At 63.9% G+C, this 94,635-nt stretch carries 82 protein-coding genes (1 of these 82 cut by a window edge); 46 read left to right on the top strand and 36 right to left on the bottom strand.

The genetic code is table 11. The features are described 5' to 3' along the window. Together VFO25_00685 and VFO25_00690 are read right to left on the bottom strand one after the other, a co-directional pair. A protein-coding gene (locus VFO25_00685; protein ID HET9341412.1) for a TlpA disulfide reductase family protein crosses the window boundary here: on the bottom strand, positions 1–294 show its 5' portion. Its footprint begins 171 nt before the window's first position; 294 of the gene's 465 nt are visible here — the first part of the coding sequence; the start codon lies at positions 292–294; its stop codon lies beyond the left edge, outside the window. A 110-nt stretch (positions 295–404) separates the two neighbouring features. Further along, a complete protein-coding gene (locus VFO25_00690; protein HET9341413.1) occupies positions 405–728 on the bottom strand; it encodes a zinc-ribbon domain containing protein in 324 nt (107 codons plus the stop codon). A gap of 479 nt (positions 729–1,207) precedes the next feature. On the opposite strand from VFO25_00690, the gene VFO25_00695 reads away from it, so the two are divergent. Then, positions 1,208–2,443, top strand: coding sequence for a S53 family peptidase (locus tag VFO25_00695; protein HET9341414.1), 1,236 nt, complete (start codon positions 1,208–1,210; stop codon positions 2,441–2,443). Between the two features lie 86 nt (positions 2,444–2,529). On the opposite strand, the gene VFO25_00700 is transcribed toward VFO25_00695, so the two are convergent. Further along, positions 2,530–4,254: a GAF domain-containing protein gene (locus VFO25_00700; GenBank protein HET9341415.1), complete on the bottom strand. Its 1,725-nt coding sequence runs from the start codon at positions 4,252–4,254 to the stop codon at positions 2,530–2,532. A 253-nt stretch (positions 4,255–4,507) separates the two neighbouring features. Next, positions 4,508–5,545: a GGDEF domain-containing protein gene (locus VFO25_00705; GenBank protein ID HET9341416.1), complete on the bottom strand. Its 1,038-nt coding sequence runs from the start codon at positions 5,543–5,545 to the stop codon at positions 4,508–4,510. 173 nt (positions 5,546–5,718) lie between these two features. Here VFO25_00705 and nusA point away from each other — a divergent pair, with 173 nt between their 5' ends. The 9 genes from nusA to VFO25_00750 all read left to right on the top strand — a co-directional run bounded on the left by nusA (position 5,719) and on the right by VFO25_00750 (position 15,373). Then, positions 5,719–7,080, top strand: coding sequence for a transcription termination factor NusA (nusA, locus tag VFO25_00710; protein HET9341417.1), 1,362 nt, complete (start codon positions 5,719–5,721; stop codon positions 7,078–7,080). Beyond that, positions 7,067–7,786 carry a hypothetical protein gene (locus VFO25_00715; protein HET9341418.1) on the top strand — a complete coding sequence of 240 codons (720 nt, stop codon included), beginning with the start codon at positions 7,067–7,069 and terminating at the stop codon, positions 7,784–7,786. Before nusA ends, VFO25_00715 begins: the two co-directional genes overlap by 14 nt. Positions 7,787–8,099: 313 nt before the next feature. Then, positions 8,100–10,607 (top strand): translation initiation factor IF-2, encoded by a 2,508-nt coding sequence (infB, locus tag VFO25_00720; GenBank protein HET9341419.1) that lies wholly within the window; start codon positions 8,100–8,102, stop codon positions 10,605–10,607. Positions 10,608–10,669: 62 nt separating this feature from the next. Then, entirely contained in the window at positions 10,670–11,221 is a 552-nt protein-coding gene (locus VFO25_00725; GenBank protein ID HET9341420.1) for a hypothetical protein, read from the top strand. 29 nt (positions 11,222–11,250) lie between these two features. After that, positions 11,251–11,640 carry a 30S ribosome-binding factor RbfA gene (gene rbfA, locus VFO25_00730; protein HET9341421.1) on the top strand — a complete coding sequence of 130 codons (390 nt, stop codon included), beginning with the start codon at positions 11,251–11,253 and terminating at the stop codon, positions 11,638–11,640. Beyond that, on the top strand, positions 11,612–12,631 hold the full coding sequence (locus VFO25_00735) for a bifunctional oligoribonuclease/PAP phosphatase NrnA (GenBank protein HET9341422.1): 1,020 nt from the start codon (positions 11,612–11,614) through the stop codon (positions 12,629–12,631). Before rbfA ends, VFO25_00735 begins: the two co-directional genes overlap by 29 nt. Before the next feature lie 3 nt (positions 12,632–12,634). Then, the gene (gene truB, locus VFO25_00740) at positions 12,635–13,537 is read left to right on the top strand and encodes a tRNA pseudouridine(55) synthase TruB (protein ID HET9341423.1); all 903 of its coding nucleotides are present in this window, start codon (positions 12,635–12,637) and stop codon (positions 13,535–13,537) included. Next, positions 13,534–14,454: a riboflavin biosynthesis protein RibF gene (gene ribF, locus VFO25_00745; GenBank protein HET9341424.1), complete on the top strand. Its 921-nt coding sequence runs from the start codon at positions 13,534–13,536 to the stop codon at positions 14,452–14,454. The genes truB and ribF overlap by 4 nt, the downstream gene beginning before the upstream one ends. A 7-nt stretch (positions 14,455–14,461) precedes the next feature. Beyond that, positions 14,462–15,373 (top strand): arginine deiminase-related protein, encoded by a 912-nt coding sequence (locus VFO25_00750; protein ID HET9341425.1) that lies wholly within the window; start codon positions 14,462–14,464, stop codon positions 15,371–15,373. A gap of 228 nt (positions 15,374–15,601) precedes the next feature. Here the strand turns inward: VFO25_00750 and VFO25_00755 are convergent, their stop codons facing one another. Together VFO25_00755 and VFO25_00760 are read right to left on the bottom strand one after the other, a co-directional pair. Continuing rightward, positions 15,602–16,636 (bottom strand): hypothetical protein, encoded by a 1,035-nt coding sequence (locus VFO25_00755; protein ID HET9341426.1) that lies wholly within the window; start codon positions 16,634–16,636, stop codon positions 15,602–15,604. Positions 16,637–16,823: 187 nt separating this feature from the next. Next, on the bottom strand, positions 16,824–18,764 hold the full coding sequence (locus VFO25_00760; protein HET9341427.1) for a S9 family peptidase: 1,941 nt from the start codon (positions 18,762–18,764) through the stop codon (positions 16,824–16,826). 174 nt (positions 18,765–18,938) lie between these two features. Between VFO25_00760 and VFO25_00765 the strand changes: the two genes are divergently transcribed. Genes VFO25_00765 through VFO25_00775 form a run of 3 tightly spaced genes read left to right on the top strand, consistent with a single transcriptional unit; the run spans position 18,939 to position 20,329 of the window. Next, positions 18,939–19,397 carry a GNAT family N-acetyltransferase gene (locus VFO25_00765; GenBank protein HET9341428.1) on the top strand — a complete coding sequence of 153 codons (459 nt, stop codon included), beginning with the start codon at positions 18,939–18,941 and terminating at the stop codon, positions 19,395–19,397. Continuing rightward, positions 19,394–19,858 carry a DUF1648 domain-containing protein gene (locus VFO25_00770; protein HET9341429.1) on the top strand — a complete coding sequence of 155 codons (465 nt, stop codon included), beginning with the start codon at positions 19,394–19,396 and terminating at the stop codon, positions 19,856–19,858. Before VFO25_00765 ends, VFO25_00770 begins: the two co-directional genes overlap by 4 nt. A gap of 18 nt (positions 19,859–19,876) precedes the next feature. Continuing rightward, complete coding sequence (locus VFO25_00775) at positions 19,877–20,329, top strand: DUF2269 family protein (GenBank protein ID HET9341430.1); 453 nt, start codon at positions 19,877–19,879, stop codon at positions 20,327–20,329. Here the strand turns inward: VFO25_00775 and VFO25_00780 are convergent. From VFO25_00780 to VFO25_00790, 3 genes are read right to left on the bottom strand one after another with little or no spacing between them, the layout of a single operon-like run. Continuing rightward, positions 20,301–22,703 carry an MFS transporter gene (locus VFO25_00780; GenBank protein HET9341431.1) on the bottom strand — a complete coding sequence of 801 codons (2,403 nt, stop codon included), beginning with the start codon at positions 22,701–22,703 and terminating at the stop codon, positions 20,301–20,303. The two genes, VFO25_00775 and VFO25_00780, sit on opposite strands and share 29 nt — an antisense overlap. Continuing rightward, a complete protein-coding gene (locus VFO25_00785; protein HET9341432.1) occupies positions 22,696–25,755 on the bottom strand; it encodes an efflux RND transporter permease subunit in 3,060 nt (1,019 codons plus the stop codon). Before VFO25_00785 ends, VFO25_00780 begins: the two co-directional genes overlap by 8 nt. A gap of 4 nt (positions 25,756–25,759) precedes the next feature. Then, positions 25,760–29,431, bottom strand: a complete 3,672-nt coding sequence (locus tag VFO25_00790; GenBank protein ID HET9341433.1) for a TonB-dependent receptor — start codon at positions 29,429–29,431, stop codon at positions 25,760–25,762. A gap of 218 nt (positions 29,432–29,649) precedes the next feature. Between VFO25_00790 and mscL the strand changes: the two genes are divergently transcribed. Then, a complete protein-coding gene (gene mscL / locus VFO25_00795; protein ID HET9341434.1) occupies positions 29,650–30,102 on the top strand; it encodes a large conductance mechanosensitive channel protein MscL in 453 nt (150 codons plus the stop codon). 83 nt (positions 30,103–30,185) lie between these two features. Here the strand turns inward: mscL and VFO25_00800 are convergent, their stop codons facing one another. From VFO25_00800 to VFO25_00810, 3 genes are all read right to left on the bottom strand, one after another. Then, positions 30,186–30,959 carry an arginine deiminase family protein gene (locus tag VFO25_00800; GenBank protein HET9341435.1) on the bottom strand — a complete coding sequence of 258 codons (774 nt, stop codon included), beginning with the start codon at positions 30,957–30,959 and terminating at the stop codon, positions 30,186–30,188. 158 nt (positions 30,960–31,117) lie between these two features. Continuing rightward, positions 31,118–31,483 carry a DUF5069 domain-containing protein gene (locus tag VFO25_00805; GenBank protein ID HET9341436.1) on the bottom strand — a complete coding sequence of 122 codons (366 nt, stop codon included), beginning with the start codon at positions 31,481–31,483 and terminating at the stop codon, positions 31,118–31,120. A 108-nt stretch (positions 31,484–31,591) separates the two neighbouring features. Continuing rightward, positions 31,592–31,957, bottom strand: coding sequence for a VOC family protein (locus tag VFO25_00810; protein ID HET9341437.1), 366 nt, complete (start codon positions 31,955–31,957; stop codon positions 31,592–31,594). Between the two features lie 132 nt (positions 31,958–32,089). Between VFO25_00810 and VFO25_00815 the strand changes: the two genes are divergently transcribed. The 4 genes from VFO25_00815 to VFO25_00830 all read left to right on the top strand — a co-directional run bounded on the left by VFO25_00815 (position 32,090) and on the right by VFO25_00830 (position 34,208). After that, complete coding sequence (locus VFO25_00815; GenBank protein HET9341438.1) at positions 32,090–32,482, top strand: metalloregulator ArsR/SmtB family transcription factor; 393 nt, start codon at positions 32,090–32,092, stop codon at positions 32,480–32,482. Continuing rightward, a complete protein-coding gene (locus VFO25_00820) occupies positions 32,479–32,937 on the top strand; it encodes an SRPBCC domain-containing protein (GenBank protein ID HET9341439.1) in 459 nt (152 codons plus the stop codon). The genes VFO25_00815 and VFO25_00820 overlap by 4 nt, the downstream gene beginning before the upstream one ends. 5 nt (positions 32,938–32,942) lie before the next feature. Continuing rightward, positions 32,943–33,584: a DUF899 family protein gene (locus tag VFO25_00825; protein HET9341440.1), complete on the top strand. Its 642-nt coding sequence runs from the start codon at positions 32,943–32,945 to the stop codon at positions 33,582–33,584. A gap of 78 nt (positions 33,585–33,662) precedes the next feature. Next, complete coding sequence (locus VFO25_00830; protein ID HET9341441.1) at positions 33,663–34,208, top strand: hypothetical protein; 546 nt, start codon at positions 33,663–33,665, stop codon at positions 34,206–34,208. A gap of 60 nt (positions 34,209–34,268) precedes the next feature. Here VFO25_00830 and VFO25_00835 read toward each other — a convergent pair whose 3' ends face one another. Continuing rightward, the gene (locus tag VFO25_00835) at positions 34,269–34,883 is read right to left on the bottom strand and encodes a hypothetical protein (GenBank protein HET9341442.1); all 615 of its coding nucleotides are present in this window, start codon (positions 34,881–34,883) and stop codon (positions 34,269–34,271) included. Positions 34,884–35,067: 184 nt separating this feature from the next. Between VFO25_00835 and VFO25_00840 the strand changes: the two genes are divergently transcribed. From VFO25_00840 to VFO25_00855, 4 genes are all read left to right on the top strand, one after another. After that, complete coding sequence (locus VFO25_00840) at positions 35,068–36,366, top strand: hypothetical protein (GenBank protein ID HET9341443.1); 1,299 nt, start codon at positions 35,068–35,070, stop codon at positions 36,364–36,366. A 243-nt stretch (positions 36,367–36,609) separates the two neighbouring features. Further along, positions 36,610–37,011 (top strand): hypothetical protein, encoded by a 402-nt coding sequence (locus tag VFO25_00845; protein ID HET9341444.1) that lies wholly within the window; start codon positions 36,610–36,612, stop codon positions 37,009–37,011. After that, the gene (locus VFO25_00850; GenBank protein HET9341445.1) at positions 37,008–37,703 is read left to right on the top strand and encodes a prepilin-type N-terminal cleavage/methylation domain-containing protein; all 696 of its coding nucleotides are present in this window, start codon (positions 37,008–37,010) and stop codon (positions 37,701–37,703) included. The genes VFO25_00845 and VFO25_00850 overlap by 4 nt, the downstream gene beginning before the upstream one ends. A 3-nt stretch (positions 37,704–37,706) precedes the next feature. Next, positions 37,707–39,065: a hypothetical protein gene (locus tag VFO25_00855; protein HET9341446.1), complete on the top strand. Its 1,359-nt coding sequence runs from the start codon at positions 37,707–37,709 to the stop codon at positions 39,063–39,065. A gap of 79 nt (positions 39,066–39,144) precedes the next feature. Here VFO25_00855 and VFO25_00860 read toward each other — a convergent pair whose 3' ends face one another. The 7 genes from VFO25_00860 to VFO25_00890 all read right to left on the bottom strand — a co-directional run bounded on the left by VFO25_00860 (position 39,145) and on the right by VFO25_00890 (position 46,469). Further along, entirely contained in the window at positions 39,145–40,263 is a 1,119-nt protein-coding gene (locus tag VFO25_00860) for a permease (protein ID HET9341447.1), read from the bottom strand. A 51-nt stretch (positions 40,264–40,314) separates the two neighbouring features. Continuing rightward, positions 40,315–42,288, bottom strand: coding sequence for a copper homeostasis membrane protein CopD (gene copD / locus VFO25_00865; protein HET9341448.1), 1,974 nt, complete (start codon positions 42,286–42,288; stop codon positions 40,315–40,317). Between the two features lie 3 nt (positions 42,289–42,291). Further along, positions 42,292–42,663, bottom strand: a complete 372-nt coding sequence (locus VFO25_00870) for a copper resistance protein CopC (protein HET9341449.1) — start codon at positions 42,661–42,663, stop codon at positions 42,292–42,294. Then, positions 42,656–43,597: a hypothetical protein gene (locus tag VFO25_00875; GenBank protein ID HET9341450.1), complete on the bottom strand. Its 942-nt coding sequence runs from the start codon at positions 43,595–43,597 to the stop codon at positions 42,656–42,658. Before VFO25_00875 ends, VFO25_00870 begins: the two co-directional genes overlap by 8 nt. Positions 43,598–43,669: 72 nt before the next feature. Next, positions 43,670–44,326 (bottom strand): hypothetical protein, encoded by a 657-nt coding sequence (locus tag VFO25_00880; GenBank protein HET9341451.1) that lies wholly within the window; start codon positions 44,324–44,326, stop codon positions 43,670–43,672. Positions 44,327–44,395: 69 nt separating this feature from the next. Beyond that, positions 44,396–46,063 carry a S53 family peptidase gene (locus VFO25_00885; GenBank protein ID HET9341452.1) on the bottom strand — a complete coding sequence of 556 codons (1,668 nt, stop codon included), beginning with the start codon at positions 46,061–46,063 and terminating at the stop codon, positions 44,396–44,398. 133 nt (positions 46,064–46,196) lie between these two features. Beyond that, positions 46,197–46,469 (bottom strand): DUF4242 domain-containing protein, encoded by a 273-nt coding sequence (locus VFO25_00890; protein ID HET9341453.1) that lies wholly within the window; start codon positions 46,467–46,469, stop codon positions 46,197–46,199. 168 nt (positions 46,470–46,637) lie between these two features. On the opposite strand from VFO25_00890, the gene VFO25_00895 reads away from it, so the two are divergent. The 3 genes from VFO25_00895 (at position 46,638) to VFO25_00905 (ending at position 50,509) form a co-directional block, all read left to right on the top strand. Beyond that, the gene (locus tag VFO25_00895; GenBank protein HET9341454.1) at positions 46,638–48,596 is read left to right on the top strand and encodes an adenylate/guanylate cyclase domain-containing protein; all 1,959 of its coding nucleotides are present in this window, start codon (positions 46,638–46,640) and stop codon (positions 48,594–48,596) included. Between the two features lie 19 nt (positions 48,597–48,615). Then, on the top strand, positions 48,616–49,152 hold the full coding sequence (locus tag VFO25_00900) for an OsmC family protein (GenBank protein ID HET9341455.1): 537 nt from the start codon (positions 48,616–48,618) through the stop codon (positions 49,150–49,152). Between the two features lie 166 nt (positions 49,153–49,318). Further along, positions 49,319–50,509, top strand: a complete 1,191-nt coding sequence (locus VFO25_00905; protein HET9341456.1) for a hypothetical protein — start codon at positions 49,319–49,321, stop codon at positions 50,507–50,509. Positions 50,510–50,570: 61 nt separating this feature from the next. On the opposite strand, the gene VFO25_00910 is transcribed toward VFO25_00905, so the two are convergent. Continuing rightward, entirely contained in the window at positions 50,571–52,733 is a 2,163-nt protein-coding gene (locus VFO25_00910) for a hypothetical protein (GenBank protein HET9341457.1), read from the bottom strand. Positions 52,734–52,967: 234 nt separating this feature from the next. On the opposite strand from VFO25_00910, the gene VFO25_00915 reads away from it, so the two are divergent. Next, complete coding sequence (locus VFO25_00915; protein HET9341458.1) at positions 52,968–54,338, top strand: winged helix-turn-helix domain-containing protein; 1,371 nt, start codon at positions 52,968–52,970, stop codon at positions 54,336–54,338. 16 nt (positions 54,339–54,354) lie between these two features. On the opposite strand, the gene VFO25_00920 is transcribed toward VFO25_00915, so the two are convergent. Then, positions 54,355–54,750 carry a VOC family protein gene (locus VFO25_00920; protein ID HET9341459.1) on the bottom strand — a complete coding sequence of 132 codons (396 nt, stop codon included), beginning with the start codon at positions 54,748–54,750 and terminating at the stop codon, positions 54,355–54,357. Between the two features lie 529 nt (positions 54,751–55,279). Beyond that, complete coding sequence (locus VFO25_00925) at positions 55,280–55,471, bottom strand: hypothetical protein (protein ID HET9341460.1); 192 nt, start codon at positions 55,469–55,471, stop codon at positions 55,280–55,282. Positions 55,472–55,884: 413 nt separating this feature from the next. On the opposite strand from VFO25_00925, the gene VFO25_00930 reads away from it, so the two are divergent. The 5 genes from VFO25_00930 to VFO25_00950 all read left to right on the top strand — a co-directional run bounded on the left by VFO25_00930 (position 55,885) and on the right by VFO25_00950 (position 62,908). Continuing rightward, entirely contained in the window at positions 55,885–59,490 is a 3,606-nt protein-coding gene (locus VFO25_00930) for a BTAD domain-containing putative transcriptional regulator (protein HET9341461.1), read from the top strand. A 141-nt stretch (positions 59,491–59,631) separates the two neighbouring features. Further along, positions 59,632–60,957 (top strand): hypothetical protein, encoded by a 1,326-nt coding sequence (locus VFO25_00935; GenBank protein ID HET9341462.1) that lies wholly within the window; start codon positions 59,632–59,634, stop codon positions 60,955–60,957. A gap of 73 nt (positions 60,958–61,030) precedes the next feature. Next, positions 61,031–61,333: a hypothetical protein gene (locus VFO25_00940; protein ID HET9341463.1), complete on the top strand. Its 303-nt coding sequence runs from the start codon at positions 61,031–61,033 to the stop codon at positions 61,331–61,333. A gap of 96 nt (positions 61,334–61,429) precedes the next feature. After that, a complete protein-coding gene (locus tag VFO25_00945) occupies positions 61,430–62,461 on the top strand; it encodes an alpha/beta hydrolase (GenBank protein ID HET9341464.1) in 1,032 nt (343 codons plus the stop codon). A gap of 30 nt (positions 62,462–62,491) precedes the next feature. Further along, a complete protein-coding gene (locus VFO25_00950) occupies positions 62,492–62,908 on the top strand; it encodes a hypothetical protein (protein ID HET9341465.1) in 417 nt (138 codons plus the stop codon). 77 nt (positions 62,909–62,985) lie between these two features. Here VFO25_00950 and VFO25_00955 read toward each other — a convergent pair whose 3' ends face one another. After that, entirely contained in the window at positions 62,986–64,500 is a 1,515-nt protein-coding gene (locus VFO25_00955; protein ID HET9341466.1) for an FAD-dependent monooxygenase, read from the bottom strand. Between the two features lie 88 nt (positions 64,501–64,588). Further along, positions 64,589–65,746, bottom strand: a complete 1,158-nt coding sequence (locus VFO25_00960) for a PQQ-binding-like beta-propeller repeat protein (protein HET9341467.1) — start codon at positions 65,744–65,746, stop codon at positions 64,589–64,591. A gap of 563 nt (positions 65,747–66,309) precedes the next feature. Between VFO25_00960 and VFO25_00965 the strand changes: the two genes are divergently transcribed. Together VFO25_00965 and add are read left to right on the top strand one after the other, a co-directional pair. After that, on the top strand, positions 66,310–67,137 hold the full coding sequence (locus tag VFO25_00965) for a DUF1028 domain-containing protein (protein HET9341468.1): 828 nt from the start codon (positions 66,310–66,312) through the stop codon (positions 67,135–67,137). Then, the gene (gene add, locus VFO25_00970; GenBank protein HET9341469.1) at positions 67,134–68,153 is read left to right on the top strand and encodes an adenosine deaminase; all 1,020 of its coding nucleotides are present in this window, start codon (positions 67,134–67,136) and stop codon (positions 68,151–68,153) included. The genes VFO25_00965 and add overlap by 4 nt, the downstream gene beginning before the upstream one ends. Here add and VFO25_00975 read toward each other — a convergent pair. Beyond that, positions 68,123–68,488 carry a hypothetical protein gene (locus VFO25_00975; GenBank protein ID HET9341470.1) on the bottom strand — a complete coding sequence of 122 codons (366 nt, stop codon included), beginning with the start codon at positions 68,486–68,488 and terminating at the stop codon, positions 68,123–68,125. The genes add and VFO25_00975 overlap by 31 nt on opposite strands. 4 nt (positions 68,489–68,492) lie before the next feature. Further along, positions 68,493–68,966: a hypothetical protein gene (locus VFO25_00980; GenBank protein ID HET9341471.1), complete on the bottom strand. Its 474-nt coding sequence runs from the start codon at positions 68,964–68,966 to the stop codon at positions 68,493–68,495. A gap of 630 nt (positions 68,967–69,596) precedes the next feature. Between VFO25_00980 and VFO25_00985 the strand changes: the two genes are divergently transcribed. Continuing rightward, positions 69,597–70,295 (top strand): metal-dependent transcriptional regulator, encoded by a 699-nt coding sequence (locus VFO25_00985; GenBank protein ID HET9341472.1) that lies wholly within the window; start codon positions 69,597–69,599, stop codon positions 70,293–70,295. Beyond that, on the top strand, positions 70,292–72,157 hold the full coding sequence (locus VFO25_00990; protein HET9341473.1) for a multicopper oxidase domain-containing protein: 1,866 nt from the start codon (positions 70,292–70,294) through the stop codon (positions 72,155–72,157). Before VFO25_00985 ends, VFO25_00990 begins: the two co-directional genes overlap by 4 nt. A gap of 174 nt (positions 72,158–72,331) precedes the next feature. On the opposite strand, the gene acs is transcribed toward VFO25_00990, so the two are convergent. Then, complete coding sequence (acs, locus tag VFO25_00995) at positions 72,332–74,317, bottom strand: acetate--CoA ligase (protein HET9341474.1); 1,986 nt, start codon at positions 74,315–74,317, stop codon at positions 72,332–72,334. Between the two features lie 80 nt (positions 74,318–74,397). Here acs and VFO25_01000 point away from each other — a divergent pair, with 80 nt between their 5' ends. From VFO25_01000 to VFO25_01020, 5 genes are all read left to right on the top strand, one after another. Further along, on the top strand, positions 74,398–75,117 hold the full coding sequence (locus VFO25_01000) for an SDR family NAD(P)-dependent oxidoreductase (GenBank protein ID HET9341475.1): 720 nt from the start codon (positions 74,398–74,400) through the stop codon (positions 75,115–75,117). Between the two features lie 23 nt (positions 75,118–75,140). Further along, complete coding sequence (locus VFO25_01005) at positions 75,141–75,452, top strand: twin-arginine translocation signal domain-containing protein (GenBank protein HET9341476.1); 312 nt, start codon at positions 75,141–75,143, stop codon at positions 75,450–75,452. Then, positions 75,449–76,906 carry an amidase gene (locus tag VFO25_01010; protein HET9341477.1) on the top strand — a complete coding sequence of 486 codons (1,458 nt, stop codon included), beginning with the start codon at positions 75,449–75,451 and terminating at the stop codon, positions 76,904–76,906. The genes VFO25_01005 and VFO25_01010 overlap by 4 nt, the downstream gene beginning before the upstream one ends. Before the next feature lie 145 nt (positions 76,907–77,051). Continuing rightward, positions 77,052–78,983, top strand: coding sequence for a M48 family metalloprotease (locus VFO25_01015; protein HET9341478.1), 1,932 nt, complete (start codon positions 77,052–77,054; stop codon positions 78,981–78,983). 82 nt (positions 78,984–79,065) lie between these two features. Further along, complete coding sequence (locus VFO25_01020) at positions 79,066–79,806, top strand: hypothetical protein (GenBank protein HET9341479.1); 741 nt, start codon at positions 79,066–79,068, stop codon at positions 79,804–79,806. A gap of 10 nt (positions 79,807–79,816) precedes the next feature. On the opposite strand, the gene VFO25_01025 is transcribed toward VFO25_01020, so the two are convergent. After that, complete coding sequence (locus VFO25_01025) at positions 79,817–81,013, bottom strand: MFS transporter (GenBank protein ID HET9341480.1); 1,197 nt, start codon at positions 81,011–81,013, stop codon at positions 79,817–79,819. A 146-nt stretch (positions 81,014–81,159) separates the two neighbouring features. Between VFO25_01025 and VFO25_01030 the strand changes: the two genes are divergently transcribed. The 3 genes from VFO25_01030 to VFO25_01040 all read left to right on the top strand — a co-directional run bounded on the left by VFO25_01030 (position 81,160) and on the right by VFO25_01040 (position 83,654). After that, positions 81,160–81,723 (top strand): hypothetical protein, encoded by a 564-nt coding sequence (locus VFO25_01030; GenBank protein HET9341481.1) that lies wholly within the window; start codon positions 81,160–81,162, stop codon positions 81,721–81,723. A gap of 161 nt (positions 81,724–81,884) precedes the next feature. Further along, positions 81,885–82,118 (top strand): hypothetical protein, encoded by a 234-nt coding sequence (locus VFO25_01035; protein HET9341482.1) that lies wholly within the window; start codon positions 81,885–81,887, stop codon positions 82,116–82,118. A gap of 123 nt (positions 82,119–82,241) precedes the next feature. After that, positions 82,242–83,654, top strand: a complete 1,413-nt coding sequence (locus VFO25_01040; GenBank protein HET9341483.1) for a glycoside hydrolase family 125 protein — start codon at positions 82,242–82,244, stop codon at positions 83,652–83,654. A 337-nt stretch (positions 83,655–83,991) separates the two neighbouring features. Here VFO25_01040 and VFO25_01045 read toward each other — a convergent pair whose 3' ends face one another. Next, positions 83,992–84,588, bottom strand: coding sequence for a cob(I)yrinic acid a,c-diamide adenosyltransferase (locus VFO25_01045; protein ID HET9341484.1), 597 nt, complete (start codon positions 84,586–84,588; stop codon positions 83,992–83,994). Positions 84,589–84,648: 60 nt separating this feature from the next. Here VFO25_01045 and VFO25_01050 point away from each other — a divergent pair, with 60 nt between their 5' ends. Then, complete coding sequence (locus VFO25_01050) at positions 84,649–86,142, top strand: serine hydrolase domain-containing protein (GenBank protein HET9341485.1); 1,494 nt, start codon at positions 84,649–84,651, stop codon at positions 86,140–86,142. Continuing rightward, entirely contained in the window at positions 86,139–87,482 is a 1,344-nt protein-coding gene (locus tag VFO25_01055) for a serine hydrolase (protein HET9341486.1), read from the top strand. Before VFO25_01050 ends, VFO25_01055 begins: the two co-directional genes overlap by 4 nt. On the opposite strand, the gene VFO25_01060 is transcribed toward VFO25_01055, so the two are convergent. The 6 genes from VFO25_01060 to VFO25_01085 form a co-directional block, all read right to left on the bottom strand. Further along, on the bottom strand, positions 87,479–88,360 hold the full coding sequence (locus VFO25_01060) for a DUF5996 family protein (protein ID HET9341487.1): 882 nt from the start codon (positions 88,358–88,360) through the stop codon (positions 87,479–87,481). The two genes, VFO25_01055 and VFO25_01060, sit on opposite strands and share 4 nt — an antisense overlap. Continuing rightward, a complete protein-coding gene (locus VFO25_01065) occupies positions 88,357–88,611 on the bottom strand; it encodes a UBP-type zinc finger domain-containing protein (protein ID HET9341488.1) in 255 nt (84 codons plus the stop codon). Before VFO25_01065 ends, VFO25_01060 begins: the two co-directional genes overlap by 4 nt. 89 nt (positions 88,612–88,700) lie before the next feature. Then, positions 88,701–89,897 (bottom strand): hypothetical protein, encoded by a 1,197-nt coding sequence (locus VFO25_01070; GenBank protein ID HET9341489.1) that lies wholly within the window; start codon positions 89,895–89,897, stop codon positions 88,701–88,703. Positions 89,898–89,999: 102 nt separating this feature from the next. Beyond that, positions 90,000–91,250, bottom strand: coding sequence for a glycine C-acetyltransferase (locus VFO25_01075; GenBank protein ID HET9341490.1), 1,251 nt, complete (start codon positions 91,248–91,250; stop codon positions 90,000–90,002). Then, entirely contained in the window at positions 91,190–92,224 is a 1,035-nt protein-coding gene (gene tdh / locus VFO25_01080) for an L-threonine 3-dehydrogenase (protein ID HET9341491.1), read from the bottom strand. The genes VFO25_01075 and tdh overlap by 61 nt, the downstream gene beginning before the upstream one ends. A 78-nt stretch (positions 92,225–92,302) precedes the next feature. Beyond that, complete coding sequence (locus VFO25_01085) at positions 92,303–92,488, bottom strand: hypothetical protein (GenBank protein HET9341492.1); 186 nt, start codon at positions 92,486–92,488, stop codon at positions 92,303–92,305. Between the two features lie 98 nt (positions 92,489–92,586). Between VFO25_01085 and VFO25_01090 the strand changes: the two genes are divergently transcribed. Beyond that, entirely contained in the window at positions 92,587–94,509 is a 1,923-nt protein-coding gene (locus VFO25_01090; GenBank protein HET9341493.1) for an ATP-dependent DNA helicase, read from the top strand. Positions 94,510–94,635 lie beyond the last annotated feature (126 nt).

Below are 94,635 nucleotides of genomic sequence, written 5' to 3' on the forward strand. Positions count from 1 at the left end.
ATCGATGGCGCAGGGATGGTTCATCTGCATCAGCTCGAGCGCGTCGCGCTGAACAGCGGCGACGTCGACCGACGTCGACTCAGGACGCGGCGAAAATACGGCGATCATGTCGAGCACCTCGACGCCGAGCTTAGCTCGCCACTCGTTGACGAGCTCGGCGCCGTCGTGGCACAACGGGCAACCGTGAGACCAGAAGTGGACGAGCAGCGGCAGGCCGATACGCGGCGCAGCCTTGGCTCCATCGAGCCACTCTACGCGGTCGTCAAATGCGGGTGCACTATCGCCAAGCTTCATTCTCATCGTTCGGCCGCGGCGGTCGAGATAAATCTCGACCGCTCCCTGAGAAATGCGAAACGGCCGTCCGGAGACGGCCGCTCACTTTCATCGACGCCCCAGCGGAGAGGCTAGTACGAGGACCGGTGACTTTGGAAGCAGTCGCGGCAGTAGACGGGCTTGTCGCCCCTCGGTTGGAACGGCACTTCTGCCGTGCCGCCGCAGCTGCTGCAGGTCGTGCGGAACATCTCCCGCTGACCGCCACCGCCGCCGCCGCCATTAAAGCGAGGCCCGCCGCCGCCGCCGCCCTTTTGCGCTTTACGCGCAGCCCGGCAATCCGGGCAACGGCTCGGCTTGTTCTGAAAACCCTTTTGGGCATAGAACTCTTGCTCGCCGGCGGTGAAGGTGAACTGTTGTCCACAATCCACGCACGTGATGAGTTGATCTGTATACACCTTGGTTGAAACTCCCATTGCGCACCGTTTTACGCAACAGCGCGCTGCACAGTGATTCGTTTCGGACGAGCGACGTTTTGAATGGGAGACCCTGGGGCTTCCGCTGTTCGGCGTCTTTGGGGCGCGAGCGCCTTGCCTCTACCAAAACCTTCCAGATAGTAACATTAATCCTCCCGAGAGGCAAGCGTCATAGGCCGCACTTGGTGGCCGTCCCGACAAGTGGCCCGCGTATTGGTCGCTTTTCGAGCGACCGCCGAGCTTCGATCGGCCTACTACATCTATCGTACACATCGCGTGCGACGAACGGGCGCGATCAATTTTGAGGCGGTGGTCCTAGTGCGCGCGACCCGAACGCGGCATGATGCCACGCGACGATGGTGAACCGAGACGTTCACGACGCGGTGCGCCCATTTCGCTCGTGCGGGTTGGGCGGACTCGACTTCGCCTATCGTCGCGATTCTTGAGGAGGATCCGCCCCGATGAAGTCATTCTTCCCGTCAGCGTTCGCGATCGCGCTCGGCATGGCGCTCGCGGCCTGCAGCCACACGAACGACGCGGTCACGCCGATCTCCGGCGCGCAATCCGGCTCGTCGATCGCGCACGTGCAATATTTCGGACAATCGTTCGGCAACGCCGCGCAAGTCTGCGGACCTGTGAAGGTCGGCTATGCGCGCTGCAACGCGTGGGTCCGAACGGACCTCTACGGCGGCATCGGCTCGTCGCCGAACGTGGTTTCCGGATATCATCCGTCCGATCTCGTGTCGGCATACAACTTGCCGAGCGGCGGCGCGGAGGGGACCGGTCAGACCGTTGCGGTCGTCGATGCGTACGACGATCCAAACGCAGAATCCGATCTCGCGGTCTATCGCTCGAACTTCGGCCTGCCGGCGTGTACGACGGCGAACGGCTGCTTCCAGAAAGTCAACCAGTTCGGCCAGCCGAGCCCGCTGCCGGCGCCGGACTCGACGGGTTGGTCGGTCGAGGAATCGCTCGACGTGGACATGGTGTCGGCGATCTGTCCGAATTGCCACATCATCCTCGTCGAGGCGAACACGAACAACGACTTCCCGCTCGGCCTCGGCGTCGATTCGGCGGTGGTCAAGCTCGGTGCAAGCGTCGTCTCGAACAGCTACGGCGGCGACGAGACCGGTACGCAGCGCCTCGAGCACTACTACCAGCACCGGCATGCGATAATAACGGCGAGCACCGGCGATAGCGGTTACGGTGTCCAATTCCCCGCGGCATCGACCTTCGTCGTCGCGGTCGGCGGCACGCGCCTGTCTCGCGACGGCAGCGCGCGCGGCTGGAGCGAAGTCGCGTGGCGCGGTGGCGGGAGCGGGTGCAGCGCGATCTATGCGAAGCCGGCCTGGCAGACGGATCCGCTCTGCTCGAACCGGACGATCGGCGACACGTCGGCTGTCGCGGACCCCGCGACGGGCGTCGCGGTCTACGATACGTACAAGTTCGCGCACGGATGGATCGTCGAAGGCGGCACGAGTGTCTCGTCACCCCTCATCGCGGGCGTGTACGCGCTGAAAGGCAACGGCAAGCAGCTCGATTACGGCCATTCGATCTACAAGGCGCCCTCGAGATTCCTCAACGACATCACGTCGGGCAGCAACGGCAGCTGCGGCGGCACGTACCTCTGCACCGCAGGTCCGGGGTACGACGGCCCGACCGGCATGGGCACCCCGAACGGAGACAACGCTTACTAGCGCTCGACCGTCGACGCACGGAAGAGGCGGCTGTTCGAGCCGCCTCTTCCTTTATATCTGAATCGCAGATGCCGCCTCGAGTTCGCCTATAGATCGGCGATGAGCGATCGAGCTCTGGCCCGCGCCTGATCCGCGTCGAGCGCGCCTTCGGCGAGCTGACGTACGAGCAGGCCGAACTCGCGAGCACGCAACCCTTCGAGGGCCGACGAGACGCGCGCCGCGAGCGAGCGGATCGCGCTGCGCTCGTCCGGATCGTACGGCTCTTCCGAGCGCCGATCGCCGCAGACAAGTGCGCCCATGAGTCGTCCGTGGGCGGCGAGCGGGAAGATGCAGCCCGAGCGGCCGAGGACGCTGTCGACGTCGGTGAGATCGATATCGCGCAGATAGGTCCGCAAACGCACGAAAGCCGGATCGTCGATGGGGACGTTCGGAGCGAGGTCTTCGCCGGAAGCGGACCAGCGTCGATACGAGCCGTCCGCGTCTGCGAGGTAGACAGCCGATGCGCAAGCACCGAGCTCGGAGCGGACGATATCGGCGGCGCGATCGAGCAATATCTGGGCGCGAGTCACGAACGGCGCTTCGTCCGCGGCTCTCGCGAGTTCGGCCTGCGCGCGGTGCTTGCGCCGGAAGAAGATGCGGTCGATCGCGGTCTCGACGCGCTTCTGAAGGGCATTGAACGACAAGGCGAGCGCAAGCGCGACCGCGACCTGCAGGGCGAGGCCGGTGCTCGACCCGACCGCCGCGCGTTCGATGACGCCCGAGAGCAACGCGAAGACGATGACGACGACCGTCGTGATCGCGGTGAACACGATCGCGCGGTTGATCGCGAAGCCGACGTCGATGACGCGATGCCGCAGGATCGCGTACGAGTAGCCGACGGGGATCGCGATCATCGTGATGTTCATGATCGGATACGAGGTGATCGGCCGCCCGATGATCTGCGCGCCGAGGTAGATGAGGACGCCGGAGAATCCGACGATCGTGGACGCGGAGATCCATTTGAGCCGCTGACGCGCCGTCCCCGACGACGCGAAATATGCCGCCGATAGCACGGCAAGCGTGGCGACGAGGACGACCATGAACGGGATCGTCACTATCGCCGCCAGCGCGGACGACGCACAGACACCGCCGGCGACGTCGCGCACGTAGAAGACGGTGCTTATCGCGTCGGTCGCGAGCCCACCGACGACCGCCGTCCGCGCGACCGCAAGCCATCCGCGCGAGAGCGCTTGGCCCGACAGCCGCTCGACCATGAGATATAGGAAGAACGCCGCCACGTCCGCCGACAATCGCGCGACGATCGTATACCAGACTTGCATATCCGGCTGGAGCCACGAGCTCGGCTCTGGGTGCACGGCGACGGCGATCGCGAGACTCGAGATGCCGAAGAAGAACGCAGCGAGGTCGCGACCGCGCCACAAGACGAGCGCGCCGACGCCGTAGACGATCACTTTCGACAGGATCGCGAAGAACCAGAACGACCATGACGGCTGCGGCGACGTCGCGAGCTGCACGACCGAACTGCGCCCATCGCGCACGATGGGCAAGGCGATCGGCCCGCCCGCGCGCACGCTGCCGCTCGCCAGAAAGATCCGTGCAGCGCTCGGCAATGCGCTCTGGTCGACGGCATCGCCCGACCGGATCGCAGGAACGCCGGAGCCGGAGACGATCTCGCCGAGCGTGAGCGAGCACGCACCGTGCGGCGCGAACGAAGGAAGCACGCCGCTGTCGACGGTCATCGACGCGAACTGAACCCCCAACAATACCAACGACACGACCGTGATTGCAGTCGCGGCTATCGTCCGTACCATCTCGTGCCTCAGATTCGCTCGCGCAGCGTTATCGCCTTGAGGTCCCGCGTCGTGACGCGAGGGGATGTCGCTCTAAGCGGGTGTTCTGAGGCGATGAAAATCGCCGAGGACAGCGGCGGTAGGTTAGTATATCCCGATTCGCCGCGTGCCCGCGAGAGCGACATCCCCTCGCGGAACGATGGCGGAGTGGACAACGGCGATTCCGCGAGGCCGCGGCGGTCGAGCTAAAGCTCGACCGCTACAGGAATAAGTGTTACATAGTGACGCGGTTGCGGCCGCCTTGTTTGGCGGCATAAAGCTGTTCATCCGCACGATCGATGAGCGACGATCGTCGTGTCGCCGACTCGCGCGCGACTGCGATGCCGACACTTGCGGTGAGCCGGACGGGCGGCATGTCGCGCCTGTGACGGAAAAGCGTCGTCTCGATCGCGACGCGGACTCGATCGGCGACGACGGCTGCGGTTTCGGCGTCGGTCTTCGGAAGTACGAGCGTGAATTCGTCGCCGCCGGAACGCGCGAGGAGGTCGCCTTGACGGATCGCGCCTTCGATCGCGCGGACGGCTTGGATGAGGATGTTGTCGCCGGCGGGATGGCCGAACGTGTCGTTGACGCCTTTGAAGCCGTCGAGATCGATGACGGCAAGCGCGATCGGGAACGCGCGTTGCTTATAGAGATCGTCAAGCCGAAAATCGGCGTAGTCGCGCGTGAACGCGCCGGTGAGATCGTCGCGCAAGCTCGCGCGGCGATCGCGGTAGGCGACGGCGGTCCAGAATGTGAGGCCGGCGCCGATCGCGACGGCATAGACGGCTTCGTACCAATGAGCAAGCCCGGCGCATATGAGGATGAGGAGCGCGTAGGCGGCTGCGACCGGCACCGCGAGCCGGGGTGGATTGCGGAGCACACCCGATGCCAAACCGAAAAACGCGAGCGAGACGAAGGCGCTTTGCGACCCACCGCTCGCGACGATCCACGCCGACACGAAGGCGAGATCGAGAACGGTCGAAGCCCACGGCCAGCGCGAGACGATGTCGGACGGCCCGTAGACGAGCACGAGATCGAAGATGGCGAGAGCCGCCGCGACGATCAGCACGATATTTGCGGCGAGCGCGAACGACGACGGCGGATGGACGGAGATCGTCCACGCGATCGCGGTCGCCGCGATGACGAAAATGCGGAGCGGCGAAACGGTGCGCTCCATCCGCAGCTGCGCGCGCCATCGCCACGTGGCTTCGCCGGGGAAGCGCCGCAGCGGCTTCGCCGTGAAGGTCGTCCGCTTCGACTTCTTGCGCACTGAAATTCCTCGCCGTCCTTAGCTGGGCGCGCATCGCAAACGCACCCGTTCCGCGGGTTATCGGCGGCTCCTCGGGGGTTGTAAACCACCCCTATTCGTGATACAATACCGCTGGTTAACCAAGAGGAGTGGGTTTGAACCCGCTCCTTTGCTAGTCTAGGCTTCAGGAACCGATGAGTCCACGCAAGACAGTGAAAAAGGCGGCGAGCGGCTCGCAGGCAGCGGCCGTCACGGGACCGACCACGCCCAATCAAGAGCTCATCAACGCGCTGCGCGAGCTCGAGCGCGATCGCGGGCTTTCGTTCGAAGTGCTCATCGAGGCGCTCGAAGCTGCACTCGTCTCCGCGTACAAGCGCAACTTCGTCAAAGAGGCTGAAGCGGCGGGCAATCCCGTCGTCGTCGTCGACCGGCAAGACGGCTCGTACCGCGTGTTCGCGCGGCGCACCGTCGTCGAGGAAGTCACCGATCCGGTCATGGAGATCTCGAAGGCCGACGCGGGCGACAAATACGAGATCGGATCGAACTTCGACATCGAGGTGACGCCGAAAGAGTTCGGGCGCATCGCCGCTCAGACGGCGAAGCAGGTCATCGTCCAGCGCATCCGCGAGGCCGAGCGCGACATGGTGTTCGACGAGTTCAACGACAAAGTCGACACGCTGACGAACGGCAACGTCCTGCGCTACGAACAACGCAATATGCTCATCGACCTCGACAAGAAGGCCGAAGCGATACTCCCGCTTTCCGAACAAGTGCCGCGCGAGTCGTTCCGCATCGGCGCTCGCGTCCGCGTTTACGTCATGGAAGTGCGCAAGACGAACCGCGGTCCGCAGATCATCGTGTCGCGCAGCCACCCGCAGCTCGTCGCCGAACTTTTCAAGCAAGAAGTTCCGGAAGTCAATCAAGGTCTCGTCCAGATCAAAGGCGTCGCTCGCGAGGCAGGCTCGCGCTCGAAGGTCGCGGTGTACACCGAGGCCGACGACATCGACGCCGTCGGCGCGTGCCTCGGCCCGCGCAGCTCGCGCGTCAACAATATCAGCGACGAGCTCCACGGCGAAAAGATCGACGTCATCCAATGGTCGGCCGACCCGAAAGCGTACGTCGCGAACGCGCTGCAGCCTGCGAAAGTCATCGAAGTGCACCTCGACGAGCGCGAACATCTCGCCGAGGTCGTCGTGCCGGACTACCAGCTATCGCTGGCGATCGGCAAAGAAGGTCAGAACGTCCGGCTCGCCGCGCGCCTTACGGGATGGAAGATCGACATCCACAACGAGGAGCAGTGGGCCGAGGTCGTCGCGCAGCGCGTCGAAGAAGACCAAGAGCGCGAAGAACTCGCCGCGATGGCCGAAGTCGCTGCCGAGCAGACCGGCGTCGAGCTGACGCCCGAGATGCTCGCACAAGATGAGGAACTGATCCGCAAGCTCCAAGAGCTTCAGCGCATGACGCTCGGCGGCGACGAAGAGACCGCCGCTGAAGAGACCACGGGCGAACAGACCGCAGCCGAAGAGACGCCGGAAGGTGCGGGTGAACGCAGCTAGGTTAGGCGCCGCTGCAGCCGTGATCTGCGTCATCGCGTTCGCGCCGGGGGCGTCGCGCGCAGCGGCCTCCGTGCCCGACATCAAGGATCTCGTTCGTCGCTACGGCCTCGCGATGCACTACGACAAGATCGCGAACCTGCGATCGGTGACGCGCACCTCGAGCGGTTTCATGGGTAACCGGGTCGTGACGTACACGACGATGGCGAAAGCACCCGACAAGATGCTCGAGATCATAACGGTCGATGGGGCGGACGCGCGGATATCGATCGGTTTCGACGGCACGACGGCGTGGGCGCAAGGGCCGAGCGGCGCGGTCGCGGTCTTGGACGGCGCGGCGAGCCGATTTGTCGAAGGCATGGCGTTCGGCCTCGTGGGCGATCCACGAACCATGAACGCGACCGCCGGCGCGACGACTATTCACGGCGTCGACTTCTACGTCATCAGCGTCCGCGACGCCTCAGGGTTCGGGCGCGACATCATGGTCGACGAGAAGACCTACCTGCCGATATATTGGCGAGTCGTCGTGGGGAATTGGTCACATCTCTTCGATGTCGGGCCTCTTGACGAAGGGCCGCTCGGCGAGTTATATCCGCGCACCATCCAGACGATCAATTCGGATGGGTCGATCGGCACGCCGGCGTCGGTGACGTCGGTCGACGACAACATCTCGCTGCCGGATTCCATGTTCGCACCGCCGGGGCAGTAGGGCAAGACATCACGGACGCCACGGCGAACCATTCGAAGACACTTGAGACTGCCGGACACACCGGCGTCCACGTCCCGATCCGGCAGTGCGTCGGCTGCCGGACGCGCGCGGCGAAGAGAATCCTCATGCGCTTCGTCCGCATCCCCGACTCGGGCTGGCGGGCCGACCCCGCTGCCCGGTTAGCGGGGCGTGGCGCCTATCTGTGCTCGAAAACGTGCAAGGAAAAACTGGGGAAGAACAAGAGATACCGAGGTTTGGTTGAAGTTGGCTGGCCGGAGGAACCGTTAGGCCGCTAAGAAGCGCGGCCGAAATCATGGCAACAGTACGAGTACACGAGCTCGCGAAAGAGCTCAATCTCTCGAGTAAAGACACTATCGCCCTCCTCGGCAAGGTGGGCATTCGTGCGTCGACGCACATGAGCGTCATCGACGAGCACCGCGCGCGCATCGTCAAAGGCGTGCTTGGCGGCGATCTCGCCGAAGCCGCGAAGACGCACAAGACGGTTCCGAAGAAAGCAGCGGTGGCCGGCAATGGCGCGCCCGCGAAAGCGGAGACCGCCGTCGTCGAAACGCCCGAGCGTCCAGCGCCCGCGAAACCCGTCGTCGAAACCCCGGCAGCGCAAGTCGAACCGGCGTCGCCGGTGCTTCGCGTGGTCCCGCCACGTCGTAAAGCGCCGTCGCCTATCCATCATAAGATCGCTCCGGCCGCCTCGGCGGATCCGACCGCGCCGTCGCCATCGATAAAGCAAGTGCCGGCGGCTGGCCCGATACAGCAGCGGCCCGCACCTCGGCCCATCGTCGGGCGCCCCGGTATGGGCGTGCCGCCGGGCAACCGTGGCGTACCGCTTCGTCCGGGCATGATGCGTCCTGGCGCACCGCGCCCGATGCCGCCGGGCGGACGGCCGGCTCCCGGTCCCATGTCAGGCCCGAGCGGCCCGGCTCCGGGTGCGCGCAGAAAGTCGAAAGAAGAGCTCGAGCGCGCACGCAAAGAGCGCGAGCGCGAGAACCTGCTCAAGAAACAGCAGCCGCATCGCGCCGCGGCAGCGCCCACCGCCGAGCCGACGGTCCTCAAAGATCTCGAGATACCCGATCTTATAACCGTGCAGCAACTCGCCTCGGCGATGAGCGTGCCGGCGGGCCAGGTCATCGGTCAGCTCATCAAGATGGGCACGATGGCGACGGTCAACCAGCACGTCGCACCCGACGTCGCGCAGCAAGTCGCACGCCGCTTCGGCTTCAACGCGGCGGTCAAAGAGGCCGACGAAGAGACGGTCGAGATCCTCACCGACGCCGATCCGCCGGGTTCGCTCACGCCGCGGCCGCCGGTCGTCACGGTGCTCGGCCACGTTGACCACGGCAAGACGTCGCTCCTCGACGCGATCCGCGAGACGAAGGTCGCCGCAGGCGAAGCGGGCGGTATCACGCAGCGCATCGGCGCGTATACGGTCGATGTCGGCGAGCGCAAGGTGACGTTCATCGATACGCCGGGCCACGAAGCATTCACCGAGATGCGTGCGCGCGGTGCGAAGGTGACCGACGTCGCGATCCTCGTCGTGGCCGCCGACGACGGCGTCATGCCGCAGACGATCGAGGCGATGAATCACGCGAAGGCCGCGAACGTGCCTATCGTCGTCGCGGTCAACAAAGTCGACAAACCGAACGCGAACGTCGATCGCGTCAAACAGCAGCTCTCCGACTACGGACTGACGCCCGAAGACTGGGGCGGCACGACGCAGTTTATCCCCGTCTCCGCGAAGCAGAAGACCGGCATCGACGCGCTGCTCGAGATGGTGCTGCTCAACGCCGATCTGCTCGAACTCAAGGCGAACAAGAACCGCCGCGCACAGGGCGTCATCATCGAAGCGCGACTCGACCGCTCGCGCGGTCCCGTCGCGACCGTGCTCGTCAAGAACGGCACGCTACGCTCGGGCGACACGGTCGTCGTCGGTGCGACGTGGGGGCGCGTCCGCGCGCTCTTCGACGACAAGCTCGATTCGATCAAGCGTGCCGGTCCGGCGATACCGGCCGAGATCATGGGTTTATCCGACGTGCCTGCGGCCGGCGATACGCTCGAAGTCGTGACCGACGAGCGCGACGCGCGCGAGCTGGCGGCAAAGCGCAGCCAGCGCAAGCGCGAGCAACGCATGGCGACGGCGCGACGGCCCGTCACGCTCGACGGCTTCCTCGCCGCGGCGAAAGAGGGCGTCGTCAAGGATCTCAACCTCATCATCCGTGCCGATGCTCAAGGCTCGCTCGAGGCGCTTCGCTCGCAGCTCGACGGGCTCGCGAACGAAGAGGTCCGGACACGCGTCATCCACGCAGGCGTAGGCGGGATCAACGAATCGGACGTCGTGCTCGCGAGCGCGAGCAGCGCCATCATCATCGGCTTCAACATCCGGCCGGATGCGGCGATCGCACGCAAAGCGCAGCAAGAAGGCGTCGACGTGCGGCTCTACGACGTCATCTACAACGTCATCGACGAGGTCAAGGCGGCGATGTCGGGCATGCTCAAGCCGCAGACGCGCGAGGTCATCCTCGGCGAGGCCGAGGTCCGCAGGATCTTCAAGGTGAGCAAGGTCGGCACGATCGCGGGCAGCTACGTCCGCAACGGCCGCGTGACTCGCGACGCCGGCGTCCGCGTCATGCGCGACAGCGTTCAGATCTACGAGGGCAAGCTCTCGTCGCTCAAGCGATTCAAAGACGATGCGCGCGAGGTCGCTGAAGGCTTCGAGTGCGGCATCGGCATCGAGAACTTCAACGACGTCAAAGAGGGAGACGTCTTCGAGTTCTTCACGACCGAGGACGTTCCACCGGCAGCGTAGCGGTCGAGCTTTAGACTCGACTGGAGCGGTCGACCTTAACGGTCGACCGAATACCGATAACCATGGATAGAGACGCGGTCGAACAGGCACACGAGATCTACTTCAACGTCATCGTGGCGCACGGAAGTGACGACCAGCCGTGGACGACGACGCAGCGCGACGAGCTGCGCCGCGCGCTCGCCCTCCTCGAACCGCTCGACGCGTCGGGCGATCTCGGGCCGGACGGCATCCAGCTGATGGCGTCGCTGTGCCTCGAACTCGGAAACGACGAACGGGAAGAACACATCCTGCATACCGGCCTCGACCAGTTTCCGACCGCGGCGGGCCTTCATGCGGACATCGGCGCCGCATATGCGAATATCGAGAAATGGCCGGCGGCGATCGCGCATCTCGCGGCCGCGGTGCTCATCAACGTCGACGAGCCCGACGAGCATTGGGCGATGGCCGCATCGCAGCTCGTCGATGCGTTGCTCGAGTGCGGCGACGAAGAACGCGCGCAGGTCGTGCGTCGCTGGGCGCTCGAGCGCTGCACGGACGACAAATCGAAATCGTGGCTCGCCGACAGCGAGCCGGACGACGCGGCGCGCGATGACGCGGCCGCGTCCGACCACTAGACATCGAACGCCTGTACGGGGATATTAGGGTGCAAGAACACCCGGACGGAAAAAATACGCGACTCGCGCGCGTCGAGCACGAGATCGTCCGCGAGCTGAGCGAACTGATCCACGAAGACCTCAAGGATCCGCGCATCGGCTTCGTCACGCTCGTCGGCTGCGACGTGAGCCCCGATCTGCGCAGCGCTCGCGTTTACGCGAGCCCGCTCGGCGACGGCCGCGCGCAGAGCGCGACCATGCGCGGCCTGCAGTCGGCGTCCGGGTTCCTCAGCGTCGAGCTGGGCAAACGGATGCGGATGCGGCGCACGCCGACGCTCACGTTCGTGCGCGACGACTCGATCGCGCGCGGCGTCCGCATGTCGACGATCCTCGACGAGGTGCACAGACGCGATGAGTCAAGAAAACACGGCACCGACTAACGGCAAGGCGAACGCGCTCGCGGACGCCGCCGAGGTGGCGGCGTGCCTGCGCGCCCATCGCCAATTCGTCATGTGCGCGCACGAGAAGCCCGATGGCGACGTGCTCGGCAGCGGCTACGCGCTCGGACTCGCGCTCAAGAGCATCGGCAAGAGCGTTACGTACTTCCTCGATGACGACGTGCCGCGCAACCTGCGCTTCATGCCCGAATGGCAGTTGACGCAGCGCTCGTTCGAAGGCGTCGCCGACGATGCGATTTTCGTCTTCTTCGATATGAGCGATCAAGCGCGCGCGGGCAAAGCGCTCCAGTGGGTGCCGCGCGAGCGCATCGTCAACATCGATCATCATCTCGGCAACAAGCGCTTCGGGCGGTGGAACTACGTCAACGAAGGCGAGGCCGCGACCGGCTCGCTCGTCCTCGGCCTGGTCTTCTCGCTCGGCGTCAAGGTCACGCCCGACATCGCGACCTGCCTGCTCGGCACGCTCATCTCCGATACGGGCTGCTTCCAATATAGCAACGCCTCGCCGCACACGATGCGACTCGGTGCGGCGCTCATCGAGGCGGGCGCCGACAAGGACCTCATCACCGAGCAGCTCTACTACACGCGCACGTTCGCCGGGCAAAAAGTCCTCGGCCGCGCGCTCGAAAACGCGCAGCTGACGGACGACGGCATCTGCTATTCGATCGTCACCCAAGCGATGCTCGAGGAATACGGCGCGACGCACGAAGATCTCGAGGACGTCGTCGGCGCTCTGCGCGTCGTCGACCGCTGCGAGATCGCCGCCTTGTTCAAGGAAAGCGCGGATGGCGCGTACCGGTTGAGCCTACGCTCCCGCGGACGCTTCAACGTCATGGAGATGGCGCGCGCGCTTGGCGGGGGCGGGCATTTCCGAGCGGCCGGAGCGACCGTCGCCGGACCGCGCGAGTCCGCGATCGAGCGCGTGCTCGCCGCGATCCGTTCCACGATGGGCGAGAAGAGCCGGACGCGCTAACGCGTGGCCCGCGCCGCCGCTCCGTTCGGCTTCGTCAACGCATTCAAGCCGCCGGGCATCTCTTCGACCGCCTTCGGCATCTGGGTCCGAAAACGGCTCGGCGCACCGTCGCTCGGCCATTGGGGCACGCTCGATCCGTCGGCGTGCGGAGTCCTCGTGCTCGCCATCGGTCAGGCGACGCGGCTCCTCCCGTATCTGCCGGCCGATGACAAGTCGTACGTCTTCGAGATGCGGGTCGGCACCGCGACCGACACCGGCGACGCGGAAGGCCGCGTCCTACGGTCCGCGCCCGTGCCTTCGAATTGGTCGCAAGACCTCGATTCGGTGACGGCGTCGCTCGTCGGCGAACTCGAGCAGGTGCCGCCGATGTTCTCGGCCGTCAAAGTCGACGGTCGTCCGCTATACAAGGCGGCGCGAGCCGGGCGCGAAGTCGAACGTCGCTCGCGAACGGTGCGGATCTCAGCGTTGCGGCCGGTAGCCGTCGATGGCGATCGCGCGCGCATAGCCGTCGACTGCTCCGCAGGCACGTACGTCCGAACGCTTTGCGAGCAGATCGGCGAGCGGATCGGGCTGCCGGCGCATCTCGCCTTCCTTATCCGGACACGAGCAGGCCCATTCGCGCTCGCATATGCGCGAACCCCGGCGCAGATCGCAGGCGACGCGCATGGGTGCACGATCGATCCGCTCGACGTGCTCGAGCTGCCGCGCGAATCGCTCGATGATGAGGCGCTGCGCAGGTTCTCGCACGGCAACGACGTCGCGTCGACGCTGACCGCGCAACCATCAGGATCCGAAGGACGGCTCGTCCTCGCGATGCATCGCGAGAGGCTCATCGGCATCGCGCGCGTCGTCGATGCGCGCCTCGAACCGGTGCGGGTCATCGCCGCCGCTGGCGAGAACGGATGACGCCGATGCAGATCATCCGCAGCATCGAGGGTTACGACCGCTCCGACGATCTGTTGCTTTCGATCGGCGTTTTTGACGGCGTGCACGCCGGGCATCGAGCCGTGCTCGGCAGCCTCGTCGCACGACGGCGGCCCGGCGAGCTTGCGGCCGCGCTCACCTTCGAGCATCATCCGCAGGCGTTCTTGCATCCCGAAGGCGCTCCCAAGCAGATAACGACGGCCGACGAAAAAGTGAACCTGCTCGCCGGCTGCGGTCTCGATCTCTTGTTAATCTTGCAATTCGACGATCGCATCGCGCAGGTCGACGCAGAGACGTTCCTGCGCGACATACTCGTCGCGCGGCTGCATGTGAAGCAGCTCGTCGTCGGCGACAATTGGCGTTTCGGCAAGGGCCGAGCGGGCGACGTCGCGCTCGCAGAGCGCGTGCTCGAGACGCTCGGGTGCCGCTTCGAGTGCGCGTCGCTCGCACAAGGCGACGGCGAGGCGATCTCGAGCTCGCGCATCCGATCGCTGATCGAAGCGCGGCGCTTCGACGAGGCCGATCGTCTGTTGGGGTCGCCCTATACGGTGCGCGGCATCGTCGAGGCCGGCGCTGGTCGCGGTCACGTGCTCGGCTTCCCGACGGCGAACCTTCGGATCTCCGACGAGAAGCTCGTGCCGCCGGACGGCATCTATTCGGCGGTCGCCCATCACGACGGTATTGACCGCGTCGCGATCGTGAGTATCGGTACGAAGCCTACGTTCGGCGGAACGCAGCGAGCTGTCGAGGCGTATCTGCTCGACTTCGACGGCAGCATATATGGAGAGCAGATCGCCCTGCGGACTTGGCGTCACGTGCGCGATCAGATCCGTTACGACGGGCCGGAGGCGTTGATCCGTCAGATGCGGCTCGACGTCGAATCGGTCCGCAAGGCATGAGGTTCGCGTGACGCAGCTGCATCCGCGCGTCTACGAGCGCGTCGAGCATCTGCCGAAGGACTTCTCGATCGCCGCGCTCGAGCCGATGCCGACGCCAGCCGGCGCCGTCCTCTGTCCGCCGGATCGCTTCGACGTCATCGACGTGAAAAACGCGTTCATGGCCGGCAACGCTGGGAACGTCGACAAAGAACGAGCCCGACGCGAATGGGGCGCGTTGCGCGACGCATTCTCCAGCGCCGGTGCGCGCGTCGAACTGCTCAAACCGCTCGACGCGTGCGAAGATATGGTCTTCTGCGCGAACACGGCGCTGCTCGGCATCGATGCGCAAGGTCAAAAGACGTGCCTACCCGGCCGCATGACCTTCGAATCGCGCCGGCCCGAGGTCGGTGTCATGGTGGCGTGGGCTCGCGCGAACGGATACCGTGTCGTCGACGACTTCGCAGATCCGGGGCTCCGCTTCGAAGGCTCGGGCGATGCGATCTGGCATCCGGGGCGCAGGCTGCTCTGGGGCGGTTACGGATGGCGCACCGACCCGCAGGTGTATGACGGCGTCGCCGCAGCGTTCGGCGTGCCGGTCATCACGCTGGCGTTGACCGATTCGACGTTCTATCATCTCGACACGTGCGTCGTCGCGCTCGATGAACGTACCGTACTCGTCCACGAACCCGCGTTATCCACCGAAGGCGCGGAGCTGGTGCGCCTCGTCTTCGAGCGGGTGATCGAAGTCGACGCGGATGAGGCGCGACGTTTCGCGTGCAACGCGACGCTCCTCGCTCCCGGCGTCGTCGCGATAGATCGGCGCGCGTCATCGACTGCTGCTCGCCTACGCGAGCTCGGCTACGAGGTCGTCGCGCTCGATACCGGCGAGTTCCTCAAGTCCGGCGGGAGCGCGTACTGCATGAAGAACGCCTTCTTCTAAGAAACCGCGACATTCAAAAAGGGAGCGGTCGAGATTTATCTCGACCGCAGACGACCTTGCGACTGAAAGGCCGCGGCGGTCGAGCTGAAGCTCGACCGCTCCCATTTCTTCCCAAATGATAGACCGTGGCGGTCGAGATAAATCTCGACCGCTCCCCGAAACTATGAGAAAGAGCGGCCGACCGTTACGGTCGACCGCTCGTCGGGTCATGTCGTCGGTTCGTCTACGTTAGTGCTGGAACTTGAGCGCCTGCTCGAGCTCCGTGCGCGCGGCCTGGAGCGCGGCCATCGCCTTCACGCGGAATCCGCCGTAGTCGTGCGCGTCTCGTCCGAGGGCATCGATCGCCTGCTCGAGGTTCTGCCGCGCATTCGCGAGGCTTTGGTTGCTCTGATGCTGGTCGATCTGGCCCATCGACGTGTTGTTAATCGTCACCGGCGAGACCGGCATCGTGTTCTGGACCCGCGAGTCGCCCGGATGCGATTTGTCGAAGTTGAGCGCGTCCAGGATGTCGTTGTGCGCGGTCTGCAGGTCGTTGATCGCCGCGACGCGGTGTCCGCCGTAGTCGTTGCGGTCGCTCTGCAGGTTCGAGATCGCCGTGTTGACGTGCTCGTTGACGAAGCTCAGGTTCGCGTTGCTCACACCCTCGCCCGTGCCGCCGTTGCGGACGCCCGGGTTGTGGATGAAGTCGAGTGCCGCGTCAAGCTCCTGGCGAGCCTGTTGCAGCTTCTCCATCGCGCGGGACTTGAAGCCGCCGTAATCGGTGCGATCCTGGTTGAGCGCGTCGATAGCCGACTCGACGTGGCTGCGCACATCCATGATGTTCTCGCTGCTGCCGCGCTGGTTGCGGATGTCGTGGTCACCGTTGCCGTTGCCGCCGTTGCCGCCGTTCGAGGGGACAACAGGCACCGGGTTCACGACGCCGTTCGGCGTCACCGGAACCGGGCTGCCGTTGCCGCTATTGCCGCCGTTGCGGCCGCCGCGAGCGGCGAGCGCTTGATCGAGGAACTGTCGCGCGACACCGAGGTCATCGCGAGCCGCTTCTTTGTGGCCGCCGTAGTCGCTGGCATCGCGCTGCAGGCCGTCGATCGCTATTTCGATATGCCGGCGCGCAAGGCGGATGTTCTGGTTGCTCTGCTGTTGGTCTCGCTTTTGGACTTGCGGAGGCTGCGAGGCGACCGGTCGCGGCGCCACGGGCATCGCCATCGCGGCCCCGGCGCTCACGACGATCGCTGCGAGCGTCGCCGCTGTCACCATCATCTTCATTTGGTTCATTCTCTCCCTTGGCAATTCTGCCGATGATTGCGGGGAGTGGTCTCACAGGCGGACTCACTGCCCTTCGAGTGTTTCAACGACGACTCGAGCTCAAAGGTCATGGTGCCCGATGAGAGACGGGTTAATTCCATACGCGATAGCACGTCCCGCTGGGTTATACAGGCGACTCGATTAGCGGCTAAGCTAAATGCCGCGTGAACCAGTCGACGATCGCCTCGAGGCGCGCAACGCGCAGCCGAGGTGGGCCGACCCTCGAGAGTCCGTGATCCGCTCCGGAAAAACGCAGCAGTTCGACGTCGGCTCCGCGCCGCTTCAACGCGGTGAACAACTGCTCCGATTGCTCGATCGGACACCGATAGTCGTTCTCGGAATGGATGAGCAGGATCGGGATCGAGATAGCGTCGGCGTACGTGAGCGGCGAGCACCGCTTGTACACATCTTCGATCTCCGAGGGTTTGCCGCCGAGCTCGCTCTCGAGCATCCGCCCGACTTCCGACGTGCCCCAGAGCGTGAGGAGATTCGTCGCCGGACGCATCGCGATCGCGGCCTTGAACCGGTCGCTGTGGCTCGCCATCCACGCGCTGAGGTAGCCGCCGTAACTACCGCCCGCGACGCCGAGCTTCTTGGCGTCGATACCGCCTTGCGCGAGGGCCGCGTCGAGCGCGTCCATGCAGTCGTCGAATGCCGGAGCAGCCCAATCGCCTTTGATCGCGGCGCCGAACGCGTCGCCGTAGCTCTGGCTCCCGCGCGGATTGCAGAAGACGACGTCGATACCGGCGGCAGCGAGAAGATGGAACTCGAAGAAGAACGCATCGCCGTACGCGGCATGCGGACCGCCGTGGATCTGAAGGACGAGCGGTCGCGGCGCGTCGCCCGCCCCGTGAAGGTGCCAACCCTCGATCGGCCCGGAACGTGCAGGTGCGGTGAATCGGGCGGCCGTCTCCAAGCGCTTTCCCTTACGCCACGCCTCCGTCTCGTGCGTGACCCGATGCCAACCGGACCCATCGAGCGACGCTTCGTAGATCTCGTTGGGAGTCGAGGTGTCCGACGCGGTCGCGACAAGCGTGTTTCGAGCGACGGAGAATTCGGCGATCGTCTGCGACCGCGGCGTGATCCGCTCCGCACCGGCAGTGCCGACGCGATAGACGCCCGCGCTGCCGTGACTCGAACCGAGAACGAGCGCGCTGCCATCGTCGAAGACGACCGGGGCCGACGCCGCGGCGCTCGCATCGAAATCGTTGAGCACGTGATTGCCGCAGATCCAATCCGATCCCGCGGTGAGACATCGGGCACCGCTGCCGTCGGATCCGACAGTGTATAGACGGAGCGGCGCGACGGCATACCCCGCTGGATCTTCGAAGCCGACGAAATAGATGCGCGATCCGTTCGGATGCCAAGCGGGCGCTTCGATCGCTCCGCCAAGATCGAGGATCTTCCGAAGCGTTGAGCCTGGCGCAGCGCCGACGATCCACAGCTCAGTGCGCCAAAGGCTGTCGGCATCGCGGCGATGCTCGCCGACGTACGCGATCGACGCACTGTCCGGCGACCACGCCGGGCTGCCGATCCATCCAGTTCCGTCAGTCACGAGTTTCGCGGAGCCGGCAGCTAAGTCGATGAGCCACAACTGCGGCAGGTCATCGAGGAACCCGACGCCGTCGGCGCGATAGCGCAAGCGATCGATGCGCCGCCATCCTCGTCGCGCGACCTCGCGCCGCCCTGCGTCGGGCGTCGCGATCGCCGCGATCATCCGGCCGTCGGGTGAGAACGATGCGGATTGGACCGCGCCGTCGATCGTGGGCGCAGGATACGGCTCGCCGCCGTCCGCCTCCATGAGCCATATCTGGCGGCTGTCGCCGCGATCGCTGATGAAGAGCAGACGATCGCCGCCCGGTGACCACCGCGGCTGAAGGTCGCGCGCGGTTCCGCGCGTGTAGATGCGCGAGCCGCTTTCGCCGCGCAGGGCAGCGACGCGGATGCTTCCGACGTAACCGTCGTCTTCGCGGTCCATCGTCGTCACGACGTACGCAACCGACGTGCCGTCAGGATGCACGGACACGCCGGTCACGACGGGTAAAGAATACAGATCCTCAGGGCTGATGCTGGATCGCGCGTCGGCCAAAACGAAAACTCCACCCACGTATGACGACTACGAGCCGCGCGGTTTCGCCCGGAATCTGTGCGCCCCTCCTCTGCAGCACCCTCAAGCCAGACCGCGGCGGTCGAGATAAATCTCGACCGCTCCCCCAGAGAATCGAGTGAAGGGCGTGCGGTTCGGTGATGGAAGCGAGGCACCGTGGCATTCGAAAGACGGCGCGATGGTTTCACGATCACGACCGATCCACAGGCCTTCGATATCGATGCGATCCACGAATTCCTGAGCGAAAAGGCCTACTGGTGCCGGGGTGTCCCTCGGCCGGCCTTGGAAAAGGCGATCGAGCGGTCGCTGTGCTTCGGATTGATCGAAGGACCGAGGCAGATCGGGTTCGCGCGGATGGTGACCGACGGCGCGACGTTCGCGTGGCTTTGCGACGTCTACGTGATCGAAAGCCACCGCGGGCGTGGGCTTGGCGACTGGCTCATCGCGTCGGCCCTCGAACACCCGGATCTGCAAGGTCTGCGCCGGATCGTGCTGGCGACGCGCGACGCCCACGCGCTGTACCGCCGCAACGGTTTCGAGGCGCTGCCGATGCCCGAGCGCTGGATGGCCATCGCGAAGCCAGACATCTACGCGAAGGCTGCGAGCGGGTCGTGACCTCCGACAAGCTGTGGTCGTTCGCGATCGTGCTCGCAGCTGTCGCCGGCGCCATCGCGATCCTGGCGGTCTTCGCGCACGACTACCCGTTGACGCCAGCGACCGTGCCGACGCATTTCGGCGTGACCGGCGCCCCCGATGTGTACGGTCCACGCTCGACGTTCGTGATATTCCCGGTGCTTGGCGGTGTGTTAGCCGCGCTCGCCGTCATCGTCTGGGCGTTCGGAGCTCCTTCGCGGCAAGGACAGCGCTCGGTGCCGCCGATCTTGCCCGCGATCGCCGTTCTCATATTCGCCGAGACGACGTGGATGATGTTCTTCGTCGAGATCGGGAGCTTCGGGGTCGCCCTCGGGCACGCCACCGGTCTCGGGTCAGGCGTGTTCGTCGGCGTCGCCATCGTGCTTGCGACCGCGCTCGTCTTGCTCGCCGTCACTCTACTCGCCGTCCGCCCCCCGAACTGAAAGGATACGACTTCCGAGATGACCGTATTGATATTCTTCCACGTGCTCGCGATGTTCATCGCTTTCGCGCTGACGACAGGCACGGGGATCTTCATGGCTCAGACTCTCGAAACGGACGACGTCAACGTCGTCCGCTCCGCGACGCGCGTCAACCGCCGCCTCAGCATGATCGGCGGCATCTCGCTTTTCATCGGGCTCATCTTGGGATTCGCGATCGCGGGCCAAGCCGGCTTCTCGATGACGTCGACGTGGCTTATCGTCACCTACGTCTGCGTCGTGATCCTCTTGGCGCTCGCGTTCGGCGTCCTCAACCCATTCATCGCCCGCTTGTCGGCGGCGGCGGAGGCGTCGGTCCCACAAGCGTCACCCGAGCTCAAAGCGCTGCTCGCGAGTCCGACGCCGAGGGTCGCAGGACCGCTCGCCGGACTCATGTGGATCACGATCATCGCGATGATGGTGCTGAAGCCGTAACTGGGGCCGCCGCAGGCTCGGGGCTCCCGAGGCACGCGGCGACGGTCTCGGCGTAGAAATTCGCCTGATGCGTCAGTATGTCGGGAACGAGCGGAAAGCGCGGGTCGTGGCGCGTCGCACCGAAGCGATACGAGCCGCGGCCGTCGCTCGCCAATAGCCTGCGCTTGACCATCGCGGCCAACGCGTCGTCCACTTTCTCTGCGACCCGCGGCGGCAGCTCCGGATCGATGAACGCGTTCGGCGGAACAACATCGAGGATCGATCGCACGCCGTCGAGGGCGGCGTCGCGTGTGAACGCATCGTCTCCATCGCGCGACATCAGCCACGTCGCGAGGAGTTGGCTGAGCGTGACCGGGCGCGCGGACGCGAGCGACGCGCGCAAATCGTCGGGATAGACGGGCTTCACGACGCGATAGAGCAGCGAGAGACGTCCGCCCGCGAAGACATCGTAGCTGAGCGCGAGCAGGTAGTTCTCGCCGAGGTTCACGACGCGGGAAAACGCGGTGCGAAAACGGTTGAGCTTTCCGTCTCTCGTGTACTTCCCTTCGGCCGTCAGGTAGAGCGTGCCGCCGGCGCGCAAAACGCCCTCGATGCGCGCGAGATCGTTCTCCGTCTGCACCCGCGTCTGTTCGATGAGCTCCGTCCGATACGGTTCGTTCATGGTCGCGACCGAGACGTATTCGTCTTGCGCCAGGAGCGGCCGCCCGATAAGCGACTTGAGCGTTTTCGCGTCGCGCAGCGCATGCCGTGCACGCGATGAGAAGACCGTGTCGAGCGGCAGATCGCCGTGCGTCTTATAGACGGCGTAAGCGAGGCTTGCGACGGCGCGGCGCCGCAACTCGTTCTCGATCGGCAAGACGCCGAGCATTTGGTACATCCATGCCCAGTCGATGAGATCGACAAGCCAGCGGATGGCCGCAAAGCGAACTTCCATGAAACCCGGCTCGAAGATCCGCCGCGACCCGGCCATGTAGATCGGGCGCGACCACGGCCCCTGGACGGCGAGGCGCATGATGAGCGCGGTCGTGTCGAGATCGTGCTGATGGTTGCTGACGAGCAGGGTCGCGCCGCGACGGCGCGGCAGACGGCCCCAACCACGGATGCGGTAGGCGGCCATGTAGTACGGCGTTATGAGCATCATCGCGAATGCTTGGAGCGGTCCGCCCGAAGGCGGCAGGCGCAAAGCGCGATCGGCAGCGCCGGCTCGCCGGCCGGTGAACAGCAGGATGGCGGACCCCAATAAGAAGGAAGCGCCGGCAGCGACGAACAGCGTCCGATAGCCGAGCGACAGATCGGAGCCGAAGCCGCTGATGATCCACTTGCCCGCTTGCGGCGCGATGATCGCCGGCAGGTTCGCCGCGATGCCCCACACGCCGAGGTCGCGCGCGACGTTGCCGAGCGCCGGCACCGAGTCGATCGCAAGGGCCCAGCCGGTCGACACGATCGCGCCGTACCCGAAGCCGAACAGCACGGCGAAGAGCAAGATGTAGCGCAGATTCGGTTCGGCCGCGAAACCGATCGCGGCGAGCGCCATCGGAATACCGGCGAGCGCGACGACGACCTTTCGCGGGATCCGGTCGGAGACATACCCCATAGCGATGCTCGAGACGATCGCTCCGACGAGCGTCATGACGCCGGCGAGCGACGTGCCGGTCGATGCGTCTTTCACCTTGAGCACGTCGCTGAAGAAGAAGAGGACGAACGTGCCGAGGAGCGCGAGCCCGAAGTTCGTCCAAAAGCGCGACGTGAAGACGAGCGAGAAGTTACGCCAGTCGGAGACGTGGACATGTTCGCCTTCGACGTACGGGCCCTCGGGCACCCAGAGCACCGTGAGCGAGCCCGCGACGACGACGGCGGCGGCGATGTAGAGGACCGTATCGGTTCCGCTCGCCCCGGCGATGCCGGCGACGGCAAGACCGGCGATCGAGCCGACGAGCACGCCGACTCCCTGATACCCGCTCGCCGCGCCCCACAGTTCGCGCGGCACGACTTCAGGTATGAGCGCAGAGTAGGCGGCTTGGCTCGCGTTTTGCCCGATCGTCGCGACGACGACCGCGGCCGTGAACGCGGCAGTGTCCGGAGCGAAGACCATCCACACCAAACCGGCCGCGTTGACGAGCGCGCCGAGGAGGATGACGGGTCGCCGAGGCCTGCCGCCGCGATGCAGCCGGTCGGAGATCTCGCCCGCGATCGGCGGCACGACCATCGAGATGAACGCGACGAGGCTCGCGAGCATCGCGTACGTGCGGAGGTGGTCGACGCCGCGGAGATGGAGGAGCATCGCGGGGATGGCGATCGTCAGCAGCGCCGCGTTCTGGAAATTCAGCGGGATCCAATACGCGTTGAGGAGCGCCTGCTCGGCGGGCTTACGCATGCCGGTCGCGCGTCAGCCGGACGTAGATGACGGGGACGAGCAGCAGCGTCAGCAGCAGCGAGCTGAGCAGGCCGCCGATGACGACGATACCGAGCGACTTGCGCGCCGCGACCGCCGGATCGAGTCCGAGCGCGAGCGGGAGCATGCCGAAGATCATCGCCGCGGTCGTCATGATGATCGGGCGGAATCGGACGCGGGCGCTTTCTTTGATCGCGCTCAGCGCGTCCGCGCCGGCGGCGTGCGCCCGGTTCGCGAAGTCGACGAGCAGGATGCCGTTCTTCGTCACGAGGCCGATGAGCAAGACCGTGCCGATGAGCGAGAACGCGTTGAGCGTCTCGTGCGTCAGCGCGAGCGCGCCGACCGCGCCGACGACGGCGAGCGGCACCGAGAACATGATGATGAACGGCGAGACGAACGAGTCGTAGAGCGCGGCCATCAAGAGGAACACGAGGACGAGACCGAGGCCGATCGCGGTCGCCATGCCGCGCTTCGCGTCGGACAGGAAGGCCTGATCGCCCTGCGAGTTCGGCACGACGCTGACGCCGGGCCGCAGGTGGAGCGCGGCGACGCGCCGGTCGAAATCCGATTGGACGTTCGACAGCGCCGCGCCCGGCGCGAGGTTCGCGGTGAGGTGGACGACGGTGCGCCGGTCGACGCGGTCGATCGCACGTGGTGCGAGCACCGGCGTCAATTTCGCGAAGTCGCCGACCTTGACTGTTCCGCCGGTCGCCGACCGGACCGCGATCGCCTTGAGGCCGCCCGAACTGCGTTGCTCCGACGCCGGATACTCGACGTCGACTTCTTTGAGGCCGTCAGGCGTCTCGAATTGCAACGCGCGGAACCCGCCGAACGCGGACCGGATGGCGCCGGCGGCCGCGTTGACGTCGACGCCGAGGCGGCGCGCCTTGTCGCGATCGAACGAGACCTCGAGCTGCGGTGCGAGACTGCCGGCCGAGTCGTACGGATTCGTGACGCCCTGCGTCGCGGCGAGCGCGCGGAAAATCGGGAGCGCGTCCGTCGCCGGATCGCCGCGCGTGTCGGAGACGACGTAGTCGATCGGCTGCGACGTGCCGCCCTGGACGTTCGTCGAAGGGATGACGACCGGGTTGCCGGCGGGCGCGAGGCGTTTTGCGACGTCACCGATCCACGTCACCCAGTAATCCGTGTCGTGGACGCGATCGGCTTTGAGATGGATGTCGACTTGACCGACGGCTCCGTCGACGAGATATGCGCCCTCGGGCGATTGGCTCGCGCCCGCGATCGCATACTCCGATCGGACGTCCGGTATCTGGTCGACTTCGCGTTCGATCGCGCGGACGGCGTCCTCGGTGACGCGCAGCGGCGTTCCGCCGGCGAAGTCCAATCGGACGAATATCTCGCCGCGGTCTTGCGCGGGGACGAAGTCGAAGCCGACGACGCCGAGCGGCCAGATGAGCGCGATCGCACCGCCGAGCGTCGCAAGCGACACGACGCCGACGATCCATGGATGGTCGAGCGCCCAGACGAGCGCGCGCTGCGAGTACCATTCGCGCACCCTGTCGAAGCCGCGCGCGAACGCGTCGGCGAACGACATGCCACGCTTGCTCGACTTGAGCGACCAGTTGCCCGCCAGGGCGGGCGTGATCGTGAACGAGACGAGCAGCGACGCGAGCGTCGACGCGACGACGACGAGCGCGAACTCGATGAGGAAGCGCCCGACGATCCCGGGCAAGTACGCGATCGGGGCGAACACGACGACGTCGACGAGCGTGATGACGATCGCCGCAAGACCGATCTCGAGCCGTCCGAGGATCGCGGCCTCGATGGGTTCCTCGCCCGCTTCGCGATGGCGCTCGGAGTTCTCGAGCACGACGATCGAGTCGTCGACGAGGATGCCGGTGATGAGCGTCATCGAGAGCAGCGAAACCGTGTCGATGGAAAAGCCGAGCACTGACATCGCGACGAGCGCGACGCAGAGCGACGTCGGTATCGCGATGAGCACCGCCGCCGCGTTGCGCCACGACCGCAGGAAGAGCAGCATGACGATGGCGACGAGCGCGATCGCCTCGGCGAGCGTTCGCAGGACGCCGTCGAGCTGATCCGCGGTGTACTGCGACGTGTCGTCGAGGACGTCGAACGTGACGCCTGGGAATTGCTGACGCAGACTCGGCAGATCGGCGATGACGGCCTTGGCGGCGTCGACCTCGCTCGCTTGCGTCGCTTTTTGCACGTGCAGGACGTAGCCGGGATCACCGCCGACGTACGAAGCGATGCGGACGGGCGCGCCGGCGTCGCGGACCGTCGCGACATCGGAGACGCGGACGATCGAAGGACCGCCTATGATCGGCAATCGTGCGACCTCGGAACGCGCGCTGAGATCGGCGCGGATGTCGATGCCCGTTTCGCTCTTGTTGCCGCCGATGATGCCGCCGGCGCCCGCGACGCTGCCGCTCGCGATCGCCGCCCCGACGTCGTCGATGGTGAGGTTCTTATCCGAGAGCTTCTTCGGATCGACCGCGACTTCGATCGCGGGCGTGACGAGGCCGCGAACTTGTACGTAACCGACGGCGGTCAGCTGCTCGATAGCGGGGACGATGCCGTCGGCGATGTCCGCGCTCAGCTGCGCGGGCGACAGCGTCTTCGACGAGACGTCGATCTGCACGACGTCGGCAGCGCCGGGATCGAAATCTTCGACCGACGGCGGCGGCAGGTCGGAAGGGAGCTGCGCTTGCGCGGCTTGGACGCGGCGCTGGACTTCGAGGATGTCGTCGGCGCTGCTCGACTTGAGATCGAAGACCGCCTGGATCGTCGCGAAACCTTGCTGGATCGTGCTTTGGAGATGCTCGAGGTGCGGAGCGCCGGCGATCTGATCTTCGATCGGACGGACGATGCCGTCGCGCATCTCGGCGGGCGATGCGGCCGGATAGAAGATGATGACGTCTGCGAGCGGCGGCACGATATCCGGCAGCTCTTGCACGCGCATCGAGTATGCGGCGAGGCCGCCGCCGATCGCCGCGAGGGCGACGAGGACCGCGGCCAGCGTCGGCCGCGTGACGAAGAGTTTTGTGATCAAAAGGTCAGAGCTTGACCTCGACGTCGAAGTAGAGGTTCGCCGGCGACGGCTGCGCTTGTTGCTCGATGCCGTACGGGAATTGGACGACCCGTTGGATCGTGTCGCCGGGGTTGAAGATGTTGCCGACCGGCGGTATGTGACCGGGCAGGACGTCGTATCCGCACAAGTGGTTGTTCGTCACCGTCCACGGCTCGCTGTCGCCGCCGAAGCACCTGAGTATCGCATTGACGGCGGTGAGACGCAGCGTCGTCTGCGGCGTCGCCCGGTACGAGACTTGGAAGTTGACGGTCAGCTGCGACGGTTGGCGGAACGCGCCCGGCGTGTCGAAGTTGCCTGTCACCTGATCGGGAATGAAGATCGTGTTCGTGCACGTCGTCGCATCGTACGGTTGGCCGCTGCCGCCGAACGGGTAGCGCTTGTCGCCGGTCACCGATCCGCTCGGGAGCGGCTGGCAGGTCGCTGGGTCGACGCCGATCTGCTGCTCGGGTCCGCCGTAGCGCGGTCCGGCGAGCAGTTCGACGAGCGGGGTGAACGACCACTTGTCGTGGCGATACGTGGCGGCGAACGACGTATAGTCCGGAACGCCGTAACTCGCGACGGTCAGCTGGAGGCCGGTCGGGATCACGTCGAACGTCGGATACGACCCGAACGGATCGAGCAGCGGTCGGACCGGTGCGTTGAAGTACGGGTTCGCGACGCCGTTCGACTCGGTCGGCATCGCGTTCGCGCCGCCGAAGACGCCGCAGAGGCTGCCCGGATCCGTCGACGGATTCTTGCCGGCGCACGCCGAGGTGTACGAGTTGTATTGCTGGATCGCGGCGTTGACGCCCGAGAGCAGCGTCGAGCCGTTCGGCAGCGCGACGTACTCGATGCGGCTATGCGTGTACGTGTACGCGAGCTGCCACGACAAACCGTTGGCGTCCGGGGAGCCCTTCGTCAGCATGAACTCCGCGCCGAAGCTCGTCTGCCGGCCGGCGTTGATGTCGGTCGTCGTGCCGAACGTCGGATCGATGAAGAACGACTGGACCTGGTCGCGCGTGCGCCGGTAGAACGGCGTCAGCTTGAACGCGACGTCGCTGCCGTTGAAGCGATGTTCCCACGAGAAGTCGGCGTTGTACGATACCGGCGGACGCAGGTCGCGCACCGGCGTCGTCTGACCGAGGGCGAAGAAGTGCGGACCGATGAAGTCCGGCAAGTCTTGTTGAAGCGCGTCGTTCTCGATCGCGCGCGTCGCCGGCGCCTGTGCGTAGACGCCCCACGACGCGCGGAACACGTCGTCGTCGCCGGCGTCGAACGTCGCACCGAGGCGCGGCTGGAAAACGCTGTGGCTCGTCGATGCGCCGGCGGCGGATGCGTTCGTCAGATGCGCCTGCACCCAACCTGGCCCGAGTATGCCGTCGAGCGTGCTGCACGGCGTTCCCACGGGCAAGCCGAGGAGCGTCTCGTCGATGGGGTTTCCGCCGTTGAAGCCCTTGTTCGCGCACATGACCGCGTTCCATGAATTGAACCAGAACGCGCGCGCTGCACCGCCGGCCGTCGACGGGATGTCGAACGCGAAGTGATCGAAGCGGATACCGGCATTGATGTTGAGGCGGTCGGTCGGCCTATATTGATCTTCGATCGAGAACGACGTGAAGCGCGGCGTCACGGAATTGCTCGGGCCGTTCGCGCCGTTCTCGACCGCGAGCCACTCGAAGCCCGGAGGCGGCGGCGCGAATGGTAGGCCGTACGATAGGAAGCATGCGCCGCCACCCGTGAACCCGTTGCACAGCGGGATGCCGCCGTTGAGGACGAAGGCGGTGGTCGGTTCGCACGAGACCGGTTGGAGCGCCGAGTTATAACAGACGCCGCTTGTCGGCGCGCTCTGGCTGACGAGCGGGGCGAAGTATGACTGCGGGCTCAGCGGGTTCGCATTCGCCATCTGGCCGTTGTTGAAGAAGACGTTGTTCGACGACGAGTACGAGACTTGCACGTCGAACAGGTGGTACGCGTTCATCTGGTCGACGTAATTCGCCGAGTAGCCGTGCGTGTGCGTCCACAGCTCGAAGTCGGGCGACGTCGAGATGAAGAACTGGTCGTTGCCGTTCGGGCTATGGATGAACTCATTCGAGTAGTAGTCGTAGCCGTACACGCGCGCGTACGCGTTGGTGCCGAACGTGTGCTTGTACTCGACCTTGACGATGCTCTGTCCGTTTTCGGTCACGTCACGTTGGTTCGCGGGCACGAAGCCGTCGATGCCTGCCTGATCCTCGCTCGGGAAAAGATACGGCACGACGCTGTCGATCGCGCCGCCGGGTGTTCCCGATACGCTGCCGAGCAGCGGACCGTCGTATTGGAAGCCGCTTGCGAAGAGCGGGTAGCCGGCGCCGGGGATGAGCGAGTGGAATCCGCCCGCCGCGCCGTCGATGCCGTTCCAGAACGGTGCGCCGCCCCAATCACTGTACGACGAGTACGTGTACGTGGTGATTTGCGACGTGTCGTAAAGCAACTGGATGTCGTCGTGATCGCTGCTGTTGCGCCGCGGCACGAGGAAGTGGAAGTTGGCGATGTTCTCGCGGTCGCCGAGCGAGGCGTTCTTGCCCATGTTGTACGGGCCGAGGACGTAGCCGCCGGGACCGGCCGGAAAGGCTTGGAAGAACGCGTGATTCGCGTAGCAACCCGCGAAATTCGACGGGTTCGACGACGTGAAGCAATTGGGGCCGCCGCCGATGTCGAACGGCATGCCGAACTCGTTTGAGATCGCTGCGCCGTTGTTCTGATCGAAGTATCGGAACGACTGATTGTAGCCGCCGAACGCCGCGTAGTAGGAGAAGCGTTTATCGGGCGTCGCGCCGCCGGCTTCGAGGTTTAGCTTATTGAAGTAGGCGGGGGCGCCGATGCCGGCGTCGAGACCCGCGAATCCAGGATACGTCCCTTGTTTGACGACCTGATTGATGTAGCCCGAAAGTCCTTGCGATTCCGCGTTCGCCGGCGCGCCGCCGGTATAGACGTCGAGCGCTGCGACTCCCATGTCTGAGAGATTCATCGTCGGGATGTGATCGAATGCGCGATTGATCGGCACGCCGTCGAACTCGTATCCGATCTCTGTGAAGTCGCCGCCGCGTACGAACACGGGTTGGTTCCAGCCGCTCTGACCGCTCGGCACGAACGTTCCGGGCAGCGACGCGATCGCCGAATATGCGCTCTCGAGATCGCCGCCACCGCCGAGCGAATTGAAGACCGGTTGGTCGCTTCCACGGATGTTGTAAACGTCTTGAACGGTGCTCGGCCTCAGAAGGCTCGGCCTCGCGGTGACGATCACCGGGGTCAAGAGCTTGGGCAGCTTCGGTGTGACGAGCCGTACTGTGACCGCGTTGTCCGCGACGACGGTTACGCCCGGCTGCATGATGGACTGGTAGCCATCCTTTGAGGCGGTGATTGCATACGTATCAGGCGGCAGATCGACGAAAGCGAAAGCGCCCTGGGCATCTGTGGTCGTCGACTCCGACGTCGTCGGCGATGCCACGGTCACTTTGGCGCCGCTCAGGGGTGTATCTGTGCCGGTCAGCACGTAGCCGGATATCGTGCCGGTCGTGCCCGCGAGAGCGGGTTGCGCTAGCGCGAAAGCCGCGATCGTGACGATCGCGACGGCGATGGAAGCGCTGATGCTCCGGTAGATCGATGGGGAAGACGGCATAGTTGAAATCGTCCTCTCGGTATCGGCTGCCCACGCGCAAGACCGCTCCGGCGAGCAGGAGAGGCTCGTCGGACGACCACCAATTTGAACAGGAACGGGTTATCGCGCATGTAGGCCAACGCCTGCCCGCTAAGCCCGTCAGGTGTTCACGACCTCGATTTTGGAGGCGTCGTCCACGCTCGGGTCCCCGGGAGGGCTTTTCGAAGCGTCCGCGCTACATGGACGGCTACGCTCTCGTCGAGCGTTTAGGAGGATTGCTCGTGAACGATTTCAGGCAATTCCTGCTTCGCGGTAACGTCGTCGATCTCGCGGTCGGCGTTGTCATGGGCGTCGCCTTCGGAACAGTCGTCACCGCGCTCGTCAAGGATTTTATCACGCCGCTCATCGCAGCGATATTCGGCAAGCCCGATTTCTCGGCGATCAGCTTCACGGTCAGCGGAAGCACGTTCGCCGTCGGCGACTTCATCAATGCGGTCGTCGCATTCGTCCTCGTTGCGCTCGCCGTGTTCTTCTTCGTGGTGAAGCCCGTCAATTTCTTGATGTCGCGCGCGCGTCGCGAGCCCCCCGCCGATCCGACGACGACGAAGTGCCCGGAGTGCCTGAGCGAGATCCCGATCGGCGCGAAGCGCTGCGCGTTCTGCACGACGGCGATCCCCGCCGGCGCAAAATAAGGGGAGCGATCGACCTTCACACGCGAAAAGGGAGCGGTCGAGATTTATCTCGACCGCCGCGGCCTTACTTCATGGGCAATTCCTTAGAACCTCAACGATAGACAACTGAGTCCGCCGTTCATCTTTTCGAATTCGGACATCTCGAGCTCGACGACGTCGAGACGGCGCCCTTTGAGCTTGGCCGTGACTCGCGAAAATCCGGCGGCGACGAGAACGCGGCCATTGATCTCGACGCAGTTCGCGGCGTAGGTGTCATCTTCATCGAGATAGATCGCTGGCTCGCCTGATAATGCGGTGAGTTCCCGCGCGACGGGAGCGACGACGAACACGCCGTCGACGAACGCGATCGCGCTCTTCAGGTGAAGCAGCCCGCGTGCGGATCGGATGTCGACCTTCACCATGCGCTTGCCGATCGACTTAAGCAGCCGTCCTAATTGATCGGCGCCGGCTTCATTCGTGCGATCGGAAATGCCGACAAAGTATCGGTCGCCCGCTTCGCACACGTCGCCCCCGTCGAGCGTTCCCGGGGCTGCGATCGCGTCGTAGCGCTCGAAGAGGGCAGCGATCTTATCCCGGATGAGTCCGACTTCGTCACGCCGGCTCGGCGCGCCCGGCCGCGTCAGCATCGGATGTCCGTCGACGATCACGGCGACGTCCTCGACGAAAGTCGCGTCCGGAAATGCGTCGGAAGGCGGCAATTCCATGACCTCGACACCGCAGTGACGGAGCGCATCGCGATACGCAGCATGCTGCGCACGCGCTACCGAGAGATCGGGAGCGCCTTTGGTCGCGGACGTCAAGCCCTTCGCGAACGTCGGACCTGGAGGGCGTACGATCGCCCGAGTGAATGTCGGCACGCGGCGCCTGTTCTGATGAGACGCCGGCAGAACCCGCCCGGATACCTTCGACGGCCGCGGCGGTCGAGATGAATCTCGACCGCTCCCTTTCCTTCTTGGCGGGGCCGCGGCGGTCGAGCTGAAGCTCGACCGCTACGTTATCGGGTGCGAGCCGAAGGTCAGGCTGCTCGGCGTTCCTCGCGATCCAGCGCGACGAGATGCTCGTTCATGTCGACGAGAACCCAGGAGTTCGCAGCCTTCCGATTCGCGGGTCCGACGTGCCGCTCGAAGTGGGCGGCGAGTTCTTCGTCGGTCACGCCGCGGTTGATGAGCTCGAGGAATTCGTCCTCTGGAACGCCCGCGCGAGCGAGGAAGCCCTTGTCCATCGGGCAGAGCGAGATATAATCGCCAAGCATACCCACTCGCTTGGCGCGCGCCTTATCGGCCGCACGCCCGAGCCATGCAAAGCCGGCGAGCGTATCGCTCCCGCTTCGCGGCACGTCCCTACGAAGGTCGAGCGCCTTGGCGTTGTTCGATTGATGCATCAGAAAAAAATCCTCCTCACCAATCATACCCGGATATGTGTCGCGTGATTCGGAACGGGACGCATCTCGTGCTGACGCGGATGCGTCACGCCCGGCAGGATTGTGCGGCTACTTAGCCGAGCTGTCGGGCTCCATGACGCCGAATTCGTTGCCTTCGGTGTCTTTGCACGTCGCGAACCATCCGACTCCCGGGATCGGGCCCTTCGGACGCATGATCGTGCCGCCATTAGCGGTGACGCTCTTCAGCGCGTCGTCAATTGATCCGACGCCGATCGTATTCGAGTTCGTCGCGCCTTCGGACCGGCGAGACATCCCGCCGTCTATACCACGCTCGGGATCGATGCCCGTCGTGATGACCCAATACTCGAACGGTCCCTGCCACTTGTCGAACTTCCACCCGAAGGCTTTCGAGTAGAACTTGATGGCCCGGTCCGGATCGTCGGCGGAGAGATCGAAATGCACGGGACGTGGCATGGCGTTGCCGCTCCTTTCTTCGTGAAGGGCCGACCCGTTTATCCCTGGGTCGGCAGGTGCCTTTCACGTATCCGATCGCCGTCGTTTTTCTCGGTTGACATCGCCTCGCAGCTGCGATAAACTGTTTACTACATGGTTAACTATAACCGAGCATCGAAGCGCCTCGATGTCGTCTTCTCAGCCTTGTCCGACCCGACGCGGCGCGCGATCGTCATCCGGCTGGCACGCGGCAGCGCGACGGTCGGAGAACTCGCGGCACCGTTCCGCATGACACTGCCGGCGGTCACGAAGCACATCAAGGTGCTCGAGCGGGCCGGACTTCTGTCGCGCCAAATCGATGGGCGTCTGCACCGGTGCCGCCTTTCGGGGGAGCCGATGGCAGAAGCGAGCGCGTGGATCGAGCGTCATCGGACGTTTTGGGCGTCGCAGCTCGATTCGCTGTCAGACTATTTCGAAAGTCGCGCATCCAAGCGCACGGCCCGTCGCGATGGCGGCTTGCGTCGCCCGAAGGGAGCTCGCAAATGACGCAATCCACACAAGCGGCGACGTCGCTCACGATGACCCGCCGCATCAAAGGCAACCGCGAGGACGTGTTCGCGGCGTGGACCGATCCCGAGATCTTCAGGCGCTGGTGGGGGCCGCCCGGAACGACGACGACTGCGGCCGAGATCGACGCTCGAGTTGGCGGCGCATACCGAGTCACCATGCGCCTCCCAGACGGTGAAATCGTCTATCTCAGTGGGAAGTTCTTGGAAGTCGAGCGACCGACGAAACTCGTCTATACGTGGGCGTGGGAGGAAGACGACGGAATCGGACACGAGTCCCGTGTCACTATCACGTTCGCCTCGGCAGGCGAAGAGACCGACGTCACCTTGCTCCACGAGCAGCTCGCGAGCGAAGAGAGCCGCGATCGCCACGCTCACGGCTGGATCGGCTGCTTCGATAACCTCACGAAGATGTTCAGCGGAAAGGAAGCATGACGACCATGGCGCGCGCGCGAGCCAACGATCGCAAGGCTCGGTCGAAGAAGCTCATCAAAGAAGAGATCGGGTTGACGCAGCAGCTCGAGAGAGTCGCCGCTAAGCGGCGCTCTCTGCCGCCGGGCGAGCCGGTCAAGGAAGATTACGTCTTCGACGAGGGCGCTGGCCGTAAGGTTAAGCTGTCGCAACTCTTCAAGGGCGGCAAAAACGAGCTGCTCATCTACCATTATATGTTCGCGCCGAAGGATAGACGGCCGTGCCCGATGTGCACCATGTGGTGCGACGGGTACGACCGCGTCGAGCCGTACGTGCGTAAGCGCGCGAATTTCGCCCTCGTCACGAAGGCGCCGATCAACAGGCTGCGTGCCTGGGCGCGCGGCCGGGGCTGGAAGAACATCCGCCTGCTGTCGAGCTTCGGGAACACGTTCAATCGCGACTTCGGCGTCGAAGATCGAAGTGAAGAACAGTTGCCCGCGATCAGCGTCTTCACGAAAGACAAGAACGGCACGGTTCGCCACTTCTATCAGAAGTTCGCGGTGATGTCGCCGGCGCACTGGCGTAGCATCGACCAGCTATCGCCCGTCTGGAATCTGTTCGACCTCTTGCCGAGCGGTCGCGGCGACTGGCACCCGAACTACGAACTCTGATTCAATCGACCGCCGCGATCTTTCATGAGCGCGCGAACATAGGTATTTGCGCGCTCATGTGCGTATGCGGTCGGCACTATGTCACAACAGCAGATCCAGACCGTCGTCATTATCGGCGTCGTCGTCCTTTTACTGGCCTTTCGTATTTATCGCCAAATGCGCGAGCAGCGATGGGCGCTCGGCAGCATGTGGGTCATGCCGATCATCGTCGCGTTGATCGTGATCGCTGTAGTCGCAGGCGACACGATAAGCGGGAGCCCGCTCGCGCCGCTTGCAGCAATCGTCGGGCTCGCGATCGGGTTCGGTATTGGCATGTATCAAGGCAATCACACGACGCTGCGAGTCGACAAACCCGGTAAAGCGGTCTTTGTGAAGGTGCACCCGATCGGCATCGCGCTCGTCACGGGCGTTCTCTTACTTCGCTTTGGGATTCGCTGGGTCGTCGGCGGCGGGATGGGTCAGGGCGCTGTCGGGGCAAACGGACTGCCCGTGATCACGCCTGCCGAAGCGCTCATCGGAAGCGGACTGCTAGCGGTCGCCCTCGGCTCGCTCGTCGGAATCCGCTGGTACGTCAAGCGGGCGTACGATGCAGCGCCGAACGTCGTGACTCCGACGTCGACCTAAGCGAAGGCCGCGGCGGTCGACCGTGAAGGTCGACCGCTCCATTCCAATCGACGAGCCGAGTTAGCCGCCGGTCATGACCGGTGATTTGAACTTCAGCTCGATGACGCTGCCGGCCGGCACGGCGATGTCGGTCTTGAGCTCCTGCGATAGTACGTAGCCCGCTGCCGCACCGACGAGGCCACTGTGTGCGGTGTGCGAAGCGACGGCGTGCCCTGCCATCGCACCCGCGATCATCATACCGATCGTACGCAAGTGGTGCGTCCTCGGTTCGAACGCGTTCACCGATACGAGCTGGACGTTGACGGGCGACTTGGTGCCGTCCGGCAGTTTGATGTCGTCGAACACGAGGGTCATCGACGGGTTGTGCGCAGGTCCCGCCGCGCTGATGTTCGCGAGATGACCCTCGACGACCGCGCCATGCAGCGCCGGATCCTTATGGAGGAACGTGTCGGTCTGGGCGAGCGCGAACGTGTCGCCGTCGTGGCTCGTCTTCGAGCCGATCGGACCCTGCAGCTTGCCGTAGAAGTCGGTGCCCGCGGCGACGGCAACGGTACCGCCGGTGTTCTCCGCTCCGGTGCCGCTGCTTTGCGTCGTCACGGGCGCGTTTTTGGCGCACGCCGCTAGGACGACGGCGGCGAGGATCACTATAGTAGAAGAACGATGCGTTTTCGTCACGATCATACCTCAAAGGCGTGAGCAGTGAAGTGCGGCGGCCTTAGTTCTCATACCCGTCGACCTCCGCCTGGCAAAAAGTGCCCTTATCATATGAATGCCGACCGCAGTCTTGACGGTTCGCGAGGCCCCAGGAAGAGCACGTCACGCCGCCGCAAAGCGATAAGAGGAGAAAGGTTAGGTCGTCATGCGTCGTCTCGCATTAGCGTTTCTGCTCATCGCTGCTGGCGGCTGTGCCGCACGTCAGGCAGTCACCGCGCCGGTCGGCGGATCCACGGTCGTCACGCCTTGGGTCATCCAAAACGGCAAGTCGCAGGGGCACTGGAAGCTCTTCACACCTAAGACGCAGACGACGATTTATCGGGGCATCACCGCCGGGCCTGACGGCAACGTCTGGTTCTCGGACAACAACGGGCACGCGCTTGTTCGCACGCAGATGACCGGCAAGACGAAGTCGTTCCAGCTCAGCTTCACCGAGAACGGCCAGACGTTCGGATTCCAGCCGCTCAATCCGATCACAGGCCCTGACGGCAAATTCTACATCACGACCGATGGCGCCGATCCAAAGAACAACGCCGGGATGATCGGCGTCTTGACGACGAGCGGCAGCTTCAAGATCCACGATTCGCCGAGCAAGGATAATCTCGGGAACAACGGGCTCGCCATCGGCCCCGACGGCAACGTGTGGTTTGCCGAGCAAGGGCACATCGCAAAGATAACGACGGCGGGCGCGATCACGGAGTTCGCGTATCCATCCGGCCTGAACGACAACGCAGCCGCGGGCGTCGTCACTGGCCCGGATCATAAAGTGTGGTTCACCGAATACTTCACGCACAAGGTCGCGAACATCGACCCGACGACGAACGCGATCACGGAGTTCGACGTGTTTGGCGTCGGCTGCACAGGTCCGGAGGGGCTGGCCGTGGGCACCGACGGCGACCTCTACTTCAACTGCAGCGCCACGACGATCGCAAAGATCACGACGTCGGGTGCGGTGACGGTCATCAGCAATCCGTTCGGCGCGGCGGGCACGCCGCAAGATATGGTGACGGGTCCGAACGGCCACATCTGGTTCAACACGAACGGCAACGTCATCGCCGAGTACAATGAAGGCAACGGTACGCTCACCGGTCACACATCGCCGTTCAACACGAACGGGGTCATGATCGATCTCACGAGCGGGCCGGACGGCAATATCTGGTCGGCGACGAACGGCGGGAATCTAGAGGTGTACGCCCTTGTCACGCTCAGCGTTTCGCCGAAGAGTCTGACGTTCACGGGAACCGGCGAGCAGCAGACGCTCACGGCGACCTACCACGGGCCAAGCACGCTCACCGCGGTGAGCGGGTCGCCGTCGATCGCGACCGTCGCGCCCGGGCAGGCAGCAAACACCTTCGTCGTCACCTCTGTAGGCGTGGGCAAGACCAAGATCACGGTTGAGGATGCGATCGGAAACCTGTTCAATGTGCCTGTCACCGTGCAATAACGCACGAACCACAAGCGAAAACACGGTGTGCAAAGCAAGCGAGCGGCCGCCGAAAGTGTCATATGGCGAGGCCGTGCCATTGTAAATATCGGTAGGCCCGCGAGGGACCGACCAGGCATGGAAGCCCACGCTCCGGAACAAATACGCCTAACCAATAGGCTTTAAGGAGGCCGGGTGCCCTCTTTCCTCACCCGTAAAACCCGTCGAGCGTTTTCACTCGCTGAGTCGTTGATAGCATTCACGGTGCTTATCGTCGGCGTCCTCACGCTTACGTCGACATACACGTATTCCCAGTCGCGCATCTCGCTGCGCGCCGATGAACTCCAAGCAGTGACGTTCGGTCAACAATATCTCGAGACCGTACGCCAGCAAGTGCGGGGTGGAGTCGTCACCCCGCTCGCGACCCCCGCGCCGACGACGCAGCCGATCGATGCCGGGTACGCGATCTTCTCGGGTGATTCCAATTACTCGTCGTCGTCGCCGGCGCCGGAGCTTTCCTCGCCTGGCGACTTCACCGCGTCCGCCTCGGTGTCGCAGATAGGAACGACAAGCGACTACGACGTGAGTGTCAACGTCACGTGGCCGTACCACGATGTCACGCAGACCGTCACGCTCGGAACTGTCGTCACGACACAGGTCCCATGAACCGGGTGAGCGTTCGCGGTTTCACGCTCACCGAGATGATCGTGGGCATCGCCGTGCTCTTCCTGTTCCTGGCGATCGCGTACCTCGCGCTCGAGCCGGTCATCCAGTATCTAGGCGCGGCGCAAGCGAAGACCGACACGCAAGGAAATGCGGTCGCGGTGCTCTACAAGCTCGAGCGTGACATCCACGAAAGCGACGCTCGAGCCGTTTTCTATGATAGTTCCGGCGCTCAACCGCTCCCGACGCCCTCGGCGACCCCGGTCGACGTCACTGTCTTCGCCGTGGCGACTGCCGACACCGGCACGAACGGGGGCTCGTGCTACCCGCCTGGAGCTTTCGCGCTCACCTCGAACGGCTCGCCGAATTGGCAAGGTTTCAAGGTGTTCATCCGCAACGGCCAGCAGCTCAACTGCGTGTTCGAGAATGAGAGCATGAGTGCGTGCAACCCGTTAGATATCCCGTGTCAAAGCGCGGCGACCCTCGCCATCACGAGTGCGAAAGCGGTCGCTACCACCAGCCAGCCATTCTACGCGACTGGAATCGTTGACATCAAGATAGGCGCGGCCGGCGGTCAGAACGGCGCGCTAAGCGGTATCATCCAATACGTCAATCTGCAGATCCAAGCACTTTCGACGGTCGATGGCCGGACGAATGTGACATCATACACGGACCAGTTGCAAACGAGGAACTGACCCATGAAAAAACTGCAGCGTGGCCTCACTCTCATCACCGCGCTCGCCATCGTGGCGATCTTCTTGGCGATTGCGATCATGATGCTCGAACTCGCAACGCACAATAGTCAGAACGTCGGCGCAAGCTACACGAAACAGCAGTATTTCGACGTCGCCGAGGCGGGCATCGACCGTGGTCTCACGGACGTCGATTCGAACCTGCCGGCGCCGGGATCGACCGGGTTTGGGACCGCGCCGCCGAACCCGCCTCCAACGCCATCAAGCGATCAAACAGCGCTGCCTTCAGAGCCGAACGTGCCTTATTACTACTCCTATTGGCATAACCCGAACCCGGGTGCGACAAGTATCCCGGACCCGCTCCACGCGCGAGGCTTCGACGGCGCGGGGAGCACGATCCCGGTTCCAGGATTCGGCACCCTCATCTGGTCGTATACGAAGAGCACCTTCGACGGGCAGCCGACCGGTCGCGACGTCGGCGTCGAAGTTCTCGCGAACGTCGCCAGCATCGAGCAGCACACGTGCGCGGTGTGTGCGGGTGGGGGTGTCACGGTCGATGGCAGCAGCCATCTGGGAAGCCAAACGCCACCTCCCAATTGTGGGTCGACCACGCCATACGACAAGATCTGCACTGACCCGCTCGCAAGCCCGAACCCCCCGACGTTCGTACCCGTCACGAGCGGCCAGACCTACCTGCCCAAAGGCAATTGCAACAGCGTGTCGTGCGCTTACGGCGACGCCGGGAGCGGCGGAACGTATCAGAACATCTCTCAGAATGCGGACAGCTCACAATTTCTCGACTCGCAAGCGACCATCGACGAGATGAGCAACGCCGCGATGTGGCTGTCGCTCTCGAACTCCAACAGCAACGTCTTCTACACGTCGTGCTCGTCGGGTTGCAACTACAGTGCGATCAGCAACATCAACAAGAACAATGGCGGTATCGGCGTCGGGCAGGTCGCCTTTTTCGACGGCAACGTAGCACTCTCGGGAGGCTCGAGTGCGGCCGCTAGCTACGCCGGCATGCTCATCGTCGGCGGCTGTCTGTCCGTGAGCGGCGGAACCCTCAGCGGGACGACGGTGACAGCGGAGACGATCGTCTTGGGGTCGGATTCGCAGTGCGGTGGCAACGCTTTCGCCGTGTCGGGCAACGGCGTTTGGAACGGCGGCACGCTCTATACTGCGAATGGGTCCGTGTCCATCGCAGGTACCGGCAACGTGAAGTACACGAATTTCTACGGGGACATTATATCGGCAGGCACGGTCACGATCGGCGGTAATGGGAACTTCGCCTATCAGTATGGAGCCCAGGGCACGACGACATCCTTTGGCCAGTACGCGGTTGAGAGTTTCATGCAGTACTGATCAAGGAAAACCGAAAGGCAAGGCCGCGGCGGTCGAGATGAATCTCGACCGCTCCCTTTTTCATCGCGCGGTCTCGAGTCTAGTGGTGCGAATGTGCGCCGTTGCGGTTGCCCCACCAGACGAGGACCGCGGTCGCAGCTATGAGCGCGATGTTCAGGAAGGTCGTGTAATCCCACGCGACGTGCTCGACCATCATGAGCAGACCGCCCGTTGGCGACGGCACGGCGTGGAGTAGCGCGAACGCACCTTCGACGATCAAGCCGCTGATCACCATAGCGGCGTAGAAGACGCCGACCATCCGCCATGTGAGCGGCCAGCCGTAGTAGCGGCGGTAGATATCGATGAGCGGCAGCACGATGAGATCGGCGTACAAGAACGCGATGACGCCGCCGAAAGTGCTGCCGCCGTTCCATAGGACGGCGGCGAGCGGCACGTTACCGATTGAGCACACGAAGCTCAAGACGGCGATGATCGGGCCGACCAGCGCATTCTCGATCGTGCGAAGCACGGCCGGCGCATGCTCGAGAAAGAGCGCCTGCCACCAGGCGGCTGGGATAGCGATCGCGAGAAATCCGGCGATGACGAAGCCCAAGATGAGATCGGTCTGGAGCATCGACCAATCCATCTGGAAATAGTGCGAGATGTAGCGCCAGCCTTCGCCTGAGCGCAGCTTCTGCCAGAGCGTCGCGCCGGGAGCGAGCATCTCGCCGTGATCGTGCTCGTGACCGCCTGGCTTCAACTCTTCGACGTGCGCACGGCCGCTCTCGACGACGTCGCGAGTGAAGAAGACGCGTGCGAGCGCCGCGAAGACGGCGATGAGCACGATGCCGCCGAGCCACTCGGCGACGACGAACGGCCAGCCCATGAGCCGCCAGAGGATGAGACCGAGCTCGATCACGAGATTCGTCGAAGCGAACATGAACGCCATCGACGTCGTGAAGTCCGCGCCGCGCTTGAAGACCGACTTGGCCGTCGCCGCCGCGGCGTAGCTGCACGACGAGCTTGCGGCGCCCAAGACCGCGGCAAGGCTCAGCTCGCGCAGGCCGGCGCGCCCCAGCGTCTTCGCGAGGCCGCCTTTCGGCACGTACGCCTGCACCATCGCCGAAAGGATGAAGCCGAGGAGCAGCGACCAGAGCACCGACCAGAACATGGCGAAGGACGCGTAAAGCCAGCGGCCGATGAAGTCGAGCACGATCATGCCGGACGGCTGTACGCCGTCCTGCTTCGCGTTTCTTCCTCTACCTTCGGTTCAGTGAGCGTGGCCCGCGTGGTTCGCCGCCGCCACCGGGATACGTGCGACAAGTACGGTGTCGGAAAGCAATGTGGCGGTGTCGGCAAGGCCGCCGTTCTTACTCGCCGTCCAGCGCGCGCGCACGCTGCCATTGCGATCGAGCATGAGCTCCGTCTCACCGCCATCGGTAGAGGTCCGAAACAGGTCGAGCATCGCTCGAACATCATCCGAGACGTCGACCTCGAAGGGGGCCTTGCCGGCGGATGAGTCGAGCCGAACTGCGATGATGTGCAGCCCCGCGCCAGAAAGACGCTGCCCGGATCCCGCCAATTGCTCAAGTCGAGCGAGCGGAACGCGCGCGGCATACAGCACGATGAGAACAGGGCCGGTCTTCGACGTCTGACTCAACGTATTCTGCGCGCCGCTCTGCTCGTAAGCAAAATCAGGGAGTGGCGGCGCAGCAGCGGTGCTGATGTGCGATGTCGCCTGGTCCGCAATGATGCCAGCCGCGCGCGCAAACACGAAGTTGATCAAGTCCCACCTCTGGTCGGACGTCAGCTTGGCTGCGAAGCCCGGCATCACGTGGTTGTCGCTGCCGTTGCTGACCCACCAGAAAATGTCGCCGGCCTTGTGCGCGAACAGATGTGATTCCGTGAGATCCGCCGGGCGCGTTGGAAGCGATTTCGCAAGCGGGCCGTCGCCGCGACCGTCGGCGCCGTGGCATGGCGTGCAGTTCGCTGCGTACAGCGGTGCACCGCGCGCTACAGAAGGCGCCGAATAGGGTTGTGTCGACGCGTAGTACGTCGTAGGATACGCGCGCACGATCCCTGGCCAGGCCGCGACGCAACCGATAGCTACGAACACGATGAGGGCCGCGACCGAGGCAGTCGTTAACCGGTGATGTCTGCGCCAAGCCGTGATCGCGACGACCGTTATACACACCGCGAGAGCGAATACGACCACCCACAGTACTGTCTGTATGCGCGGCGCGATCTCGCCGAAATCGAGCCGGAACGGCAGCGGCCAATTCGGCTCGGTGTGCAACCCCGGGGGCAGGATGCCGATGACGCCGACGATGCCGAGCACGAGCACACCGATGCCGGCCTCCGTCAACACGTTGCGGCGCAATTGGAAGACGGCGAGCAGTCGGTCGGCGGTTTTGCCGGCGACGTCGGTGAGCCTCGGAATAAATCGACGCCGGTTTCTGCTCGCGACCGCGATCATCACCACGAAGAGAGCGACTTTTACCAGCAGGAGCTGACCGTACAAGGTCCCGACGAGCGCCGCAACGGTGCCGGCCAAGAACCAGGTGTTCACGACTCCGGTCACGAGCAACGTTCCAACGCACGTGAGCCCTAACGTGGAGAAGCGCAAAGTCGCCGCTTGCGCCGCCGTCACCGCGTCTGCGCTACCTTCGCGGCGCGCTTCTGCGAGCAACATGCCGAGCGGTACCAGCGCGCCGAGCCAAGCGCCGGTGGCCAACAAATGCAAGATGTCGGCGGGCAGGTGGATGGCGTCGAAGGGTACGTCTTCGGCAGCTGCTCCGTGTCCAGCCCATGCAAGGGAGGCGACGAAGGCCGCGGCGGCCAGCGCCCCGATCACGGCCGGGACTTGGTTTCGCGTGAAACGCTGCACCACGAGACATCCCGCGAGTATGGCGACGAGCGCAAGTCGGATGAGCCAGGCGGTGCCGAAATGCGTTTGCGTCAAGACGATGACGAGGACGCCGGCCGGTAGCACCGCGCTCAGCGGCATCCCGCTCATCTGAGAACCGAGGATGAAGAGCCACGCACCGCCGGTCACGAATGCCACGATAAGGCACCACCAAGCGAGCGTGAAGAGCCGTCGGTCGAGTCGCGATCGTAATCCCTGCGCCGCATCCGCGCGGCGAAACGCCGGCCATGCGATCAGGATCCAAAAGACGAACACGCCTTCGAGCACTGCGCTCGCGGCGTAGTGCAGGATGCGCGTCGCTACGAGGAACGAATCGATCGCTTAGCCCTTCCCGACCGTGAAGTTGAAGTCGCCTTCCGTCGTATGCGTGTCGACAGACAGAGCATGCCACTTCACGGTATAGGTCCCGGGCGACAACGATTTCAGCTTGACCGTCATCTCAGCTGGGCTGGACGGATCAACGGTCGCGTTGCCGTCGGTGACGGCCGCACCCGATTGGTCGCTCACGGTGACCCAGCTGAACGCAGGCTCCAGCTCCTGTGTGAACCACAGATGGATGACGGTGGGCGACGACGGTACCGTGCTTCCGACCGCGGGATCCGAATGATCCAGAAACGCGTGCGCAAGAAGCGGTGATGTGGTGGTCAACGTCGCGACGAGCGCGAGGGCCGCGGCGATTATACGACTATTCATTTCCCCAAAGGTTCCTTTTGATGAGCGGTCTGCCAAACCAACTCTTATAGTAGGTATCAAGAAACACGTGGAACTGTATGACGAAGCCGGTGCCCTGCCCGAGGTGCGTCTCATGATTGGCAGGCAGTATCGCCTCGGCGCCCAGCTGCCAGTTGTTGGCGTCATAGAGAAGCCCGGGAGAGATCGTGCCGGCCGGCGTGCCGCCGTCAGGGGTCGTCATCGCGAACTCGACGATAGGCGTCGTGTGGGTCATCCAATTCGGCAGATTCAGCGCCTTGACGTGTTGTTGCATGTACGGCATCGAATACTGTAACGAAGCCGCGTAGCTCCACGCATTCGGAGAAACGCTATTATTGTCGGAAATGACGCGGCTCACTTCGCCGGTTATCGCAAATGGGCGCATCCAGCCGTCCCGCGCCCCGCCTAGACCCTTGCCGATGTAGAACGTCGGCGCCGTATTAGCGATGGTGTCGATCGCCCCGGCATCGCGGAGTTGGGTAGAGCCGGTTCCAGGTAGTTCCCTGACTACACCGATCGACCAGGCGAGCTCTTTATGCTCGAAATGCTCCACGCACGGATGCTGATCTTTGATCGTCAGGGTAAGGTTATCCCAACCGTGTAAGGACTGCGTCGGGCTGAATTGCTCGACATAGTCGCCGTTGATGCCAAAGCCCAGGTCCTCCGTGATCGTCTTATCCCATTCGTACCCGTACGTGTTGCCCTCGCCGGACGGCGTCGGCGTGAGTCCGACGGTCGGCAGCGACATCTCGTCGCTCACACCCGGGTCGTCCATGGTCAGCGTGGTGGGAAATACTCGATCGCCGCAGACGACATGCGCCGCGGCGGCCGAGTAGGTCACCAACATCAACGCGCTGGCTGTCAGGAGCGCACGGTAAAGTGTGCGTTTCATATTCCTAACTACCTCGTTCTTCATACCGCACCCAAACGGCGCCATGCGCCCACAGCTGGGCCCGACGCCTCGAAGACTAGTGACTTCGGTGATCGCCTAATTGAAGGCGAGGCGGGGTGGTGGTCTGTTCGCGATGTGGAGCGCGAGCGGGGTTGGACGAATCGACCGACGAGCAACGCGAGTCGCCCAGGCGGGAAGGCTGGTCGTGCCGGTCGTGACGATGAGCCGGCGAACGATTGGAATGATGACGCGCGCGATCGCGGTCGACACGTCGACGATCGTCCGAATGCCGCGGAAGACCGCGATCGTGACGGCGAGCGCGCACAAAGCGTGGATCGAGAGCGTGACGAGCGGCGGACCGCCGAGCGACACACCTAAACCGATCGGATGACCGAAACGCTGGACCTGTTCGAGCGCTTCGAGCGACAAGAGCAGTGGTATCTGCAGGCCGTAGACAAGCGCAGCCGTCGCCGGGCTCGGTCGCCGCATCGCTCGCAGGAGCTCGAGCCGTCTCGCTGGCGTCTCGTGACGGAGACTTTCGATCACGGTTCCGATGGCAGACAGCGCTAAGAACCCGAGGACGATGGCTGCGACCGCGATCGCTGCGAACACCGTAAACGAATGCTGATATCGAGCGTACGTACCGGCGAAAACGCGCAGCGATCCGAGAACGTCGACGGCCGCGTGACCGCCCGCAGCACCCGCAACAGCGGCAACGCCGATCGCCCATGCATAGAGCCGAGGCTGCATCACGCGCATATCAGTTGTAAGTACGCAATCTCGCGATGGCGACCTGCACGAAATACGCTGAAAAACGTGGCTCTAGTGCAAGAGTTTGTCGAAGTTATTCACGATCATCGTGCCGATGCCGGTCATCTGGTCGTAGCCGGGTCCGGCGCTATACGGCGGGATGCTCCCAACGGTGATATCACGGAAGTAGAGCGTCGAACCCCGCGAATATCCGTGGCGCAGCCACTTCCTGTACAGCGTCACGTTGAAGTTGCCGGAGCGTGCGCCGATGACTTGGTTCGTCTCGACGAGCGCTGCACCGAAGATCGGTGACGCTTGCGAGGTTCCACCGATCGGCCCGCACCAACAGCCGTCGTAGTAGAACGACGCGCCGCTTCCAGGATCGGCGTCGTACGAGACGTCGGGGATGTTGCGCCCACCCGCGATGATCGTCGGCACGTTCTTCTGATACGCCGGCACGCCGAACAAAACGGAGACGCCGCCACCGGATCCGTCCCAACCGACCTCGTTCGTCTCTTGGCCCTGCGACGTCACCGAGAGCGTCGTGCCGCCGACGCCGGTGTTGTGCGGGATGTCGACCGGCGTGCCGACGCTGACGCCGTTGCAGCCATCCCAGTTCGAACCGCCGTCGCCGGACGCCGCATGGAACGTGATGCCGAGCGCGTTGCCCTGCACCGCGACCTTGTTGAGCGACTCCGGATAGCCTCGGTGGATCGCCGTCTCGCAGTATCCATAGCTCGTGTTGAGCGCGTCGATCTTGTCGTCGGTGACGACCTGATTGTAGATGTCGATGAAATTGCCGTTCGTCGGCTCGTCGTACGTGACTTCGTAGACGTACAGCGCGGTGCCGGGCGCGAGTGACACGATCTGCTCGACATCGAGCGTCGTCTCGATCGAGTCGGGTCCGTCGCCGGGGGCCGGACCGCCGTCGACGAGGACGCGCTGCGTCGCCGGGCCGGTGCGGTTGATCTGGAAGTACGATAGGAACGACGAGAGATCGGTGTCGAGGAAGTCGGCGTCCGTCGCGACACCTGATGCGTGGCCGGAGCCGTCAAAGCCGTTGAGTTCGGGGAAGCTGTACGAGCGCTGGAAAACGAGCGGCCCGTAGCCGCCGTCGGCGCCGAAGACCGGTTCTGCATTCGGACCGAACGAAGTGTTCGAGCTGCGATGCGGGTTCCGTGAAAACGCGTAGAGCGGACGCATCCGGCCCGCTGCGTCGAGTCCCACGACGTGGTAGACCAGGTCGCCGATTTCCGCAGGCACCACTCCCGCCCTCACGTTCGTCCACGTCGTGCGGCCGTCTGAGGTCCGGATCGCATGGATGTTCGTGCCGAAATAGCGTGCCATGACCGGCGCGGGCGCCGCGGCATCGATGACGGTTCGGTTCGCGTACGAATGCGTGACCCGCAGTCCGCCGCGCTGAAGCGAGGCCAGGACGCGGCCGTACTCCGTCGGTGTCGGCGCGAAATACGCGTCGAATTGCGCGGGCGTCAGGAAGTGATGGTAATACGGCGAATCCGGATCGGCTTGCGCTTGGGTGAGCGCTTCCAGTTCCGCGTCATGATGATAATTCAAGACGATCGCGACGCGAACGTCGAGCGACGCGGGTGCGGCACCTAAGTCGCGGACGCCGCGAAGCGTGCCGGCCTCGATGGGTCTCGTCGCGGCCATCGCGAGCGACGTGCTCATGGCGAGTGCGGATGCAAAACCGAACGCGAAAAGGGCGAAGCGAAAGCGCATGAACGTATCCTCTCTCCGCGCGCCTTTCTCGCTGAGCGAGGACATCACATTTCGAGCTGCCAGCTGGATGAAATGCGCGATGGAAAACTAGAATAGCAGCAGGGCTCGATGTCGTATGAGCTCCGGCTTTATCCTAGTGGTAGAAGTAGGGATCGAGGACGCTGATCTCGTGGATGCTGTCGACCGGAAGACCGTTACGCTCGGCCGCTTTGCGGATCGAGTCTTCGTTCGGGCCGTCGTAGATGCAGTACGTCTTCTTATGATCCTTTGAAACGTACGAATGGACCCAGGTCACGCCGACGTCGCCGTTGTTATCGACGACCGTGCGACACGCATCCGCGCCTTGTTTCGTGGTTGGAATCGTCAAGCCGTCTTTGAAGGTTCGTTCGATCAAATATCGAGGCATGGATCCTCCGTTCATTTCAGGTACGAGGACGGGATCTCGAACGATGGGATTCGCGAATTATAGCGCGGCCGGGCCGCGGTTGACAAGCGTTCTATAGGTCCACGGTGCCGCTGGGTGGAACATTCGCCGTAGACCATGCAACCGAGTTCGAGGGCCGATCGTCGGCACATGAAAGGTCCGACGGCGTTGCCAACGGGCACCGTCACCTTCCTATTTTCCGACATCGAGGGCAGCACGAAACGCTGGGAGGCGCACCATGACGCCATGAAGGCGGCCGTGGCGCGCCACGACGACGTCGTGCGGACCGCCATCGCTGCGCACGGCGGGTACGTCTTCAAGACCGGTGGCGACGCGTTCTGTGCGGCTTTCCCGACCGCCCCGAGCGCCGTCAGGGCCGCGATCGATGTCCAGCGCGGACTCGCGTCGGAGGACTTCTCGGCGGTCGACGGTCTGCGCGTCCGCGTCGGCTTGCACACCGGCTACGCCGAGGAGCGCGACGCAGACTACTTCGGACCGGCGGTCAATCGCGTCATGCGCTTGATGTCGATCGGCCACGGCGAGCAGATCCTCATGTCGGCGGCGACGCACGCCCTCGTCCAACATGAGACGCAACGCGACGCATCCTTCGCCGATCTCGGCACACACCGCTTGAAGGACCTGGCGCAACCCGAGCACGTGTGGCAGCTGATGCTCCACGGGCTGCGCAACGATTTCCCGCCGCTTCGCTCGCTCGACACGCTGCCGAACAATCTGCCGGTGCAGGTGACGAGCTTCAGAGGACGCGAGCGCGATCTCGAAGGTCTCAAGGAAAGCCTCGCCGCGCATCGCCTCGTCACCCTTATCGGCGCGGGCGGCGTCGGGAAGACGCGGCTGGCCACACAGCTCGCCGCTGAAGTGCTCGATCAGTTCTCGGACGGTGTCTGGGTGGCGGACCTCGCGCCGATCACGGAGCCCGATCTCGTTCCCGTTGTCGTCGCGAAAGCGCTCGGCATCAGCGCGTCGCAGCTGAGGATCGTCGACGAGTCCGTGACCGATGCGCTCCGCCACAAACAGATGCTGCTCGTCCTCGACAATTGCGAGCACCTCTTGGAATCGGCCGCGGGGCTCGCCGATGCGATCCATCGACATTGCGCGAAGATGTGTATCGTCGCGACGTCGCGCCAGCCGCTCGGCGTCGGGGGCGAGAAGGTCGTGCGGTTATCGTCGCTCGCCGTGCCTGAAAAGGCGAGCGAACTGAACACGGGCGACGCCCTTGAGTTCGGAGCCGTCGCACTCTTCGTCGACCGTGCGTCGCTCGTCGATGAATCGTTCCGGCTCGCCGACGACAATGTGCCGATCGTCTGCGACATCTGCCGGCGTCTCGACGGTATCCCGCTCGCGATCGAGCTCGCAGCCGCGCGCGTCAAGGTGATGAGCATCCCCAACCTCGCGTCGAGGCTCAACGAACGCTTTGCGCTCCTCACCGGCGGCAGCCGCACCGCCTTGCCGAGGCAGCGCACGTTGGCGGCGCTTTTCGATTGGAGTTACGATTTGCTCGAGCCGGCGGAGCGGATGCTCTTCGCGCGCGCCGGGGTGTTCGCCGGCAGCTTCACGCTCGACGCGGCGACGGCCGTCTGCGGCAAAGGCTCGGTCGGTCCGTTCGAGGTGCTCGACCTCATCGCGTCGCTCGCCGACAAATCGCTCGTCAACGCAGAGACAGGCGGCGGGCTCGAACGCTATCGGATGCTCGAGTGCACGCGCCAGTACGCGCTCGAGAAGCTCGCCGCGAGCGGCGAGCGCGAACGGATCATGCGCAGTCACGCGGAGTACTACCGGACACTCGCTCGCGACGCGGAGAAAACGTTTGGTTCGTCGCCGCTCGGCGAATGGCTGTGTCGAGTGGAGCTCGATCAGGAGAACTTCCGTGCCGCCATCGACTGGGCGCTCTCGAAGGGCGGCGACCCGGCGCTCGCGGGCGACATCGCGGCGTCGCTCGAGATGTTCTGGTGGCATGGCGGCGCAGAAGCTGAAGGGGCGCGCTGGATCGACGGAGCGTTGTGCGCGATCGACCAGGAAGCGGATCCGGAAATCGCTTCGCGCCTGCGGAACGCGCTCGGTCTCATCATGTCGCGGATGATGTTCTCATAACGGGTCGTTTGGAGGGGAAATGGACAGCGATAGCCTGCGCGCCGCTCAGACGCCGATCAAGGAGCGGTATCGGAACGAACCGGCGGCCGCACTCATCACGCTCAAGGCGAGCGGCGACGTCGACGACCAAGAAGGCGTCAGCTGCAGCGTCGAGACCGGACGCGCGCTCGTCAAGGCGGGGCTTCATCCAGCGACCGGCGGCGACGGAATGCTCGCGTGCTCAGGCGACATGCTGCTCCAAGCGCTCGTCGCGTGCGCCGGCGTGACGCTGCGCGCTGTCGCGACGGCCAAGGGCATCGAACTGCGCGGCGGCACGGTCAACGCCGAAGGCGATATCGATTTTCGCGGCACGCTCGGCGTCGACCGCGAGGCGCCGGTCGGCTTCAAAAATATCCGGTTGCGATTCGATCTTGACGTCGAAGCATCGCCCGAGGATATCGCCTCGCTGCAGAAGCTGACGGAACGCTATTGCGTCGTCTATCAAACGCTCGCGAGCGGCGTCAAACCGGAGATCGAGTTCAAAACCTCAGGGACCGTCAAGGCACGGTCCCACTGATCTAGCAAAGAGCTAGAACTTCCTCATAGATCTCGCTTTGGTCGTGTCGCCGTCTGGGCTGGACGCTCGATGGACGGCTTCGTCTTATATTACATCTCGAACGGTGACCGTTTTAGGCGAGCCCATATCGCCCGGTACGCCGCATGACCTGAGTGAGGAAGAGATCATGCGAACCCCAACCATCAAACCGACGATCGCGGCGGCCGCGATTGTCGTGGCGGCCGGCGCGCTTGCGGCAGGACTTGCCCTGAAGCCCGCGGTTGCCGGACCGACAGGACCGAATCCGGACCTGAGCGTCACGTGCACGAGCACATCGCCGTGCCAAGTCTACAAAAACAAGGGCCTTGGTGCCGGCATCCAGGGTATCAACACGAAAAACAACAGCAGCTTCACGTCTGGTGTCGTCGGCTCGGCCGGAACGTTCGGCAACGGTGTGACCGGCTTTGCCGGCACGAGCGGCAACGGTGTGAGCGGCAGCGGCGGCAACACCGGCGTCAACGGCAGTGGCGGAACATGGGGCGTCTTCGGCTATTCGAGCGCCGGGAACGGCGTTGAAGGCCAATCGGTCAACGGTAACGGCGTCATCGCTTTCTCGAGCTGCTGCGCGGGCCTGACCGCGGCGAGCTCAAACGGCGAAGGCGTGTTCGCCCTATCGGAAAGCAGCTCGCCCGCGATCGGCGCGATCGGTTCGACGGGCGACGCGATCGATGCGTTTGCGGGGTTCGGCGGCAGCGGTCAAGTCGCATTTCGCGGCACGAACAACGGTGACAACGGTTCGGACGGCAACGGTGCCGACATAGAAGGATCGTACATCGGCATCATCGCGCGCAACGCCGCCGGGATCGGTTTCCCCCTCGTCGCGGCCGACACGAATGGCACGGACCTCATGTTCGTCGACAGCGCGGGCGACCTATTCTATCACGGCGGACTCTTCAACTTCGCTAAGACACAGGGTGGCGGCGAGGCGGTCGCGTACGGCGCGCGCTCGGCATCCCCGACTATCGAGGATAACGGCACGGCGCAGCTCGTCAGCGGCTCTGCGAACGTCGTGCTCGATTCCGCGTTCTCTCACACCATCGACAACCATCAGGCATACCAGGTGATGCTGACGCCGGACGGCGACACGAAGGGCCTCTACGTCGCGAGCAAGAGCCCGACCGGGTTCGTCGTTCGCGAAGTGCAGGGCGGACACGCGACGATCTCGTTCGACTACCACATCTACGCGACGGCGCTCGGCCAGGCCGGCGTGCGCATGACCGAGATGTCTGCCGCACGAGCGGCGGCGATGATGCCGCACGCGAAGTACGTCAAGCCGACGATGCAAATGCAACCGAAGATCAAGCTCCTCCACAAGTAGTTCGCGGCAACGCGGACCAGCCCGAAGGCGGGTCGGAACTACCCCACGTTCCGGCTCGTCTTCATCTCGTAGCCGCGTCGCCTCCCACGTGAAGGACGTATTTCAAAGTCAGCCGGTGGAGCGTGCTGAAGGCGGCCGGAGTTCCGTAGTTGAGGAAGAGCTCGTCGCCGGTCGCAAAGCGCCGGTGAAAAGCGAGCGCGACATCCGTGCCCGTGCTTGGCGCAAACCCGCCTAGTCCGTTGATCGAACGCAGCGAGATCGATAGGTTCGATTCGGCGCCGAGCGACTCGCCGATCGAGATCCGTCGAAGCCACTGCGAGTCGAGCGCGCCGCCGGCGATCGGATGCTCGAGCGTGCCGTCGTACTCGAAGCCGAGCGAGTAGCGTCCGATCGGGCGCGACGTGGTGAGCGAGAAGATCTGGGTGTAGTTGTCTCCGAACGGCCCGAACGAGTAGGACGCGTCGATCGGTTTCGCCGTGCCGTCTTTGTACCCGAACGCCGATTGGAAAAGATCGAAGCGACGATCGCGCCCGTTGAGGTAGCAGGGAAAGCCGGTGAACGACGACGAGCCGACGATCGGTCCAGAGCAATCGGGATTCGCCGGCGTGTCGTAGCTTCTGAGAATGCCGACGCTGGGGCCGAAATTGTTGATCGACAATCCGTTATTGAAAGTCGCAGTGAGCGTTGCCAGCGTGTCGGCCTCATGGATCGCACCCGATCGATCCATCCAACGATCCCAATTGAACGTCACCGCATAGTTTTTCGCCCATGGAGCGGAGCCTAAGCCTTGAGCGAAACCCTGCATGCCGCGGATATCCGAGTTGAACGTGAGGCCGTCGATCGGGTTGTAGTTCGGGCTCATGTCATTGTACCCGATGGCCGTCCCCCAGTTCGGCTTGAACCAGGCGACGAACGTGTTGCTGTTGCGCGCGACTCGCGGGTCCGGCACCCAGCTCCCCAGTTCGATCGTCTGATCGTCTCCCCACTGGAATCCAGTCTTCAGGTCGCGACCCTGGGCGCCGATATCCGTCGTCGCGTCGTCACCGGCTACGCTGTGGTGCGCGGAAACGCCGTCGACCCAATATTGGAACGTCCGATCCGGCAGCGCATGGTTAAATGCGTAGACAAAGTCGTCAAACGTGTTGCCCGTTACCCGGTCGAATCCGCGGAACGAAAGCATCCCCAGTGAGTAGAGACCGGAAGTGCCCTCGATTTTCGCGCCACGGTCGAACGGCCCGATCCGCGGCGAGTAGAACACCTGAAGGTTCGGGCTTGTCGGACTGCTGTATGTGACGAAACTCTCGTTCAGGAAATTCGCGCCTTGGGCGAAGAACGGCCGATACTCTTGCAGTTGACGCGGGAACTCTTGCGGCACGATCGTCTGCTGATCGACTTCGACGTTCGAGAAGTCGGGATCGATCGTGCCGACCGCGTTGATCGTGTTCGTCAGCGGGATCGTGAAATCGACGCCGAGCGGGCGAGGAGGCTGTCTCCGGAACGTGCCGTCGGATTGCTGAAAACGGTCGCGGTCCGAGCCTGCGCTGCCGAGCGAGTAGATCTCCGCGTGTGATCTCGGCCGGCTTGCCAACCCGATACCGCCATCGATTTTGAAGGTCGGCCAATAGCGAGCGTCGCTAAACGTGGGCCACCCCTGTCCGACCGGTCCGTCGACCATCAGCCCGTTGTACGCCCACGTGTAGTGCTCTCCGACCGCAGAGACGCCGCGGATGAAATTGAAGCGCCACATGAGTTGCGCGCCGGGTCGGATCCGCATCGCATCGAGTGGAATGGCGAGCACGGCGTTCCACGATCCGCCGTCTATCGAAGCTGCGCTTTGCCACCGAGGCGTATAGCGGACGTTGTCGCTCGACTGTTGATAACGTATGGCCCGCGGCGTCGTCTCGAAGAAGTAGACTTGGTTCCCGGCACCGCTCGTATCGATCGCAACGCCGATGAAATCGTCGAGCCCGAAGCCGACGTTGTTCGTCCGCTGCTGCGCGACGATCGGGATGCCGGATTGCTCGACGTGAAAGGCGACGTACACATCGTGATCGTCGTAGAGCATGTAGACCGTCGTGTCGAATTGGGCGACCGAACGTCTGGTCAGGTCCCAAAACCCCGACGAGCTGACTCGTCCCGATCGCCATGCCGGATCGCGCAGCGACGGGTCGAGCGACATCGGATGCGGCGCGCGGGCGGCGGTGAACACGGTACCTGTGGCCACCGAGGCGTCCGCGCGCGCCCAAAAACAGAAAATTATGGCCGTCCCGACGATGGCCCATACAGCGATTCTCATACGGAGAACCTTAGCGGTATCCGAGCAGCCGGTTCAATCAACGTCTCGTCACGAACGTCGAGGAAGTCGACGTGATAATTCGATGATAGCGTCTCGCGCCGCCATCGCGTATGCTGAAAAGAAATGCTAGGGGCTGCCGAGGGGCGATTCGAACACCTGGCCATGCCGGCCACGGTGCCTATCGGACGGTTGCGGTTTGATCCCGAACGGCTCGTCCTCTACGACGGAACCGAGATCGTTCCGCTCGCCCCGCTCCCTGCACAAATGCTCGCCGAACTCATCCGCGCCGACGGGGCGGTCGTCGACGCGGCGTCGCTCCGCGGGTCCCTTTGGGGCGATTCGGCCGTCGAGGACCGCAACCTCAATCAGCAGATGTACGTCCTGCGGCGCGCCTTGCGGCGCGATCCGCACATCGCGATCGAGAACGTGCCGCGTCGCGGCTATCGCATCGTCGTCACGCCGGCCGCTATCGCCGAGAGCGTTCGCGCACGCCCTCGGATCGGCTTGGCCGGCGCGCTCGCAGCGCTCACTCTCGGTGCTGCGATCATCGCTGCGTCGGCGAGAGTCCCGACTCTTGCACCGTCGCCGCCTCCCGTCGACCGCGACCTCGCGCTCGCGAGCTACTTGTCGACGAGCGAAGGTCCGGGTCACCTCGACAACGCGGCGCGTTACTATTGGGCGCTCATCGCCAAGGCGCCGAACGCCGCAGCCGGGTACGGCGGACTCGCGTTCGTCGACGCGAAGATCGCGATCGGTTCGAACGGCGAGGCGCGCTCGCGCGCGTTCGATGACGCGCGAACCCAAGCAACGCAAGCGCTGGAGCGCGATCCGAACGAGAGCAACGCTCTCACGGCGCTCGGCATCATCGCGAGCGTCGATGAGCATAGAAACGATATCGCCGAGCGGATGTTCGACGCAGCGGTCGCAGCCGATCCCATGGCGGAATCGCCGCGCTCGTGGCGCGGCAAGTTCCGTTTGAGCGTTGGCGAGTTCAACGAGGCAGGTTGCGATTTCAGGAAAGTCAGTATCGACGTGCCGACGTCAGGTTCCGCCGTCAGACTCTATGGCGAGTGGCTCGTTCTCGATCGCGACTACGTCGGAGCGAGCGCGGTGCTTTCGCAAGCGCTCGACCTCGGCTATCATCCTGGCTTCACGAGGTACTGGCTCGCGCGCTCGTACTACCAGCGCGGTCTCGACGCCCAGGCGCTGAGGCTGTCGAACGAGATCCTTGCGCTCTACCCGGGCGAGGCGTCGGCACTTGCGCTGCGACTTCGTGTCGAGACGAGTCTCGGTGACAAGAAGGGCGCTATTGCGGACCTCGCGCAGATCGAGAAAATCCGCGATCCGAACAGGGTCGATCCGATCGCTCTCGCCTCAGCAGAAGTCGCCATGGGAAACCGCGCCGAGGCGCTCGACGCATTGCGCCGCTTCGAATCCTCGCGACAGCTCGGCCTCGACGATATCGCGCGCATCCGCACCGATCCGGACTTCGACTCTCTCCGCACCGGATTCAACCAAACGGTCACGATCTAGCCGTACCCGGTGAAGCCTATCGGGGTTTGGTCTGATGCAGTGTGACCTTGTTGCCTTCAGGATCGTTGAGTGACGCCTGCTTGCAGACCGGACCATCGAAGATATCTTCGACGACCGCGCCCTTCTCGCGCACCGAGCGGACCGCCGCGTCGATGTCGTCGACCTCGAAAACGGCGCCCGCGCCGGAACCCGGCTTGCGGCCGACCCACTCGGACGCCATCAAGCTAAAGCACCCGGTCGCCAGATGGGCTTCGTTGTATTTCTCGGTACCGTCTTCAATGTACGGTCCGGCGAACTCTAGTCCGAGCACGGTCTCATACCAGGCGCGGGTCCTAGCCACGTTATCGGATGGGTAGGCGACGTACGCGATATCCTTGATCACTGCGGTTCTGCCGCCTGAGGTCGTCGACATGGGTAAGGATTTCCTCATCTTCGGTCATAACGCCTAGAGCTGTCACGACGTCATCGTGAGCAGAGGACGAAATGCTCGGGGCTATCGCTGCAGCGCTTCTGGTTCTGGCTTCCGCACCATCGGTACACATTCGGCACGCGGCGATCGACGAACGGCGGTCGATCTCGCACTCGATTTCGGACTGCATCCGTGATCGTTACACCGAATGTGCGGCATTCAAAACCGATTCCGTTGCGATTGGTCCGGCGGTAACGTACGACTATTACCTCGCTCTGGCCGACTGGAGGTCGATAGATGGCAAGAGGCGAGGCCAGGTGTTCCTCACTACGAAAGGATGCGGAATCTGGGATGTTGAGCTTGTCAGCATGGGACGTCCGTTGACGTCGCAAGCTATTGGCTCATTTCTGAATCGTGGGTCTTCAAGCGATGCCGCGCGAGGGAAGCAGGCCGGGATAGAACTGACCGCTGCATTGGCGCGGATCGACGCCGCAAGCGTCGCATACCTGCGGGTGCCGCCCGGCCAGTCGTGTTAGCGCACCGCCGGGACCCACATGACCGCGTGCCACGTGTTCGTCGTAGTCGATAGCGCGGTGCCGATGATCTCGCCCGACGGATCTATAGCGTATGCTTGTGAGCTGGAGATCGTCGACGGCGCGAACTGCTGCAAGTCGATCGCGCTTCTAGCGGTGCCCTTCCAATGCAGTGCGTGCAAGATATTCATCCCCGTGATATGGCCTTAGCCGATCTGGATCCCGCCGCGAGGATCTGCCGGGTTTGCATCTCGCCTTCATGTGATCGACGTTTATTCCACGCTTCGTACAAGTGCGCTTGCGCCCTCCAAATACGTTATCACATGGCGTCGGCACATCCGGTTCTTTTGGCATCTTGGCACTCGAATTCGGCGGCCCACCAAAGGCCCGTCGCGGCTGCAGACGAATGCGGTCAATACAGGATTCACTAATGCATACGGATGGCCGGCGAACCCTAAGGTTCATTCTCGTCATCGCGATCGCTCTTGCGGCGCTCGCCTCGACCTATGCGGCGCTCTCTATTTTGTGGACTCCGCGGGCAAGCCTCGGATTCGGACTCAGGGGCCGGACCGTCATCGGGGTCGCGCCGCAGTCGTCCGCTGGCTTGGAGGGTATACGGCCGCACGATCAACTCAGCAAGACGACGCCTCTCGGTGCGCACCTCCGGATGCTTTGGTACGACGACTATCGACCAGGCGAGACGCAAGCGCTGACAGTCGAACGTGGGTCGACGGCGCGCGACGTCGTCCTGACGGCCCAGCAACATCCCTTGCCGTTCACCCAAACGGCCGAAACGCTTATCGCTCTCCAACTCGCGAGCTACATCATCTTCATCGCTGTCGGAACGTGGCTCGTCCTCGTTCGGCCCGCGCGGTTCACCTGGGGATTCTTCGTCTGTTGTCTTGGACTGGCGGCAGCGCCGCCGATGATCGGATGGGCGGTCTCGGGCCTGAATTCCGTGCTCGGCCTCGTCGCCTTTTGCACTTGGATCGTCATCAATGACGTGGCCACCATAGGTTTTCTCGTCTTCGCCCTGCGTTATCCAAGCGACGAACTCGTCGGGTGGCGCGCACAGGTCGCGAGGTTCCTACCGCTCTTGCTCGCGGGGATGATCGCGCTCGATGCTTGGAGCGTGAGGGCGTGGTACACGGGCGACGCCTTACCGGCGTGGGCGACGTGGGCGAGCGACGCGGCGGGATTCAGCGCGTGCATCGTGGGCGTGTTGTCGCTCGTCATGACATACCGGTCCGCCACTCCGCGCGACCGGCAGCGCCTTCTGTGGAGCATCATCGGATCGTGTGTCGGCTTCATCGGCTGGTTCATGTCGATCGCGTTTGCGAATCAAGGGTGGTTCATCGCGAGCCGCATCTCGGGGTTCGCGATGCTCGCGATCCCGTTGTCGGTGGGCTACGCAGTCATCAAGCACCGCGTGGTCGACGTGCGCTTCGCTCTGAACAGGGCGCTCACGTTCAGCATCATCGCTTCGTGTCTCGTCGGCATCCTCGCGCTCACGTACTGGGGCACGGCATCCGTTTTGCAGCAGAGCCATGCGCAGCTGATCGTGCAGATCGCGATCGCGATGCTCGTGGGCGTCGCTCTGCAACGTATCTACGGTCGCGTAGAACGGTGGCTCCGGCATGCTTTGTTCCGCGGTCACGAGCGGGCCGAAGCGGCGCTCGACGCCGCGGCGGGCATCTTGGCCGTCGCGACGTCGTTCGATAGGCTCGACGCACTTCTCGCGGTGGAGCCGGCGGAGGCGTTGCAACTCGAATACGCCGGCGTGTATCGCAGCGGCCCCGACGGTGGGTTTCGGCGCGTCGCCAGCGCCGGTTCGAGCGCTTCGTTGCCCGACCGCATTTCTGCCGACGACTCGTCGACCGTGCGCTTACACGCGCAGTCTTTCTTCATAGAAGAAGCCGGCGTTCCGTTCGCCATCCTCGTGTGCGGTCCGCACCGCAGCGGAACCGTCCTGGATCCGGACGAGATCAAGATGATGCGCCGATTTTCGGATGCGGGTGCGCGCGCCTATCGGGGTTTAGCGATGCGTTCGCAGCAGACGAAGCGCCTCGCCGAGCTGTTGCAATCGGCTCCGCAGGTCGAGCACGACGGGCTTGCCGACTTCCTCACGGATCAGGTCATGAATTCGCTTGCGGCCGATGACCGCGCTATCGTCGTCGCGTGCGCGACCGTTCCCGACGCGACCGGCGATGAGATTGCGGAAGCCATCGGTTCCGGTTCAGTGAGTAATCGTGTAACCGAACTGCTCGCCACGACGCCATTCATCGTTCGGGGCGATGAAGGCTATCGAGCTCATCGGATGCTGGAGTCCGTTCTTCGCCGGCGCCTTCCGGACGGCGGTCGCGACGCGTTGACGCGCTGCGCTGCGCGTGCGTCGCGCGAAGGCGACCACATACGCGCCGCGCGCCGGTACATGCAGGCAGGCGATCGCGTGCAGGCGTTTGTTTCGCTCGAGACGTTCATGTCGAACAGCGGCCTCGAGCACCCGGACGTGACCGACGATCTGTACGCGCTCGTGGAATCCGCGACGACCGCCGAACTCAAGCGATATCCCAACCTGCTCGCGGCGCGCGTCTTCCGGCTGTGTCTGGTCGCGGAGAATCCGTCCGTGCGCAACGAGTCGCTTGCAGTTTGGCAAGTGCCGCTCGAAATCGATCGTGACGGTCACGACCGGCTCACCGCGAGCCTCGCGTTTGCCGTCTGCGAGTCCGGAGAACCGGAACGAGCGCAGCGCATGCTCGATAACCGCAAAGGCGCGCTCGGGAGCGCCGTCCGCGCGATTATCGAAGGCAAGCGAGGCGGCACGCGCGCCTGCGAGGCTCTTGCGCTCCAAACCGCGATGGAAGCGGATGCGTCGAGCGTCGCCGAGAGGATCGCATTGCTCGCGCGTTCGCAATACGTCGATCGGCTCTCCGGCCGCTGGCCGGAATCAAGGCTTCTCGCCGAGCGCATCGGCGCCGGGCACGGGCCCTGGTCGACACTGTCGCTGGTCGAGCAGCTCATTACTGCTTGGACCGCGGACGACGCCTCGTGTCGAGCACTGGCGCACAGCCTACTCGAGGAGTTGTCGGGCCCTGCAAAAGACTCGCTCGCGCATCTCGCGGAGAATGCGGGCGGCGGCACGCGGTCGCCGGCAACCACGTGTTATCCGAAGTATGCCGCGTATTCATGGTTGATGCGGGCGTGCAACGAGATCGACGACGCCGATGCGATTCGTTGTGCCGAACGCGCCGCGGAGAGCGCTGCGATCGCGAGAGAACCGTATCTCCAAGTCCTCACGCTCGCGTGCCTCAGTGAGCTTGACGCGGAACGTCGCTTCGCCCACCTCGCGAGCGCCGTCGCGACCGCGCGCGAGACCGAGGCGGATGCGTTGACATCGTCGATCATGTCGCTCGTCGCCGATGATATCGATGCGGGGATGCTTGCGCCCGTGATCGCTCGCATGCGCAGGCGCAGCGCGAGCGGTGCGCCGCCGATCACGGTAGAGGTCGCATCCGGCACGGTGAGACGGGGGCGAGAACCCGTCGCCCTTTCGGAAGGCGAGACGGCTCTGGCCATCGCGCTCGCTCGCTCACCGCGGCCGAGCGCGAGCGGCGAACTTGTCGAAATGCTGTGGCCCGACCTCGACGAGGCGAATGGCGCCAGGGCGCTACAGACATGCGTCTATCGCTTGCGGTCGAAGATCGGCGATCCCAACGCGGTCGAAAGCGTGGCGCAAGGATACCGCCTCAGACGGGGGACGACCGTCGACGTCTGGGAGGCCGATCGGCTGTTGGCGGAGTTGCCCGCAAGTTCGGCCCCGGACGAGTTCCAGCGCGCCCGGCTGGAAAGCATCGTTCGCCGCCTCGGGTCGGCTCGCCGGATGTCGAACTTCGCGTGGGAGTGGTACGCCGAAGTTGAGCGTCGCGTCGCGGATTTGCTGCGGCTCGCGCGACAGCGCCTCGCGGACGATGATCTCAAACGCGGTCGTGCGCAACGGGCGCTTGAGATCGCCCGCGACATGATCGCGGCCGACGAGTTCGACGAGTCCGCTCGCGAGCTGGCGATCCGCGCTCACCTCCTCATCGGCGACGTCGCCGAGGGCAGGCGCGAGTTCCGACGATACCGCGATCTCCTTCTCCGGGAACTATCGACCGAGCCGGCTGCGTCCCTCGCCGCGCTTCTGAAAATCGAAGACAGCCCCGAGCCGTAAGCGCTCCGTGAGCGGTCCGCAGCGCGCGACCCCGCGCGGTATTGGCCGCCGTCAGCCGGCCGTGCCTGCCTTCCCTTAGACTTCGAACATCAACGTACTGCACCGTCGTTCGCACGGCCGTCTGGGGGAGACACGTTCATCATGAGTCACATGCGAGTCAAGTTCTCTGTCGGCGCCGCCTTCGTAGCGGCGTGCGCAGCGTTCGCGGTCGCTGCCGCGGCGATGCTGCCCGCGAGCTCGTCTCCGATCGCAAGCACCGTCACCGTCACGGAGTGTTCGTCCAGCTCGCCGTGCATCGACGTCAGGAATTCAAGCACCGGCCAAGCGGTTCGAGGGAGCTCGGCTCAAGGCGACGCCATCTCGGGCCGGACGAAAGCGTTCAGCGCCAAAGGAGGCGCGCGTGACGTGATGGCCGGCGTGCTCGGCGAGGATGTGTCCGTACCTCCAGCCGGACAAGAGAACTTCAGCTCTGGATTGGCCGGACGTTCGCAGACCGGTTTCGGCATCACGGGCTTCAGCAAGATCCACGCCGGCGTCGTCGGGTCGACGACCAACCCTAGTCTTTCTGACGGCTACGGCACGGCCGGCGTCGAGGGCTTCGATCAATCCAACGACGGTGGCCAGAACAATCTGGGCGTCGAGGGCGGAACGACCGCTGGCACCGGCGTCTTCGGGTTCTCGTCGCTCGGCAACGGCGTTCGCGGCATCACGTTCAATCCAAGTTCGCAGAACCAACAGCATCGCGCAGCGGTCTTCGGGATCGACATGTCCACCGATGGCGGCGGGCTCAACTTCGGCGTCGCCGGCTTCAGCCCGGCGACGGGAATCGCCGGACTGAGCGTTGCCGCGCCGACAACCCAGGGCGCGCCGATCGCGCCGGCGGTCGCTGCCGTGTGTCTGAACGGCGGCGCAGCGATCCAAGCGGTGACGAGCCTCGCGCTTCCTTATACGTTGCTCATGACGCTGGATTGCGGCGGAAACCTCACCGTCTCGGGAACGATAATGTCGCAATCCGCGATGGTCGATACGAAGACGGTCGATGGACGCGACGTCGCCGCCTACCAGGCTCGGCAGACGCAAGCGACGATCGAGGACTTCGGTGAAGGTCAGATCGTCAATGGAATCGGTGCGGTGCGGCTCAACGCCGACTTCGCCTCGACGATCGATCGACGCGGCAATTACCTGGTGTTCATCACACCCGAAGGCGACAGCCGCGGATTATACGTCGAACACAAGACGAGCGCCGGCTTCGAGGTCCGGGAGAGCCAGGGTGGGCGCTCCACCATCGCGTTCTCGTACCGTATCGTCGCCCGCCCGATGGGTGCTGACGGGGACCGCCTGCCAGCGGTGAGAGATGTCATGGCGCGCGAGTCCGCCGGCGTCCATCGCTCGGGAGTGACGGCAGCGAAGATGTTGCGGCAGCTTGGGATCACGAAGGCGGCGTCGCCCTCAGTCGTCGGTGAATAACTTTTCGGCAGCGACGATGGGACCGTCGAAATACGGGATCCGAAGGTTGCTCGCCGCGCTTCGGAAGCCCGATATGCTGGAACGGCTGCCGCTCGCCGTTGAACTCAAGGTCGCACTCGGCGCGGCGACGGCGCGCGAAGCGGTGATCAAGGTGGTCGATCGGGCGTTCAGCGTGCGGACGCCGTCGAACGAGCTCATGCGAGCGGTGGTCGTTTCGGGCGATGTCGAGGGGAACAAGGCGTCGTACGTCGCGGCCACTCTCCACGTTTCGATGCGCACGCTGTTTCGTCGGCGCTCGGATGCCGTCGAGGCGATCGCGGCGGCGATCGACGGGATCGTCCATCATTCATCGAACGGATCGTACCTGCCGGAATAGCCGAGGTCCAAGAGCGGCCGCGGCCGAACGCGCTGAGCGATGTCCCCAGAGGGAAGGTCCTCAAGAGGCCCCGTCTTCGTTTTGTTTTTCGAAGCGGTGGCGACGCTGCTCTGCGTCGCGATCATCGTGCCTCCCGCAAACCGCGTCATGCTCATCGCGACGGTCGCGGCCGTCGAGCTCACTCCGTACATCCTTATCCTCAGTGCGATCGGGCTGTTCGCTGCGTTGCGCTTTGGGGGCCGCCTCAGGACACCGGTGGCCTCGCTAGCGGCGATAAACATACTGTTTTGCGCGATACCGATCGTCGCGACTGTGCGGTCTGGAATCCCGTTGCGATTGCCCGTGATCCCGAGAGCGAGCGACATCGTCGAGTTTTCGGTCCCGGTCGATCTCGGCGTCGAGCGAACTTCGATCCGCGCCTATCTGCCGCGCTCGGGTCAGAACAATCCGGTCGTGTTCGCGATCTACGGAGGGGCGTGGCAATGGGGTTCGCCGGACAATGATGCGACGCTCAATCGATATCTCGCGGCGAGAGGCTATGCGGTATTTGCGCTCGACTACAGACATGCTCCGGCTTATGAGTTTCCGACGCCGCTCGGCGATGTGCGGGCGGAAATCGCGCTCGTCACGAGCCAGGCGAAGAAGTATCGGATTGACACGCGACGGATGGCGATCCTCGGCCATTCGTCGGGCGGCCAAATGGCGGAATTGAGCGCGTTCGCTCCAGGTACGCCCTTCCGCGCGCTCGTGAGTTTCTCGGGCGCGGTGGATCTCACTATGGGATACGAGTTTCCCCCATCGCCCGATCCCATCGGCGTTCCGGAGATCATAAGCTCGTACATGGGAGGAACACCAGTTCAAATGCCGGGCCGCTACCATGCCGCATCTCCGATCGACAACGTGCGCTGCGGGTCGCCTCCGACATTGCTCATATATGGCAACAGGGACCACGTCGTAGACTTTCGCTCGGCGCTGAGATTGCGCGATGCGCTTCGATCGTGCGGGACCGACGTCACGCTGCTCGAGCTTCCATGGACGGAACACGGATTTGAGGACGTTCCTTGGGGCCTTCACGCGTCGATCGCGTTCGCTGAAGTCGAAACGTTTCTGCACCGTACGTTGCAGTAGAGAAGAACTGCTAAGAGTTTGGAGTCTGGCATGCCGCAAGCATCGATTCTCATCGCAGCGGTGATCATCGCAGGGCTAATCGGATACGCGCTGGGACGTGCGCGTGGCCGAGAAGGAGCGACCGGTCAAGGGCGTCTCACACTCGACTCGCCGCCGACCACCACGAAGACGGATCTCGCGGTTCCGACGTCGTCGACGTCTTCGGCCCTCGCCGATACCCTGGAATCGCTGGTCGCGTCAATGCCAGGAGCGGTGACGCCCTCGGTTCAAGCGGGCGCACACGTGTCCATCAAGACGGACGTCACAAGAATCTTCGAACTTCCGAGCAAGGATTTGGCGGAAGCGGTCGCAGAGCGGGAGCGCGCAAAAGGGATGTCGGTCGTCGTCGCACCTCCCGACGCATCGGGCCAGATGTGGCGCGTCACCGCGACGAAGTCGCAAAGCTAAACGGTCATTACGGTCCGGCGCTGCGGGCGGCTACGTGGAGCTCAGCCGCGCGAAGGTTGCCAATTCGGTCGCCTTGATTAGGTCGACGTAGTTGGCGCCCCGCACCACGTCGTTAGAGAATCGTTGAGGCCGTTTTTGGTTTCGTCTCCGACCCAGGCGACGTGTCCATCCGGCCGGATCAACACGGCGGTCGGAGCGGCGACCGTTCCCAATGCGGGCAACGCCCACACGCCGTCGTATTTCGCGTCGATCAGCCGTACACGATCCATCCACGGGGTGATGTCAAAGCCGTTTGGGTCGCCGAAGTTGAGCAGCACCGGCCGCGCAGCGTGCAGCGTGGCGAACACCCGCAGCGGGCCATCGGTTGTGACCAAGTCGAGGTCCGGCATGCGACGTCCGACAAGCGGGTGTCCGCCGCCAAGATCGTAGCGAACGTCCAGACCAGACATGCTCGCCGCGAAACGCTTGCGAGGTTCGTCCATGCGGAGAAGCTCTGACATCATTTCACGCAAGGCGTTGATACGGTCGTCTGCGCGGTTGCGAAGCACCCCTTGGGCCATGTTGTTGCGCAGCACGCTCGCGCCGATCGGGTGACGCTCGACGTGGTAGGTATCCAGGACGCTCTCTGGCGACGTCTTCTTGACCACTTGAGCAAGCTTCCATCCCAGATTCACCGCATCTTGGACACCGATGTTGAGTCCTTGGCCGCCGACCGGGCTATGCACGTGCGCGGCATCGCCGGCCAACAAGACCCGCCGGTCGCGGTATGCGGCGGCTTGCCGAGCCATGTCGGTGAAACGGGAGATCCACCTTGGGTTGTGGATTCCGTAATCGGTTTCACACACGGCGATGAGCGACTCACTCACATCGCGCAATGTAGGCTCGCTACTCGGTCCGAGTCGCTGTTCGCCCACGACGAGTCGCACTCCATCATCGTCCAACCTATTGAGCGCGTAGAACCCTCGCGCATCGTGGTGGATGCCTGCCACCGGCTCGCCCGTCATCTCAGCCTCGGCGATCAGCCAACTCGTGGTAGGATCCCATCCGGGAAAGTCGATACCGGCCGTCTTTCGGACCGTACTACGGCCGCCGTCGCAACCTACGAGATATTGCGCACGCATGGATCTGCCATCGGACAACTGCACGTCGACGGCGTAATCGTCCTGTCGGAAACCCGTCACCTCACACTCGCGATGGATACGCACCCCCAGTTCGTCGACCCACTCGGCCAGTAATCGCTCGATGTGCTTCTGGAAGAGCCCGAGCACGTAGTTATGCCGAGTCGGAAAGTCGCTGATGTCGAGCGAGGTGTCGGCAAAATGGACGACAGGATAGGTTTTCCCATGCGCTAGGAACCGCTCAGCGATGCCACGCTGATCGAGAACTTCGATCGTGCGCGAGTGCAGGCCACCCGCACGCGAGCCGACGATCTCTTGGTTAGCACGCCGTTCGACAACGGTTACGTCGACCGCGGCGAGCGCCAGTTCACCCGCCAGCATCAGGCCAGTCGGGCCCGCGCCCACAACGGTCACCTCTGCGTCCATACGTCCGGCATTGTACGACACGACCAGAGGCTTGCCGCAAGTCCCCATCCATGGTGTATAATGAAACTGGAGAAGAGCAGTGAAGGCGACTATTTAGTCGCCTTCGCTGTGTACTAGGCCGAACAGATCGTTGCGGTTACAACAGGCCGATGACGTTGTTCCCCGCCGGTACGACGAGCAAGCCCTCCGAAAAGGCCATGCCGCTTTGGGGCGCTGCGCCCAAGCTCAACGTCTGCAACGACTTTCCAGATTGTGCGTCAAAGACGTCGACATTGCCCGCTTGCGTGCCGCATACCAGTAGGTCGCCGGACAGCGTGTTCGTTATGACAAGCGGCGGAACGGAGAACGCGTCGCCACTTAAGGTCTGAACCCACTTGATGTTCCCAGTGCGGGTACTAAGGGCGACGAGCTGATTGCTATTTTGGATGAAGTAGCCGATGCCTTTTGCGAACGCCGGCGTCACCAAGCTATTGAACGTGCTTACCGGGGACCCGTTGGTCGCATTCAATGCCAGCCCTGGCGGACTGCTTGCCCACGATTCAGTGTACAGCAGACCTCTGTATAGCACAGCCGTGGCGCCGCCACCGCCTTCACAGCCGCCGGAGTAGTGCCAGATGAGCGTGCCCGTCGAAGGAGCGAAGTCGTATGTCTGTGGGCAGACATAGGAGACAAAAACTCCGGTCTTCGTGACGACCGGCGATGAGTCGTCGCCGTTCTCCACTGAGGCCGTCCATCTGACCGTACCGTCAGTCTCCCTCACCGCATAGACGGTGCCGCCGCTGCCGGCGCCGCCCGTATATACCATGCCGTTCCCGGTCGCAGGCGGCGACGAGAATGAATACTGACCCGGCATTTGCGTGAGCCACAACGATCTGCCGTTGCGCGCTTCGAAAGCGCTCATGAGGCCGCTTCCGGAAAGGCTGAATAGTTCGCCGTGGTCGTACGCCGTGCCGATGGACGACTCGTCTTTGCCCCAGAGCATCTTGCCTGTCGCCGCACTCAAGGCGTACACGAAGCTGCCACCGACGAAGACTCGTCCGTTCGCAATAACCGGATACGTAGAGAACTGACCGACCGAGGCTGTCCACTGAACCTTGAGTGGGAGCTGGATTGTGGGTCCATCGATGGCGCCCGTGTGCCTCGGGTTGATCTGATACGTGACTGCGTCTTCGGCCTCGCCCACGAAGTCCGGATCGGCGCCGCCGGTGGACTTCCCAAAGGCGGGACCGTGAACAAGACCCGCGCGAGTCGCGACGACCTGATGTGCGGGCGCATTTCCAGCCGATGATGGCACCGCGCTCTCCATGCTGACCGCACACGTCAAAAGCAAAAAAGCTACGACAGAAAGGTACTTCATTTGAATCCTCTCCCGATCGAGCAAGAATAGTTGCGGCACCAGTATAGGCGCAGCGCGGCGCCAAGTCAATTGCAAAGAATAACAAAAACCCTCGGACGCGCCAAGGGCTTTGGTTGCGGGGGCGTGATTTGAACACGCGACCTTCGGGTTATGCTTGCTACTTCGGCTTTCGCCGCTCCGCCGCCGCTCGACGGATTCGTAGTCTGGACTTTCCCTTCACCCCGACGAGTACGTCTGGGTGCCTGCCATCAAGTCTCTACACCTTCCTCGCATTGGCGAGGCTTGGCTCGGGATTACCCTGCTAACGGCTTCCCCGACTTTGACAGGTATCCCGTAAGAATCGCTTCTTACGGAGCCCACGATGCGATCGGTCACTATTCATGCAGCTCCAGCAGTGGCCGCTGCTTGCCGATCGCGAGTTTCGAGCCCGACGAGCTACCGGACTGCTCCACCCCGCGCTCCGTAGGTACAACGCTTCGTACGAGCGTACCTGTCGAACGATGTTGCATCCATCGACATTTTCGATAGTCGCCTGCGATACCGACACAAGCGAAGTCGGTGTGGCCGTCCAATCGAAATTCCTTTCCGTCGGTTCTGCTGTGCCGTGGGCGATCGGCGGCGTCGGCGCGATTGCGACGCAGGCATGGGCGAACACGACGTACGGCCCGCGTGGTCTCGCGTTGTTGCAAGAAGGCAAGGCTCCCGAGGAGGTCATCGATTGGCTGACTTCGTCGGACGAGCATCGAGACGAGCGACAGCTCGGCATCGTCGACGCGACCGGACGCTCGGCGACTTACACCGGCGTGCACTGCATGGATTGGGCAGGCGGCATCGCCGGAGCGAACTTCGCAGCACAGGGGAACATCCTCGCGGGCAAAGGCGTCGTCGACGGCCTTGCGAGCGCATTTCAACAAACGCGAGGCTACCTCGCCGATAGGCTCATCGCCGCGTTACGTGCCGGACAGGCCGCCGGCGGCGACAGGCGCGGGAAGCAAAGCGCCGCTTTGTACATCGCAAAACCGGGCGGCGGTTACGCCGGCTTCAACGATCGTTATGTCGACCTGCGTGTCGACGATCATCCGGATCCGATCGAAGAGCTCGCGCGCATCCTCGAGCTCCACAAGCTCTACTTCTTCAAGGCAGAACCGCATGACGTCCTAACGATTGATGCGAGCCTGAAGAATGAGATCGACTCGCTCGTAGCCCGGGCCGGCGCGAAGTCGCTCGTCGAGTTCATGCATCGCGAGAATCTCGAGAATCGAGTCCGCGACGACGACACGGTCGACAAACAGACGCTCGGCTATCTCCGCGATTTCGTCAAGAGGTGACGATCGACGTCGCGTCGTTCGCGGCGCGCATTCCAAAGGCTGAACTCCACGTCCACCTCGAAGGCACGATCTCGCCGGACGCGTACGTCCGCATCGCGCACCGCAACGGACTTGACCCTAAGGATGCCGATGCGATCTTCGCATGCCACGATTTTCCGTCGTTTTTGCGCGCCTTTCTCGACGTCGTCAAAGCGCTTCGACGGCCGGAAGATTTCGCCGAGCTAGCGACGGAGTATCTGACGCGTTCAGCGGCGGACAACGTCCGTCACGTCGAGTTCTTCATCTCGCCGGCGACGCAACGCAAATTCGCGCCCGAACTCGATGCCAATGCGATGATCGTGGCGGTCTGGTGTGCGTGCGAACGCGCGCGCAGGGAACGCGGCGTGACGTCTAGGCTCATCATCGATATGGTCCGCAACCTAGGTGAAGAAGAAGCGCTGCTCGACGTCGATCTCGCCGTGGCATCAGCGGACAAGGGAGTCGTCGGCATCGGACTCGGCGGCGACGAACGTCGCTTTCCGGCGCGCGATTTCCAACGCGCCTACGCAAAAGCGCGCGAGCGAGGTCTGCGCCGCACGGCGCATGCGGGAGAAGCTGCAGGCGCGGAGAGCATCGTCGATGCGGTCGAACTGCTCGGCGCCGAACGGATCGGTCATGGGGTTGCTGCAAAAGGCAAGCCCGAGGTCCTCGCACTGCTGCGCGGTCGCGGCGTCACGATCGACGCATGTCCGACGAGCAATCGATTCACAGCCGCCCTCGCGAAAAGCGAGGTGCATCCGCTCCGCGAGTTCCTCAATGCCGGCGTCAGCGTGACACTGAGCAGCGACGACCCGTCATTCTTCAGGACGAGCGTCACCGCGGAATACGAGCACGCCGCAGCGCTCGGCTGCGGCGTGGAGGAGATAACTGCGATCGCCAAAGCGAGTTTCGAGCGATCGTTTCTGCCTGCGAGCGACAGGCAGCGTCTAGTCGAGGAGGTCGACGCCTATGTCGACGGGCTCGGGATCACGCGATAACCCGAGACCTTGCCGCTCGCATCAAGCTTCATCTTGACGATGAGCGTGCCGTTCGAGAAATCGGCTTCGAAGTCGTAGGCGCCGTCCGGCTCGGTGCCGGTCTGCTTGAGGCCTTTATAGTCTCCGTGCTGGTGCATGAGGTCCGAGAGCGCGCCCAACTCTGCGCGCGTCACCGTCTTGGCGAGGTCCGGGGTGAAGTTCTTCGTCGCCGAGTCGATGTCGTCGTTGTACACTGCTCTCGTCACGTCGTCGGCCGTCCTCGACTCGCCCGAGCCGCAGCCCGCGAGAGCGAGGACGGCGCAACCGCAAACGATGATCGCCCTGATCGTCGTCATCTGTCTAGATCGTCCCCCAGCCGTAGCTGGTCACCGCGACCTGCTGCTCGCCGCCGACCGGAGTCGGATGGACGAGCGTCGTCTGTGCGACGAAGTTCGTCGGCTGTCCGGACGAGCCGTGCGGCTGCAAGACCGCGACCTGGCGGCGAAGTTGATCGACTTGATCGTGCTGGTATGCGACCTCGCGCTTCAGATCGGAAACGAGCGCCGCTTCGTTCGCGTACGCCTTCTTCTCGGAGTTATAGGCGGCAGTCGCATCGTCACGCTGCGCCGCGAGCGAGGCCTCGTTGGCCGCGTCCTGCGCGTATTTCGCATGCACCTGCTTGTTGTGGTTGATGATGATCAACGCTGCAGCAGCACCCCCGAGGATGATGTTGCGCGTGCTCGCCGCACCGTCAGCCGACACCGGCCCTTGCGGGGCAAGCGCCAGAAGCATAGCGGCGATAATGGAAACACCGATGATCCGCGATAGTTTCATGTAAGTGGACACCTCCGCACCCTGAGCAACGTATTTGGTATACCCAATTGTCGCGAGCGCTCCCTCGCCCTGTCCCGAAATACGCGTCACAACCAAGGATGCCAATTTGTACCTGAGACACCGGGAACCAAAAATATTCGAGCGCACGTTCAGGATTGTAGTCCTTTCTTCTTGGTGGTACACTATAAACTGGTGGGGTGGTCTAGCCCTTGGAAAGCCATTTTTCTTTGCGTTGCGACATCTGCGGCGAGTCGAAAGATAAGCTGGTCAGACTTCCAGATCAGCCTAGGCTTGTGATGGTGTGTTCCGACTGCCTTATGCTGCCGCACGAGAAGCCGTCTAAAGAACCGATCGAGTCCCGTCGGCGGAAGCGACCAAAACCGCCGCACTGATGCGGCCGTCTTTAATGTTAACGTCTCTTCCCCGCCTTCGGTTTTGGCTCGGACAGGGTCTCTAAGAAAGCTTGAATCGCGTCATTACGCGGTAAGGTGTTCTTGATTTTCTCTCGCTTCTCGGACGGGTCGCTCGTTGTTTTTTGTCAACAATTCCGGCAAGGATAAGCGAGCCTAATTCGGAAGTTAGGCAACCCTAACTCGCGCTTATAGGTTTGCCACAATGACTACGTCCGCCTTGAAATCGGCGCCCGCCGTCGCCCCCGACGAGCACGAAGTAAGCCCGAACGTCGAGATGTATCTCAAATCGATCGTCCGGCTGTTTGACGGCGCCGAACCCGTGCCGACATCGGCGATCGCCCACGAGCTCGCGGTCTCGCCCGCCTCGGCATCGTCGATGCTCAAGCGCCTCGACTCGGACGGTTACGTCCGGCACGACGGCCGGCACGGCGTCATCCCGACGCATGCCGGCGCGCGGATCGGCGCGCTCACGCTCCGTCGCCAACGGCTTGCGGAGCGGCTTCTCGTCGATTGTCTCGGCGTGTCGTGGGAGGCTGCGAGCGCGGAAGCGTGCCGGCTCGAGCACGCGATCTCGCCGCTCGTCGAGCGCCATCTAGCAGCGTTCATGGGGAACCCGACGACGTGTCCGCACGGTCATCCGATCCCGCGCGACGACGGATCGTTGTGGCAGCACGAGGACGCGATCGACCTCGCCGACGTCGCGCTCGGCATTCCCGCGGTTGTGCTCGAGGTGAAGAACGAGATCCCCGAACTGCTGCGCTTTCTCGACGAGATCGGCGTCAAGCCGGGTGTCAGCGTGTCGGTCGTATCGCGCGAGCGCGCCGTCGGACTTCAGAAGATCGAAGTCGGCGGTAAGCAGCACGCCGTTAGCGTCCAACTGGCCGCCGCCGTCGTCGTGAGAAACCCGCAAGCGTGATCTCGAAGATCTTACCGCGCGGCGGTGTCATCACTGCGGCCGCGCTCGTCATCGCGATCACCACCCTGTTCGTGACGCCGGCCCGTGCTCAGAACGATCTCTCGCCGACGGACGCGCAGATAGCGCAAGCCGAATCAGCGGCTCAGCGCGACTTCGATCTGCTTCCCGCCTTGCCGCCCGTAGCGACCGGTCATCTCAAGACGATCAGACTGATCGCGGAAGTGAAACCTTGGACGGTTGCGCCGGGGATCAGTGTCGACGCGTGGACGTACAACGGAACTGTGCCCGGACCGACGATCCACGTGCGCCAGGGCGATCGCGTCCGCGTTCTTTTCACGAATCATCTGCCCGAGCCGACGACCATCCACTGGCACGGGCTCGACGTTCCCGCGGACATGGACGGCGTTCCCGGCATGAGCCAACCGGCCGTCCAGCCGGGTCAGACGTTCGTCTACGAATTCACCGCGACCGATCCGGGCACGTACATCTATCACACGCACTACGACGATCTGTTCCAGCTCGATAGCGGGCTCTACGGCGCGTTCGTCGTCGACCCGGCGAAGCCGGCGAAGGATCGCTACGATCGCGACTACCTCATGCTCGTGTCGTCGTGGCGCATACACAGCACGGCGGAGAACTACTTCAGCATCGACGGCAAGAGCTATCCGCTGACGAAGCCGTTCATGGTGCGAAAAGGCGATCGCGTTCGCCTGCGGACGATCGACATCAGCGGAACCGAATTCCACACGATGCACTTGCACGGGCATCGCTTTCAGATCGTCGCGATAGACGGCCAGGACGTCGCGCCCGCGCAACGCCAGAACATGGTGACCGTCAATATCGGCCCGGGCGAAACCCGCGACCTCGCGTTCACCGCGAACGCTCAGCCTGGCACATGGATGGTGCACTGCCACGTCGCCGACCACATGATGAACGGCGGCGTCGGCCCCGGCGGACTTATCACGACGATCCAGTACGAAGGCGTACCATCGACGATGGGCTCGATGGCGATGGCGGACAAGATGCGCCCGATGCCCGCCGACGGCGGTGAAGGCGGAGGTGCGATCGGACCGCCGCTCGACGCGACGACGACGATCATCCTCGGGGCGATCGCCGGGCTGACGATTTTCTTCGGACTGCCGTTCGCCGCGATGAAGAACTTGCCGACTCGTGGCATCGCGTTTCTCAACGCGACCGCGATCGGCGTGCTGTTCTTCCTGCTCTACGACATATTGAAGCAGGCCGGCGAGCCGATCACGACGGCCCTCGCCGCGACGCAGGTCGGCGTGAGCGCCGCACCGTTCGTGACCCTTGTCGCGACGTATCTCACCGGCCTGACGATCGGCCTCGTCGGCCTCGTCATCATCTCGCGCTTCGCGCTCAACCGCTATAAGAGCGGCGGCGAGATCTCGCCGATGGGGCTCGCGATGACGATCGCGCTCGGCATCGGGTCGCACAATTTTAGCGAAGGGCTCGCGATCGGCCAATCAGCTGCGACCGGGGCGGTGCAACTTGCGGTCGTCTTGATCATTGGTTTCGGTTTGCACAACATGACCGAGGGCTTCGGAATCGCGGCGCCGCTCGCGGGCCGGGCACCGACGGGTTTTTGGCAGATCTTGCGCCTCGGTCTCATCGGCGGCGCACCGACGTTCCTGGGCACCGTCGTCGGCTATCGATTCACGTCGCCGATCCTGTCGGTCGCGTTCCTGACGCTGGCCGCCGGCGCGATCATGTGGGTCATCGGCGAGATGACGAGCGCCGGGCGGCGCATCGGCCACAAGGAACTCGCCGCGTTCGGCGTGCTCGCCGGCTTCATCCTCGGCTTCGGCACGGATCTCGTGCTCGCCAGCGCCGGCGCCTAGTCAAGACCGCGGTCTTGTAGCGGTCGAGCTTTAGCTCGACCGGAGACGACTTTGCTATTGCTAGACCGCGGCGGTCGAGATAAATCTCGACCGCTCCCTTTTTTCTTCGCGAGGGGAGGCCGCGGCGCTCGAGATAAATCTCGACCGCTCCCATTTAGAGCGAATGCGAGAATGCTATTCTTCGGTTGGAGAGGTCTTTGCGAGGTCGGCGATGTTCTTGACGACCGTCGCGTCCGCGAGCGTCGTCGTATCGCCGAGCGGACGGTTTTCCATCACGTCGCGCAAGAGGCGGCGCATGATCTTGCCCGAGCGCGTCTTCGGCAGATCGGGCGTGAACGTGATGTATTTGGGCCGAGCGAACGCGCCGATCTTCGATGCGACGTGTTTGCGAAGATTGTCGGCGTCCTCTTTCGACCCGATGCCGCCGCCCTTCAACGTGACGAAAGCGGCGATCGCCTCGCCCGTGATGTCATCCTTCTTCGAGACGACCGCAGACTCTGCGACCATCGGATGATCGACGAATGCGCTTTCGACCTCGGTTGTCGAGATACGATGGCCCGAGACGTTCATGACATCGTCGACGCGCCCGAGCAGCCAATAGTAGCCCTCTTCGTCGCGCTTGCAGCCGTCGGCTGGGAAATAGTAGCCGAGATGTCCGAACTTGCTCCAGTACGTCGTAAGATATCGCTCGTGATCTCCCCACAGCGTACGCAGCATCGCCGGCCACGGCTTCGTGATGACGATATAGCCGCCGCCTCCGAGCGGCACCGATCCTCCGCTCTGATCGACGACGTCGGCAAATACGCCCGGATACGGGAAGGTGGCCGACCCGGGCTTCGTCTTCGTGATCCCCGGCAGCGGCGATAAAAGGATCATGCCGGTCTCGGTCTGCCACCATGTGTCGACGACCGGACAACGCCCGCCGCCTATATGCTCCGAGTACCAGATCCACGCTTCCGGATTGATGGGCTCGCCGACCGATCCGAGCAGCCGCAACGATGTCATGTCGTGCCGTTTCGGATACTCCGGTCCCCACTTCATGAACGTGCGGATCGCGGTCGGCGCCGTGTACAGAACGGTCACCTTGTACTTCTCGACGATCGCCCAAAAGCGGTCCTTGTCGGGGAAATCGGGCGTGCCTTCATAAAGCACGCTCGTCGTGCGATTCGCGAGCGGGCCGTAAACTATGTACGAATGGCCCGTGACCCAGCCGATGTCGGCGGTGCACCAGAAGACGTCGCGCGCCGGGTCGATGTCGAAGATATATTTGTGCGTCGACGACACGCCGGTGAGATAGCCGCCGGTCGTGTGCATGATGCCCTTCGGACGCGCGGTCGTGCCGCTCGAATATAATATGTAGAGCGGATCCTCGGCGGCCATCTTTTCGGGCTCGCATTTGTCGCTTTGACGAGCGACGACGTCGTGATACCAGTGGTCGCGGCCCGGCGTCCAATCGACCGCATCGCCGGTGCGTTTAAGGACGATGACCTTTTCGATCGACGGCGTTGCTTTGAGCGCGTCGTCGGCGATGTTTTTCAGCTGGATCTTGTTGCCGCGCCGCCAGCCTTGGTCTTGCGTGATGAGCGCCTTGCACGCTCCGTCTTGGATGCGGTCGCGCAAGCTGTCCGCCGAGAATCCGCCGAAGACGACCGAATGGATCGCACCGATGCGCGAACATGCGAGCAGTGCCGCCGGCAGCTCGGGAACCATGCCCATGTAGATCGCCACGCGATCGCCGCGTTTGACGCCGAGTTCTTTGAGCGCGTTCGCAAGGCGGCACGTCTCGGCGAGAAGATCTGCATACGTGAACGTCCGAGTATCGCCGGGCTCGCCTTCCCAGGCAAAAGCGACTTGGCTGCCATGTCCGGCCGCGACATGACGGTCGAGGCAGTTGTACGACGCGTTGATGAGGCCGCCGTCGAACCAGCGTGCGGCCTTGCGCGCGTCATCCCATTGGAGAACTGTCTTCCATGGCTCGAACCAGTCGAGGCGGCGCGCTTGCTCGGCCCAGAACGACTCGAAGTCCTTTGCGGCGCGCTCGTAAACCGCCGGGTCTTTCCACTGCGCCGTTTTCTGAAATTCCGGCGACGGCGCGAACGTGCGTTTCTCCGCGAAGAGCGCCTCGATCGCTTGTCCTTGATCAGTCGTCTGGTCGGCCATGGTGCCCCTTTTGACGGCCTTTCAGGGCCACTCCTTGCCGTGCATGGAAGCGGTCCGGCGAAGCGAATGCACGTCGCCATATGGCGCAGGGCGTGCTCGCCGACCGCATCGCCGTCATCACGGGGGCGAATCGAGGCATCGGCTTCGCGATATTGCAGACTTTCGCGCGGGAAGGCGCGACGTGTGCGCTCGTCGTCAGAGATCGTGCAAAGGGCGAACGTGCGGCAAGCGACGTGGCAAAGGCCGGCGCCTCGCCGGTCGTCGTCGAAGCCGATATGGCGAACCGCACGGCCATCAAGCGGGCGGCAGAAGAATTGTCGCACCGCTTCGAGCGTATCGACCTGCTCGTCAACAACGCCGGCATCTTGACGGACGAAGATCGGAAGACGCCCGCAAGCCGGATGGAGTCCGCGATCATGGACGAGACGCTCGCGATCAATCTTTTCGGTCCGATCGCCATGAGCGAGGCGCTTCTGCCGAAGATGGTTCGCGGCTCGCGCATCATCAACGTCTCGTCGACGATGGGCCAGCTTACCGGCGGCAGCGCGGGCTATGCGCCCGCGTATTGCATCAGCAAGACGGCGCTCAACGCGTACACCCAAGCCCTCGCCGCGGCGGTCTCCGATAGCGGCATTCTCGTCGATTCGTTCCATCCTGGTTGGGCGAGGACGGCGATGGGCGGCCCAAATGCGACGGTCGATCCCGACCAGGCCGCCGCTGTCGCGCTCTTTCTCGCAACTCGACCGCCCGGGCAGACCGGACTTTTCTGGCGCCATCCCGGCGTCGTCATCGACTGGTGAAACGCAAAGGAGGTCACACTCAAATGCCATCTCGCCGATCGTTCATCGCCGCAAGCGCAGTCGCTGCGGCAGCGGGCCTCGCAGGCATGGCGGACACTTCGACCGAGGTCGATGCCGCCGCACCTAAAGGCCCGTCGTCCCTCGCGCTCGCTCAGGCGCGCTGGCTGCGGCAGGCTATGCCGAAAGCGAAGCTGAGCGACGAGCTCGTCGAGAAGATCGCGGGCGACATCGACGGCTATGCGCCGGTAGCAGCCGAGTTTCGCAAAGCGACGCTGCGGAATTGGGATGAACCCGATTTCGTCTTCACCGCAGGTCCCGAGGCGAAGCGGCGATGACGGACGTTGATCTCGCATTCTCCTCGATCGAGCAGCTCGGTGCGATGCTCCGGGCGAAGACCGTATCGTCCGTCGAACTGACGAAGATCTACCTCAAGCGCCTCCACACGATCGGCAAGTCGCTCAATGCCGTCGTCACGATCTTCGACGACCTCGCGCTCGTCGATGCCGCGAAGGCCGACGATCTCTTGGCGCGCGTCGGCGATCGCGCAGGGCCGCTCGTCGGCATCCCGTTCGGCGTCAAAGATCTTCTCGCCGCGACGGGCGGACCGACGACGTGGGGCGCGGCACCGTACAAGGATCAGACGTTCGACTACGACGCAACCGTGGTGAAGCGTCTACGAGCAGCGGGCGCCGTGCTCGTCGCGAAGCTCGCGATGATCGAGCTCGCGGGCGGCATGGGCTACGATCAAGCAGACGCGTCGTTCACCGGGCCGTGCCGCAATCCGTGGAACAAGAACTATTGGACCGGCGGATCGTCGAGCGGCCCCGGCGCGGCGACCGCGTCGGGCTGCGTCGCGTTTTCGATCGGTTCGGAAACCGACGGCTCGATCACGAATCCGTCGAGTTACTGCGGCCTGTCGGGCATCCGGCCGACGTACGGCCGTGTGAGCCGCCACGGCGCGATGGCGCTGTGTTGGACGCTCGACAAGCTCGGCCCGATGTGCCGCACCGCGAGCGACGCGCATGTCGTGCTCTCGATGATCGCAGGCTACGATCCCGACGATCCGACCGCGTCGAGCCTCAGCTACGACGGCTCGCCGCTTTTCGGATCGGCGCCGCTTGGACCCCAAGCCGTGCACTCGAGCATGGCCGCCGCGCAGCGGCCGATCACCGTCGGCATCATCCGTCATGCGACCGACAAAGTCCAACCGGAGGTGAGGAAGAACTTCGAGGCTGCGCTCGACACGCTTCGTATGGCCGGCGTCATCGGCGAGCCGGTCGAGATCGATCTTCCGAAATATCCATACGACGATTGCATTGGGGCGATCATCGCCGGCGAAGGCGGTGCGGCGTTCCGCGACATCATCCAGGACGGGCGAGTTCAGACGCTGTCCGACCCGGGCGGCCGGCGCGGCGGATACTCGAACTTCCTCGTGCCGGCTGTCGACTACGTCGACGCGATGCGCATGCGCGCGCCGATGAAATCGGCGTTCGCGAAGCTCTTCGAGCGGATCGACGTCATCGCAGCGCCGACCTTCGCGACGGTCGCGTTGCCGATCGACATCACGTTCGACAAGGCGTATCCGGGGACGAACGACACGCCGCTCATCAGCGCGTGCAATCTCATCGGCATCCCCGCCATCTCGGTGCCGTCTGGGTTCGGCATCCACGGATTGCCGACCGGGATCATGTTCGTGACGCCGGCGTTCGAAGAGCGGCGGCTCGCGTCGCTGGGGGCGGCGTATCAAGGTCGAACGCAGTGGCACACTCGGCGGCCGGCCCTCGCTTGACCTGACCGCGTGACGCGAACGCGTCATCTCTATGAATATTCTATGGAAACGAAAGGAGATAGGAGTGGAGGGCGGCAGTGGTGCCGCCCTCGAACATCGCAACTTCTAGGGCGGCCTACGACACGACAAAGAAAGAACACGATCAATGCGCCGCTGCATCAGCGCTGTCCTCATCATCTGTCTATTGTCCGCGTCGCTGCCTGCGCCGGCCTCGGCCATGAGCACGCAGGCGGAGATCCAATGGGGCAAGCAGCTCAACGACCAAGTCGATAGCCAGAGCGTCCTCGTCACCGACCCGTTCCTGACGAGCTGGGTGAACTCCATCGGTACGAAGCTCGCGGCGCACCGTGCGCGTACCGAGATCAACTACCATTTCGAGATCATCGATTCGAACGAGATCAACTCGTTCGCCCTGCCCGGCGGCTTCATCCACGTCGACATGGGGCTGCTCAACTTCGCCTCATCGGACGATCAGGTGGCCGGCGTCATGGGCCACGAGATGGGCCACGTCGAACGCGGTCACGTCACGTCGCTGCAGAACAAGGGCAATCTGCTCAGCATCCTCATCGGCGTGCTCTCGATCCTGAGCCCGATCGGCTATCTGCTCGGCGGCACTGCCGGCAATCTCGCCTACCTGAAGTTCTCACGGCTCGACGAGCTCCAGGCCGATCAGTACGGCCTACTCCTCATGTCCGAGGCCGGGTACGATCCGCGCTCGGACGTCGACACATTCGTCCAGCTCGCAAAGGTCGAAGGCGACACGGGCGACACCGACAAGTACTTCATCGATCACCCGGCTCCGCAGGACCGCGTCGCGCACTTGCTCGGCTATCCCGAGCTTTCGCAGGCGACGGCGTCGACGATAACCGCTGCAGCGATCCACGATACCGCAGAAGGGCGCTACACGTATGCGGCCGCCCGCTTCGATGAGGCGATCTCGAAGGATCCGAACGATACGCTCGCCCGCTCGGAGCAATCGTCGCTTCGCGTCGCGACATCCGAACTGCCGCCGAACGACGGCGGTGCGCCGCGCGGCATGTCCGCGGCGGCGTTCGAAACGGACGCCTCAGCGCCGGCTTCAGCTGCCTCGCAGCTCGTAGCGGCCGACAATGTCGCGAAGGACGATTTGTCGGCGGCCGAAGCGAGCGCGAAATCCGGCGGTCAGAAGGTCGAAACGTTCGTCAATCAGCTCGAACAGCTTTCAAACGCCGCCCCGAATCTCGGCGAGCCGAAGAAGAAGGGCAACAACCTCTCGATCGCCGTCGACGGCCTCAACAAGTTGACGCGCGACATCAACGGCACGATCGATCTCACGTCCGACGTCATGGGGACCGGACCCGGCCTCATCGACGACGTCCGCGGCTCGATGAAGGCGATGATGGATCCGTTCCGCGACGGTCCGCTGACGCCGAAGTACCAAGCGCTCCTGCCGTGGTACCCGTCGATGACAAACGGCTTGCGCCAATCGGCCGACGATATCGTCGACTCGATCAATCGGGCGGAGGCTGCGATACCGGGTGTTGAAGATCTCGACGCGCAAGGCGTTAGCCACCCGATCGCCGTCGCGAGCGACTTCTTCGCAGCGCTCAACCGGCTCGATACGACCGGCGGCGATATCTCGGCGAAGGACATGCCGGCCGTCCAGTTGGCGATGAACGCCGCGCTCGCCGAGTGGGATCACCGCGCAGTGCTCGCCGCGCAGGCATCGAACGAGATGTATGCCGCGCAGAGCCGCAGCCTGTCGACGCAGGTGACGCTCAACGATCTCGAGTCCTCACCCGATCGCTACGCCGCGTACCAACGCGCGCTCTCGTTCAGATTCCCCGGCGTGCAGATCCCCGACTATCAGGCCGCGCTCGCGTCGGGCGTGACGCCGGGCGAGCTCGGAGCCGCCGCGTGGTACGCGTTCGAGACGAAGCGACCGGTCTCGAAGATCCTCGCAGTCGAGCGGAACACCGGTGAAACCGTCGTCGATATGGCGCGACACGACGGGTTGTTCGCAGAATCGCTCGAGGTCGCCGAAGGTCTGCTGCTCGAGGACTACATCGAAAAGCCGTCGGACCTGAAGTCATCGTAGTGCGCTCGACGGCCGAGGTCAGGGAGCGGTCGAGATTTATCTCGACCGCCGCGGTCGTTCCCTCAGTCCCGGTATGGTTCGCATGAGAACGACGCTGATCGGTTGTCTCGTCTTCGCCGCATCGACGGTGCTGTTCGGCGTCATCTCGCTCATGTGGCACGACGCCGATACGTGGCAAACCCCGTTCAAGATATTGAGCATGCCATTCGGCACGGCGATCGGCGACTGCCTCATGGTGTTGCTCGTCGCGGGTGGGATCGGCGTTTTGTTCCCGCGCACCGATCGCGTGGCCTCGATCGTCTTGGTCGGCGTCTATTCGCTCTTCACGCTGGCCGCCGTTCCAGGGATCACCGCCGCTCCAGCCACGTACGGGTCGTACGTGGGTTTTTTCGAAGAGTTCGCGATGGTGTGCGGTGCGATCGCGTTGTACGCGGCGACCGAGGCGGACGCGGCGCAATCCGCGGCGCTCGGCCGCGTCGCTCGACTCGGGCTCGGGCTCTGCGCGGTCTCCTTCACGCTCGCGCAGATTTTCTATCTGCATTTCACGGCGACGTTGGTCCCGACGTGGATCCCGCCGAATCAGACGTTCTGGGCCGTGCTCACGACGATCGCGTTCGCGCTCGCGGCGGTGGCCATCCTCATCAATCGTCAGGCCCGCCTCGCGACGCGCCTGATGACGCTCATGCTCGCGCTGTTCGGTTTATTGATCTGGGTACCGGCGGTGGTCACGCACCCCGAAGCCCACGGGAATTGGTCCGAATTCGCGCTCAATTTCCAGATCACAGGCGCCGTCTGGATCGTGGCCTACCTGAAGTCGTTCTGATCCCGGTTCGTCAGTCGGCGGCGGCCGGTGACTCGAGGACCGTGGCCGGGACGACGGCCGGATCCTTGCGAGTCGCGATCAGACCCATCGTCAACGCGATGAGCGCGAAGAGCGCGGACGGCGACGACACGAACGGCGGCCCGTACGAACCGAGCAGACCGGTAGCGATGGGCGGCATCACGACGCCGGACAAGTTGTCGAGCGACGATCCCGTACCGAGGATGACGCCTCGTTGGTTCTCGGGCGTCCGATTGGCGATGAGCGAGCTCAAACAAGGACGCGTCAGCGCCATGCCCGCGGAGAAGGGCACCATCATCAGCATCGCGGTCCATATCGAATGGACCAGCGGCACCGCGCAAAAACCGAGGATCGTAATGGCGATGCCGAGGTTGGAGCAGCGCCGGTCGCCGAGCGCTTCACTGACAGGCCCGACGACAAAGGCCTGCATGATGACGTTCGACACCGAGAAGCCGGCGAAGAAATAGTAAAGCGAGGTCGGATCGAAACCGAGCACGGCCTGGAGGAACAGCGCGAACACGCCGAACATCGCGTAGATCGACAGCGAATACATCCACTGCTGCCACAACAGCGGAGCGATTTCGCCGTGTCCGAGCGACTGGAGTATGTCGCCAAGCGTCGCGACCTTTGTCCCCTCGGAACGCGACTCGGGCAACATGAAGATAGTGAGTATCAGCGTGACCAACTGGAGCGCGGCCGCGAAGAGGAACGGCGCCGGGAAGCCGTAGCGGGCGTACAGCGGCGCGCCGATCAGCGGGCCGAAGATCATCCCCATACCGAACGCGGCCCAGACCAGCCCAAAGGCGCGCGAGCGGAGCGCAGGCTCGACCTTATCTGCGACGTACGCCTGCGTGACGCTGATGTTGCCGCCCGACGCGCCTTCGACGATGCGCGCCACGAAGACCATGGGGAGCGACTGCGCCAACGCCATCATGACCCAGCCGATCGTCGCGCCTACCTGCGACACCATCAAGACCGCTTTGCGGCCGATGAGGTCGCTGATCCGTCCCCACACGAAGCCGCCCAAGAACTGAAAGGCGGAGTAGGCCGAGAACAGGAGCCCCGCCTGGAGGTCCGTCGCCCCGAAATGTTTGCCGAAGATCGGCACGATCGGTATCAGTATGCTGAAACCGAAGATGTCGATGAACGTGATGCCGAGGATCGGCAGCAGGCGCAAGACGAGATTCACGCGCGGTTCTTTCGCTTCGGCGATGAGCGGCGACCTCCACGAAGACTGAGGGCGCGACGGGCACCTGCCCTAAGGAGCAGGAAAATCCGGACGTGCATCCCGCTCGCTAGAGGAGACGAGGAAGCGCCGTCCGCATCCGCGCCCCGATGGGCGAAAACGATCACGGTCGTCCGGAGCGGCGCTCGCACAAACGCGATCACCTCGGCGGACCCGATGTGTCTTGGACCTTCGAGGCGCTCTATAACTCGCCGTCGGAGTGGAACGTCACCGCCCGCTGGATGGACTATTCGCCCGACACGAGTCCGCCGTACGACATCCTCGACGCGATGCTCATCGCGGACGAGGTGCGTTGGCGCGCCGCCGAGCTCATCGCCCTATTGCATCTGAAGTTGAGGACGCCTGAGCAGGTGCGCCGCGCGCTAACGCTTGCGGATTGCATGCGCTGGATCTCAAAGGCGCTCGACCCGCCGCGCTACGGGAAGCGTCCGAACGGCACGCCCGAGATACCGACCGAGACGAAGACGCAGTGCCTGCGCGTCGCCGACATGAGCGACCGGGTCAATACGGCGCTGCGCCGCGCGACGAACACGGCGTGCGAGCTCGACGATGCCGTCGCGCACGCGCACATCAGCGCCTTGAGCGAGATCGGCGAGATCGCCCGAACGCTTTATATGCGGTGGTATCACGAAGCCGGATACGGTCGTTCCTGAGCGCGCCGATCGGCGCCGCTTCGATACATTCATATAGCCTGTGACGGAGCGCACTGCGCGCCGACGGCGACCAATTCCAACCTCGCGTCGCAATGAGCTGTAACGAACGGGTCTTCGCGCATATCCTATCGACAAGAACGCTCGATTTGGAGAAGACGAAGATGAGCCACATCGCCTACGCAGCCGCCGCCTCGATCGCTTTCGTAGCGACGTATAGCCTGAGCCCGCTCGTCGCGGTCGGCATCGCGGCCGTCGGCGCCGCCGTCATCACGGGCATGATCGCCGTCGCTCTCCGTCAAGCTGAATTGCGCGAGATCGAGCATGTCATGAACATCATCGATGCGTGCTCGGTAGCGGATCACCAAGGCGTCGAGCCGCTGCGCCTCGTCTCGTAGTCCTTCGGAGGAGCATCCGTGCTCCGGACAGGTCATCTCGGCGCGGACCGCTCACTTGGCGGTCCGCTCGATTTTCTCGGCCAAGCGCCGGGAATGCTCGCCGCCTGCGCGAATCGCGCGGTAGTGACCGCAACGCGACCACCCGCGCTCGCCGCCATCTCGATCTTATCGATCCTCATCCTTTCGGTGACCGGCCTCGCACCCGAGATGTCCGCGCAGCAGCCGCGGACGATCAACGTAACGTTGAGCGGAGCGACGCCGAGCGTCCTCCGCGTCGACGCCGACACGTTGTTCCACACCGTCGCCTCCGACTTTTTCCTCCAAGACGACGGCGAGATGTACGTCCAGACGGGCGATATTCCGGCGATGTGGCTGCGCGACTCGTCAGCGCAGACGTATCCGTACGTGCGCTTCGCCAACGAGATCCCGGCGTTCAGGCCGATCATCCGAGCCGTCATCGAGCGCAACGCGCGCAACGTCCTCACGGATCCGCACGCGAACGCGTTCACCGCCGGGTTCAAGGTGTGGGAAGGGAAGTGGGAGCCCGACTCGCTCGGCTATCCCGTGACGCTCGCCTACGCTTACTGGACGAAGACCCATGACCGGGCGATCTTCACGCCACACGAGCGCTGGGCGCTCGAGCACACGCTTGCGACGTACGAGTGCGAGATCCATCACGAAGCGTGCTCGGATTACCGCTCCCGCTATCTGCCGAACCACGGCGCGGGCGCTGCTTACGCGGAGACCGGGATGGTCTGGGGCGCGTTCCGCCCATCTGACGATCGCGTCAAATATCCGTTCAACATCCCGCAGAACATGTTCGTTTCGGTCGCCCTCGAGGAGATAGGCGAGCTCGCGATCGCCGGCTTCGGCGATCCGCACATGGCGACGATCGCGATGGATCTTTCGAACAGCGTTCGCGCGGGCATCGAGCGCTACGGCGTCATCTACGACTTCAATCACGGCTGGATGTACGCGTACGAGGTCGACGGCCTTGGCGGCTTCGAGCTGATGGACGATGCGAATCTGCCGAATCTCGTCTCGGCCCCGCTTTGGGAATACGTCTCGCCGTTCGACCCCGTATACGAGAACACGCGCGCCTTCGCGCTTTCGAGCAGCAACCCGTACTACTACACCGGACGCTTCGCGACCGGCCTTGGCAGCCCGCACACGCCGACCGGTTGGGTTTGGCCGCTCGGGCTGATCGGCCAGGCGTTGACGTCTCGAAGCCGGCCCGAGGTGACCGCGCTCATCAAGATGATCGAGTCCACCCGAAGCACCGACGGGTTGATCCACGAGAGCTTCGACCCCGACGACCCCGCGCGATTCACGCGCTCGGAGTTCGGCTGGGGCAACGCTTCGTACGCCGAGCTCCTATTCAGAAGCGTCGGTGGCGTTCCGCCGCAGCCGTCGCACGTCGATCTCTTCCCCCACGTCCTCCCGCACTTCGTGCCGCCGATCGTCGTCGACTCGTTCACCGATCAACTCTCCGTACAAGGAACGCTTATCGAAGCGCTCCGACAAAGCGTCCTCTAAAAAGGGAGCGGTCGAGATTTATCTCGACCGCCGCGGTCTTGCCTAAGTGATAAGGGGAGCGGTCGAGATTTATCTCGACCGCCGCGGTCTTGCCCAAGTAAAAGGAGCGGTCGAGATTTATCTCGACCGCCGCGGTCTGTCGTGATAGGTCGTCTTCGGTCGAGCTAAAGCTCGACCGCTACATTTTCGTCGCCAAGGCGCGGTCGTCTTCGGTCGAGCTAAGGCTCGACCGCTGCATTTTGTCGCCAAGGCGCGGTCGTCTTCGGTCGAGATAAAGCTCGACCGCTCCCCTCCGGCTCAATGCGAGGTCGTCTTCGGTCGAGCTAAAGCTCGACCGCTACATATCGGGAGGGGCGGTTTTTGGATTCCATTGATGCTCGGTTTCGCCGAGCACATGATTGACCCAGCGCGCCCACACGAAGAGCGCGTCAGAGAGCCGGTTGACGTAGCGCATGACGACCGGCTCGATCGGTTCGTCGGCGGCGAGCTGCACGAGTGACCGCTCGGCGCGACGGCATACCGTCCGCGCGAGATGAAGGAATCCACCAGCGTAGGATCCGCCCGGATGGATGAAGGTGCTCAAGGGTTCGAGATCGCGCTGCATTCTGTCGATCGCCGTCTCGAGCGCGTCGACGTAGCTCTGATCGATCCGCGGCATGCCTTCGCGGCGGTCCTTCGGCAACGTCGCGAGGTCGCTGCCGAGATTGAACAATGCGTCTTGCGTCCAGGCGAGAAGCGAGTCGAGGAATGCCGTTCGTTCGTCTACAGGCCTATCGGCGAGGGCGCGTCGCGCCAGGCCGATGACGCTCGAACACTCATCCACAGCGCCAAAACACGCGATTCTCGGATCGCTCTTCGCGACGCGCTGACCGCCGACGAGTCCGGTCGTGCCGTCGTCGCCGCTCCGGGTGTAAATGCGAGTGACGCGCGCCATGCGCGGTCGTTCGCTGGAACGAAAAGGAGGTCCGCTTCGTACTCTTCAACAGGAAAAGCCATGATTCTCGCGACGTTTATCGCCGCCGCGCTTTTGTCCGCAACCAGCGCGGCGCCGACGCCCACGACCACGCCATTCCCAGCGCCGGTTCGCTTGCCGTTCGGCGGCAGGCCCGTCGCGACGCCGACGCCTGCAGCGCTCCCGTCGGTCGCCGCGCTCACCAACGATCAGATGCGCAAGATCGATCAGATCGCCATCCAATCGCTGCAGGCCCAAGCGGTCGGCGGCATATCGCTCGCGGTCGTGCGTGACGGGCGCGTCGTCTATTCGCGCGGTTACGGACTCTCGTCGGTCGAGCTGCAACAGACGATGCGCGACGCGTCGCTTTTCCAAGTCGGCTCGATCACGAAAGAGTTCACGGCAGCCGTCATCCTGTCGCTCGTCGAGGACGGGCGGCTCACGCTCGACACTCCGCTCGCGAAATTCGTGCCGGACTTCCCACGCGCGAAGGACATCACCGTTCGCGATCTTCTTTCCATGCGCTCCGGCATTCCCGACTACACCGATCAGCCGACCTTCGCCAAAGCGGCATTCACCCCGACGACGCCCGACGCGATTATCGCGACCGTGAAGCAGCTGCCGCTTGATTTCGATCCAGGCACCCAGTGGGAATACAGCAATACGAACTACGTGCTTCTCGGGATGATCATCGAGAAGGCCGACGGGTCGTCGTACGTCGACGAGCTCTTCACGAAGATCGTCAAGCCGCTCAACATGCTCGTCACGACGTACGGCAATGCGGGCGCTTCATCGCCGGACATGGCGACCGGCTACATCTTGCAAGGCGACCGCATGCGCCCTGACAAGCCGTGGGACCTCGATTGGGCGTACTCCGCGGGCGGCGTCGTGTCGAACGTCCTCGATCTTGCCGTCTGGGATACCGCGCTCTTGAAGGGCAAAGTGATCAACGACGCAGACTTGCGCCAGATGTGGAGCCCGACGATCTTGAGCGACGGCACAAGCGTGCCTTACGGATACGGCTGGACGATCGAATCGCTCTACGGCCACCGCGAGATCGACACGAATGGCGGTCTACCGGGATACAACGGCCGCAACGCGACCTTCCCGAACGATGGCTTCGACGTCGTCGTGCTCGGCAATTCGCAGTCGTTCGACGCGGGGCCGATCGTGCGTCAGATCTTCGCGATGTTCTTCCCGCCGACGCCGGCGCAGATCGCGGCCGAGCAGTCCGGCGATTCGGCCGCTGCGACGCGCTCGCGCTACATCTTCCGCCAGCTCCAAGCGGGAACGTTGAGCGGAAGTCAGCTGCGCCCAGAGGCGGCAAAACGCCTGACGCCCTCGTTGCTCTCGCAGGCGAAATCGCAACTCGGCAAGCTCGGCGCGCCCGTGAAATTCGAACAGACCGACAAGTACCTGCTCGGGACGCAGACGGTCTATACCTATAGCGTGACGTTCAAGCAGGGGGCGATCGGCTTCGTCGTCGCGCTCGATGCCGCCGGCAAGGTCGGTTCGCTCACGGTCGAGCCGATATGACGTTCGCGGCGCTCGCGGTCGCAGCAGCGATCACGGCCGCCCAAAGCCACGCGATCGACGGACTCGTCAAGAAAACTCTTGCGAGCGAGCACATCGCCGGCGCGACGGTCGCCGTCTCGGTGCGCGGCAAGATCGCGTTCGAAAGCGGCTACGGATTCGCCGACATCGGATCGAAAAAACGCGCCGCTATCGACACCGCGTATCCGATCGGCTCGATCACCAAACAGTTCACCGCCGCGTGCATCCTGCTGCTCGCGCAAGACAAGAAGCTCTCTCTCGACGACCCGATATCGCAATACGTCCCTGGCCTGCCGTGGGGCGAACGCGTGACCCTGCGGCATCTGCTCGACCAGGAATCCGGCGTCGTCGATTTTCGGCTCGGGTCGATCGACACATCATCGCGGCTGTCGCACGACGAGGTCGTCGCACGGCTCGCGAAAACCGATCTGCTCTTCCCGCCCGGTTCGCGCTACGAGTATTCCAACTCGAACTACTATCTGCTCGGCCTCGTCGTCGAAAAGGTCTCCGGGCAGACGTATCCGGCATTCCTCGATTCGAGAGTTCTCAAGCGCGTCGGTCTCGCCGCGACGTTCTACAATGACGGCACGCGGACCGATGCGCCGCTCGCGTCCGGCTACACGGCGACATCGAACGGGCCTCAACCCGTCGCGGCGGAAAGCGCCGATTGGGGTTATGCCGCCGGATCGATCGCGAGCACCGTCGCGGATCTGGCGAGCTGGGACGACGCATTGCGGGTGCCCGGGCTTCTCGATGCCGGATCGCTGCGCGAGATGTTCACCGCGGGTATCCTCGATAGCGGCGCGGCGACCGACTACGCGTTCGGATGGGTCGCCGTCAGGCACAATGGCCGTCGACTGTTCTGGCACAACGGCGAAGTGGCCGGCTTTCACGCGATGAATGCGGCCTTCCCCGACGATCGGACCGACGTCATCGTCCTGACGAACACCGGCAACACGTTCGCGGCAGATCGTCTCGCGCTCCAGATATTCGACGTCGTCCACCCGTTTGCGCCGTCGAGCGCTGATCTTGCCGCCGTCAACCGCGCGCGCGAGTGGATCGGCCGGATCTCGCGCGGCGACATCGACCGCACGCAGCTCACCGATCAGATGAGCGCGGTCATGACGGACGACATCGTCCGATCGGCCGGCGCGCAGTTGCGCGCGCTCGGCGTTTTGAAGAGCATAAAAGAAACCGGTGTCGACGAGGACGCGAGCGGCCGCAGCTACGGCTTCGACGCGACGTTCGCGAAGCGTGGGATCCACTTGATCATGGGTATCGACGCTTCGGGAAAGATCTCCGCGCTCTCGATCGGCCTCTAGCTCGCGGCCTGCCAGCCCGCGCACGCCCGACATTCCTCGTACGTCGTCGAGAGGAATTCGCGCAGCGCCGCCACCGGATCCGCCGCCGTCCGAACGACGTCGAACGGCAACAGGAACAACCCGATCTGCTCGTTCCATGCAGCGCCGCTCGGTCCGATGACGCGGCGCTCGATGCCTTCGGGTTTCGGGTAGACGTACGCGCCGAAGGCCGGCGCCGGATAACGGAAATCGCCGGGCCAGTATCCCGCGTAGATCTCTTCGACATCCATCGCGATCTGCATCATGCGGCTCGCCCCGGGCGGCGGTGCCGCGGTCTTGCCCGAATAGCGCGTGTATGCGAGGTCGAAACCTCCCCAGAAGAATTGCACCGGCGTATGACGGCCTTCGAACGGCGCCCGGTGTTCTTTTATCACGGTGTCGGCGAACGAGAGCTGGCGGAAGAAACGTGTGACAGCGCCGGCGTCGTACGACGAGTGGACGTCGTCCTTGTCGAACGCGATCGGGTCGACCACTTCTTGCGGGATCGGGTTGATGTCGACGATGATGTCGATCGCTTCGAGCAGCGCGAAGAGATCCTCGTAAAAGGAAGCGACGGTGCGCGGCTCGAGTTTCAACGACCGCTCGCGGCCGTCGCTCGACCGGAGCTGCAGCTCGTGCGCGACGAAATCGACGTCGATCTGGAACGTCCTGTCGCGGTACGGCACCGGACCGGTCGTGAGGCCGCGCGAGGTCACGAACAGCGTGACGTGCGCCCACTCGGGCTCCGGCGGCGACAGCGCTATCTTGAGCTTGCCGATCATCTGCATGTAGAGCTGAAGCGTGTCTTTCGTCGCGCGCCACTCTTCGAGCGGCAGGGCCGGCAGGGCCGGCGCGATCACCACATTATCTCGTCGATGTAGCACCACTTCCAATCCTCTCCAGGCTCGAATGACGCCATGATCGGATGGTTGCTCGACCTGAAATGCTTCGTCGCATGTTTGTTCTTCGACTGATCGCAGCAGCCCACGTGCCCGCACGTCAGGCACTCGCGCAGGTGCAGCCAATCGTCGCCAATCTTCAAGCAATCTTCGCAGCCGCGCGAGCTCGGGGTGACGTCGCGGATGCTATCGAGGTGGGTGCACTGCGCCATGCCGTTGCCTTCCATCGGACGTGGGGACGGCGGCGCTTGGGCGGGCGGGCGGCATTATCCCGCCGCACGGGGTGGTCGACGCTCGGTCGCTAGTAGGCGAATTCCGTGACCGCGTCGGGGGTCGGCCCCGACACGAATCCGACGCGCGTCTTCGGGTTGACCTGGAGCTCGGGCGTCACGCCGAACGCCACGAAACCGGTTATCGACTTCTTCAAGTTTCCTTGCTCGTCGTAGATGTCGACGACACTGCCGGACGGACCGACCGTGCCGTTCGGCTGCGCGACCAGGAACAGGTGGTGGATGGGATCGACCACCACGGCCTCCCCCGAATTGAACTGGTTGCCCTCCGAGCCGGGCAATTGCACGGCGATGCCCGACCCAGTCGACAGGTCGTAGAACTCCACCGACGCGTCGAGCTCGGTCGTCGTGCACGCGATCCCGTTTGCCGCGTCGACCGCGATGCCGTTGACGAAGCCCGAATTGAACGGCGGGATAGGCACGCCTTGGAATCCCTTCACGTGGCCAGTCGTCAGATCGACCATCTCGATGTCGGGAACCGAGCCCCCCACCGTGCCGCCGTCAGGCGATAGTCCGAAGATCGCTTGCCCGGACCAGACGTCTTGCGCAAGCTGCAGCCCGCTGTTCAAGGCGAAGAGCGTGGGGTCGAGATGGAAGACGTGCCCGAACGTGTTCGCGGCGACGTCCGATGTGAAGATCAGCGGCGCGCCGGACTTCGTGGTCCCGAAGATGACCGCTTGCGGCGTCGATTGATGATCGTCGGCGGTCTGTTGGATGAGCAGGTTCGCGCGATTCGGCGGCGTCCACGTCGTCGTGAACGCTTGCCCCGTCACCGGGTTCAAGACGTGGAACGTACGTCTGATTTGCAGGAAGCCTAGGACGTGCTCGTGCTCGATGAGGCCGGCGTCGCCTCCGAAGATCCCGAGATCGACGAAGTCGTCCATCGTGTTCGTGCGCGCGACGACCTTAGTGATCGTGGCCGTCGACTGGCTGAACGTTTCGACCGATGACTTGACGTTGCCGCCCGACACCGTTTCCGAAGACGCCAGCAGTCCATCGTCGCCGTTCAGATCGATCGAGAATCCGAACACCTGTCCTCCGTCTGCCGTATGGAGTACCTTGCCGGCGGTGAAGCCCGATTCTGTCATGCGTCCGAGCGCGGAGGGGACGAACTCCGGCAGTGCGATACGGGCCTGGTTCGCGAACGATGCCCCGGTCGACGCCGTCGCGCATACCAGCGCGACAAGACCGCAGGCGAGTCGAATCATAGGGTTCGGCATGAGACTCAAGGCGAATACCTCCGGCTTTAGAGCTTAGGGGCTCGCCGTGAAAAGCGCATGAAGGCGCGAGCCCTCCTCTTCTAGCCGACGCTACTTGATGAGCCCGAGTTCGCGTCCGACCTTTTTGAACGCGGCAAGCGCCTTGTCGAGATGCGATTGCTCGAGCGCCGCACTCATCTGGACGCGGATGCGGGCAGAACCTTCGGGCACGACCGGGAAGCCGAAGCCCGTGACGAAGACGCCTTCTTTGAGCAGCATGTCGCTCATCTTGATCGCGAACGCCGTCTCGCCGACGATGATCGGGATGATAGCGCTGTCGCCGTCGAGCGGCTTGAAACCGAGCGACGCAAGTCCGGCGCGGAAATATTTTATGTTCTGGCGCTGTTTGGCGAGCAGGCCCGGATTCGCATCGAGCTCGCGGATCGCTGCGAGCGCGCTCGATGCGACGGTCGCAGGCAGCGCGTTCGAGAAGAGCATCGGCCGCGATTTCTGGATGAGCGTATCGATGAGCGCCGCAGAACCGGCGACAAAGCCGCCCGCGGCCCCGCCCAATGCTTTGCCGAGAGTTCCGGTGATGATGTCGATCTGGCCGGTCAGCCCGTGGTGTTCGATCGTGCCCCGGCCGGTCGCGCCCATGACCCCTGTGCCATGGCTGTCGTCGACGATCGTCACGCCGTTATAGCGCTTCGCGAGCGCGACGATCTCGGGAAGTTTCGCGAGGTCGCCTTCCATCGAGAAGACGCCGTCGGTGATGATGAACTTCGGCATGTCCGGCGGCAGCGCAGCGAGCTTGCTCTCGAGGTCGGCCATGTCGGCATGGCGGTAGCGAAGTCGCTGCGATTGCGTCGCCATGCGGCAGCCGTCGATGATCGATGCGTGGTTCAGCTCGTCCGAGACGATCGCGGTCCCCTCGACGGCGATCGTCGGGATGAGGCCCGTGTTCGCGTTCCAGCACGAGACGTACGTCAGGGCGTTTTCGGTGCCGAGGAATGACGCGATTTTGTCCTCGAGCTCGCGATGGATCGAAAGCGTTCCGCAGATGAAGCGCACGCTCGCCGTGCCGGCGCCGAATCGCTTGAGGCCCTCGATCCCAGCGGCGACGACTTTGGGATCGTCCGCTAGCCCGAGATAATTGTTGCTCGAGAGGACGACGGCGTCACCCGCCTCCTCCATATGTACGGTCGCTTCCATCGGCGTCGTGATGTGACGGAGCACCTTGAGCGTGCCTGCCGAGCGCAACGATTCGAGATCCGCCTTCAGCTTGCGGTCGTACGACTGGTTCATGATGCGATGTCCATGACGATCTTCGCTGCCTTGCCGTCTTGCAAGAGGTTGAAGCATTCCTCGAAGCGTTCGAACGGCAAGACGTGCGTGATGATCGGCCCGAGGTCGACGCGGCCGGAGACGACGAGCGCCTGCGTCTGGTACCACGTCTCGAACATCTTGCGCCCGTTGATGCCGAGGACGGTCAATCCCTTGAAGATGATGTTCTCGGCGAGGTTGACGCTGACGTTGTCCGATGGAAGTCCGAGCAGCGCAGCGCGTCCGCCGTTACGGACGAACCCGAGCCCCTGATTGATCGCCGCCCCGCTGCCGCTCATCTCGAGCAGCACGTCGGCGCCGTCGCCGTTCGTCTCCTCGAGGATGCGCTGCTGCAGCCCTTCATCGCGCGCGTCGAAGACGCGGTCGGCGCCGAGACGTTTCGCGAGCTCGAGCTTCGCCGGATTGATGTCGATCGCGACGACCTTCGCCGCACCCGCTGCGCGGGCCACCGGTATGGCCATGAGCCCGATCGAGCCGACGCCGGTGATGACGACGCTCTTCGTGCTCACGCCGGCGGTCATGACGCAGTGCACCGCGTTGCCGAGCGGATCGAAGACGGCCGCCCACGTGTCGGGCACTGAGGCGTCGAGTTTCCAGACGTTGTTCTCGGGCATCGAGATGAATTCGGCGAAGCAGCCGTCGCGATCGACGCCGATGATCTTCACGTGCTCGCAGATGTACGCCTGACCGGTCCGGCATAAGAGGCATACGCCGCACGAGATATGCCCTTCGGCTGAAACGCGGTCGCCGATTTGGACGGCTCGGACCGCAGCGCCGACTTCGGCGACGTCGCCCATGAACTCGTGGCCGACGATGAGCGGGGGCTTGACGCGCGCCTGCGACCACTTATCCCAGTGCCAGATGTGTCCGTCGGTGCCGCAGATGCCGGCCTTTCGGACGCGGATGAGGACGTCGGTCGGCCCGATCGTGGGCTTCGCAACGTCCTTCAGGACCATGCCTGGGCCAGGTGCTTCTTTGACGAGTGCACGCATCGGTGCGGGTCATTCTCAGAGGTGGGAGCGCTCGACCTCTGTAGCGGTCGAGCTTTAGCTCGACCGCCGCGGCCTAGACTACTCTTTCTCCCAATCCTTGCGCTGGCGCGCCTTGCGATCGAGCGCTTTCTTCTTCTCGGCGAGCGATTTGGAAACGGACGCGTGCGCGTTGATGGGCGTGGCGGGCCGGACCGCACGCTTGCGCTGTATCTCGATGCGCCGCTCGATTTCCGCGATCTTCGCCTTCGTGACGCGCTTCTTCATGGGGCAGACCGATTGTGGCACGCCGGAGCGGGCGACCTTCCGGAGTCTCGGCGACCGTCGAAGGGCCTCGAACGTCCGTTCGTTAAGCCTGCTGGCCCATGCTGACCATCGACGAGGTGCTCGGCGAAGGCGGCCGTATAGCCGCCGCGCTTTCGGATTACGAGCATCGCCCGCAGCAGACCGCGATGGCGAAACTCGTCCACCGAGGTCTGCTCGAGCAAATGCACGTGCTCGTCGAAGCCGGCACGGGCACGGGCAAATCGTTCGGCTACCTCGTGCCGGCGCTGCTCTCGGGCCAACGCGTCGTCGTATCGACCGCTACGCTCGCGCTCCAAGACCAGCTCATCAACAAAGATATCCCGCTCCTGCTGCGCGCGCTAGAGAGCAAGGCGCTCGTCGTGCAGCTCAAAGGCCGTTCGAACTACATCTGTCGCGACAAGCTCGAGGCGATGCGGCGCCAGCTCGTCCTCGCGCGATCGCCGGAAGAAGTCGCCGTGTTCGATTGGGCGGAGCGGACGCAGACCGGCGACCGGGCTGAGCTCGACTTCGTACCGTCGCCGCGCTTGTGGGCCGATCTCGATACCGATGCCGACGACTGCATCATGGAGGCCTGCGATTTCTTCGGGCCGGAACGCTGCCATCACATGCGCGCGCGCGAGGAAGCGCGGTACGCGAACATCATCGTCGTCAACCACGCGCTGTTCTTCCTCGACCTCGCGATGGGCGGCGGCCTGATCCCGCCGTACGACTACGCCGTGCTCGACGAGGCGCACCAAGTCGATCAATGGGCGACGGCCGCGTTCTCGTCGTCCGTATCGCGCGCGAGCGTCGGACGGTTGCTGCGGAAGATACAGCGGCAGTACGTGTTCGACGAGCGCCTCGCGGCCGAGCTCGGCGAATCGGCCGACAACCTTTCTTCCGCTCTCGCGCGCGGCGCGTCGAACCGCTACCGCCTCGACCGCAATCCGCACGCCCTCGAGCTCATGGATCCGCTCCAGCGCGCGCTTTACCGGACGGAGAACTGGATCGAAGAGCGGTGGAAGAAGAACGCGCGCTTCCCGACGCTCGACGAACAAATCCTCGAGCGCAAGCGCGACCTGCTCACGCGTGCGGTCGTGGCGCAGACGCAGACGATCGAGCGCCTGCGTCTTGACGGCGAAGACTGGATCTGCTGGGCGGAGCGGGTCGGCGAGCCGCGCGATTCTTACGCGGCGCTATGCGCGCCGGTCGCCGTCGCGCCGTTGCTTCGCGATCTTCTGTTCGAAAAGGCGCGAAGCGTCGTCTTGACGAGCGCGACGATCGCGGTCGGCGGCGACTTCGGATACCTGCGACGGCAAGTCGGTTTATCGACGTCGCCTGCCGACGAGCTCGTCGTCGATTCGCCCTTCGACTACCCGAGCCAAGCGATGCTCTACCTGCCCGAGCGGCATCTCGATCCGCGCGATCCGCGCTTCGCGCTCGACGCGGCGCCCGTGATCGCCGATATCCTCGACGCGACGAACGGGCGCGCATTCGTGCTCTTCACAAGCAACGCCGTGCTGCGCACGGTCTCCGATCTCATCACGCCGCGTCTGCCGTTCCGATGCCGGACGCAAGGCGATGCGCCGAAGGGGCGTCTCCTCGAATGGTTCCGCGCGGAGAGCAATCCCGTGCTCTTCGCGACATCGTCGTTCTGGGAAGGCGTCGATGTCGTCGGCGAAACGCTATCGTGCGTCATCATCGACCGTCTGCCGTTCCCGCCGCCCGACGATCCGATCGTCGCCGCGCGCTCGATGCTGCTCGAAGAATCCGGCGTCGATCCGTTCGACGCGCTCATGGTGCCCGCTGCGATCGTCCGGTTGAAACAAGGACTCGGGCGGCTCATCCGCAGCCGTAGCGACCGCGGCCTCATGTGCATCCTTGACGGCAGACTGCAGACGAAGGCGTACGGGCGGCGCATCATGCAGGCGTTGCCGCCTGCAAAGCGAGTGCACTCGCTCGACGACGTCCGCTCGTTCTTGCAAGCGCCGGCTCCAGCATAGACTCTGGGGAGCGGTCGAGATTTATCTCGACCGGAGCCGACCTCGCATCGCGATCGATGGAGCGGACGACCTTGCCCTGACGACGAAAATGTAGCGGTCGAGCTTTAGCTCGACCGGAGCCGACCT

The sequence above is a fragment of the Candidatus Eremiobacteraceae bacterium genome (assembly GCA_035710745.1).
Classification (GTDB): Bacteria; Vulcanimicrobiota; Vulcanimicrobiia; order Eremiobacterales; family Eremiobacteraceae; genus JANWLL01.

What these genes read in the sequence shown, in the direction of transcription:
- VFO25_00695 (HET9341414.1), top strand. Translation starts at nt 1,208, where the DNA reads ATGAAGTCATTCTTCCCGTCAGCGTTCGCGATCGCGCTCGGCATGGCG.
- VFO25_00700 (HET9341415.1), bottom strand. Translation starts at nt 4,254, where the DNA reads ATGGTACGGACGATAGCCGCGACTGCAATCACGGTCGTGTCGTTGGTA.
- nusA (HET9341417.1), top strand. Translation starts at nt 5,719, where the DNA reads ATGAGTCCACGCAAGACAGTGAAAAAGGCGGCGAGCGGCTCGCAGGCA.
- infB (HET9341419.1), top strand. Translation starts at nt 8,100, where the DNA reads ATGGCAACAGTACGAGTACACGAGCTCGCGAAAGAGCTCAATCTCTCG.
- VFO25_00725 (HET9341420.1), top strand. Translation starts at nt 10,670, where the DNA reads ATGGATAGAGACGCGGTCGAACAGGCACACGAGATCTACTTCAACGTC.
- VFO25_00735 (HET9341422.1), top strand. Translation starts at nt 11,612, where the DNA reads ATGAGTCAAGAAAACACGGCACCGACTAACGGCAAGGCGAACGCGCTC.
- ribF (HET9341424.1), top strand. Translation starts at nt 13,534, where the DNA reads ATGACGCCGATGCAGATCATCCGCAGCATCGAGGGTTACGACCGCTCC.
- VFO25_00755 (HET9341426.1), bottom strand. Translation starts at nt 16,636, where the DNA reads ATGAAGATGATGGTGACAGCGGCGACGCTCGCAGCGATCGTCGTGAGC.
- VFO25_00775 (HET9341430.1), top strand. Translation starts at nt 19,877, where the DNA reads ATGACCGTATTGATATTCTTCCACGTGCTCGCGATGTTCATCGCTTTC.
- VFO25_00780 (HET9341431.1), bottom strand. Translation starts at nt 22,703, where the DNA reads ATGCGTAAGCCCGCCGAGCAGGCGCTCCTCAACGCGTATTGGATCCCG.
- VFO25_00790 (HET9341433.1), bottom strand. Translation starts at nt 29,431, where the DNA reads ATGCCGTCTTCCCCATCGATCTACCGGAGCATCAGCGCTTCCATCGCC.
- mscL (HET9341434.1), top strand. Translation starts at nt 29,650, where the DNA reads ATGGACGGCTACGCTCTCGTCGAGCGTTTAGGAGGATTGCTCGTGAAC.
- VFO25_00805 (HET9341436.1), bottom strand. Translation starts at nt 31,483, where the DNA reads ATGCATCAATCGAACAACGCCAAGGCGCTCGACCTTCGTAGGGACGTG.
- VFO25_00810 (HET9341437.1), bottom strand. Translation starts at nt 31,957, where the DNA reads ATGCCACGTCCCGTGCATTTCGATCTCTCCGCCGACGATCCGGACCGG.
- VFO25_00815 (HET9341438.1), top strand. Translation starts at nt 32,090, where the DNA reads ATGGTTAACTATAACCGAGCATCGAAGCGCCTCGATGTCGTCTTCTCA.
- VFO25_00820 (HET9341439.1), top strand. Translation starts at nt 32,479, where the DNA reads ATGACGCAATCCACACAAGCGGCGACGTCGCTCACGATGACCCGCCGC.
- VFO25_00825 (HET9341440.1), top strand. Translation starts at nt 32,943, where the DNA reads ATGGCGCGCGCGCGAGCCAACGATCGCAAGGCTCGGTCGAAGAAGCTC.
- VFO25_00830 (HET9341441.1), top strand. Translation starts at nt 33,663, where the DNA reads ATGTCACAACAGCAGATCCAGACCGTCGTCATTATCGGCGTCGTCGTC.
- VFO25_00840 (HET9341443.1), top strand. Translation starts at nt 35,068, where the DNA reads ATGCGTCGTCTCGCATTAGCGTTTCTGCTCATCGCTGCTGGCGGCTGT.
- VFO25_00850 (HET9341445.1), top strand. Translation starts at nt 37,008, where the DNA reads ATGAACCGGGTGAGCGTTCGCGGTTTCACGCTCACCGAGATGATCGTG.
- VFO25_00855 (HET9341446.1), top strand. Translation starts at nt 37,707, where the DNA reads ATGAAAAAACTGCAGCGTGGCCTCACTCTCATCACCGCGCTCGCCATC.
- VFO25_00860 (HET9341447.1), bottom strand. Translation starts at nt 40,263, where the DNA reads ATGATCGTGCTCGACTTCATCGGCCGCTGGCTTTACGCGTCCTTCGCC.
- VFO25_00870 (HET9341449.1), bottom strand. Translation starts at nt 42,663, where the DNA reads ATGAATAGTCGTATAATCGCCGCGGCCCTCGCGCTCGTCGCGACGTTG.
- VFO25_00875 (HET9341450.1), bottom strand. Translation starts at nt 43,597, where the DNA reads ATGAAGAACGAGGTAGTTAGGAATATGAAACGCACACTTTACCGTGCG.
- VFO25_00885 (HET9341452.1), bottom strand. Translation starts at nt 46,063, where the DNA reads ATGCGCTTTCGCTTCGCCCTTTTCGCGTTCGGTTTTGCATCCGCACTC.
- VFO25_00890 (HET9341453.1), bottom strand. Translation starts at nt 46,469, where the DNA reads ATGCCTCGATATTTGATCGAACGAACCTTCAAAGACGGCTTGACGATT.
- VFO25_00895 (HET9341454.1), top strand. Translation starts at nt 46,638, where the DNA reads ATGAAAGGTCCGACGGCGTTGCCAACGGGCACCGTCACCTTCCTATTT.
- VFO25_00900 (HET9341455.1), top strand. Translation starts at nt 48,616, where the DNA reads ATGGACAGCGATAGCCTGCGCGCCGCTCAGACGCCGATCAAGGAGCGG.
- VFO25_00905 (HET9341456.1), top strand. Translation starts at nt 49,319, where the DNA reads ATGCGAACCCCAACCATCAAACCGACGATCGCGGCGGCCGCGATTGTC.
- VFO25_00915 (HET9341458.1), top strand. Translation starts at nt 52,968, where the DNA reads ATGCCGGCCACGGTGCCTATCGGACGGTTGCGGTTTGATCCCGAACGG.
- VFO25_00920 (HET9341459.1), bottom strand. Translation starts at nt 54,750, where the DNA reads ATGTCGACGACCTCAGGCGGCAGAACCGCAGTGATCAAGGATATCGCG.
- VFO25_00925 (HET9341460.1), bottom strand. Translation starts at nt 55,471, where the DNA reads ATGAATATCTTGCACGCACTGCATTGGAAGGGCACCGCTAGAAGCGCG.
- VFO25_00935 (HET9341462.1), top strand. Translation starts at nt 59,632, where the DNA reads ATGAGTCACATGCGAGTCAAGTTCTCTGTCGGCGCCGCCTTCGTAGCG.
- VFO25_00940 (HET9341463.1), top strand. Translation starts at nt 61,031, where the DNA reads ATGCTGGAACGGCTGCCGCTCGCCGTTGAACTCAAGGTCGCACTCGGC.
- VFO25_00950 (HET9341465.1), top strand. Translation starts at nt 62,492, where the DNA reads ATGCCGCAAGCATCGATTCTCATCGCAGCGGTGATCATCGCAGGGCTA.
- VFO25_00955 (HET9341466.1), bottom strand. Translation starts at nt 64,500, where the DNA reads ATGGGGACTTGCGGCAAGCCTCTGGTCGTGTCGTACAATGCCGGACGT.
- VFO25_00965 (HET9341468.1), top strand. Translation starts at nt 66,310, where the DNA reads ATGTTGCATCCATCGACATTTTCGATAGTCGCCTGCGATACCGACACA.
- VFO25_00975 (HET9341470.1), bottom strand. Translation starts at nt 68,488, where the DNA reads ATGACGACGATCAGGGCGATCATCGTTTGCGGTTGCGCCGTCCTCGCT.
- VFO25_00980 (HET9341471.1), bottom strand. Translation starts at nt 68,966, where the DNA reads ATGAAACTATCGCGGATCATCGGTGTTTCCATTATCGCCGCTATGCTT.
- acs (HET9341474.1), bottom strand. Translation starts at nt 74,317, where the DNA reads ATGGCCGACCAGACGACTGATCAAGGACAAGCGATCGAGGCGCTCTTC.
- VFO25_01000 (HET9341475.1), top strand. Translation starts at nt 74,398, where the DNA reads ATGGCGCAGGGCGTGCTCGCCGACCGCATCGCCGTCATCACGGGGGCG.
- VFO25_01005 (HET9341476.1), top strand. Translation starts at nt 75,141, where the DNA reads ATGCCATCTCGCCGATCGTTCATCGCCGCAAGCGCAGTCGCTGCGGCA.
- VFO25_01010 (HET9341477.1), top strand. Translation starts at nt 75,449, where the DNA reads ATGACGGACGTTGATCTCGCATTCTCCTCGATCGAGCAGCTCGGTGCG.
- VFO25_01015 (HET9341478.1), top strand. Translation starts at nt 77,052, where the DNA reads ATGCGCCGCTGCATCAGCGCTGTCCTCATCATCTGTCTATTGTCCGCG.
- VFO25_01020 (HET9341479.1), top strand. Translation starts at nt 79,066, where the DNA reads ATGAGAACGACGCTGATCGGTTGTCTCGTCTTCGCCGCATCGACGGTG.
- VFO25_01030 (HET9341481.1), top strand. Translation starts at nt 81,160, where the DNA reads ATGGGCGAAAACGATCACGGTCGTCCGGAGCGGCGCTCGCACAAACGC.
- VFO25_01035 (HET9341482.1), top strand. Translation starts at nt 81,885, where the DNA reads ATGAGCCACATCGCCTACGCAGCCGCCGCCTCGATCGCTTTCGTAGCG.
- VFO25_01045 (HET9341484.1), bottom strand. Translation starts at nt 84,588, where the DNA reads ATGGCGCGCGTCACTCGCATTTACACCCGGAGCGGCGACGACGGCACG.
- VFO25_01050 (HET9341485.1), top strand. Translation starts at nt 84,649, where the DNA reads ATGATTCTCGCGACGTTTATCGCCGCCGCGCTTTTGTCCGCAACCAGC.
- VFO25_01055 (HET9341486.1), top strand. Translation starts at nt 86,139, where the DNA reads ATGACGTTCGCGGCGCTCGCGGTCGCAGCAGCGATCACGGCCGCCCAA.
- VFO25_01065 (HET9341488.1), bottom strand. Translation starts at nt 88,611, where the DNA reads ATGGCGCAGTGCACCCACCTCGATAGCATCCGCGACGTCACCCCGAGC.
- VFO25_01070 (HET9341489.1), bottom strand. Translation starts at nt 89,897, where the DNA reads ATGATTCGACTCGCCTGCGGTCTTGTCGCGCTGGTATGCGCGACGGCG.
- VFO25_01075 (HET9341490.1), bottom strand. Translation starts at nt 91,250, where the DNA reads ATGCTTCAACCTCTTGCAAGACGGCAAGGCAGCGAAGATCGTCATGGA.
- tdh (HET9341491.1), bottom strand. Translation starts at nt 92,224, where the DNA reads ATGCGTGCACTCGTCAAAGAAGCACCTGGCCCAGGCATGGTCCTGAAG.
- VFO25_01085 (HET9341492.1), bottom strand. Translation starts at nt 92,488, where the DNA reads ATGAAGAAGCGCGTCACGAAGGCGAAGATCGCGGAAATCGAGCGGCGC.
- VFO25_01090 (HET9341493.1), top strand. Translation starts at nt 92,587, where the DNA reads ATGCTGACCATCGACGAGGTGCTCGGCGAAGGCGGCCGTATAGCCGCC.